Raw genomic sequence first — 114,023 nt, 5'->3', positions numbered from 1 at the left:
GGGCATCGCTGAAATAGGCCGGGACGCTAATGACCGCTTCATGCACCGTCTCACCGAAGGCCCGTTCGACGTCTTCCTTCAGGCTCTTGAGCACCAATGCCGAGAGCTCTTCGGGGCGGAATGTCCTGTCCCCGAGGCGCACTTCGGTGGCGCTGCCCATGTGGCGCTTGAACAGTGACGCGGTTTGGCGCGAGTGGGTGTGCAACCGCTCACGGGCTGCCTGGCCGACCAGCACCCGACCCTGATCATCGAGACCGACCACGCTCGGTGTGAGGAACTGGCCCAGGGCATTGGGCACCAACTCGCTCGACTCGCCCCGCCAAACGGCGACGAGGCTGTTGGTGGTCCCCAGGTCAATCCCTACGATCATCACGTGAACTCCCTTTGCGGTTTGCAAAAAACTGAAACAGTTAATATCCGTCCAAGGATATTACTGGAGCAGTGGAGCCGGCAAAGGAAAGTAGTGGCACTGAGCTATTATTTTACATAGCTCAGTGCATTGATCGGGCTCAAGGCATCACCGGCGCCGTATACGTCAGCGTCGTGCCCAGCGCCCATAGCAGAAACAGCACCAGCGGCGTGTGCACCAGCAACTGCACAAACGAAAACCCGATCAGGTCACGCGCCTTCAATCCGAGCACGCCCAGCAGCGGCAGCATGTAGAACGGGTTGATCAGGTTCGGCAGGGCTTCGGCTGCGTTGTAGATCTGCACGGCCCAGCCCAAGTGGTAATTGAGGTCGGTGGCCACTTGCATGACGTATGGCGCTTCGATGATCCACTTGCCGCCGCCGGACGGGATGAAGAAGCCGAGAATCGCCGAGTACACGCCCATCAGCACCGCATAGGTGTCGTGGGAGGCGATGCTGACGAAGAAGGTCGAGATGTGGTGTGCCAGGGTCTGGGCATCAGCGCCTTTGACCGTGGTCATCAAGGCGGCGATCGAGCCGTACAGCGGGAACTGGATCAGCACGCCGGTGGTGGTCGGCACCGCGCGGGCCACGGCATCGAGGAAGCTGCGCGGGCGCCAGTGCAGCAGCGCGCCGAGCATCAGGAACAGGAAGTTGTAGGTGTTCAGCCCGGAGATGGCACTGAGCAACGGTTTGGTCGAAAACTCGTGAAACAGCCAGCCAGCTGCCAGCAGCACCAGCAAGAGGGTCAGCAGCGGGCTGTATTCCAGCCATTCGCCGGGGCGAGTGCGTGGTTGCAGTGGCGGCAGATTGAAACTCGGGTCGACGCCACAGGCTTTGGCGTCTCGGGCCGTGTTGGGGCCTGGTGCGGTGGCGTAGGCAACGATCAGCGAGACCACGATCAGCGCCAGCAGCATTACACCGGACTGCCACAAAAAGATCGTTTGGGTGAAGGGAATGACTCCGGTGATCGCCAGGATAGACGGCGGCAGGCTGGCCGGGTTGGCTTGAAGTTGTGCAGCGGAGGACGACAGGCCCAAGGCCCACACCGCACCAAGACCCAGATAGACGGCAGCGCCGGCGGCACGGTAATCCATTTTCAGATCGGTACGGCGGGCGAGGGCGCGCACCAGCAAGCCGCCAAACACCAGCGACAGACCCCAGTTCAATAGCGAAGCGACCATGGAAATCAACGCCACCCAAGCCACGGCCGAGCGACCGTTTTTCGGAAGACGGGCCAGACGGTTGATCAGTTTCACCGCCGGCGGCGAACTGGCGACCACATAGCCGCCAATGACCACGAACGCCATCTGCATGGTGAATGGAATCAGGCTCCAGAAGCCGTCGCCGAACGCCATGGCGGCATCAGTCGGTTTGGCGCCCATGAACAGCGTGGCCACGGCGACGATGATCACCGCCAGCGCGGCAAATACCCAAGAGTCGGGGAACCAGCGCTCGGCAAAACTTGAGCAGCGCAGGGCAAAACGGGCGGAGCGGGTATCTTCGATAGCAGCAGCCACGGGAAAACCTCGAATTGTTATGTTTATTGTGGTCTTTCGGGCCATAGAGGCCCGTCTAGACAGATGCCAACAGTAAATCAACCGTTGCTGTTTTGTGACCAGGTTTCACCTAAACAGGACTATGGTCTAACGGCTTGTCCGAGGAAGCGTTTGCGTAGACCATGGGCGCCTTGGTTTTTTACCGGTTGCAGAGTTCTTTTTCATGACCGCCAACACCCCTTCGCGCCCGACGCCTTTTACCCGCTCGGACTACAAGACCCTCGGCCTTGCGGCCCTGGGCGGTGCGCTGGAAATCTACGATTTCATCATCTTCGTGTTTTTCGCCCTGACCCTTAGCCAACTGTTTTTCCCGCCAGAAATGCCCGAATGGCTGCGCCTGCTGCAAAGTTTCGGCATCTTCGTCACCGGCTATCTGGCGCGGCCGTTGGGCGGGATTCTGATGGCGCATTTCGCCGACCGACTGGGTCGCAAGAAGGTCTTCAGCCTGAGCATCCTGATGATGGCGCTGCCGTGCCTGCTGATCGGGATCATGCCGACCTACGCGCAAATCGGATATTTCGCGCCGCTACTGCTGTTGGCCCTGCGCGTTTTGCAAGGCGCGGCGGTGGGCGGGGAAGTGCCGAGTGCCTGGGTGTTTGTCGCCGAGCACGCGCCGGCCGGGCATCGCGGTTATGCGCTCGGTTTCCTGCAGGCGGGATTGACCTTTGGCTACTTGATCGGCGCCCTGACGGCGACCTTTCTGGCACAAGCGTTCACCCCGGCCGAAATCCTTGATTACGCCTGGCGTTATCCATTCCTGTTGGGCGGTGTGTTCGGCGTGATTGGCGTCTGGCTGCGCCGCTGGCTGAATGAAACCCCGGTGTTCATGGCGATGCAGGCCCAGCGCGATGCCGCCGTCGAACTGCCGCTGCGCACGGTCTTGCGCGAACATCGCCTGGCGATGTTGCCGGCGATGATCCTCACCTGCGTGCTGACCTCAGCGGTGGTGGTCTTCGTGGTCATCACGCCGACCATGATGCAAAAGACCTTCGGCATGACCGCCAGCCACACCTTCGCCTTGAGTGCATTGGGCATCGTGTTCCTCAATATCGGCTGCGTGCTCGCCGGTTGGCTGGTCGATCGCATCGGCGCCTGGCGCACGGTCATGTTTTATAGCCTGTTGCTGCCGCTGGGTATTGGCGTGCTCTATACCTGCCTGATTACTGGCGGCAACTGGATCGGTCTGGCGTACACGATTGCCGGTCTGAGTTGCGGCGTGGTCGGCGCGGTGCCGTCGGTGATGGTCAGCCTGTTCCCGGCGCGGGTTCGCGTTTCAGGAATTTCCTTCACCTACAACATTGCCTACGCCGCGTGGGCGAGTATCACACCGTTGTTGCTGATCGGTCTGATGCCGTGGAGCCCATGGATTTGCGTGATGTTCTGTACGGTCATGGGGGCCGTAGGCGTCGGCAGCGCGGCGTATTTTGGTGCGCGGATGCCCAGAGCCGGCCAATGCGCAGCGGCTGGCGCGATGTAATCGCAGGGTAGATCCCTCGCGTTGCAATTATTTTTGTAGGACAACCCTGAGGCACTCTTCAGAAAACACCCACAAGGCCGATGGCTAGGCTGCATCCCGCTCTATTTCCTGCCTATCGGTACCTTCCCATGTTCAACAAACGCTTGAAGCAGGAGCTGTCGGCTCTTCGCGAAGAACTCTCCAGCCTTCAGCAAGTGAAGGACAGCCTGGAAAGCGAGATGCTGGTCCTGACCCTTGATCCTGATGGGCGGATTCAGTCGGCCAACCAGAACTTCATCGGCGAAATGCTCTACAAGAGCGCCGACCTGGTCGGCCGGCACATCGAAGACATCGTCCCCGTGCATGTGAAGTCCGATGAATTCCACCGCCGCTTCCAAAACGCGCTGACCCGCGGCGAGCATTTCGCCGGGGCCGTTCGCTTGCTGCGTGGCAATGGCCAGGAAGCGTGGTTGCGCTCGATTTTTCAGCCAGTGCGCTCGGCGGATGGCCGGATCAAACACTTCTCGCTTTACTCCAGCGACCTGACCCGCACCATCGAAGCGTCTCGCGAGCACGAGAACCTGATCGGCGCGCTGGTGCGTTCAACGGCAGTCATCGAGTTCGATCTGGACGGCAACGTGCTGACAGCCAATGATCGGTTCCTCAGCGGCATGGGTTACAGCCTGGCGCAAATCAAAGGTAAACATCACCGCACGTTCTGTGATCCGCAGGAATTCAACAGCACTGAATACCAGGATTTCTGGCGCCGCCTGAACGCCGGTGAGTTTGTCGCCGGCCGTTTCAAACGCTTCGACAGCCATGGGCGTATGGTCTGGCTGGAGGCCTCTTACAACCCGGTGGTCGACGCCAACAACAAGCTCTACAAAGTGGTGAAGTTCGCCACTGTGATTACCGATCAGGTCAATCAGGAGAACGCCGTGGCGCAAGCGGCGAACATCGCCTACAGCACCTCTCAGCAGACCGACCAGAGCGCCCAGCGCGGCACGGCCGTGGTGACTCAGGCGGTGGATGTGATGCGCGACCTGGCGAAGCACATGCAAACCGCGGGCGATGGCATCGAAGCCTTGAATGAGCAATCGCTGGTGATCGGCACCATCGTCAAAACCATCAGCGGCATCGCCGAACAGACCAACCTGCTGGCGCTCAACGCGGCCATCGAGGCGGCTCGGGCTGGCGAACAGGGCCGAGGGTTTGCCGTGGTCGCAGACGAGGTTCGACAGTTGGCCTCTCGCACCAGCCAGGCCACCGATGAGATTGTCGGTGTCGTGCGTCAGAACCAGGAGATGGCGCGCAATGCCGTGGCCCTGATGACCGACGGCAAGCTCCAGGCCGAACAAGGCCTGGCGCTGGCGGCGGAGGCGGGCACAGTGATCGTCGAGATTCAGGACGGTGCGCAGAAAGTGGTGAACGCGGTCGGGCAGTTTGCCAATCAGCTCGCGACTTGATGCCAGCGCGGTGGAAATCGCTACAATCGGCTCTTTTCAGGAGCAGACACCATGAGCGCTTCCCACCGCCGGCCGGTTCCTTTGCCCAAGGCTTACCGTTTGCTCAATCACGGGCCCACCGTACTGGTGAGCGCAGCCCATGACGGTCAGCGCAACATCATGGCCGCCGCCTGGGCCATGCCGCTGGATTTCGAACCGCCGAAAATTGCCGTGGTGCTGGATAAATCCACCTGGACCCGGCAACTGCTCGAGGCCTCGGGGACGTTCGTGCTGAACGTTCCTTGCGCGGCTCAAGCCGATATCACGCAGACCGTTGGTTCGACATCAGGCCTGGAATTGACCCAAGGCCAAGGCCAGGACAAGTTTCAGGCTTATGGCTTGCAAACTTTCAGTGGCGAATTGATTGACGCGCCGATGCTCGAAGGCTGCGTTGCATGGCTGGAATGTCGACTGCTGCCGGAGCCCAACAATCATCAGCAGTACGATCTGTTCCTGGCTGAGGTGATTGCCGCTCAGGCCGATGAGCGGGTATTCAGCGACGGACGCTGGCACTTCGAAGGGCAGGATGCATTGCGCACCCTGCACCATGTGGCAGGCGGGCATTTCTTGACAATCGGCGACCCGGTGGACGGCAAGACCCTGGCGTAAACCCGCCAGGTTCACACCCAGACGTCATTCAATGCGGTCCGTTCGCCACCTTCGCTGCCGGTATTCAGCACACCCTTGGGCTCGATCAGCAGCAACTTTACTTCCTGATCGGCAGACGGTTTGTGCTCGACGCCCTTGGGCACCACGAACATTTCACCGGCATTCACCAGCACGTGGCCATCGCGAAAGTCGAGGCGCAATTGCCCTTCGATGACGATGAAGGTTTCGTCGGTTTCCAGGTGATCGTGCCAGATGAAATCCCCTAGCAGCTTTACTACCTTGAACTGATAGTCGTTCATTTCGGCGATGACCCGAGGCGCCCAGTGTGCGTCGATCCGGGCGATTTTTTCAGCGAAGTTCAGGCTTTTGTAAGCGCTCATGAAGCGGTTCTCCAGGTTGATCGTGAACCCACGATAACCCGCGTATCGGTCAGCTTCTTGTACGATTGTGCGTGGCTCAGCGACGGTGCATTTTCATCCAGCGAGCCGGCGACAGACCGTAGGTTTTGCTGAATTGCCGGGTCATGTGGCTCTGGTCGGTGAAGCCGGCAATCAGCGCGGCACTGACCAGTGGCTGGCCCTGGATCAGCAGCGAACGGACCAGGTCCAGGCGTCGCATCGTCAGGTATCGATAGGGGCTGGTGCCAAACAGAAGGCGAAAGTCGCGTGACAGGCTCCACCGATCACGACCGCTGTGGTGCGCCAGTTCCTCCAGGGTCACAGTGCGATCGAGTGCGCTGTGGATGAACTCCCGCGCACGTTCGGCGGCCACGTAATCGAAGGATTGGCGCGGGACGCCGGTCGCTCCCGAAACGCTGCTCAGGGCTTGCGCCAGATCGTACAGCGCGTCCTGTTCTTCCAACGGGTCGAGCGGGCAATCGAGGCTTCGCAGCAGCACATCGGTGGCGGCGAACAGGCGAGGGTCAGTCGATAGTCCGGTCTTGATGAACGGCAGCGGCTGACCGCCGAGCATCTGCTGGATCAGCGCCGGTTCGATGTACATCATTCGGTATTTGAAACCGGCCTCGGTGCCGGCCTCGCCATCGTGGACTTCGTCCGGGTGCAACACCAGGGTCCCGCCCGGCAGGCTATGGCGCCATCCTCCTCGGTACTGAAAGCTCTGCACGCCGGCCAGGGTTCGGCCGATGGCGTAGGTGTCGTGACGATGAAGGTCGTAGCCGTGGCCGGAAAAAAACGCTTCGAAACGCTGCAGCCCGCCGACGTCGGGCGCGCGGTGGAACCAGTCGATGGGGAGCGTCTGCTTGGCCATGGTGTTGTGTCTTGAACGCGATGAAGAACACGTTAACCCAGTGGTTGACCCTCTGTCTTCCCACCGATAAAACGCGTCCGTCGGGTAGAAAACCCTAGGCAAATGTTGCAAGGTTCCCTCTGCTGTCCGGTACACAGTGAGTGGCCAATCGTTGAGGTGTCTTGAATGAGTAAATTGCGGGTAGGCATTATTTTTGGCGGTCGTTCGGCGGAGCACGAAGTATCGCTGCAATCGGCGAAGAACATTGTCGATGCACTTGACCGCTCGCGCTTCGAGCCGGTGCTGATCGGCATCGACAAGCAAGGCCACTGGCACCTCAACGACCCTTCGAACTTCCTGCTCAATCAGGAAAACCCGGCGCTGATCGCCCTCAATCAGTCCAATCGTGAACTGGCGGTGGTGCCGGGAAAAGCCAGCCAGCAATTGGTGGAAACCACCGGTCAGGAACTGCTGGGCCACGTCGATGTGATCTTCCCGATTGTCCACGGCACCCTGGGTGAAGACGGTTGCCTGCAAGGCCTGTTGCGCATGGCCGACTTGCCCTTTGTCGGTTCCGACGTGCTGGGTTCGGCGGTGTGCATGGACAAGGACATCAGCAAACGCCTGCTGCGTGACGCCGGGTTGGCGGTCACGCCGTTCGTCACCCTGACCCGCGCCACGGCGGCGCGTATCGGGTTCGCCGAGGTGCAGGGCAAGCTCGGCCTGCCGTTGTTCGTCAAACCGGCGAACCAGGGTTCGTCCGTGGGCGTGAGCAAGGTCAACGACGCAACCGAGTACGAAGCGGCTGTGGAGCTGGCCCTGGGTTTCGATGAAAAAGTCCTGATCGAATCCGCCGTCAAAGGCCGTGAGATCGAGTGTGCAGTGCTTGGCAACGAAGACGCTATCGCCAGCGGGTGTGGTGAAATCGTGGTGAGCAGCGGCTTCTATTCCTACGACTGCAAATACATCGATGACCAGGCGGCGCAGGTCGTGGTGCCGGCAGACATCAGCGTGGAGGCCAGCGAACGCATCCGGGCGTTGGCCGTCGAAGCGTTCCAGCTGCTGGGTTGCTCCGGGCTGGCGCGGGTCGATGTGTTCCTCACCGACAGCGGCGAAGTACTGATCAACGAGATCAACTCGTTACCCGGCTTCACCCGAATCAGCATGTACCCCAAGCTCTGGCAGGCCACCGGCATGACCTACAGCGAACTGGTCAGTCGTTTGATCGATCTGGCGCTGGAAAAGCACCAGCGGCGACAGGTTTTGAAGATCACGCGCTAAGCTGTTTTTTCCAGCGTCGTACTCAATCCCGGGTTTGAAGCGTGGAGGTAGCCGAGTGCGTCGTTGCGTCACACAACGTTATCCGGAATGATGGGTTAAGTTGTATACAATAATTTCCATTCAGGGAGACAAAGCGTGAAAGTCAGCGCGCGTAACGTATTCAAAGGCACCATCAGTCAACTGCAGCCGGGCGCGGTCAACGCCGAAGTCTCGCTGAAACTCCCGGGCGGCAATGAGCTGGTCGCCGTGGTGACCATGCAAAGCGTGAAAAGCCTGGGCCTGGCGGTCGGCAAGGAAGCGGTTGCGCTGGTGAAGGCGCCGTGGGTCATGCTGATGACCGAGTCCAGCGACATTCGTCTCTCGGCGCGTAACTGCCTGGAAGGCATCGTCACCAATGTCACCGATGGCGCAGTGAATGCCGAAGTGGTGATCAAGCTCGATGGCGGCAGCGAGGTTTATTCAATCGTCACCCGTGAAGCGGTTGCAGAGCTGGGCCTGGCGCCGGGTGTGAGTGCGACGGCGGTGATCAAGGCGTCGCATATTATTTTGGGTGTGCCGGCCTGAAGCGTTTGCGTGTAGGAAAAGCCTATACGCGACAACCGATCAGAATGTGAAACCTGTAAAAAAGGGCCTACCTTGCGGTAAGCCCTTTTTCATTCCCGCGTACGAATCAATCCCCCAACGCTTCCCTCTCACGCCGCGGATCGGCCCCTCCGGCCAGCGACGCATTCCCCTGTGCATCCTTCACCCGGACAATCGCCTGGGTGCCGCTGGTCATGTCGATCTCACTCACGCCGTGCCCCTTGTCCTTCAGCGCCTGAATCAGCTCCGCGCTGAACTGCCCCCGTTCCAGTTCGGTCGGGCCGTTGCGGCTGCCGAAGTTGGGCAGGTTGATGGCGGCTTGTGGGGCGAGGTTCCAGTCGAGCAGGCCGAGGGTGGTTTTGGTGACGTACTCGATAATTTGCGAGCCGCCGGGAGAGCCGAGGGTGGCGAGGAATTCACCGCTCTGACGATCGAAGATCAGGGTCGGCGCCATGGACGAGCGCGGGCGTTTGCCAGGCTCGACTCGGTTGGCAACTTTTTGCCCGTTTTCTTCGGGGATGAACGAGAAGTCGGTCATCTCGTTGTTGAGCAGGAATCCCTGGACCATCACGTGCGAGCCAAAGGCCGATTCAATGGTGGTGGTCATGGATACGGCGCCGCCTTCGTCATCCACTGCCACCACTTGTGAGGTGGAAATGCGTAGCGGTGAACGGTCCGGTGCATAGGCGACTTGAATGCCTGGCGGGGTGCCGGGTTTGGCCGTGCCCATGCTGTGGTCACCGATCAGGGCGGCGCGGCTGGCCAGATAAGTTGGGTCCACCAGCCCTTTGACCGGCACGGGCACGAAGTCGGTGTCGGCGACGTACTGTGCGCGGTCGGCGTAGGCCAGGCGCTCGGCTTCCGAGATCAGATGCACGGCTTCGGGGGCGGGTTCGGTGCCTGCCGGTTTGTCAGTCCTGACCGGTTTGAGCGGTGCGAGAGCAAAGCGTGGGTCGCGGTTTTCCAGAGCCTGCAAGGTGCCGAGGATCTGCGCCACGGCGATCCCGCCGGACGATGGCGGCGGCATGCCGCAAATCTGCCAGCGTTTGTAATCGGTGCACAGCGGCACACGTTCCTTGGCCTTGTAGCCTTGCAGATCGTTCAGCGACAGGCTGCCGGGGTTAGCGTGGCCCTGAACCTTGGCGACGATCTCTTGCGCGACAGCGCCTGTGTACAACGCGTCAGGCCCTTCCTTGGCAATGCGTTTCAGCACCGCGGCCAGTGCCGGATTCTTCAACAGCGTGCCGGCAGCTTTCGGGCTGCCATCCGCGTTCATAAAGTAGGCCACCATGTCTGGCGAACTGCGCATGGACGCATCCGAAGCGATCAGTTGATGAAGGCGCGGCGAGATGGCGAAGCCTTGCTCCGCGAGTTTGATGGCCGGCTCGAACAGCTTCGCCCACGGCAGGCGACCGTGTTTGCGATGGGCCAATTCAAGCGCCCGCAACACGCCCGGCGTCCCCACCGAGCGCCCCCCGATCTGCGCCTGGGTAAACGCCATCGGGGTGCCGTCGGTCTGTAGGAAAAGCTTCTCGGTGGCGCCGTGCGGTGCGGTTTCGCGACCGTCGAAGGTGCGCACCGCCTTGCCATCCCAGAGCACGATCAACGCGCCGCCACCAATGCCGGAGGATTGCGGCTCGACCAGCGTCAACACCGCTTGCATCGCAATCGCAGCATCAATTGCCGAACCACCCTGGCGCAGCATCTCCCGGCCGGCTTCAGCCGCCAGTGGATTAGCCGCTGCTGCCATGTGTCTGGACGCGTGGCGGGTTTGCAGGTCGGTGCGATAGCCAGAGGCGACTTCCGGAGCGACAGGCAAGGTCGAGGAGGGCGGAGAATGACAAGCAGCGAGGGTTAACGCGGCGGCGATCAGCGAAAGGGTTGAAAGGCGAAGGGTTGAGAACATGTTGGGGCACTCCGTCCGTGGGAAAGTTACCGGGACTTTATCGGCCGACTCGGCATGGCGCAAACCAAGGCCTACAGTAAAGCTGCATTTGCCCTTCAGGAGTCGAAGGATTTTCTGTAGGGTCGAGCGCAACAGATTGGCCAGAAGATCAACAAGAGGCAGACATGCAGACCGAGTTCCCCACCCAGCCAAGTTACCGCACCCAGCGCGAACAGTTCATCGCGGCAGCCACCGCGGCCGGTGCGACGTTGACCGAGTACCCGCATCCGCTCAAGGGGCCTTTCGGTGAGTCGTTGAGCACCGATGTGGCGGTGCTGGGCGATCCGGGCGCCAAGCGGTTGCTCATCGCGTTGAGTGGCACCCATGGCGTCGAAGGCTTCTACGGGTCGGGTTGCCAGATCAAATGGCTGCAGGAGTTGGGCAAGCGCTCACTGCCGACTGACGTCGCCGTGGTGTTCATACACCTGATTAATCCTTGGGGCACCGCGTGGCTGCGCCGGGTCAACGAGGACAACATCGACCTGAACCGCAATCACCTGAACTTCGAGCGTGCGTTGCCGGACAATCAGGCTTATGCAGCGCTGCATGAGATCTATGCCTGCACCGAACTGCAAGGTCCTGAGCGTGAGCGTACCGATGCCTTGCTCGACGAGCAGATTCGCCAGCATGGCTGGCCGGCGGTGATGTCGATTGTCGAGGGCGGTCAGCACAGTCACCCTGATGGCCTGTTTTACGGCGGGCTGGCGCCAAGCTGGTCGAACCGCACATTGCACGCGATCATGCAAAAGCACATGGCCCATGCCGATGTGGCCATGTGTTTCGACTTGCACACAGGGGCCGGTGAGTACGGTCATCCGATGTTGCTGACGATCACCGAAACGGCTTATCCGGCCCTTCCAGACGCGCAGGCCATTTACGGCCCATGGCTCTATACGCTGCTGACCGGCGCCGACACATTGAGCGAAACCGGCGTGGCGGCCACGGCGACCGGCTACACCTCGCAGGCGTTGGTCGATGCCTTGCCCCACGTACGGCTGATGCCGTTTGTCATCGAGTGTGGGACGTATCCGGGCGCGGACGTGCATCGCCATTTGCGCGATGACCACTGGCTGCATCTGCATGGTAATCCGAGTGATGCCGTGGGGCGCGGGATCAAGCTGAATCTGCTGGAGCAGTTCTATCCGGCAGACAGCGACTGGCAGGCGATGGTCTGGCTGCGCACCTGGCAGATTTGGGAGCGGGCGCTGTCTGCACTGCCGACGATTCGCACCTGACGCGGATGACCTTGAACCCTTGCGGTTCAAGGTACTTTTCTCGAGGCATAAAAAAACGGCCTACCTTTCGGTAAGCCGTTTTTAGTACTTGGTGGCTACACAGGGACTTGAACCCCGGACCCCAGCATTATGAATGCTATGCTCTAACCAACTGAGCTATGTAGCCAAGTGGCGCGCATTATTGGCTTGGAACGATGATGTGTCAAGCGTAAATCTAAAATATTTCTCTACGCTTTCAACCGCTTATCCTCCTGACCCGAAAAATCGGGCCAGGGGAGGGTGTTAACCGAGCTGAAATCTCCCGGTATTTGCGCTCAGGGCCTTGCTGCCCTGGCTCAAGGTATCTGCTGCCAGGTTCACCGCCCGCGCGCCTTCAAGCAACCTCACTGCCGCCTGATCGACTTGCTGGATGTTGCCGCTGACCTCATCGGCGGTACTGGCCTGTTCTTCCACGGCGGTCGCAATCTGCGCCAGAGTGTCAGTCACGCCTTGCACCGCATGGGCAATTTCGCCAAGGCGTTCGCCCAGGCCGGTGACCGACTGGGCATCACTTTGTGCCTGGCTACAGGCTGCTTCCATCAGGCTGACCGCCTCATTCACGGTACTGCGCAGGCTGTCGACCGTGCCGGCGATTTGCGCGGTGGAAGACTGGGTGCGTTGCGACAGGCTGCGCACTTCATCGGCGACCACGGCAAAACCGCGACCTTGTTCGCCTGCGCGAGCCGCCTCGATCGCAGCATTGAGTGCCAACAGGTTGGTTTGTTCGGCGACCCCGCGAATGGTGTCCACCACCAACTGAATCTGTTGCCCTTGTTCACTGACCCTGCCCAGTGCCGCGGCGGTGTCGTTCAAGCGTTGATTGAGCTGCTGAATGCTGGCGGTCGTGCGCTGACTGTCTCGACTGCTGTCGGCGGCAATGCGCTGGGTGTGCTGAGCGCTGCCTGACGCCTGTTCACAGCTCTGGGCGACCCCTTGAGAAGTAGCCGCCAGTTGCGTGGCCGCAGCGGCGATCTGGCTGATTTGCAATTGCTGCGCTTCGACTTCGCCGAGTGCGCCACTGGAGTGCTGATTGAGCGTGCGTACGGCGTTGCTCACTTGCAAGGTTTCGTGATCGACCCCCAGCAAGCTGTTGCGCAATTGCACCACGGCGACGTTAAGGGCGGTGCTGATGGCCGCCAGTTCGTCACGGCCCTGCACCGGGGCTTGCAGGCTCAGATTGCCGTCACGCAAGGCTTCGGCCAGCAGCGTGATACCGCTGGCGCTACGACGGATCGAGGCTTGCAGGCAGATAAACAGGTACAGCGCGGCCAGGAGCAGACAGCCAAAGATGGTCGCCACCACAATGAATTGCCGAATCGCCGAGCCGTGGTAGTAATACAGGCGCTGATCCAGCGACGTCAATGACTGCTGGCGCAACGCGGCGAGGTCGGTGAGCAGGGCGTCCAGGTTGCGTTCGAACTCTTCCGGCTTGAGCGTAATGCTGCCGCCGAACACCCCGTCATCCAGGACTTTCAGGCTCGCGTCCAGGTGTTTCAGGTTGTCATGGTATTGCCCGGCCCAGCTTTGCAAAGCACTTGGCAGGCGCGCTTCCAGGAGCGTGGCGGTTTTCACCAGCTGCTCCCGGGCATCACCGATACGGCTGCGCAAATCACGCAATTGCAGGCGGCTTTGCAGCGTGAACTGCCCCGAGACAACCGACGCCTGACCCACGCTGGCCAGGCGGCCGACCCGTTCGATCAGGTCAGGCGCGTGTTGCGTCGAGATCTGCGTCAGCAGGTAGGTTTCCAGCCAGGGCGCGAGTGTCAGGCGATTGTCCATGGCGATCTGTTCACGCAGGGCTTGCAGTGCGCTCAAGGCGTTGGTGAAACGGTCGTAACCGTCTGGCCACCAGCCAACACTGCTCAGGCTTTTCGAGTCCAGGCCATTGAGGGCAGTTTGCAGGGCTTGATACCGGGTCAGCGTCTCGCCCTCGGCCCCTTCGGTTTTCAGTGCATTGCCCAGGTCCGACGTGGCTTGAGCGACGGCAGGCTGAACCGCATCAAACGCGCCCATCGCGGCGATGGTCGCCGGCGTCGGCTGGCGATTGGTTTCCGTGGCGCGCCAGCGAGCAGCGCGGTCCCGCTGGGCGGCGAGCAGGTTGTCGAGCGCATCCAGCGCGAGCAACTGACGCACACCGGCACGTTCGCCGGAGATCAGATTGAGTTTGTCGCGATAATCCTGACCAATCATCCACAGGCTGCCCGTCAGCGGCAGGATGAACAGCAGAAACAACAGCTGAAATTTGCGTGCGAAGCCAAAACGCCCCAGCAACCCGATCCCCGGTGATAAAAAAGACATGCCCCATGACTCCTCTGGACACCACGCACCATCGGCGTGCGTCGAGGTCATTGCGACCGCGACATGTGCCCTTTTAAAAGGCCTCGAAAGTTCACCCTCGCCAGCTCTGTAGGCCGACTCTGTAGCGAAACTTCCCATTCTCGGTCCTCTTTGTAAGAGGCCCGCGTTGAAGGTGTTAAACAAGGCAAGATTCAGACCATGGCGTTGCGCTATCACCTATCGGCCGATGAAAGATTAGTTCGTTAGCTGGCTAAGGGGATGGCGTTGTCGCACCGAAAAATGGCACATTGACGCACCTGCCCGCATGCACCCATCTGCTATACGGAAATACTCATGGCTATCAGCACTACCCAGACCGGCACGACGTCGGCTCCCGCGACTTCACAAAGCAGCCCTCTAGTCATGCGCATCATCGGCGCGGTGGCGCTGGCGCACCTCATCAATGACCTGATCCAGTCGGTGCTGCCGTCGATTTATCCGATGCTCAAGGCCAGCTATGGCCTGACCTTTACCCAGATCGGATTGATCACGTTGACCTTCCAACTGACCGCTTCGCTATTGCAGCCGTGGGTCGGTTATTACACGGACAGACATCCCAAGCCCTGGCTGCTGCCCGCTGGCACGGTGTGCACGCTGATCGGCATTTTGATGATGTCCGTGGTTGGCACCTTCCCGTTGATTCTGCTGGCGGCGGGGTTGATCGGTATCGGGTCGTCGACCTTTCACCCCGAAGCATCTCGCGTGGCGCGACTGGCCTCGGGCGGACGATTTGGCCTGGCGCAATCGACCTTTCAGGTGGGCGGTAATGCCGGCTCGGCGTTCGGTCCGTTGTTGGCGGCGGCGATCATTATTCCTTATGGCCAGGGGCATGTGGCCTGGTTCGGATTATTCGCGGTGTTCGCGCTGTTCGTGCTCTACCGGATCAGCCGCTGGTACGCCAACCACTTGAGCCTGTTCAAGCTCAAACAAGGCCAGGCGGCGACTCATGGCCTGTCCAAGGGGCGGGTGACCAGTGCGCTGGTGGTGCTCGGTTTGCTGGTGTTCTCCAAGTATTTCTACATGTCCAGCCTCACCAGCTACTTCACGTTCTACCTGATCGAGAAGTTCGACCTGTCGGTGGCCAGTTCGCAGTTGCACCTGTTCCTGTTTCTGGGCGCGGTCGCGGCGGGGACCTTCTTTGGTGGGCCGATTGGCGACAAGATCGGGCGTAAGGCAGTGATCTGGTTCTCGATCCTGGGTGTGGCGCCGTTCACGCTGTTGCTGCCGCATGTCGACCTGTTCTGGACCAGCATCCTCAGCGTGATCATCGGTTTCATCCTGGCTTCGGCATTCTCGGCCATTGTGGTTTACGCGCAGGAACTGGTGCCGGGCAATGTCGGAATGATTGCCGGCGTGTTCTTCGGTTTGATGTTCGGCTTTGGCGGGATCGGCGCGGCGTTGCTCGGGCATCTGGCGGACGTGCACGGCATCGAATACGTGTACTTCCTGTGCTCGTTCCTGCCGTTGTTTGGTGTGTTGGCGATCTTTTTGCCGCGAACCAAAAAGGCCTGATAGCTCTTGGGCGGGTGTTTTACAGGCTCAGGCACTGCTATTGCGGAAACTACCGGGTGTGATGCCCACTACTTTTTTGAACGCTCGGGTCATGTGGCTTTGATCGAAGAAGCCGCAGGTGAATGACGCTTCTGCGAGACTGGATCCGGTGCGCAGCAGTTTTTGGACCTGGGCGATTCTTTTCTGAATCTGATAGCTGTGGGGCGAGACGCCAACGCTTTTTTTGAACACCCGGATCAGGTAAAGAGGGTCAAGGTTCACCAGTTGCGCCAGTTCTTCCAGAGACAGATGTTTGTCGAACTCTTCTTCGAGCTTCCTCTTGATCCTTTGCACGGCGTGCTGCTCAACCGCACTGACGGTTTCGATGGGCGCTCCGCTGCGCTCGAAGAGCTGCGTCACCAGATCCAGCAGGATCGTTTCCCGTTCAAGGCTGGAGGGCGATTTCTCAATGAGTTGATGTTGATGCAAAAAGGTCCGGGCGAAGTCGGGGGCCTGGCTCAGCGCTGTTTGAAAAAGATGAATATGATCGTCTGAAAAACGCCCTTGAAACACCATCCGATTGACCCATTCGGGGTCGATATAGAGCATTCGATACATCCAGCCCTCATCATGGCCTGGCAAGCCGTCGTGGATCTCCCCGGGGGTAATGGTGACCACACTGTCAGCGACGCCCATGTAGTAATTGCCGCGATAAAAAAGTTTTTCAACCCCGCTACTTATAACGCCGATAGCGTACCGGTCATGTGAATGTCGGCCGAAAGATTGAGTGCTGTAACGCGCAGATAGCAACTCACAGTCGCCTTCGGGTATACGCCAGAATTGAACAAAGTCCTTGTCTTTTTGAGGGGCTTTGTTGCGGCGACTTTTGTCCATGAATTGTCCAGTTTTGTGCAATACGTATGAAAAAAAGGTCGCTAAATTTAGCACCTGTTTCATAACACAAGCTAGGGGGTACGATGTCTACAAAACTGGTAGTTGGGGATTTTAATAAGTCTTCATGGTCATTTCGTGCGTGGCTGGTTCTTGTGACAGCGGATGTTGAATTTGAAACCCTTCAGATCAAACTGGAACAAAGCGACACCCGCCAGCGCATTCTGGAGCACTCGCCTTCCGGCAAGGTGCCGGCGCTGCTGCTTGATGATGTCGTCATCAACGACAGCCTGGCCATCAGCGAATACATTGCCGATTCCTATCCGGCCGCCAACCTTTGGCCCCGGGATTCAAGGGTCAAGGCTCTGGCACGCGCTGCTGCGGCAGAGATGCACTCCGGTTTCATCTACCTGCGCACGCAGATGTCGTTTGGCCTGAACACAGGCGACATCCCGGAAAGCCTGACCGCTGAGACGGAAGGGGAAATCATGCGGATATTCGCTATCTGGAACCAGCTCCGTGAGGTGAGTGGTTCAACAAAGTTTCTCTGCGGTGACTTCGGCATTGTGGATGCGATGTTTGTTCCGGTGGTGTTCCGCTTCCGTCGTTATGGTATTGCCATCCCTGCGCAACTGCAGGGCTATGTCGAAAATATTCTGGGTTTTTCACCGGTACAACAATGGTTGAAGTTGGCCGCGCAAGAAGTTTAAAGAGAGGTATTGTTGCTAACGCTTAATGCCAATTAATAGTAAGTGCATTTTGGCACATGGCAGAAAAGACCTTTGGGGATTTTCTGCTTTGTCGAATCTGATAGTTGCTCACCTGGGGAGTTGTGAGTACTCATAAAGTTAATGCCGGTCTTTATCAATGAGGTTTCTCATGGCGACTAATAACAATCGGGCAATCATTGAATTGACCGTCGGTGGACTGATGCTCAGTCTGTCTGCTCTAGCCGTCGCTTTCGCCCATATCGGCGCGGGTGGCGCAGGGTTCTATCGGATGGTGTTCGCCTCGATCCTGTTCTTCCTGCTGCTCAAGGTGCGCAAAACACCGGTGCTCCTCAAAAGTGCCAAGGCGCAGCTGTACACCGCGTTGGCTGGGGTGTTTTTGGCCATTGACCTGGTGCTTTGGCATCAGAGCATCTATATCGTCGGCCCGGGCATCGGGTCGATCCTGACCAACTGTCAGGTGTTCTTCATGACCCTGTTGGGGTTGTACCTGTTGAAGGAAAAACCTTCGATCTACTTCCTGGTCTCCATTAGCTTGGCATTTGTCGGGCTCTATCTGTTGTTGCTACCCGAGATGACCAGTGCGGTAGGGATCAAGGGCGTGGTGTATGGCGTGCTGTCGGGGCTGGCGTATGCCATCTGTGTGTATTTTCTGAAGATCAACACCCAATTGCCGGACGGCGGGGGTGACAAGATCGCACAGATGCTCAATTTGAGTCTTTGGGCGGCATTGGTTCTGCTGACATACGCGCTGGCAACTGGGGAAAGCCTGGCCATCGTGGATGGGCAAACCTTGCTGATGCTGATCATCTACGGGGTACTGGTGCAGTTTGCCGGCTGGTTGCTGGTCAACCGTTCGATCGGAGCAATCAGCCTGGGGTTGGCCGGTCTGATCCTGTTACTGGAGCCGGTGATCACCTATTTCATTGATGTCACCTTTCTCGGCAAGGCCAGCTCCACGCTGCAGATTTGTGGCGCGCTGCTGACTGTCTTTGCGGTTTATATCGGTTCAATCAAACCCCCTGAGAAAGCGCAGCCTTTGCCCGAGGCGACCTGACAAAAGGTTTATCACTGTGAGCCGTGACCCCGGTCAATACGTTACGCGCAGGCCCGCAAAGTTTGCGTGTCGTCGAGGAGAATGGTGATCCCAAGACGCAAAAATCCCCGTATCAGCAAGTGATTACGGGGATTTTCAGTCTATCGGGTTCCGTGTTAATCCACGGTCACCGTTACACGTTGAAGCGGAAGTGCATCACGTCGCCGTCTTTGACGATGTAGTCCTTGCCTTCCAGACGCCATTTACCGGCTTCTTTGGTGCCGGCTTCGCCCTTGTACTGGATGAAGTCGTCATAGGCGATGACTTCGGCGCGGATGAAGCCTTTTTCGAAGTCGGTGTGGATCACGCCAGCGGCTTGCGGTGCGGTGGCACCGACGCGAACGGTCCAGGCGCGGACTTCTTCAACACCAGCGGTGAAGTAGGTCTGCAGGTGCAGCATTTCGTAGCCAGCGCGGATCACGCGGTTCAGGCCAGGCTCTTCGAGGCCCAGGGCTTCGAGGAACATGTCTTTCTCTTCGCCGTCTTCCAGCTCGGCGATTTCGGCTTCGATCTTGTTGCAGACCGGAACCACCATGGCGCCTTCTTCGTCGGCGATGGCCTTGACGATGTCCAGCAGCGGGTTGTTCTCGAAACCGTCTTCAGCGACGTTGGCGATGTACATGACCGGCTTGGTGGTCAGCAGGTGGAAGCCACGAATCACTGCCTTGTCGTCGGCGCCCATGTTCTTCATCAGCGTGCGCGCAGGCTTGCCGAGGGTGAAGTGAGCGATCAGTTGCTCCAGCAGGCCTTTCTGGACCACGGCGTCCTTGTCGCCACCCTTGGCGTTGCGGGCGACTTTCTGCAGTTGCTTCTCGCAGCTGTCGAGGTCGGCGAAGATCAACTCCAGGTCGATGATCTCGATGTCGCGTTTCGGGTCGACGCTGTTGGAGACGTGAATCACGTTCTCGTCTTCGAAGCAGCGGACCACGTGGGCGATGGCATCGGTTTCACGGATGTTGGCGAGGAACTTGTTGCCCAGGCCTTCACCTTTCGAGGCGCCGGCAACCAGGCCTGCGATGTCGACGAATTCCATGGTGGTCGGCAGGATGCGCTTTGGATTGACGATGGCCGCCAGGGCATCCAGACGCGGATCCGGCATCGGCACGATACCGGTGTTCGGCTCGATGGTGCAGAAGGGGAAGTTTTCGGCCGCGATCCCGGATTTGGTCAGGGCGTTGAACAGGGTGGACTTGCCGACGTTAGGCAGGCCGACGATGCCGCAATTGAATCCCATGGTGTTTCCCCTCGGATTAGAGTCAGGCCTTCTGGCTGTGCAGGTTTTTCATCGCGCGGTTCCATTCACCGGCGAGGATATCCGGCAGCACGCCGAGGGCAAAGTCGATGCTGGCATCGAGTTTTTCCTGTTCGGCGCGTGGCGCACGACCCAGGACGAAATTTGAAACCATACTGGCAACGCCCGGGTGGCCAATGCCAAGCCGCAAGCGATGAAAGGTGTTCTGATTGCCCAGTTGCGCAATGATGTCGCGCAACCCGTTGTGACCGCCATGGCCGCCGCCCTGCTTGAGCTTGGCAACGCCCGGAGGCAGGTCGAGTTCGTCATGCGCCACGAGGATTTCTTCAGGCTTGATGCGGAAGAAACCTGCCAGGGCTGCTACGGCCTGGCCGCTACGGTTCATGTAGGTGGTGGGAATCAGCAGACGAACATCCTGACCCTGATGCGAATAGCGTCCGGTCAGGCCAAAATATTTGCGATCGGCGACAAGGTTTACACCTTGTGCGTTCGCGATGCGCTCAACAAAAAGGGCCCCTGCGTTATGCCGGGTCTGTTCGTATTCAGCACCTGGATTTCCCAGGCCAACGATCAGTTTAATGGCGGTCACGATAGGGGCCCTTCCTTGGAGTGGTGGATAACATCGCTGCAATCGGTGTGTGCGGCGAAAGTGGACGAAAATTGCTCATTTACCATTATGTAAACTCCGCGTTCCCGCCCGCTTTCTCGCTACGTTCCAGTCCGCGATGTTTCCGGTCACTCCGGCGTACAGAGTGAATTACTCTGCAGCGCCTTCTGCAGCTTCTGGAGCAACACGTGGAGCGTGAACGTTGGCAACAGCCAGGTCGTTACCGTGAGCCAGAGCAACAAATTCAACGCCTTTAGGAGCGCTGATGTCGGACAGGTGAATGATCGAGCCGACTTCGGCGTTAGCCAGGTCAACTTCGATGAATTCAGGCAGGTCTTTTGGCAGGCAGGACACTTCGATTTCAGCAACAACGTGCGAAATCTCGCCGCCTTTCTTCACTGGAGCAGCTTCGTTGATGAAGTGCACAGGAACGATAGCGGTCAGCTTTTGGCCGGCAACTACACGTACGAAGTCAGCGTGCATCACGTGGCCTTTGGCCGGGTGACGCTGCAGAGCCTTGATGATTACGTTTTGCTTGGTGCCGCCAACGTTCAGCTCGATGATGTGGCTGTAAGCCGCTTCGTTTTCGAGCAGTTTGGCAACTTCTTTAGCCAGCATGCTGATGGATTCAGGGGCTTTTTCGCCACCGTAAACTACAGCTGGTACCAGGCTTGCGAGACGACGCAGGCGGCGGCTCGCACCTTTCCCCAGGTCGGAACGCACTTCAGCATTCAGAGTAAAATCGTTCATGTTGTATCTCCAAAATAACCACATTCGCCCCAGCGTTTGCGACCAGCGCTAAAGGCGATATGGGCAAAAAAGCCCCGCCCCGACAGGAATGCCGGGGCGGGGCGCTTTTCGTCAACGCGATGATTGAAAAGGGCAGGGCCCTTAACGGAACATCGCGCTGATCGATTCTTCATTGCTGATGCGGCGGACCGCCTCGGCAACTACCGGCGCGATATCCAGTTGACGGATACGCGAGCAGGCTTGTGCAGCAGCGGACAACGGGATGGTGTTAGTCACCACCAGTTCGTCCAGCATGGAATTTTCAATGTTTTCGATCGCCCGACCGGACAGCACAGGGTGTGTGCAGTAGGCGAAAACCTTGGCAGCGCCATGCTCTTTCAAGGCCTTGGCCGCGTGGCACAAAGTGCCGGCGGTATCGACCATGTCATCGACCAGAATACAGGTACGCCCTTCGACATCACCGATGATATGCATCACTTCAGAGTGATTGGCTTTCTCACGGCGTTTGTCGATGATCCCGAGATCCACGCCCAGGGATTTGGCAACAGCACGTGCACGCACGACGCCACCAATGTCCGGGGACACGATCATCAGGTTTTCGAAGCGCTGATCTTCAATGTCATCCACCAATACAGGGGAGCCGTAGATGTTATCTACCGGAATATCGAAGAAACCCTGGATTTGGTCAGCATGCAGATCAACCGTGAGAACACGGTCGATGCCGACTACGGTAAGCATGTCAGCAACAACTTTCGCGCTGATAGCCACACGTGCGGAACGCGGACGGCGATCCTGACGGGCATAACCAAAGTAAGGAATAACAGCAGTGATACGAGTAGCCGAGGAGCGGCGGAAGGCATCAGCCATCACTACCAGTTCCATCAGGTTATCGTTGGTCGGAGCGCAAGTCGGCTGAATAATGAAGACATCTTTACCGCGGACGTTTTCATTGATCTCGGCTGTAATTTCGCCGTCGGAAAACTTACCGACAGAGATGTCACCGAGAGGGATATGCAGCTGACGTACGACACGCCGAGCCAGATCGGGGTTGGCGTTCCCCGTAAAGACCATCATCTTGGACACGCGCAGTACCTGAAGGCTGAGGGTAACCTGGATGAGTATAGGAAAATGGCAGGGGCGGCTGGATTCGAACCAACGCATGGCAGGATCAAAACCTGCTGCCTTACCGCTTGGCGACGCCCCTGTATCTGTTGCAACGATTACCCAGTAATCGGTTCCTTTAGAGCAGACTTTGCAGCTTGCGATGCAACATCGAAACGTTGCTTCCTTTTGCTACAAACCCTGTAAGGGTCTCTGTAAGAAGGGCCGAGACTTTATCAGCTTCAGCTTTGCTTGGGAAGCCCCCAAACACACAACTTCCAGTGCCAGTGAGTTTTGCTTCGGTAAAATTACCTAACAAATTCAATGCGTTACGTACCTCTGGATAACGCCTTGCTACTACCGGCAAGCAGTCATTACGACTGTTTCCCTTGGGAACGGGGCGCACTTTAATGGGAGGAGAGTTACGTGTCAACAGCGGATCTGAAAAAATTTCTGCTGTACTTACAGATACTTGCGGTATCAGCACGACATACCACGGTTCTTCGGGGTCTACAGGGGTCAGTTTCTCCCCGACGCCCTCGGCAAAAGCCGCATGGCCACGCACGAAAACCGGGACGTCAGCCCCCAGTCTCAGGCCCAGTGCCGCCAGTCGATCCTCGCCCCAACCCAATTGCCAAAGATGGTTGAGGCCCAGCAATGTCGTCGCGGCATTGGAGCTGCCGCCACCAATTCCACCGCCCATGGGCAGGACTTTTTCGATCCAGATATCAATGCCGAGTGCGCAACCGGATTGCTCCTGCAGTTGCTTCGCGGCCTTGACGATCAAATTGCTGTCGTGGGGAACACCCTCGAACTCGGTATGCAACCGGATCACACCGTCGTCGCGAACGGCAAAAGTAATTTCATCGCCGTAGTCGAGGAACTGAAAAATCGTCTGCAACTCGTGATAACCATCTTCACGTCGACCGAGGATGTGCAGCATCAGATTGAGTTTGGCCGGGGAGGGCAGTGTCAGGCGAGGCGCGGTCATGTTCATTGCCCCAACTTGCGTGGTTGCCATTCCTTGATCACCAGCGTGACATCAAGGTCGGTGCCGTGAAGTTTTATCTTCTCGGGCAGCCAGAAACCGTTTTGTTGTGTGTAAGTGGTGTATTCAACCTGCCAGCCATCCTGTTCGAGACTGGCCAGGCGACTGTCGGCATCCAGCGTCAGTTTGCTTTTGCTGTCGGGTGCCGGGAGTCCGCGGACCCACCAGGCCAGGTTGGACACCGGTAGTTTCCAGCCCAGTTGTTCTTCGAGCAGCACTTCCGGATTCGGTGCGTCATAGCGACCCTGGTTCGCCACTTCCAGCGAGACCTTGCCAGGTCGGCCGGTCAGGCGTGCGGCGCCGCGACCCAGCGGGCCGGAAAGGCGGATGTCGTAGTAATCCTGACGCTGCAGCCAGAACAGGGTGCCGCTGCCCGAGTCTTTGGGTGCGCGGATGCCGATCTTGCCGTTGATCTGCCAGCCGTCGAGGGCGGTCAATTGCTGTTTGTGTTCACGCCATTGGGCCGGGTTGCCGTGACCTTCGACGGATTCGCGAGCGCCGAAGCCCGCGCAACCGGCGAGCAGGGCAATAAAACTGAAAACAATGAAATGGCGCAAAAACATAATCTTAAAGAGTCTCTGATCCGGTCAGGCGCTTGATGGTGCCGCGCAGGGTAGGGCTGTCAGGTTGTTCCTTGAGGAATTTGCCCCAGACTTGTTTGGCTTCGCGCTGTTTGCCATTGGCCCACAGCACTTCACCCAGGTGGGCGGCCACTTCCTGATCGGGGAAACGCTCCAGTGCCTGGCGCAGATAGCGCTCGGCTACATCGAGATTACCCAGGCGGAAGTTTACCCAGCCGAGGCTGTCGAGCACCGCCGGGTCTTCCGGATTGATCTGGTGAGCCTGTTCGATCAAGGCCTTGGCCTCGGTATACCGCGTGGTGCGGTCGGACAGGGTGTAGCCGAGCGCATTCAGTGCCATGGCATTGTCCGGGTCGCGCTTGATGATCAGGCGCAGGTCTTTTTCCATCTGCGCCAAGTCATTGCGTTTTTCCGCCTGCATGGCGCGGGTATACAGAAGGTTCAGATCGTCCGGATATTGCTGCAAGGCTTTTTGCAGGACACCGAAGGCTTTGTCGCTCTGATTGTTGGCTGACAAGGTTTCGGCTTCGATCAGGTACAGCTGAATCGCGTAGTCAGGTTGCTCGTCGCGCTCTGCAGCCAGACGGCGTTGGGCTTCAGCGGTCCTGCCGTTATTGATCAGAATGTCGGTCTGGCGCAATTGGGCTGGCAAGTAGTCGTTACCAGGCCCGACTTTGCCGTACTCGATCAACGCGCCTTGGGGATCGTTGCGCTCCTCTGCGATACGGCCCAGGTTCAGGTGGGCGGAGTCGACGTGGCTTTCGCGGGCGATCAAGTCTTCAAGCAGGCTCTTGGCCTCGTCCCAGGATTTTGCCTCCAGGCAGACCAGTGCCAGGGAATAACGCAGCTCGTCATCCTCTGGGTACTGTTGCACCAGGCTCGAAAACTCGGCTTTGGCGTCTTCTATGCGGTCTTGCTCAACCAGCATGCGCGCGTAGGTCAGGCGCAGGCGTTTGTCGTCTGGGTATTTCTTGATGCTTTTTTGCAGCAGTGGCAAGGCTTCGTCGCCGCGGTTGAGCACTTGCAGCAGGCGCGCGCGCAGCAGGATCGGAGCAATTTCACCGTCATCGGGCGGATTGTTTTCCAGCAGGGCCAGCGCACCCTTGGCGTCGCCGTCCTGTTGCATCAACAGGGCCTTGCCGAAAATCAACTGACTGTTGTTCGGGTGGCGTTGCAGCAAACGGTCGAAGCTGTTCATCAAGCCGTTGCGCGTGTCCTGGTCGGTATCGGCCGCGGACAGGGCCAGAAAGTCAAAATGCGTGTCGCCTTTGCCTTGCAGGACTTTCTCCATATAAACCATGGAGTCGTCGTAACGACCGGCACGGGCCAGTTGCACGGCAGCCGCACGTTGCGCTTCGAGGTCTTGCGGGGCGTTTTTTGCCCAGATCAGCGCGGTGTCCAGGGCAGCCTGATCGGCGCCCAGGTATTCGGCAATGCGGAATGCTCGCTCGGAGATGCCCGGATCCTGTGTGTTGATGGCCTGGGTCACGTAGTTATCCAGCGCAATGTCGAAACGATTGCGCTGGCCAGCCAGTTCGGCGCTCAGCAGACTGAAGATGGTTTCTTCGCTGAATGAGCTGTAAACCTTGGGCTTTTCAGGGGCCGGAGTGCTGTCTTCGACCGGCGACGTACCGTCCGGCGACACGGGGGCCAAGGCTTGGCAGCCGCTCAGGAAGACAAAAGCGAGGAGCAACGCGGAAGATCTATTCATATAGGAAGAGGACGACTAACCTGCGGTCGGATCATCATGACACAAGCCTTCGGCCAAACATAACCGAGTCTCAATCGATGTCTTTATAGAGACGGGACATGGGGACAATAGTCAGCGGTAGTTGTTCTGGCTGTGACGAAGTAGGACAATTGCCGGCTTCACGTCACCATCAGCGACCTTGAATGGCCTTCCTTGCACTCGGTATCAACCACAAGACTGCTTCTGTAGACGTCCGCGAGCGCGTGGCCTTTACCCCTGAGCAGCTGGTGGAGGCCTTGCAGCAGCTCTGCCGCCTCACCGACAGCCGCGAAGCTGCGATCCTCTCCACCTGCAATCGCAGTGAACTTTATATAGAACAGGATCACCTTTCGGCCGACGTTGTGTTGCGCTGGCTGGCCGACTATCACCATTTGAGCCTCGACGAGCTGCGCGCGAGCGCTTATGTGCATGAAGATGATGCGGCAGTTCGTCACATGATGCGGGTCGCCTCCGGGCTCGATTCGCTGGTGTTGGGCGAACCGCAGATTCTCGGCCAGATGAAATCGGCCTATGCCGTCGCCCGCGAGGCCGGGACCATTGGCCCGTTGCTTGGCCGGTTGTTTCAGGCCACGTTCAACGCGGCCAAACAAGTGCGCACTGACACCGCCATCGGCGAGAACCCGGTGTCCGTGGCGTTTGCCGCGGTCAGCCTGGCGAAACAGATTTTCAGTGACTTGCAACGCAGCCAGGCATTGCTGATCGGCGCTGGCGAGACCATCACCCTGGTGGCCCGTCATCTGCACGAGCTGGGTGTGAAGCGCATCGTGGTCGCCAACCGAACCCTGGAGCGCGCGAGTATTCTGGCCGAGCAGTTCGGTGCCCACGCCGTGCTGCTCTCGGACATTCCGGCAGAACTGGTGCGCAGCGACATCGTGATCAGTTCCACCGCCAGCCAGTTGCCGATCCTCGGCAAAGGCGCGGTGGAAAGCGCGCTGAAGCTGCGCAAGCACAAACCGATCTTCATGGTGGACATCGCCGTCCCGCGCGATATCGAGCCGGAAGTCGGCGAACTGGACGACGTTTACCTGTACAGCGTCGACGATCTTCATGAAGTGGTCGCCGAGAACCTCAAGAGCCGTCAGGGAGCAGCGCAAGCGGCGGAAGAGATGGTCTCGGTCGGCGCCGAAGATTTCATGGTCCGCCTGCGCGAACTGGCGGCGGTGGATGTGCTCAAGGCCTATCGTCAGCAAAGCGAGCGCATGCGCGACGAGGAATTACTGAAAGCCCAACGCCTGCTGGCCAATGGCAGCAGCGCCGAAGACGTGCTGGTGCAACTGGCGCGCGGCCTGACCAATAAACTCTTGCACGCGCCCAGCGTGCAATTGAAAAAGCTCTCTGCCGAAGGCCGCCTCGATGCGCTGGCCATGGCCCAGGAACTCTTTGCCCTCGGTGAGGGCTCATCGGATAGCTTTTCGGATAAAAAACCGCAATGAAAGCGTCACTGCTCAATAAGCTGGACATCCTCCAGGACCGTTTCGAGGAATTGACCGCCTTGCTTGGCGATGGCGAAGTCATTTCCGATCAGAACAAATTCCGCACCTATTCCAAGGAATACGCGGAAGTCGAGCCAATTGTCGGCGCCTATCAACAGTTGCTCAAAGTGCAAGGCGACCTCGAAGGCGCCCAGGCACTGCTCAAGGACAGCGACCCGGACATGCGCGAAATGGCCGTGGAGGAAGTCCGCGAAGCCAAGGAGCAATTGATCGAGCTCGAAGCCAGCCTGCAACGCATGCTGCTGCCCAAGGACCCGAACGACGGGCGCAACGTGTTCCTCGAAATCCGTGCCGGCACCGGTGGCGACGAGGCGGCGATTTTCTCCGGCGACCTGTTCCGCATGTATTCGCGGTATGCCGAGCGTCGCGGCTGGCGGGTGGAAATCCTCTCCGAGAACATCGGCGAGCATGGCGGCTATAAAGAAGTCATCGCCCGGGTCGAAGGTGACAACGTCTACGGCAAGCTCAAGTTCGAATCCGGCGCACACCGCGTGCAGCGGGTTCCGGCCACTGAATCCCAAGGACGCATCCACACCTCGGCCTGCACCGTGGCGGTGTTGCCCGAGCCGGACGAACAGGAAGCGATCGAGATCAACCCCGCGGACCTGCGGGTCGATACCTACCGCTCTTCCGGGGCCGGTGGTCAGCACGTCAACAAGACCGACTCGGCGATCCGCATCACGCACTTGCCGTCCGGAATTGTCGTGGAATGCCAGGAAGAACGTTCCCAGCACAAAAACCGCGCCCGGGCGATGTCCTGGCTGTCGGCCAAGCTGAACGATCAGCAGACCAGCGCCGCCGCCAATGCCATCGCCAGTGAACGTAAATTGCTGGTGGGTTCCGGTGATCGTTCGGAGCGGATTCGCACGTACAACTTTGCCCAGGGCCGGGTCACCGACCACCGGGTCAACCTGACGCTGTATTCGCTCGACGAAATCCTCGCCGGCGGGGTCGAGGCGGTCATCGAGCCATTGCTGGCCGAGTACCAGGCCGATCAATTGGCGGCGATAGGTGAGTAAATGACGATCATTGCCAGTTTGTTACGCGCCGCAGATTTGCCCGACTCGCCCACCGCGCGCCTGGATGCCGAATTGCTGCTGGCTGCCGCCCTGGGCAAACCCCGCAGTTTTTTGCACACCTGGCCGGAGCGCATCGTTCCCAGTGAAGCGGCGCTGACATTTGCCAGTTACTTGCAACGTCGTCGTGGCGGTGAGCCGGTGGCTTACATTCTGGGGCAGCAAGGGTTCTGGAAGCTGGATCTGGAAGTGGCGCCGCACACGCTGATCCCGCGTCCGGACACTGAATTGCTGGTGGAGGCCGCGCTTGAGCTGTTGCCGGCCACCCCGGCCAAGGTGCTCGACCTCGGTACCGGCAGCGGCGCCATTGCCCTGGCCCTGGCCAGCGAGCGTCCGGCCTGGAAAGTGACGGCAGTGGATCGCGTGCTTGAAGCGGTGGCCCTGGCCGAGCGCAATCGCCAGCGTCTGCACCTCAACAACGCCACGGTGCTGAGCAGCCATTGGTTCAGCGCCCTGGACGGTCAGCGTTTTCAACTGATCATCAGCAATCCGCCTTACATCCCTAGCGCTGATCCGCATCTGGTGGAAGGCGATGTGCGCTTTGAGCCGGCCAGTGCCCTGGTGGCCGGTGTCGACGGGCTCGACGATCTGCGTTTGATCGTCGCCCAGGCACCGGATTATCTGGACGCGGGTGGCTGGCTGATGCTCGAACACGGCTACGATCAAGCCAATGCCGTGCGCGATTTGTTGCTGAGCCGTGGCTTTGAAAACGTCCACAGCCGTACGGATTTGGGTGGTCACGAACGAATCAGCCTGGGGCGCCTGCCGTGCTGAATGATCAGGAATTGTTGCGCTACAGTCGGCAGATTCTGCTGCAACACGTCGACATCGACGGCCAGTTGCGCTTGAAAGAAAGCCGCGTGTTGATCGTCGGCCTCGGCGGTCTGGGCTCGCCGGTTGCGCTTTACCTCGCCGCCGCTGGCGTGGGTGAACTGCACCTCGCTGACTTCGATACGGTCGACTTGACCAATCTGCAACGCCAGATTGTTCACGACACCGACAGCGTCGGCCTGAGCAAGGTCGATTCGGCGATCAAACGCCTGAGCGCGATCAATCCCGAGATCAAACTGATCGCCCATCGCACCGCCCTGGACGAAGACTCCCTGGCCGCGGCCGTGGCTGCGGTGGATCTGGTGCTCGATTGTTCCGACAATTTCTCCACCCGCGAAGCGGTCAACGCCGCTTGCGTCAACGCTGCTAAACCGCTGGTCAGTGGCGCGGCGATTCGCCTTGAAGGGCAATTGTCGGTGTTCGACCCGCGCCGCCCGGAGAGTCCGTGCTACCACTGTTTATACGGGCATGGCAGTGAAGCCGAGCTGACGTGCAGCGAGGCCGGCGTCGTCGGACCGCTGGTTGGGTTGGTGGGCAGCCTTCAGGCACTGGAAGCGCTGAAACTGTTGGTCGGTTTCGGCGAACCGCTGGTGGGGCGCCTGCTGTTGATTGATGCGCTGGGCTCACGCTTTCGCGAATTGCGCGTCAAGCGTGATCCGGGGTGCAGTGTCTGCGGTTCCACACATGCGTGAAGCGCCGATCGGCGTGTTCGACTCCGGCGTCGGTGGGCTCTCGGTGCTGGCCGAGATCCAGCGTTTGCTGCCCAACGAGTCACTGCTGTACGTTGCCGACTGCGGGAATGTTCCCTACGGCGAGAAAACACCGGAGTTCATACGCCAGCGCTGCAGCGTCATGGCCGATTTTTTCCAGCAGCAGGGTGCCAAGGCCCTGGTGCTGGCGTGCAATACCGCGACCGTTGCGGGTGTTGCGGACTTGCGACGCGATTACCCGCAATGGCCAATTGTCGGTATGGAACCGGCCGTCAAACCTGCCGCTGCCGCGACCCGCAGCGGTGTGGTCGGCGTGCTCGCCACCACTGGCACCTTGCAGAGTGCCAAGTTCGCCGCATTGCTCGACCGTTTCGCCACCGATGTGCGCGTCATCACTCAGCCCTGTCCCGGGCTGGTCGAACTGATTGAGAACGGCGATCTGCACAGTCCGGCCTTGCGGCAGTTGCTCGCCAGGTATGTCGAACCGCTGCTCGGCGCCGGGTGCGACACCTTGATTCTGGGGTGTACGCATTATCCGTTTCTGAAGCCTTTGCTCAAACAGATGATCCCGGATGACATCAGCCTGATCGACACGGGGGCTGCTGTAGCGCGGCAACTTCAGCGGCTGTTGGCCGAGCGTGACTTGCTCGCCGAGGGGCCCGTTCGTGCTGCTGAGTTCTGGACGAGTGCCGATCCGGTTCATTTCAGAAATATCTTGCCGATACTGTGGAATACGCCCGGTGTTGTGAGAAGCTTCGACCGGTAACCAAGTAGCGGGGCGAACGAGCCATTGGGATGAACTTCTAATCAAACGTCGACTTCTATAGCGTTGAGCAACAAAAAAACCATACGAAATTGTTCGGAAAAGGATGTTTCTAGTGAAGCGACTATTCTGTTTGGCCGCGATTGCGGCCGCTTTAATGGGGCAAAGTTTTACCGCACAGGCGGCAGGCGTGGAGTTCGGGGTCGGTCAGACCAGCGATTCAACTATGACTTATCGATTGGGCATGCAATTCGATTGGGATCAGAGCTGGTTACAAAGTGACGTCGGTCGTGTGACCGGTTACTGGAGTGGTGCCTATACCTATTGGGAAGGTGACAAGCTCTCCAGTAACAACAGTCTGTCGTTCTCGCCCGTGTTTGTTTACGAGTTTGCCGGTCAGTCCGTTAAACCCTACGTCGAGGCGGGGATCGGTGTAGCGGTGTTCTCTCATATTAGAGTTGAAGACAACAATCTCGGCTCGGCCTTCCAGTTTGAAGACCGTCTCGGATTTGGCCTGCGCTTTACCGGCGGACATGAAGTCGGGGTTCGTGCGACGCACTATTCCAATGCCGGTTTGAGCAATCATAACGATGGCGTAGAAAGCTACTCGCTGCACTACACCTTGCCGTTGTAACGTCAATAGCATCGCGGGCAAGCCATGCTCCCAAAAATGTGGGGACGTGGCTTGCCCGCGATGGCGTCAGATCTAGCGATACGCCGTAGTAATTCCTTGGCGTTCGTCGATGCACTCCGGTGCGCCCATCTCGAATTCCCGGCAGATCAGCGGGCGCTTTTCGTAGATGGTGCACATCATGCTGTTGCGATCCAGCGCGGCGCACCAGCCGTCGTCCAGGCGCAGCATGACTTCCCCACCCCAATCATCGGTATCGATAAAGCGTTCGGGTACGCCCGTGTCGGTGATCAACATCACTTCGAGCTGACAGCAGCAAGCCGCACAGGTCGAGCACGTAACGGCCGGCTCCGCGATTTGCGTATGGGGAATGGTTTTCATGGCTCGCAGTGTAAGGCAGTGGGGCGTTGCTGTGTGAAAGCCCTGACGGACGCTTGGTTGTGTGTCTACCCATCCTCGGGCTATGAAGTGGGGAAGCCGTCGTCGATGACGGCGATGTTCATGGTCGATCCTGGATCGGCGCAGGGCTGCGCACCATGCGTTTGCCGATGGCCAGTTTCACCTCGCTCGGCGATGTCGACAGGGGCCAAAGCGCCGCCATGAACAGACCCGGAAAAACGATCTCCGCTGGCCGGTTCTTGAGTTTGGCGAAGATGTGCCGGGCGGCTTTACTTACCGGCCAACTGAACGATTTCGGGGCGTCATTATTTGCGGCCTGCGGGGGGGCGACAAACCCGGGGCTGACCACCGTGACTTCGATACCATCCGGCGCCAGGTCCATGCGCAGCGATTCGAACTGGTAACGCAGTCCGGCTTTTGATGCACCATAGGCCTCGGCACGTGGCAGCGGCAAGTACGTCGCCGGGCTCGCGATGCCCACCAGGTGCGGCGCGGTGCCTTTGCGCAACAGAGGTATCGCGACCTGGATGCAATAGGCACAGGCGAGCAAATTGGTGCGCACCACGTGTTCGACAATCGAAGAGTCGAATTGCTGAATGTCGACGTACTCGCAGGTGCCTGCGTTGAGAATCACGGTGTCCAGCGAACCCCAGTCCTGGACGATTTGCTCGCCGATTTCGCGCACCCGCTGACTGTTGGTCAGGTCACCGGGCACCACCATCACCTGTCCGGGATAGCGCAGGGACAAGACTTTCAGTGCTGGCACCGAGCGTGAACTGACGGCCAGATGAGCGCCGGTTTTCAGTATTTGTTCGGCCAGCGAGGCGCCAAGACCGCTGCTGGCGCCGGTTAACCAGTATCGCCGTGGAGGTGTAAAACTCATCCCATTTTCCTTTTCGGCCAGGCAATCGCCGGTCCCAATACGGGTAAGTGCAGCAGACTATCTTTGTTCGCCTTGGCAAACGGTGCGGCAAAACGCCTCAGTCCATCACTCATGGCAACCTCCGGCATCGAGTCGCGCGGGCAGGTTCTTGAACGCGGCCAGCGCTCGTTGTCGGGAGGTACTCAGGTTGACGATGGGCGACGGATAATCCGCCACACCGAACAGGCCACCCAGGTTGGCCGGGTTATGCACATCTTTTTGGTTGAGTCCGGCCAGTTCTGGCAGCCAGTGCTTGATGAACGCACCGTCAGCGTCGAATTTCTGTGACTGGCTCAATGGATTGAAAATCCGGAAGTAGGGCGCCGAATCTGTGCCGGTGGACGAGCTCCACTGCCAGCCACCGTTGTTTGCCGCCAGATCACCGTCGATCAAATGCCGCATGAAAAAGCGCTCGCCTTCACGCCAGTCGATCAGCAAATTCTTGGTCAGGAACATCGCCACGACCATGCGCAGCCGGTTGTGCATCCAGCCGGTCTCCAGCAATTGGCGCATGGCCGCATCGATGATCGGCACACCGGTGCGGGCTTCTTGCCAGGCCAGCAGTTCTTGTGGGGCGTTGCGCCAGGCGAGGGCTTCGGTTTCCGGTCGAAAGGCGCGATGGCGCGAGACCCGTGGGTAACCCACCAAAACATGTTTGTAGAACTCGCGCCATAGCAGCTCGTTGATCCAGGTGACGGCACCGATCTTGCCGCTTTCGAATTCGCCTTGATTGGCTTGCAGGGCGGCGTGCAGGCATTGGCGGGGGGAAATAATCCCGGCGGCGAGATAGGCCGAGAGCTGGCTGGTTCCGGGTTTGGCCGGGAAATCCCGCTCGTTTTTGTAGTCGTCGATCCGGGCGTCGGCGAAGGCATCGAGTCGACGCCGGGCTTGGGCTTCACCGGCGGGCCAGTATTGGCGCAGGCCGTCGCTTGGCGTTTCGAACCCCTCGATGGTAGCGGGGATCAAATCGCTGCTTATCGTCAGCGGCAACTGGGGGGCGGGTGTTGCGACCAGCCCCGGTAATGAAACCCGCAGCCGGTCGTAGCACACCTTGCGGAACTGGCTGAAGACCTGGAAGTAGGTGCCGTTCTTGGTCAACACGGAGCCTGGCTTGAATAGCAGTTGATCGAGGTAACGGTGGAACTGAATGCCCTTGGCGTTCAGCGTTTCGGCCACCGCTGTATCACGACGGCTTTCATTGACGCCGTAGTCCTCGTTGACGTGCAGGGCGTCGACCTTCAACTGCTGGCACAGGTCGAGCAGCACCGTTGGTGCGTCATCCCAGTGCGATGCCTGGCGGATCAGCAAGGGAATGTTCAGCTCGCCCAGCGCGCGACTCAGTTCGCCCAGGTTGCGCAGCCAGAAATCCACTTTGCACGGTGCATCGTCGTGTTCCAGCCACTGCTGCGGGCTCAACAGATACACCGCCACCGTCGGGCCGCTGGCTGCGGCGGCCGAGAGGGCGGTGTTGTCGTGTACGCGCAAATCGTTGCGCAACCAGATCAAATGCATGTTGGTGTCCGCACGCTTCATTAAAGGAGTCCACGCTGAACCAGGTACTGATGCGCCGATAACGGGCCTTCAGCGAGGGACAAATCAGCGATTTCCGTGGTTCTTGCGGACAGCTCGGCGTGGTGAATGCATACCGTAGGTCCGACAATCATTTTTGGGCATCTGATACCGTTCAATAGTTTCGGCAGCTGCGAAAGATTTATGGCTTTGCTGGAATACAGCAGTACGCCGCGGGCTTGCAGGTGGTCGACCGCCATCGCGAGTTCACCGGCGGGCAGGGGCCAGTCGAACACCTCTACCGGACAATCGGCGCTGCTGATCAGCCAGGCGGTGAGCCATAGGTGAGGTTCCAGTGGCAAATCCGATTGATTGATCAACAGCAGCGGCGCGGTGCGTAGCTGACGGTTGTTATGGTAGATGCGTGCGCCGAACTTGCTGCGCAACCAGGAATAAAAAAACACCCGCTCCATCTGCGCGCCAAACTGTCCCTGCCAACGCTGTTCCACTTCGGCCAGTAACGGGATCAACAAGTGTTCGCACAAGGTTCGCGGTGGATACAGCGCCATGGCTTGATTGACGGTTTCATCGAGGGAGCGTTCGTTCAACTGCAACACGGCTTGCAGCAGTGTGCGGCGCAGTACTTGCCAATCATTTTCGACGGTTTCGGTAAACGCTTGCGGCGTGTCCAGCAGTTGCTTGACCTGGCTGACAGCCACGCCACGGTTGAGCCAGGTGAGGATCATCAGGATGCGCTGGACGTGTTCGGCACTGAACAGCCGATGGCCCTTGGGTGTGCGTTGCGGAACGATCAGGCCATAACGCCGTTCCCAGGCGCGCAGGGTCACGGCGTTGACGCCGGTCTGGCGCGCGACTTCACGGATCGGCAGCCAGCCTTCGTCCAGGGCTTTGTTGAAGTTATCGCCCAGGTCTTCGCTGGCGCTGGTATCGAGTGGGGTTTTCATCAAATTGCGTTTCGCAGGCTGAGGTTTTCCGGATGCGGTTGCAGGTAAATCTGCTGTGCAATGTAGGGAACCGGATGCTGGCGGAAATGGTGCTTGAGCAGGGTCAGGGGCACGACCAGCGGCACGATGCCGTGTCGGTACTGGCCGATGACTTGTTGCATTTCCTGTTTGTCCTCGGGGCTGATGACTCGCTTGAGGTAGCCGCTGATGTGTTGCAGGACGTTGGTGTGGGTGCGGCGTGTGGCGCATTTTTTCAAGGCGCCCATCAGTTCGCTGAAATAGCGCGGGCCGAGCTCCTCGACGCTGGTCAGGCCCATGTTGCCGAGCAAATTGCCCAAGGTCTTGTATTGCACCGGGTGATGGGCCATCAGCAAGTATTTATAGCGTGAGTGAAATTCGATGAGGCCGTGGCGGGTCAGGCCTTTTTGCAGCAATTGCTGCCAGTTGCTGTAGGCAAACACGCGGGTGAGGAAGTTTTCGCGCAATACCGGGTCGTTGAGGCGCCCGTCTTCCTCTACCGGCAAGTCTGGGTGCCGTGCACAGAAAGCCTGGGCATAGAGGCCGCGACCACTTCCTTGCACCGACGCACCGTTGGCGTGATAGACCTTTACGCGTTCCAGGCCGCAGGAGGGCGATTTGTGCATGAAGATGTAGCCGCAGATATCGTCCAGTTCGGCGGCCATTTGCTCACCGAATTCAATCAGTGGCCGGGTGACATTGAGTTGTGGGTTAACGGTGCCGACCGCTTGGGGGTCTTCAGGATCACCCACCAGGCGGATCGGTTCGCGAGGAATCCCCAGGCCGATAGCGACTTCCGGGCACACGGCGATGAAATCGAAATAGTCCGTGAGGGTGTGGCTGCACAAGCTCGATTGCTTGTGCCCTCCGTTGTAGCGAACCTCGGCCCCCATCAAGCAGGCGCTAATGGCGATTTTCGGTCGAGTCGCTGGCTGGTCGTGCATCGAAGCACCTCGAATCCGAAACTGTACGGAGGGACGTCTCTGTACAACATTTCTTCATCATAGATCCAAAGATGTACAAGTCAATTTTTCTGTATAAGTTTTTAAGCGTGATAGCGAGGAAGGGCTGCTGTCCATGTCGACAGCAGCAATTGACGCAGGGTGATGCGGTTCACTGCAAGTGTTCCAGCAGGCGGCGAGCCGCTTCCTGGCCGCTGAGCCAGGCACCTTCGACACGACCGGACAGGCACCAGTCGCCACACACGTACAGGCCCAGGTCGGCATCCGCCAACACGCCCCATTCGTGGCTGTTGGCAGGGCGAGCGTAGAGCCAGCGATGGGCGAGGCTGAAGCTCGGGGCGGGCATGGAGTCGTGCAACAGCTCGGCGAATGCCCCGTGCAGTTGCTCGATCACCGCTTCCTTGGACAAGTCGATATGTTGCCGGCTCCAGGCGCTGGTTGCGTGCAGCACCCAGGTGTCCATGGTGTTGTCGCGTCCTGGTTTACTGCGGTTGCGCGCCAGCCAGTCGAGTGGGCTGTCCTGCACAAAACAGCCTTCAATGGGCGTATCCAGTGGCGTTTCGAAGGCCAGGGCGACGGCCCAGGTCGGGTCCATTTTTACCCCGGCGGCGGCCCCGGCGAGCTTCGATGCGGCGGCCAGCAGCGCGGTGGCCTGAGGGGCCGGCGTGGCGATCACCACATGACTGAACGGGCCGTGAGTGAAGCCTTCGGCGTCCTGCAAATGCCAGTGTTCTTCGCCTCGATAGACCTCGGTGATCCGGCAGGCAAACTGCACTTCCAGATCGCCGAGCAGGCCTCGGGTGATGGCGCTCATGCGTGGCGTGCCGACCCAGCGGGTCTGTTCGTCCGGCGACAGGTTGAGTTGGCCGCCTTGGTAGGTGTAGAGCTGCGGCGTCCATTCGGCGACCCAGCCCTGGGTTTGCCAACGCTGGACTTCGGTCACGAAGCGGCGGTCGCGGGCAGTGAAATATTGCGCGCCCATGTCCAGAGCACCCGCATCGCTGCGCTTGCTCGACATGCGTCCGCCACTGCCGCGGCTTTTATCGAAAAGTTGAACGACATGCCCTGCGTCGGTCAGGGCCTGAGCGGCTGAAAGCCCGGCGATGCCGGTGCCGATGATTGCGATGGGTACAGTCATAGGGGCCTCGTTTACCTTTCTGTACAGACTACGCCGTGGTTCAAACCTGTACAATATTGTTTTTTGGTATAACTTTTAGCGTTCTCGATCTGACAGCTTGGCCTATTGTTAAACACAGAACCTGCCCGATACCAAAGATCCCTGCTTATAAAAATAGACTAGTGATCAGGGTTAAACGCCACGCGAGGAAGAAGTCATGCACATATTGCTGACCGGCGGTACTGGTTTGATAGGACGTCAGCTCTGCCGGCACTGGTTGAGTCAGGGACATCGCCTGACAGTCTGGAGTCGCAAGCCTGAAAAGGTCGCGAAAATATGCGGCGCTCAAGTGCGCGGTATTGCCCGGCTGGAGGACCTCGAACCGGCGCCGCTGGACGCCATTATCAACCTGGCAGGTGCACCGATCGCCGACCGCCCCTGGACGCACAAACGCAAGGCGTTGCTCTGGAGTAGTCGCATCACCCTGACGGAAACGCTGCTGGCCTGGCTCGAAAAACGCGAGCAAAAACCCTCGCTGTTGATTTCCGGTTCGGCGGTGGGCTGGTATGGCGATGGCGGGGAGCGTGAGCTGACCGAGGTCTCGCCCCCCGTCATCGATGATTTCGCCAGCCAGTTGTGCATCGCCTGGGAGGAGACCGCTCAGCGTGCTGAAGCCTTGGGACTTCGCGTGGTACTGATCCGCACCGGCCTTGTGCTGTCCGCGGAGGGCGGCTTTTTGTCGCGGCTGTTGCTGCCGTTCAAACTGGGGCTGGGCGGGCCTATCGGCAATGGTCGGCAGTGGATGCCGTGGATTCATATCAACGATCAAATCGCCCTGATTGATTTTCTTCTGCATCAGAAAGACGCCAGCGGTCCTTATAATGCGTGCGCGCCCAAACCGGTGCGCAATCGCGAGTTTGCCAAGACGCTGGGCAGCGTGCTGCGCCGCCCCTCGTTCATGCCGATGCCCGCCCTGGCGTTGAAAGTGACGCTTGGCGAGTTGTCGCTGTTATTGCTGGGTGGCCAGAAGGCGCTCCCGGTACGCGTGCTGGACGCGGGCTTCATTTTCCAGTTCACCGATTTGCGCGCGGCCCTGGACGATCTGTCCAGCCGCCTCTGAAATAGGACGTTGCATGACCGATCACGCATTGCTTCTGGTTAACCTGGGTTCACCTGCCTCCACCTCGGTGGCGGATGTGCGCAGCTACCTCAATCAATTTCTGATGGACCCGTATGTGATCGACCTGCCATGGCCAGTGCGACGCTTGCTGGTGTCGCTGATCCTGATCAAACGCCCGGAGCAGTCAGCCCACGCCTACGCGTCGATCTGGTGGGAAGAGGGTTCGCCCCTGGTGGTGCTCAGCCGTCGTTTGCAGCAGGCCATGACATCGCAGTGGACCCACGGTCCGGTCGAATTGGCGATGCGTTACGGCGAGCCGTCGCTCGAGTCGACGCTGGTGCGCATGGCAGCGACCGGTCACAGGCGAATCACGCTGGCGCCGCTTTATCCACAGTTCGCCGACAGCACCACCACGACAGTCATCGAAGAGGCCAAGCGTGTTGTGCGCGAGAAAGGGCTCGACCTGCAGTTGTCGATTCTCCAGCCGTTCTACGATCAGCCGGAATACCTCGATGCGCTGGTGGCCACGGCCAAGCCCTATCTGGCGCAGGATTACGATCACTTGCTGTTGAGCTTTCACGGGTTGCCGGAACGGCACCTGAAGAAGCTCAACCCTGGCCACAGTTTTGAAGGGGGCGGTGATTGCTGCGCCGGGGCGCCGCCGGAAGTGGTCGCCACCTGCTATCGCGGGCAATGCCTGCGTACGGCGGCAGAATTTGCCAAGCGCATGGGCTTGCCGGACGGCAAATGGTCGGTGTCGTTTCAGTCGCGTCTGGGCCGGGCCAAGTGGATCGAGCCCTATACCGAAGCGCGCCTTGATGAGTTGGCCAAAAGCGGCGTAAAGAAAATTCTGGTGATGTGCCCGGCGTTCGTGGCTGATTGCATCGAGACGCTGGAAGAAATTGGTGATCGCGGGCTGGAGCAGTTCCGCGAAGCCGGAGGAGAGGAATTGGTGCTGGTACCGTGCCTCAATGATGACCCGCAGTGGGCGCGGGCGCTGAGCGCGTTGTGTGAGCGAGCGCCGCTGGCCCTCTAAAAGCATCGCGGGCAAGCCTTGCTCCTACAGTGTTCGACACAGAACCTGTAGGAGCAAGGCTTGCCCGCGATAGCTATCTTGAGGCCGACTTACAACAGCGGATCATCCGCCTTCTTGTGCTTCCAGCTGTCATTACCCGGCAGGATCAGGTTCAGCGCAATCGCCACCACCGCGCACAGCGCAATGCCTTTGAGGCCGAAGTCGTCCGGGCCGGTCCCGGTGCCGACCAGTACACCACCAATCCCGAACACCAGGGTCACCGACACAATCACCAGATTGCGCGCTTCGCCCAGATCGATCTTGTGGCGAATCAGCGTGTTCATGCCCACGGCCGCAATCGAGCCGAACAACAGGCACAGAATCCCGCCCATGACCGGCACCGGAATGCTTTGCAGCAGCGCGCCGAACTTGCCGATGAATGCCAGGCTGATGGCAAAGATCGCCGCCCAGGTCATGATTTTCGGGTTGTAGTTCTTGGTCAGCATCACCGCGCCCGTCACTTCGGCGTACGTGGTGTTGGGTGGGCCGCCAAACAAGCCCGCTGCGGTGGTGGCAATGCCATCGCCGAGCAACGTGCGGTGCAGGCCAGGCTTCTTCAGATAATCGCGACCGGTGACGCTACCCACGGCAATCACGCCGCCGATGTGCTCGATGGCCGGGGCCAGGGCGACCGGAACGATGAACAGAATCGCCTGCCAGTTGAACTCGGGTGCCGTGAAGTGCGGAATCGCGAACCACGGTGCGGCGGCAATCTTGGCGGTGTCCACCACGCCGAAATAGAACGCCATGGCAAACCCGACCAGTACACCGGAGATGATTGGCACCAGGCGGAAAATACCTTTACCAAACACCGCGACGATCAGGGTGGTCAGCAGCGCCGGCATCGAAATCAGCATCGCCGTCTGGTAGTGAATCAGCTCAGAGCCGTCGCCGGCCTTGCCCATCGCCATGTTGGCGGCAATCGGCGCCATGGCCAGGCCGATGGAAATGATCACTGGACCAATCACCACCGGTGGCAGCAGGCGGTCGATGAAACCGGTGCCTTTGATCTTCACGGCAAGGCCGAGGAAGGTGTAGACGAAACCCGCCGCCATCACCCCGCCCATGGTCGCCGCGAGGCCGAACTGGCCCTTGGCGAGGATGATCGGGGTGATGAAGGCAAAACTCGACGCCAGGAACACCGGCACCTGACGCCCGGTGACGATCTGGAACAGAATCGTCCCCAGGCCGGCGGTGAACAGCGCCACGTTCGGGTCGAGGCCGGTAATCAGCGGCATCAACACCAGGGCGCCGAAGGCCACGAACAGCATCTGTGCACCCGACAGCACCGTGCGCCAGAGCGGATCGTTGAACTCTTGCTGCATGCTCAAGCGTCCTTCTGCTTGGTACCGAAGATCTTGTCTCCGGCATCGCCCAGGCCCGGGATGATGTAGCCGTGCTCGTTGAGTTTCTGATCAATAGACGCGGTGTAGATAATCACGTCCGGGTGAGCTTTCTCGACCGCGGCAATGCCTTCCGGCGCGGCGACCAGCACCATGGCGCGGATGTCCTTGCAACCGGCCTTTTTCAGCAGGTCAATGGTGGCGACCATCGAGCCGCCGGTGGCGAGCATCGGGTCGATGATCATGGCCAGGCGTTCGTCGATTTCCGGGACCAGTTTTTCCAGGTAGGTGTGGGCTTCGAGGGTTTTCTCGTTACGGGCCACGCCCACGGCGCTGACTTTGGCGCCCGGGATCAGGCTCAGCACGCCTTCGAGCATGCCGATACCGGCGCGCAGAATCGGTACTACAGTAATTTTCTTGCCGGCGATTTTCTCGACCGACACCGTGCCGCACCAGCCTTCGATATCGTAGGTTTCCAGCGGCAGGTCTTTGGTGGCTTCATAGGTCAGCAGGGCGCCGACTTCCTGAGCGAGCTCACGGAAATTCTTGGTGCTGATGTCTGCACGGCGCATGAGGCCAAGTTTATGACGGATCAGCGGGTGGCGGATCTCGAGGATGGGCATGGGAAAGGCTCCGGCGGCGGGCAAAAAAACCGGCCTAGATTAATCTATCCGAGGGTGTTGTCCTATAGACATACAGAACGTTAGTCCACAAACGCTTGATCTGATCGTGCGGGATGCGTACCTTTGCCCGCTTTTCCTGAATACGCCACCCCTTGGAGAGCGCCATGTCCGCTGATCTCGAGCATATCCGTCAAATCATGCGAGAGGCTGACTGCCTGTACACCGAAGCTGAAGTCGAGGCGGCTATCGCCCGCGTTGGTGCACACATCAACGAACAACTGGCAGACACTAACCCGGTGGTGTTCTGTGTGATGAACGGCGGCCTGATTTTCGCCGGCAAGCTGCTCACCCATTTGCAGTTCCCGCTGGAAGCGTCCTACCTGCACGCCACCCGCTATCGCAATGAAACCAGCGGCGGCGAGCTGTTCTGGAAAGCCAAGCCGGAAGTGTCGTTTATCGACCGTGACGTGTTGATCATCGACGACATCCTCGACGAAGGTCACACCCTGGGCGCGATCATCGATTTCTGCAAGCACGCCGGCGCGCGCAAAGTGCACACCGCCGTGTTGATCGACAAAGACCACGACCGCAAGGCTCGCCCGGACCTGAAAGCCGATTTCGTCGGCCTGCCGTGCATCGACCGCTACATCTTCGGTTACGGCATGGATTACAAAGGCTACTGGCGTAACGCTAACGGGATCTTCGCTGTTAAAGGCATGTAAACGATGACTACGCCGCGCTTTCTTGATCAATCCTTGTTCACAGATTTGGCCGGGAAAGCGGCGGCTAATCCGCGTGGGCGCCAGCACCACAATTTCCATCAGATGGAAGACGCTTGTCATCGGATGGCCGTAGGCCTGCAACCAAACACCTACATCCCGCCGCACCGGCATTTGGGCGAAAACAAGGCTGAAACCTTGTTGGTGCTCAAAGGGCGGCTTGGGGTGTTGATTTTCGATGAGTCCGGCACGTTGCTGACAAAGCAGATCCTGCAAGCTGGCGGTGATTGTGTCGGGGTGGATCTGCCAGATGGTGTGTTCCACAGCATTGTGGTGCTGGAAGCCGACAGCTTGATGTTCGAGTGCAAGGCCGGTCCTTACCGCCCCGTGGGTGAAGGTGAGCTGGCACACTGGGCGCCGCGCGAGGGCGAGCCGGGTGTGGCCGAGTATCTGGCGTGGATGCGCGCTCAATTCGATTGATGTCCGGCACACCACCGCGATTTCCTGTAGCAGCCTTCGGCAGCTGCTACAGTGCTGCGCTTCGTCCCTGGAGCCCGTCATGAGTCTATTGATCCGCAGTTGCGCCGCAGTGTTGCTGGCCCTCAGTTTGCCCCTGGCCGCCGCACCTGCGCCGATGCACGCGCAGTACCTGCCACCGGATGACCTGACCCTGCGCGACGCGGAGCCCGAGCAGCAACAGCTCATGCAGGTCACCGAGTATTCCGTGGTCGTGGGTAGCCAACGCCAATCCAGTCAACAGCCGATTCCGGTCACGTCACCGTTGTTGATCCGTCTCAAGGGTAAATCCCTGAACAAAGGCGCGACCATCAGCCAGGTCCTGGTCAATTTCGATGGCGAAAGCAAAAGCCTGAAAAAGCCGGTCTACGACGATAAAAGCAAAACCCTGACGCTGTATTACCCGTTGGCGCAATACCGGGTCGTCATCGACTTGTTGCGCAATGACACGGTGTATTGCCAGTTCTTGAGCTATGCCAATGGCCATGTCTGGGCTGATTTACACACCGCAGCCACTCGTCCGCGTTGAGCCCGGCGGCAAGGGAGGGGTAAACTGCCCGCCCCGTGAAATGTCTGCGAGCTGGAGTCGGCAATGCGTAAAGATAAGAAGCAAGTGATTGGTGACGAGATCGGCGACGAGCAGATCAAGTTGTTCCTCGATTTCGAGCCAGTCGACGCCACTTCGCCGTCGCTGCACAAATTGATCAAGGCCTACCGTGGCCTGCGAATCGATGACTTCGAGCGTTTTCTGACGTTCTTCGTTGCAGCCGGCTTCGACGTTGACGGCCAGGATGAGCACGGCAAAACCTTCGTTGACCTGATCCAGGATCAGCGTAACGCCCCGGATTACATCGAGCTGATCAAAAAGGCTCGCGGCTGATCTCCCAGCCAAACCGATATGTGTGGCGCGGGTTTTACCGGCCATAAAAAAACGCCCCGCTCTCAATGAGAGCGGGGCGTTTTTTATGCGGCCCAATCAAGCGAAGCTTGGGGTCTCGCTGTTTTCTTCAACCAGCTCCAGCGCGATGTTGTTGTGCGCATTGATCTTGCGATACAGCGCCGCATCGGTTTCCAGGACCTTTTCACGAGCCGGGAAGATTTCCGCCAGTTTGGCAGCCCATTCGCCCTTGGCCTTGCCCGCGAAGCATTTTTCGATCAGCTCAAGCATGATCGAAACCGTCACCGAAGCGCCTGGGGAGGCGCCGAGCAGGGCAGCAAGGGAACCGTCCTTGGCCGCGACCAGTTCGGTACCGAACTGCAGAACGCCGCCCTTTTTCGGGTCTTTCTTGATGATCTGCACACGTTGGCCGGCCACTTCCAGGCGCCAGTCTTCGGCTTTCGCTTCAGGGTAGAAACGACGCAGGGATTCCAGGCGCTGCTCCATCGACTGCATCACTTCGCTGACCAGGTACTTGGTCAGGTCCATGTTGTTTTTCGCCACGGCCAGCATCGGGCCGATGTTGCCAGCGCGTACCGACATCGGCAGGTCCATGAAGGAACCGTGCTTGAGGAACTTGGTGGTGAAACCGGCGTAAGGTCCGAACAACAGGGACTTGTTGCCGTCAACGACGCGGGTGTCCAGGTGAGGTACGGACATTGGTGGCGAACCCACGGCGGCCTGGCTGTAAACCTTGGCCTGGTGGTGCTTGACCACTTCCGGGTTGTCGCAACGCAGCCACTGGCCACTGATCGGGAAGCCGCCGAAGCCTTTGCTTTCTTCGATGCCCGAGGCCTGCAACAGCGGCAACGCCGCGCCGCCAGCGCCCAGGAAGACGAACTTCGCGTCGACGTCACGGGTATTGCCGCTGTTGACGTCCTTGATGCTGACGGTCCAACCACCGTTGTTACGCTTGAGGCCAGTCACGCGCTTGCAGTACTTGACCTGTGCATCGGGTGCGCTGGTCAGGTGCTTGAGCAGTTGATTGGTCAGGGCGCCGAAGTTGACGTCGGTGCCATTCAACACGCGGGTCGCAGCGACAACTTCGTCGGCCGGACGGCCCGGCATCATCAGCGGCATCCAGTCGGCCATTTTGGCTTTGTCTTCGGTGTATTCCATGTCCGCGAAGGCGTGGTGCTTGCTCAGCACCTTGAAGCGTTCCTTGAGGAAGGAAATACCGCTTTCACCTTGCACGAAGCTCAGGTGCGGCACCGGGCTGATGAACGTCTTGCACGAGCCGAACGTGCCTTTTTTGGTCAGGTAGGACCAAAACTGCTTCGACACCTCGAACTGGGTGTTGATGTGCACGGCTTTCTTGATGTCGACGGTGCCATCGGCAGCCTGCGGCGTGTAGTTGAGCTCACACAGCCCGGCGTGACCGGTACCGGCGTTGTTCCATGGGTTGGAACTCTCTGCGGCACCGGAATCCATCAGCTCGACGACTTCCAGCTTGATCGCGGGGTCGAGCTCTTTGAGCAATACCGCAAGGGTGGCACTCATGATGCCGGCCCCAACCAGTACTACGTCGACTGCTTCGTTATGCGCCATTTAACGCGTCTCCAAAATCTGCAGCACCAAATTGTCGGCATGGCTGCCAGGCGTTCCGGGGCGTGTCAGTGATGCCCCTGGTACCCATGTCAGTATCGCCATGTCCGAATCTTCGCAATTTTTCGCAACTTCGACGGACGCTACCGGCCGGGCTAATGAGGTCTATGAACTCATTTCAACACGCGACTGGCAATTCGACTTATGGTCGATACATCCGTTTGTGCAACCAAATCCGTAGCGGACAGGCTTCAGGCTCCGGTGTTCGAGGAGTACTCGGTCCTGTGTCGTTGGGCTGTTTCAGACGCTAATGGTGCATGTTCAGACGCAAAACTATTCATTTGCTCGCCACACTCTTGTGAAGTTGTGAAAACCCGTTTTTTTCACGCTCTTTTGAAGACGTGAACCTCAAAAAAGGGCTGTCCCTGCCTGGCACCGTGCCCGGAAGGATTGCCGTCATGGGGTACATGACTGGCAAAACGGGCAAACAGCTCAGTGACCGAGCGTAATGACAGCTCTGCAGATTCGCGAAAAGTGGAGGTTTTGCTCAAGGAACAGCAAGCGCGCCAGCTTCACTCGATCTGTGTGGGCGGCTCTCTGTGGGCGGTGCGGGGTGTCAATACCGAGGCATTGACGATGCTGCGAGGCCCGATCAGGAGACGTCCTTATAATCGGGGGGAGATTGTATCTAAGAAACGCAGGGAAATGGACGTGTTTAATGACTTTTATTAGGCGTTCGGTCAGGTGGTCAACAGATGTTGCACCCGTGCGCGTGGCTGGCGGGTGCTGACGCGGGCGCTAGGGGGCAGAGGCTGATGCAACCAGTTGAGGCGGATTTCTTCGATTTCGACCCAGCCATCGCCCATCGGCTGGAGGCTGCACTGCTTGAACGCCTGGCAATGACCATTGCTGTCGAGCAGGGCAAAGCAACGGTGCAGCGGGCGTGGCGCGAACAAAGAGACGAGATAGCGCATGGCGAAGAACCTTGTGAGGTGACTGCAGTGAAGATTGCCCATTAGCCGTTACGTGCGAGTGTATGGGCGATGACAGGTGTGTGACAGGAACCGCTTTCCCAAGGGCATGTCAGACATTTCAGTAATGATTGAAGGCCACTGGTTCGCCGCAGTGGCCCACCGCTATACTGCCAGCCTGTTTGTGCCTGATTCTGGAGAGAAGCGCATGTTGCAACGCCTGTTGTTCGGTTTGATCACTGTGACCAGTTTGACCCTCGTCGGCTGCGCCCACAGCCCGCAACAACTGAACCCTGAACCCAAGCTGACGACTCAGCTGGCACCGGTCGGCCATGGTCAGCCCGTGGTGGTGCGTGTAGTGGACGGTCGTCCGTCGCCAACGCTGGGCACGCGCGGCGGCCTGTACCCGGAAACCAGCGCGATTACCGTGCAGAGCGCGCAGATTCTGCCGAAGTTGCAGGCGCAAGCCGAAGCGGCCGTGCGGTTGCTGGGTTTCACACCGAACGCCAACGCAATGAATGCCCCGCAAATCACCGTGACCCTGACCGAGCTGAAGTATCAGTCGCCTAAAGAAGGCATGTATGTGACTGAAGCGACCATCGGTGCGACGTTCCGCTCCGATGTGCAGAACGCCAACCGTCGTTACAGCGGCCGTTACGGTGCATCGCTGGATCAGCGTTTTGGCATGGCACCCAACCAGGAAACCAACACCAAGCTGGTCAGCGATGTGTTGAGTGATGCGTTGACGCGACTGTTCAAGGACCCGACTGTGGGTCAGGTTCTCGGCGAGTAACTTTTCCGCAGAATCAAAAAAGCCCGGAGCCAGCCATGGCCCCGGGCTTTTTTATGTCTGCAATACACCGTTGGCCTGTAGGCGCCGAGCTTGCTCGCGATTGCGTACTGTCAGTCAACGTCAATATTGAATGTGATGCCGCCATCGCGAGCAAGCTCGGCTCCTACAGGTTGAGGTGGTGTCAGGCCGCTTCGGAATAGAAGTCCAGCACGCTCACACCGGTCAGCAAATCCGCTTCCGGCAAGTCCGCATGTTGATGCCCGCCCAGCGCGCAATAGACAAGCCAGTGACGGTCTTGAACGTTGAAGGCGAGGCTTCCCACAAGGTTTTGTTGCTCGTCGCTTGGGGCAATGAGGTAGAGGCGGTCCTGGTTTTCGGCGTGAAGCATGACGGTTTCCATGTCTGTTTGCGTGGGGCCGCAGACTGACGGATTCAGATGACGAAGCCGTGACGCAGGACAGGAATCTGCCAAATGGTGAGTTATTTGTCGTAAAGCAGGTGCAGGCGCAGAGGCTTTCGGTAGAATCCGCGCCGCCGTCGTCGGTTCGACGTCTGCCACACCTGTTTTGCTTGAGGTCCGTGATGTCGCTGCATTTGATGACGCTGTTTACTGCCCATCCCGCCAAGCTGGTCAATCTGCTGGCCTTGCTGCTTGCCTTCCCGGGCGGTTGGCTGCTGCATGCAACCCGTCGTCGCGAGCAACGTGCCATGGCCAGTATCCTGGCCCAGCGCCAGAGCCAGCCTGGCATCGAGCCGACCCTCGATTGGGCGACCTTGCGCATGAACCGCTTTTTCTATCGCTTCGGTTTTGCCTGCCTGGGGCTTGCGTTGCTGGTGTCGTGGATCAGCACACGGGTTTGACAGCAAACAACGCAGCAATGAAAACGGCGCCCGAAGGCGCCGTTGTCGTATCCAGCCAAAAACCTTACAGCGGCAAGCCTGCCTTGACGCGGTACTGATTACGCACCGGCGTCGCATATTGCAGCACCATGAATGGGCGATGTTCCATCGGGCAGGCCTCCAGACGGCGCTGCCACTCTTCCTGCGCCTTGGCCAACTCATCGGCCGCAAACACTTGCGACGCTGTCGGCACCTGCAATTGCGGGTCGGCGTCTGTCCACTGGGCGTAAGCCAGGTAATGCACCGGGAACAACCGGTAGCCGCCCAGAATCTGCTTGTCCATCTCGACCGCCAATTGCTTGGTGTCATCAAACAGCTCGGTGATCGGCGCGGCGAAGTTCACATGGACCCGGCCCTTGTAGCCCGTGATGCCCTTGGCGATGCTCACATCGTCTTCGCCCGGTACTTTGGTGTAGCTGCCGGTGGTGGCACGGATGAACAATTCGCGTGCCTTGGCCTGATCGCACGGGTCGTATTCATAGCTGATCGACACCGGGGTGAGGTTCAGCGACTGAATGACTTCGCCGAACGGCTCGTCCTTGCGGCTCATGTGGAACATTTTGAGGATGGCCGATTCGGTGCGGTCGTCGCCGTCTTTCGCCCGGCCTTCGGCCTGGGCGATCCAGATCGAGGCGCAATCGTTGCGGATCGAGTGGTTGATGTAGGCCGACAGCAGTTGATAGGCCGCCATCTTCTCGCGACGACCGGTGATCGAACGGTGCACGATGAAGCTCTTGTTCAGGCGCATCAGGTCGCTGACGAAGGGCTTTTGCAGCAGGTTGTCGCCGATCGCGATGCGCGGTGTCGGCAGGCCTGCGTGGTACACGGCGTAGTTGACGAAGGCCGGATCCATCACGATGTCGCGGTGGTTGGCGATGAACAAGTAAGCGCTGCCGGACTTGAACTGTTCGACACCGGTGTACGTGACACCGTCGGTCGCGCGTTCGATGGTGTGGTCGACGTACATCTCGACCTTGTCCTGCAATGTGGCCACCGATGTCACACCGGCGAACTCTCGACGCAGCCGATGAGCTATAAGAGGTTTAAGCATCCAGCCCAAAGTGCCGGCAAAACGCGGGAAGCGGAAGTGGGTGAGGATATCTAGAAACGCCTTGTCGCCGAGCAGCCTGTCCAGTACCGCTGGGACTTCGCTATCGTCGTAAGGTCGGATGGCATCGAATTCGCCCATCATGCTCTCTTGTTAGAAACGGCTAGGGTAAGTAAAGGTTTTGATCGAAAACCAACGGGGCACGGTCTGAAAAATTAGCCAGACAAAAATAGCCCTGCAAATAGACCGGCGATTATACGCACAAGTCACTTGGGAGACCGCGATGCTGGAACCTGCGCTGTATGAATGTCCGTATTGCGGTGAAGAGGTCGAGACGACGCTGGACTTGTCCGGTGGCGATCAGACCTATATTGAAGACTGTCAGGTCTGTTGTCGGCCGATTACCTTTGTTTTACAGGTTCATGAAGGCGAATGGCATCTCGAAGTCTTTAGTGAAAACGAATGAGGGGTGTCTATGCAGCGCATCTACGAACCTGAAAACCTGATGGAAGGCGAGTTGCTGCAAGGCATGTTGGCCAGCGAGGGCGTCGAGGCGCATCTGGTGGGGCGCGATTTGCTCGGCGGCACGGGCGAACTGCCGATCTTTGGCCTGTTGGGCCTGTCGGTGGATAACGACCAGGCCGAGTACGCCCGCGAGCTGATCACCGCGTACAATGCCGCGCTGCCGCTGCCTGGCGATGAACCCGAGAGCTTTCCCGGCACGCTGGTCTGTTAGGCTGGCGTTCGTTTGATCAAGAGTCGTGTCAGCCCATGTGTGGACGTTATGCCCTGTTTCGCTGGAACCCCGCCTTCGCGGCCCTGCCCGGTTTTCCCGCCGATCAGCAGGCCCAGTGGAATATCTCCCCCAACGACTCGGTATTGATGCTGCGCGCTGGTGCCGAAGGCCAGCGTGAACTGGCCCGTGCCCGCTGGGGGCTGACGCCGCCATGGCTGACCGACCTGTCCCGCACTCCGGCTCACGCCCGTGCCGAAACCGTGGCGGAGCAACCGATGTTCCGCCAGGCCTTTCGTGAACGTCGTTGCCTGCTGCCAGCCAACGGTTTCTATGAATGGCGCGGGACCACGCGCAAGCGCCCGTACTGGTTGACGCCGGGGGAGGGCTCTTCGCTGTTTTTTGCCGCTATCTGGGAAGCGTACCCGGTGCAGGAGCAGGTATGGCTGAGCACTGCGGTGATTACGCAACCGGCGTCGAGCCAGCGGCGACCGTTGATTCTCGATGCGGCGGGGCAGGAGGCGTGGCTCGATCCCGAGACGCCGTTGCATGTGTTGCAGGCATTGCTCGCCAGTGAACCCGCCGCGTTGCGCGAGCGGGTGCTGGCCAATCTGGTGAATGATCCGAAGCTGAATGCGCCGGAGTGTCTGACCCCCGGCTGATTGATCGTTCCCACGCTCCGCGTGGGAATGCCGCCATGGACGCTCCGCGTCCAAAGTGACGCGGAGCGTCACGGGATTCACTCCCACGCAGAGCGTGGGAACGATCGCAACACACTAAACCTTGAACTGATTGATCAACCGCCGCTGTTGTTCGGCCAGTTTGGTCAAATCCGCACTCGCCGCACTTGATTCATCCGCCCCGCCAGCCACTTCATTGGCCACTTGCCCAATGTTGATCACGTTACGGTTGATGTCATCGGCGACTGCACTCTGTTCCTCGGCCGCACTGGCAATCTGGGTGTTCATGTCATTGATCACCGACACCGCCTGCGTAATGGTTTCCAGCGCCTCGGCCGCTTTCGCCGCATGCTGCACGCTTTCGTCCGTGCGGTTCTGGCTGTCTTCCATAACCCGCACCACGTCGCGGGTGCCTTGTTGCAGTTGCTGAATCATGGTCTGGATTTCTTCGGTGGCCTTCTGGGTCTTTTGCGCCAGGTTGCGCACTTCATCGGCCACCACCGCAAATCCACGGCCCTGTTCACCGGCGCGGGCCGCTTCGATGGCGGCGTTCAAGGCCAGCAGGTTGGTCTGTTCGGCGATTCCGCGAATGGCCGTGAGGATCGCGTTGATGTTCTCGCTGTCCTTGGCCAGTGTTTGCACCACGCCGACAGCCTTGCCAATTTCCACGGCCAGCACGCCAATCGAGTTCGAGGTGTCCCGCACAATTTGCATACCTTGGGCCGCCGCCTGATCAGCATGACTGGCCGCTTGCGCAGCCTGGGTGGCGTTACGTGCCACGTCCTGGGCAGTGGCGGTCATTTCATGCACTGCCGTGGCCACCTGGTCGATCTCGGCCATTTGTTTCTGCACGCCGATGTTGGTACGGATGGCGATGTCGGCGGTGTGTTCCGAGGAGTCACTGACACTCTGCACCGAGGTCACCACCTGCGTGATCATCGCCTGCAATTTGGCCAGGAACGTATTGAAGCCTTTGGCGATCGAGCCCAATTCATCGGCGCGGTCACTGGTCAGGCGGCGTGTCAGGTCGCCTTCGCCTTTGGCGATGTCGTCGAGCATGGCGACCATCTGCTTGAGTGGTCGGGCAATGCCGTGGCCCACCAGCCAGATCACCAGCAAACCGACACCGGCGATCAACAAACCGACCATGGCCATGCCGAACGTGTCGGATTTGCGCTGGGCGTTCAGGTCGGCCTGCAGTTTTTGCAGATCGGCCATCACCGCATTCAGCGGCAGTTGCAACATCAAGGTCCAGCGGGCGTCGGTCTGGCCAATGCCGAACGGCAGGTACAACTCGATCCGCCCTTGGGCCTTGTCGACGGTGTAGGTCACTTCGCCGCGCTTGAGGTTGGCCATGTTGGCAATCTGTTGGCTGTCGAGGATGTCGCTGACCTTTTCACCGAATTTGCTCGGGTCTTTGGTGTAGGCAACAATTCGGCCGTTGCCGCCGATCAGCGCCATTTCCCCGGCACCGCTGTACAGTTTGTGATTCGCACCCAGGAGCATTTCCTGAATGAAGTTCACTGACAGGTCGGCGCCGACGATGCCCTGGAAGGCGCCGTTGAGCATGATCGGTTCAATAAACGAGGCGAGCATGACGACTTTGTCGCCGACCTTGTAGGGCGCTGGATCGATCACGCAGGATTTTTTGGTTTCCTTGGAGCACAGGTAGTACTCGCTGGCGCGCACGCCGGTGGACAGGGTTTTCTGGTCGTCGACGTCCACCAGTTTGTCCAGGCCAAGGGTGCCGTCCTCATTGCGGAACCACCACGGCAGGAAGCGCCCGTTGCTGGCGTCGATGCCGTTCACTTGGGTGCCGACGTAGGCCGCATCGTTGTGGTCGAGAGCGTTTTTTTCCCAGCCGATGTAGGTGCCGAGGATCTTCGGGTTCTTGACCACGTTTTCCTTGATCAGGCTGATCAACTGCTCGCGGCTGACGGTCAGTTGTGGCTGGCCATCGGCGCCCGGGGTCCCAATCAGTGCGTTGACCCGCACCAGTCCCCCGGCAATCAGCAGTGGCGCTTCAAGTTCGCGCTGGATCTAGCTGACCTGGGTTTGCGCCAGGGACGTCAGGCGTTGTTCGATGACTTGCTCGAATTGCGCCTGGGTCCGTTCCTGGACCATGTCTTGCGTTCGTGCGCCGGAAAACAGCGCGTACAGCACCAGGGCTGCTACTACGCTAAGTACGATGGCGCCAGCGAGGGCCGCTACGGAGAACTGGATCGACTTGAATTTCATGGGTGCTCCGCACGCAAGAGGACGTCTGCGGTGGTGTATCGGCAGCGGGGCAGTCAGCCATGAGCAAGTGCGGCTTAAATGACTGTTTTGGGTGTGCCCGTGTCGCAATCAGAAAGGTGTCGAACCTTTGTGCTGCAAGGCAGTCAGTGCTGTATGAATTTTTTGCTACTACCGTCATCCCCAGTCGGGGCGGCGGATTTGAAGGAGTGCCGTGATGAACAAGTCTCTGGTTGCGTGCGTGTTGGGTTCAGCGTTGCTGCTTAACGGCTGCGAGACCGTCAACACGACCAGTGCGGGTGAAGTCGGCGTCGTTCGCCAGCAACACATGACCACATTATTGTCGAGCGCACAGGTCAATCAGTCCTACGCGCAGGATTACAAGCAGACCCTGGGGGAAGCGAGCAACAAAAACGTCCTCGACAAGACCAGTACTGAAGCCACGCGTGTTCAGGTGATTGCCGATCGTCTCATCGCCCAGGCGCCAACGTTTCGCCCGGATGCCGCGCAATGGCAGTGGGAGGTCAATCTGATCAAGAGTGAGGATATGAACGCCAACTGCGGTCCTGGCGGGAAGATCATTGTGTACACCGGTCTGATCGACAAACTGCAACTGACCGACGACGAACTGGCTGCGGTGATGGGGCATGAAATCGCCCACGCCTTGCGCGAGCATGGCCGTGAAGCGTTATCCAAAGCCTATGGCGTGAGTCTCGCGCAGCAATTGGCGATAGCGGCGGGTGCACCCGCCTTGATGGTCGAGGCAGGGAATAACGGCGTGAACCTGTTGATGACCTTGCCCAACAGTCGCACCAATGAAAACGAAGCAGACCTGATTGGCCTGGAGCTTGCGGCGCGTGCGGGCTACAACCCGAATGCGGCGATCACCCTGTGGGAAAAGATGAGCAAGGCTGACGAAGGTGCGCCACCCGAGTTCCTCAGCACTCACCCTTCTTCCAGCAGCCGCACCGCCGCGTTGCAGGCGGCGATTCCGAAGGTGATGCCGTTGTACGAGAACGCGCGCAAATCCTGATGTTTTTGTATCGCCGGTGAGGGCCTCATCGCGAGCAGGCTCGCTCCTGCATTGGAACTCGGTCAAATGTGGGAGCGGGCTTGCCCGCGATGAACGATAACGCGGTCTACCGTCTTAACGCATCAAACCCAACCGCTGCTCTGCATCGCCTTGTACACCGCCACAATCGCCAAGATAAGGAATGCCGACGCCGCCAGGCGACGGATCAGGGTCAACGGCAGCTTGTCTGCGGCAAAGTTACCCGCCAGTACCACCGGTACGTTGGCAATCAGCATGCCGGCGGTGGTGCCGATGATGACCAGCCACAAATCCGGGTATTGCGCCGCCAGCATCACGGTAGCGACTTGGGTCTTGTCACCCATTTCCGCCAGGAAGAAGGCGATCAATGTGGTCAGGAACGGCCCGAACTTGCGTGCGGTGCTGACGTCGTCGTCCATCTTGTCCGGTACCAGGGTCCACAGGGCGGTGGCGGTGAAGCTGGCGGCCAGGATCCAGTGCAGCGTCGCATTCGAGAAGAAGCTGCCGAACCAGGCACCTACCGCACCGGCGGCTGCGTGGTTGGCCAGGGTCGCGGCGACGATGCCGGCGATGATGGGCCAAGGCTTGCGAAAGCGGGCAGCGAGAATGAGCGCGAGCAGTTGCGTCTTGTCGCCGATTTCGGCCAAGGCAACGATTGCGGTAGGAACGAGAAGTGAATCCAGCATCATCAGGGTTTTTCCTAAGGGGCGGGTCGACACGGCTATGACACGTACAGCCTTCCCGCCCCGGGTAAGGTGTTCGTGTCATAGGTCTTGTCAAACCCTGCGATCCGTCTGATGCGGACGCTTGGGTCGCATACGCCATGGTCTGAGGACCAAGTATGTTGACGTATGCCGGACGAGCATGGCGCTCGTGGGAGACTACTCCCCTAGGACGGAGCGGATTCTGCCTAGGCAAAATCCGTTAGGCAAGCACTTATTTATCAGCCGCGTTTGGCCCGATAGATTCGAAACCCCTGGCCCTCAGCCTTGATGGCGCACACGCCGAGGTGCTCTTCGATCAGCGGTTGGTACTTCAGGAAGCTGTTGGCGACCAGGCGAAGTTCGCCGCCGTTTTTCAGATGTTTGGCTGCTTTTCGCAGCAAGTTCTCGGTGGCGTAGTAGTCGGTGTGAACGCCGACATGGAACGGCGGATTGCTCAGAATCGCACTCAAACCCATGGGCGCGGCGTCGATACCGTCACCGGTAATGACGTCAGCTTCCAGACCGTTGGCCGCCAGGGTCAGGCGACTACTGGCAGCGGCAAAGGCATCGACGTCGAGCAACGTCACCTGATTGTGCGGATAACGACGCTTAACCGCGGCACCCAGTACGCCCGCGCCGCAACCGAAGTCCAGCAAGTGGCCGCTCGGTAGCTTGTCCAGGTGTTCCAGCAGCAACGCGCTGCCACGATCCAGTCGGCCGTGACTGAAAACCCCCGGCAAACTGATGACTTTCAATGGCCCCTCAGCCAGTGGCAATTCGTAGGTCTCGGCCAGGCTTTCCAGCGATTTGGCTTCTGGCGCATTGGCCACCGTGACCAGCCAGAGCTGGCAATGACGGGCGCTGTCGAGCTTGCGCGGCTTGCCGAACGGATTCAGTTGTTTGGCTGCCCCTTCGATGCCGCTGCGTTTTTCGCCCACCAGGTACAATTCGCGACCGGCCAGGCGCGAGGCGAGGGCGTTGAGGATGTAGTCGGTCAGGTCCTTGGACTTGGGCAAGAACACCACGGCGGTTGCGAACTCACGCTCGGGGGCGTCTACACCAAAATGGCTGCGCTCGGCGAAACGTGCGTCCAGCGCGGCTTGATCGCCGGCGTGCCAGCACCAGCCGTGGGCATCGGGCAAGCGGCCCAGCAGGTCATCGGCGGGCAAACCGGCGAGTAACACCGAGCCCTGGAATAATTCGGCCTGACGAAGCAGTACTTCACTGCGCGGATCCATACTCTGCTCCTTGAAAAAAAGTGCGGCAGTTTATCAACTGACGACCCGCAGCGCTGTACCGCTGAAGTAGGCCTGCGCGTTTTCGCTCAACTGCCCGACGATTCGCTGCCGCGCCTCGCGACTGCCCCAGGCGTTATGCGGGGTGACGATCAATCGCGGGATGTCATCGGCCAGCAAGGGATTGCCCGCCGTCGGGGGCTCGACACTCAGCACATCGGTGGCGGCGCCGCCCAGATGACCCTTGCGCAGCGCATCGGCCAGCGCCTGCTCATCGATCAAGCCACCGCGCGCGGTATTGACCACGAAGGCACTGGGTTTCATCGAGGCCAGTTCGCGGGCGCCGATGAAATGGCGGGTGTGTTCGTTGAGCGGGCAATGCAGGGTCAGCGCATCGATCTGCGGCAGCAACTCATTTAACGGCAGTCGATCCGGACGGGCAGGGCGGCCGGGAATCTGGCCGAGCAGCACACGCATGCCGAACGCTTCGGCCAGCCGCGCGACTGCGCTACCGAGTTCGCCATGACCAAGCAAGCCGAGGGTTTTGCCTTCCAGTTCGACGATCGGGTAATCGAGCAGGCAGAACTGTTTCGCTTGCTGCCAGCGGCCTTCACCCACGGCTTTTTGGTAGTCAGCCAGGCGTGTCGCCAGGTTGAGCAGCAGCATGATCGTGTGCTGTGCCACCGATGGCGTGCCGTAACCCTGGCAGTTGCAAACAGTAACGCCATGGGCGCGGGCGGCGGCGAGGTCGACATTGTTGGTGCCGGTGGCCGTGATCAGGATCAGCTTGAGCTGGGGGCTGGCAGCGATGGCGGCGGCATCGATCAGGATCTTGTTGGTGATGGCGACGGTGGCGCCCTTTATACGTTCGATCACTTGATCCGGCGTGGTCTGTGCGAACAGTTGCAACTCGTCGAAACAGGCCTGCAGCGGGCCGAGGTCGAGGTCGCCGAGGTCCAGGGACGGGTGGTCGAGGAAAACGGCGCGGCGAGAGTTCGTCATCAACTGTACCTTTTGTGCATTGAACTGAAGGCGTAATCTGCCGAGCCTACCAGATGAAACAAATGGTTACCCATTGCACAAAAGTAGCTAAGTTGACGCGCTATGCGATGAAGCACCGACATCCCTGTAGCAGCTGGCGAAGCCTGCGTTCGGCTGCGCAGCAGTCGTAAACACAGAGCATGCGGACTTCCTGTAAGAGCGCGGTGCCTGATTTCACGACTGCTGCGCAGCCGAACGCAGGCTTCGCCAGCTGCTACAGGGATGTTGTCAGCCTGGATTTTTCATTTCGACCGATCTGCCCCCAAAGGAGCCCCGATGTACTGGACAGAGTTTTTGACCGTTGCCCTGATTCACTTGTTGGCCGTGGCCAGTCCCGGCCCGGACTTTGCCGTGGTGGTGCGTGAGAGCGTGACCCATGGTCGTCGCGCCGGCACCTGGACGGCGCTGGGTGTCGGTACGGCGATTTTCCTCCACGTCGGCTATTCGTTGCTCGGCATCGGTCTGATCGTGTCCCAGTCGATCGTGCTGTTCAACGCGCTGAAATGGGCCGCTGCCGCGTACTTGTTGTACATCGGCTACAAGGCCCTGCGTGCGCAACCGGCCAAAGCGGTCGATGACAATCTGCACAAGGAGGCCGGCGAACGCACCGCACGTGGCGCCTTCACGTCCGGTTTCGTGACCAACGGTCTGAACCCCAAAGCCACGTTGTTCTTCCTGTCGCTGTTCACGGTCGTCATCAACCCGCACACGCCACTGGCGGTGCAAGCCGGTTACGGGGTTTATCTGGCGGCGGCGACTGCGTTGTGGTTCTGCCTGGTGGCGCGCCTGTTCAGCCAGCAGCGTGTGCGCGCCGGCTTCGCCCGCATGGGCCACTGGTTCGACCGGACCATGGGCGTGGTGCTGATTGCCATCGGCGTGAAGCTCGCTTTCACCGAGATGCATTGATCGCGCCGGCGCGTTACTGACATCGAACTCCCACAAATGCTGGCGTAAAGCTAGCATTTGATCGGCTCTGCAAATCATTCCTTTGGCTGATTTGGCTGTCATGGAAGGGCACTAGAGTGCTTAACATTCAGCCAACACCGTGCAGTCAGAAAAGGGATTCTTATGTTGCAGACTCGCGTTATCCCCCCAGCCGAAGGCGCTTACCAGTATCCGCTGCTGATCAAGCGGCTGCTGATGTCCGGCGCTCGTTATGAGAAAACCCGCGAGATCATCTACCGCGACCAGTTGCGCTACAGCTATCCGACCCTGATCGAGCGGGTTGCGCGGCTGGCCAACGTGTTGACGGCAGCCGGCGTCAAGGCCGGGGATACCGTGGCGGTGATGGATTGGGACAGCCATCGATACCTGGAATGCATGTTCGCCATCCCGATGATCGGCGCGGTGATCCACACGATCAACGTGCGCCTGTCGCCGGAACAAATCCTCTACACCATGAACCATGCCGAGGACCGCTTTGTGCTGGTCAACAGCGAGTTCGTGGGGCTGTACCAGGCGATTGCCGGGCACCTGACCACGGTCGAGAAAACCCTGCTGCTCACCGACCTGCCGGAAAAGACCGCCGACCTGCCCAACCTGGTCGGCGAGTACGAGCAATTGCTGGCAGCGGCCAGTACGCAGTACGACTTCCAGGACTTCGACGAAAACTCGGTCGCCACCACGTTCTACACCACCGGTACCACCGGTAATCCCAAAGGTGTGTATTTCACCCATCGGCAACTGGTGCTGCACACCATGGGCGTCTCGACGATCATGGGCGCCATCGACAGCGTGCGCCTGTTGGGCACCAACGACGTGTACATGCCGATCACCCCGATGTTCCATGTGCATGCCTGGGGCTTGCCGTATGTGGCGACCATGCTCGGGCTCAAGCAGGTTTATCCGGGCCGTTACGATCCGGAATACCTGGTGGAGCTGTGGCGAAAGGAGAAGGTCACCTTTTCCCACTGCGTGCCGACCATTCTGCAAATGGTCCTCAATGCCAAAGCGGCGCAAGGCACGGACTTCGGCGGCTGGAAAATTGTCATCGGCGGCAGCGCACTGAATCGCACCCTGTACGACGCGGCCAAGGCCAAGGGCATTCAGTTGACGGCCGCTTACGGCATGTCGGAAACCGGGCCACTGGTGTCGTGTGCTCACCTCAACGATGAGTTGATGGCGGGTAGCGAAGACGAACGCACCACCTATCGCATCAAGGCCGGCGTGCCGGGGCCATTGGTCGAGGCGGCGATCGTCGACACCGACGGCAATTTCCTGCCCGCCGATGGCGAAACCCAGGGCGAACTCGTGCTGCGTGCGCCATGGCTGACCGAGGGTTACTTCAACGAGCCGCAGAAGGGCGCCGAGCTGTGGGCCGGGGGCTGGCTGCATACCGGCGACGTGGCGACGCTGGACAGCATGGGCGTGATCGACATTCGTGATCGCATCAAAGATGTGATCAAGACCGGTGGCGAGTGGATCTCGTCGCTGGACCTTGAAGACTTGATCAGTCGTCACGAGGCGGTACGTGAAGTAGCAGTGGTGGGCATCGCCGATCCGCAGTGGGGCGAGCGGCCGTTTGCGCTGCTGGTGATCCGCGAGGGGTATGAGATTGGGGCCCGGGAACTCAAGGAACACCTCAAGCCATTCGTGGAGTTGGGGCACCTGAGCAAGTGGGCGATCCCGAGCCAGATCGCCCTTGTTACTGAAATTCCCAAGACCAGTGTCGGCAAGCTCGACAAGAAGCGCATCCGCCTCGACATCACTGAATGGCAGGCCAATAACAGCGCCTTCCTCTCGACGCTTTAAGCGTTTCCCGGTGTGCCCGAAAGGGCACGCCAGGCCCACCAAGCAAGCGCTTGGCTTGTGTAATCCGGATTTTCAGCCATCCTTGCCGTGCCGACAGGTGTCGGACTGGCAAAGGACTGTTCCAGAGTGGCTGGCAGCTGCAAATCACACTTTAGAGGGATCAAGCTCTACTACCTGCTGGCTATAGTCCGCTCAAGGATTTTTAAGAACGGAGCTCACGTACAAACGGGGCGATTCAATTTTGGAGTGACTTCGGGACGCCTTGGCTCCCCGTCACCCACAACGTTTTTAGAAGTACTCACTGCCATAACAATAATGCACATGGAGTAGCGTCGATGACATCAGTAAACACGTTCTGGCGCCGGGCGAAATTGCCTCTGGCGGTCAGTCTCGCCTCTACGCTCGCCGGGCCTGCATTCGGCGTCAGTTTCAACGTTGGTGAAATCGAAGGTCAGTTCGATTCGTCGCTCTCCCTGGGTATGAGTGTCTCGACCCAACAGCCGAACAAGAATCTGATTGGCGTGAATAACGGCGGGCACGGCCTGTCACAGACCTCCGATGACGGTCACTTGAACTTCAAGAGCGGGCAAGCGTTCTCGAAGATCTTCAAGGGCATCCATGACCTCGAATTGAAATACGGCGATACCGGCGTGTTTGTCCGGGGCAAATACTGGTACGACTTCGCGCTGCAAGACGAAGACCTGGAATTCAAGAACGTCGAAAACGACGGTCGCAAGGAGGGCGCCAAATCTTCCGGCGGCCAAATCCTCGACGCCTTCGTCTATCACAACTACTCCATTGCCGATCAGCCGGGCTCCGTGCGTTTGGGCAAGCAGGTGGTGAGCTGGGGTGAAAGTACCTTCATCGGCGGCGGCATCAACTCGATCAACCCGATTGACGTGTCCGCGTTCCGTCGTCCAGGCGCCGAGATCAAGGAAGGCCTGATCCCGGTCAACATGTTCTACGTGTCGCAGAGCTTGACCGAGAACCTGTCGGCTGAAGCCTTCTACCAACTGGAATGGGACCAGACCGTCGTCGATAACTGCGGCACGTTCTTCTCTCAGCCAGACATCGTGGCCGACGGTTGCGACAACAATCTGCGCGTGCTGAACAAACGTTCGCAGATTCCAGCCATTGCGTTGGGCCCGTTGGCTGCCAACGGTGTCAACGTCGACGAGGAAGGTGTACTGGTTCAGCGCGGCGGCGACCGCGACGCACGGGACAGCGGCCAGTGGGGCGCATCCTTCAAGTACATGTTCGACCCGCTGGACACCGAGTTCGGCGCCTACTTCATGAACTACCACAGCCGTGCGCCGATCTTCAGCGCCACCGGTGCACCTCAGTCGGTCTACAACACGGCGGCTGCACTGCCAGGCCCATTCGCCGCACTCGCCCCGTTGCTGGTGGCCGGTAACTCGAAGTACTTCATCGAATACCCTGAAGACATTCGCCTTTATGGCTTGAGCTTCTCCACCACCCTGCCTACCGGTACCGCGTGGCAAGGTGAACTCAGCTACCGTCCAAACGCGCCGGTGCAGTTGAACTCCACTGACATCCTGTTCGCCGGTGTACGTCCTTTGGGCGGCGCACTGGGTAACGCTTCGTTGCTCTCTGCGGCTCCGGGTCAAGATCTGCACGGGTACAACCGTAAAGAAGTCACCCAGTTCCAGACCACCCTGACGCACTTCTTTGATCAGGTCATGGGCGCCAGCCGTCTGACCCTGGTCGGTGAAGTGGGCGTGACGCACGTCGGCGGCCTGGAAAGTACCGACGACGTCCGTTATGGCCGCGATCCGGTCTATGGTCCGGGCATGTTGCCAGCCACTGGCGCAGTCAATACGTGCGTGGCACTCAACACCAGCACCATCAACGGCGCCGGTCCGGGCACCGCCACCAACAACCGCAGCCGCAACTGCAACAGCGATGGCTTCACCACGGCGACTTCGTGGGGCTACCGCGGTCGTGCGATCTGGGAATACAACGACGTGTTCGCCGGTGTGAACCTCAAGCCTAACGTGGCCTGGTCCCACGACGTAGACGGTTACTCGCCAGGTCCTGGCGGCAACTTTGAGGAAGGTCGTAAAGCGGTGAGCCTGGGTGTCGATGCCGAGTACCAGAACACCTACACCGCGAGCCTGGCTTACACCAACTTCTTCGACGGCAAGTACACCACTGTAGATGACCGCGACTTTGTTGCGCTCAGCGTCGGCGTGAACTTCTAAGCACTGTTTTTTCAGGACGAACACACATATGAAAATAACAAAGAGTCTGTTCCATGCTGGTGTTCTGGGGCTTTCGCTGCTGGCGACGAGCGTGATGGCGGCGGTCCCTGCGGCCGAAGCCGACAAACTGGGCAAGAGCCTGACCCCGATGGGGGCCGAGATGGCGGGTAATGCCGACGGTTCGATCCCGGCCTGGAAACCAATGCCGAAAAACGCCGGCACCGTCGACAGCAAAGGTTTCCTGTCCGACCCGTTCGCCAGTGAAAAACCGCTGTTCACCATCACGGCGCAGAACGTCGACCAGTACAAGGAAAAGCTTGCCCCGGGCCAGTACGCGATGTTCAAGCGCTACCCGGACACCTACAAGATGCCGGTTTATCCGTCCCATCGTGGTTCCACCGTGCCGGATGACGTGTTCGCCGCCATCAAGAAGAACGCCACCACTACCACCCTGGTGTCCGGTGGCAACGGTCTGGAAAACTTCGAAACCGCTGTGCCGTTCCCGATTCCGAAAAGCGGTGTGGAAGTCATCTGGAACCACATCACCCGCTATCGCGGCGGCAGTGTGACCCGTCTGGTGACCCAGGCCACGCCACAGCCGAACGGCTCGTACAGCCTGGTGTACTTCCAGGATCAGTTCGTGTTCCGCGACAAAATGAAGGACTACGACCCGAAAAACCCGGGCAACATCCTGTTCTACTTCAAGCAGAAAGTGACCGCGCCGGCACGTCTGGCGGGTGGTGTGCTGCTGGTGCACGAAACCCTCGATCAGGTGAAGGAACCGCGTTCGGCGTGGGTCTACAACGCCGGTCAGCGTCGTGTGCGTCGTGCACCACAAGTGTCCTATGACGGGCCGGGTACCGCGGCGGATGGCCTGCGTACCTCCGACAACCTGGACATGTTCAACGGTGCGCCGGATCGCTACGACTGGAAGCTCGAAGGCAAAAAAGAGATGTACATCGCCTCCGACAGCTACAAACTCGACTCGCCGAGCCTGAAGTACGACGACATCATCAAGGCCGGTCACATCAACCAGGACCTGTCGCGTTACGAGTTGCGTCGGGTCTGGCATGTGGTCGCTACTTTGAAGGAAGGCCAGCGTCACATCTACGCCAAACGTGACTTCTACATCGACGAAGATACCTGGCAAGCCGCTGTGATCGATCACTATGACGGTCGCAATCAGCTGTGGCGTGTGGCGGAAGCTCACTCCCAGCAGTATTACAACGTGCAAGTGCCGTGGTACACCCTGGAAGCCCTGTACGACCTGCAATCGGGTCGCTACCTGGCGCTGGGCATGAAGAACGAAGAGAAGTCGGCGTATGACTTCGGCTTCACCGCTACCACCAGCGACTTCACACCTGCTGCACTGCGTCAGGACGGGGTTCGCTAACCTGTACTGATCAGAGGCCGCATCCTCAAAAAACGCCCCGACTGGTTCGGGGCGTTTTTTTTTGACGTTCATAAAGCCCTGTGTAGCAGCTGCCGAGCCTGCGAGGCTGCGTCCGGCTGCGCAGCAGTCGTAAACCTGAGTACAAGGTAGTTCTGGAGAGTCGCAACGATTGATTTCACGACTGCTGCGCAGCCGGACGCAGCCTCGCAGGCTCGGCCGCTGCTACGGGGCAGTGTGGTTGCCGGATTGATCGACATATTTGCTTGTAGACTTTTTGTAGCCATTTGTAGCAATTACCTTCATTCCCTATCCGTTTACCGCTAGTCTGCGGACATCTGCAACGCCGCCACCCGTAATTCAAACAAGAGCCGGCCATGACTGATCTGTCCTCATCCCCGGGCCCATCAAGCGTTTCCATCGCGACATTGGACGGACGCTTTTTTCGGCCCCCATTGCCTGACGGCCATGTGCTGCGGCCTCGTTTGTGCGAGCGCCTGAGTGCCGGTCTCGGTGGCAGGCTGTTGCTGGTCAGCGCACCTGCCGGCTTCGGCAAGAGTTCATTGGCGGTAGAGTTCTGTCAGGCGCTGCCGGAGCATTGGCGAAGTCTGTGGCTGGGGTTGAGCCCTCGAGACAGTGATCCGGGGCGATTCCTTGAGCGGTTGCTCGAAGGGCTTCAGGACTACTTTCCGACATTGGGCTGTCAGGCGTTGGGTCTACTGAAAATGCGCCAGCGTCATCAGCCGTTCGCCTTTGAAGAATGGCTGGATGGATTGCTTGATGAGCTGGCCTTCCACCTGTCGCCCAGTACGCCTTTGCTGCTGGTGCTCGATGACTATCATCTGGCGCAAGGTCCGGTACTCGATCGTTGCCTGCAGTTTTTCCTCAATCACTTGCCCGATGGCCTGCTGGTCATGGTCACCAGTCGACAGCGTCCGGACTGGCACCTGGCGCGCTTGCGCCTGTCGCGCCAACTGCTCGAGCTGCATGAGCAAGACCTTCGACTGACCCATGAGGAAGCGCTCACGTTGCTTGATCGCCACAGCAGCTCATTGCGTGGCGAGGCCTTGGAAAGTCTGATCCAGCGTAGCGAAGGCTGGGTCGCGGGCCTGCGATTCTGGTTGCTGGCAGCCTCCGAGGCGGGGACTGACAGCGCATTGCCACAGTCGCTGCACGGTGGGGAAGGGCTGATTCGTGATTACCTGCTTGAAGAGGTCATCGATTGTCTGCCGGCTGAAGTGCAGCAGTTTCTTTATGACACCGCGCCTCAGGAACGTTTTTGCAGCGAGCTCTGCGACGCGGTACGCGAAGCCCATGACAGCGCCGAAATTCTGCGATTCCTTCAGGCACACCAAGTGTTTCTGGTGCCGCTGGACGAGCACGGCCACTGGTATCGCTATCACCACCTGTTTTCTGACTTGCTGCGCACTCGGCCTACCGCTCAGACGATAGTGCCGGTCGCCAGTCTGCATTTACGCGCGTGTCGCTGGTTCAATGCCCAGGGTCTGCTCGACGAGGCTGTGGAGCAGGCGTTGCGTGCCGGGCATCTGGACGTTGCCGCGAACCTGGTGCAAAACCTCTCGGAGGAACAACTGCTGGCCGAGCAAAACGTCGGCATGCTGTTGCGCTGGAAAATGGACTTGCCCGATAGCTTGTTGATCAGCACGCCCAGGCTCATCGTGCTCTACAGTTGGGCGTTGGGGATGGCCTGTCAGCTGGACGCGGCGCAGGAACTGGCGGCTCACTTGAGTCGCTTCCTGCCGGCCCCTTCGGCCACTGCGCAGAAGTCGATGCTGGCGCAGTGGCTGGCCCTGAGCGGCATCATCGCCCGGGGGCGTGGCAATCGCGAACTGACGCTGCTCTATTGCACCGAAGCGCTGCAGAGCCTGCCGGCCAAGCGCTACGGACAACGCTTGATGTGCCTCTCGACCCTGTCCAACCTGGCCATTGCCGACGGCGATTTGTGGCGCGCGCGCAGTTTGAATCGAGAGTCGCTGGAATTGGCACAAAGGGTCGGCAACCCGTTGTTTGAAGCACTGGCCCATTACGATCGCGCCCGTGTGTTGCAGGCACGCGGGGAAATCCTGCGCTCGTTGCAAGAGGTCCGTCAGGGGCTGCAACGCCTGCAAGGGTTATCCCCACAACGACTTTACGCGGTACGTGCACGGCTGACGTTATACGAAGGGCTCTTGCTGGCCTTGCGCATGCAACCGCAAGCCGCACGGTCGCGCTTGCAAGCGGGTCTGAGTGAAGCGCGTGCCTGTCGCGATATCAGCGTGCTCATCGGCCATTGTGTGATCGCCCGGCTTGAGGGCAGCAGCGGCGAGTTCGCCAACGCCTTCGCCGAACTGGCCGAGGCCGAGCGCCTGATGCACATCTGGGACGTGCCACCGATTTACTATCTGGCAATGATTACCCTGGTCAAATGTGAACTATGGCTGGCCCAGGGGCGCACCGATCTGGCCGAAGCCTGGCTGGCGCGCCTGGGGCAGACCTACACCGGTGAGCACGCCGCAGCGCCACCGGAATTCCATCCACAGTTGCCGCTGCATATCGAGTTACAGCAAGCCTTGCTGGACGTCATTCAAGGGCAATTGATGATCGCCGAAGGGCGGTTGAATGCATTGCTCGAGCATGGGCAGCAATCTGGCCGACAAATGCTCTGCACCTTGGCACTGACTCAAAAAGTCACCTTGTTTTTGGCCAGCGGGCGCGAACCCGAGGCCCGCAAGGCACTGGCCCAGGCGCTGGAAGCGGCGACCGGTGGCGCCTTGCAACCGTTCGACGGGTTGCTGGCTGAACATCCGTGCTGGCTGCGTGGGCAACTGCAATTGAGTGCTCCGACGGATGTTTCGCAGCAACTTGCAGAAAAACTGCCGTCGGTGGCCCTTCGTCCGACAGTGGAGTCGTGTTCGGGGGCAGAGCAGCTCAGCGCGCGTGAATTGGCGGTTCTTCAACTGATTGCCCAAGGGTGTTCGAATCAACAAATCAGCGACCAGCTGTTCATTTCGCTGCACACGGTTAAAACCCATGCGAGTCATATCAACAGCAAGCTTGGGGTGGAACGGCGTACGCAGGCGGTGGCACGGGCGAAGGCGTTAGGCGTGTTGGTTTAGCCGAAAACAGTGCACTTGAAACAAAAACGCCCCGATCAAGTCGGGGCGTTTTTGTTTGTATCCCCGACCTGTTCGACAGGTCGGGTCTTTCTATCGAGGCTTACGCCACCAGATCGTTGGCGTTGAACGTGTTGACGCCCACCAACTGGATTTCGAAGTCTGCCCCCGCGTTGCCACTGACGTTGCCCGACAACACGTGATCGATGAAACGCACTTGTCCTGCGCCGGTGAAGTCATTGGCACCGATAAAGGTGAAACCGTTGAAACCACCCTGCAGCAGGTTGGCATCGAACTTCGTCAGATCGATTTTATCGCCTTGCAGACTGCTGAAGTCGGTGATGACGTCGCGGCTGGCGCCGGTGCCCATTTGGTTGACGGCACCGAACACGAACGTATCGGCACCAGCACCACCGGTCAGGGTATCGACACCCGCGCCGCCGTCCAGGATGTTGTTGCCGGCGTTGCCGGTCAGGGTGTTGTTCAAATTGTTGCCGATCGCTGTAAAGGCGCCGCTCCCCAGCAGCAGGACGTTTTCGACGTTCTGCAGATTGCTCAGGTTCAGGTCGACGACATTGTCCTGTGCGGTCGCGTTGTAGACGACGTAAAGGGTGTCGGTCCCTTCGTTGGCGTTTTCCTGCACCAGTGCCAACTCGGCGCTCTGATCCAGGGCGTAGTCATCGTTGCCTTTGCCGCCGATGAAGGTGTCCAGGCCGGCGCCGCCGTTCAACTGGTTGTTGCCATCGTTGCCGGTCAACACGTTGTTCTGGCTGTTGCCGATGGCATCGATGCTGTCGCTGCCCGTGAGGGTGAGGTTTTCCAGGTTGGCGCCCAGGGTGTAGGTCACCGAGGAGCGGACGGTGTCGATCTCGCCCGCCAGGGTGCTGGTTTCGCTGATGACATCGCCGAGGTTGTCGACGATGTAGGTGTCGTTGCCGGTGCCCCCGGCCATGAAGTCGGCCCCGGCCCCGCCGTCCAGGAGGTTGTTGCCGGCGTTGCCGGTGATGCGGTTGCTGAGCGAGTTGCCGGTCCCGTTGAGATTGGCAGTGCCGAGCAGGTTGAGGTACTCGAGGTTGGCACCCAGGGTGTAATCGATCGAGGCATTGACGGCATCGATTTCCCAGGCCGAGGTGCCGCGTTCGATCACGACGTCACCGATGTTGTCGACGTAGTAGCTGTCGTTGCCGGCACCGCCGTCCATGGTGTCCGCGCCGGCCATGCCGTTGAGGATGTCGGCGCCGGCGTTGCCGGTCAGGGTGTTGTTCAGACTGTTGCCGACCGCTATATAAGCGCCGCTCCCCAGCAGCAGGACGTTTTCGACGTTCTGCAGATTGCTCAGGTTCAGGTCGACGACATTGTCCTGTGCGGTCGCGTTGTAGACGACGTAAAGGGTGTCGGTCCCTTCGTTGGCGTTTTCCTGCACCAGTGCCAACTCGGCGCTCTGATCCAGGGCGTAGTCATCGTTGCCTTTGCCGCCGATGAAGGTGTCCAGGCCGGCGCCACCGTTCAACTGGTTGTTGCCATCGTTGCCGGTCAACACGTTGTTCTGGCTGTTGCCAATGGCATCGATGCTGTCGGTGCCCGTGAGGGTGAGGTTTTCCAGGTTGGCGCCCAGGGTGTAGGTCACCGAGGAGCGGACGGTGTCGATCTCGCCCGCCAGGGTGCTGGTTTCGCTGATGACATCGCCGAGGTTGTCGACGATGTAGGTGTCGTTGCCGGTGCCCCCGGCCATGAAGTCGGCCCCGGCCCCGCCGTCCAGGATGTTGTTGCCGGCGTTGCCGGTCAGGGTGTTGTTCAAATTGTTGCCGATCGCTGTAAAGGCGCCACTCCCCAGCAGCAGGACGTTTTCGACGCTCTGCAGATTGCTCAGGTTCAGGTCGACGACATTGTCCTGTGCGGTCGCGTTGTAGACGACGTAAAGGGTGTCGGTTCCTTCGTTGGCGTTTTCCTGCACCAGTGCCAACTCCGCGCTCTGATCCAGGGCGTAGTCATCGTTGCCTTTGCCGCCGATGAAGGTGTCCAGGCCGGCGCCACCGTTCAACTGGTTGTTGCCATCGTTGCCGGTCAACACGTTGTTCTGGCTGTTGCCAATGGCATCGATGCTGTTGGTGCCCGTGAGGGTGAGGTTTTCCAGGTTGGCGCCCAGGGTGTAGGTCACCGAGGAGCGGACGGTGTCGATCTCGCCCGCCAGGGTGCTGGTTTCGCTGATGACATCGCCGAGGTTGTCGACGATGTAGGTGTCGTTGCCGGTGCCCCCGGCCATGAAGTCGGCCCCGGCCCCGCCGTCCAGGAGGTTGTTGCCGGCGTTGCCGGTGATGCGGTTGCTGAGCGAGTTGCCGGTCCCGTTGAGATTGGCAGTGCCGAGCAGGTTGAGGTACTCGAGGTTGGCACCCAGGGTGTAATCGATCGAGGCATTGACGGCATCGATTTCCCAGGCCGAGGTGCCGCGTTCGATCACGACGTCACCGATGTTGTCGACGTAGTAGCTGTCGTTGCCGGCACCGCCGTCCATGGTGTCCGCGCCGGCCATGCCGTTGAGGATGTCGGCGCCGGCGTTGCCGGTCAGGGTGTTGTTCAGACTGTTGCCGACCGCTATATAAGCGCCGCTCCCCAGCAGCAGGACGTTTTCGACGTTCTGCAGATTGCTCAGGTTCAGGTCGACGACATTGTCCTGTGCGGTCGCGTTGTAGACGACGTAAAGGGTGTCGGTCCCTTCGTTGGCGTTTTCCTGCACCAGTGCCAACTCGGCGCTCTGATCCAGGGCGTAGTCATCGTTGCCTTTGCCGCCGATGAAGGTGTCCAGGCCGGCGCCGCCGTTCAACTGGTTGTTGCCATCGTTGCCGGTCAACACGTTGTTCTGGCTGTTGCCGATGGCATCGATGCTGTCGCTGCCCGTGAGGGTGAGGTTTTCCAGGTTGGCGCCCAGGGTGTAGGTCACCGAGGAGCGGACGGTGTCGATCTCGCCCGCCAGGGTGCTGGTTTCGCTGATGACATCGCCGAGGTTGTCGACGATGTAGGTGTCGTTGCCGGTGCCCCCGGCCATGAAGTCGGCCCCGGCCCCGCCGTCCAGGAGGTTGTTGCCGGCGTTGCCGGTGATGCGGTTGCTGAGCGAGTTGCCGGTCCCGTTGAGATTGGCAGTGCCGAGCAGGTTGAGGTACTCGAGGTTGGCACCCAGGGTGTAATCGATCGAGGCATTGACGGCATCGATTTCCCAGGCCGAGGTGCCGCGTTCGATCACGACGTCACCGATGTTGTCGACGTAGTAGCTGTCGTTGCCGGCCCCGCCGTCCATGGTGTCCGCGCCGGCCATGCCGTTGAGGATGTCGGCGCCGGCGTTGCCGGTCAGGGTGTTGTTCAGACTGTTGCCGACCGCTATATAAGCGCCGCTCCCCAGCAGCAGGACGTTTTCGACGTTCTGCAGATTGCTCAGGTTCAGGTCGACGACATTGTCCTGTGCGGTCGCGTTGTAGACGACGTAAAGGGTGTCGGTCCCTTCGTTGGCGTTTTCCTGCACCAGTGCCAACTCGGCGCTCTGATCCAGGGCGTAGTCATCGTTGCCTTTGCCGCCGATGAAGGTGTCCAGGCCGGCGCCACCGTTCAACTGGTTGTTGCCATCGTTGCCGGTCAACACGTTGTTCTGGCTGTTGCCAATGGCATCGATGCTGTTGGTGCCCGTGAGGGTGAGGTTTTCCAGGTTGGCGCCCAGGGTGTAGGTCACCGAGGAGCGGACGGTGTCGATCTCGCCCGCCAGGGTGCTGGTTTCGCTGATGACATCGCCGAGGTTGTCGACGATGTAGGTGTCGTTGCCGGTGCCCCCGGCCATGAAGTCGGCCCCGGCCCCGCCGTCCAGGATGTTGTTGCCGGCGTTGCCGGTCAGGGTGTTGTTCAAATTGTTGCCGATCGCTGTAAAGGCGCCACTCCCCAGCAGCAGGACGTTTTCGACGCTCTGCAGATTGCTCAGGTTCAGGTCGACGACATTGTCCTGTGCGGTCGCGTTGTAGACGACGTAAAGGGTGTCGGTTCCTTCGTTGGCGTTTTCCTGCACCAGTGCCAACTCCGCGCTCTGATCCAGGGCGTAGTCATCGTTGCCTTTGCCGCCGATGAAGGTGTCCAGGCCGGCGCCACCGTTCAACTGGTTGTTGCCATCGTTGCCGGTCAACACGTTGTTCTGGCTGTTGCCAATGGCATCGATGCTGTTGGTGCCCGTGAGGGTGAGGTTTTCCAGGTTGGCGCCCAGGGTGTAGGTCACCGAGGAGCGGACGGTGTCGATCTCGCCCGCCAGGGTGCTGGTTTCGCTGATGACATCGCCGAGGTTGTCGACGATGTAGGTGTCGTTGCCGGTGCCCCCGGCCATGAAATCAGCACCCGCCCCGCCGTCCAGGAGGTTGTTGCCGGCGTTGCCGGTGATGCGGTTGCTGAGCGAGTTGCCGGTCCCGTTGAGATTGGCAGTGCCGAGCAGGTTGAGGTACTCGAGGTTGGCACCCAGGGTGTAATCGATCGAGGCATTGACGGCATCGATTTCCCAGGCCGAGGTGCCGCGTTCGATCACGACGTCACCGATGTTGTCGACGTAGTAGCTGTCGTTGCCGGCACCGCCGTCCATGGTGTCCGCGCCGGCCATGCCGTTGAGGATGTCGGCGCCGGCGTTGCCGGTCAGGGTGTTGTTCAGACTGTTGCCGATCGCTGTATAAGCGCCGCTCCCCAGCAGCAGGACGTTTTCGACGTTCTGCAGATTGCTCAGGTTCAGGTCGACGACATTGTCCTGTGCGGTCGCGTTGTAGACGACGTAAAGGGTGTCGGTTCCTTCGTTGGCGTTTTCCTGCACCAGTGCCAACTCCGCGCTCTGATCCAGGGCGTAGTCATCGTTGCCTTTGCCGCCGATGAAGGTGTCCAGGCCGGCGCCGCCGTTCAACTGGTTGTTGCCATCGTTGCCGGTCAACACGTTGTTCTGGCTGTTGCCAATGGCATCGATGCTGTCGCTGCCCGTGAGGGTGAGGTTTTCCAGGTTGGCGCCCAGGGTGTAGGTCACCGAGGAGCGGACGGTGTCGATCTCGCCAGCCAGGGTGCTGGTTTCGCTGATGACATCGCCGAGGTTGTCGACGATGTAGGTGTCGTTGCCGGTGCCCCCGGCCATGAAGTCGGCCCCGGCCCCGCCGTCCAGGAGGTTGTTGCCGGCGTTGCCGGTCAGGGTGTTGTTCAAATTGTTGCCGATCGCTGTAAAGGCGCCACTCCCCAGCAGCAGGACGTTTTCGACGCTCTGCAGATTGCTCAGGTTCAGGTCGACGACATTGTCCTGTGCGGTCGCGTTGTAGACGACGTAAAGGGTGTCGGTCCCTTCGTTGGCGTTTTCCTGCACCAGTGCCAACTCGGCGCTCTGATCCAGGGCGTAGTCATCGTTGCCTTTGCCGCCGATGAAGGTGTCCAGGCCGGCGCCGCCGTTCAACTGGTTGTTGCCATCGTTGCCGGTCAACACGTTGTTCTGGCTGTTGCCGATGGCATCGATGCTGTCGCTGCCCGTGAGGGTGAGGTTTTCCAGGTTGGCGCCCAGGGTGTAGGTCACCGAGGAGCGGACGGTGTCGATCTCGCCCGCCAGGGTGCTGGTTTCGCTGATGACATCGCCGAGGTTGTCGACGATGTAGGTGTCGTTGCCGGTGCCCCCGGCCATGAAGTCGGCCCCGGCCCCGCCGTCCAGGAGGTTGTTGCCGGCGTTGCCGGTGATGCGGTTGCTGAGCGAGTTGCCGGTCCCGTTGAGATTGGCAGTGCCGAGCAGGTTGAGGTACTCGAGGTTGGCACCCAGGGTGTAATCGATCGAGGCATTGACGGCATCGATTTCCCAGGCCGAGGTGCCGCGTTCGATCACGACGTCACCGATGTTGTCGACGTAGTAGCTGTCGTTGCCGGCACCGCCGTCCATGGTGTCCGCGCCGGCCATGCCGTTGAGGATGTCGGCGCCGGCGTTGCCGGTCAGGGTGTTGTTCAGACTGTTGCCGACCGCTATATAAGCGCCGCTCCCCAGCAGCAGGACGTTTTCGACGTTCTGCAGATTGCTCAGGTTCAGGTCGACGACATTGTCCTGTGCGGTCGCGTTGTAGACGACGTAAAGGGTGTCGGTCCCTTCGTTGGCGTTTTCCTGCACCAGTGCCAACTCGGCGCTCTGATCCAGGGCGTAGTCATCGTTGCCTTTGCCGCCGATGAAGGTGTCCAGGCCGGCGCCACCGTTCAACTGGTTGTTGCCATCGTTGCCGGTCAACACGTTGTTCTGGCTGTTGCCGATGGCATTGATGCTGTCGGTGCCCGTGAGGGTGAGGTTTTCCAGGTTGGCGCCCAGGGTGTAGGTCACCGAGGAGCGGACGGTGTCGATCTCGCCCGCCAGGGTGCTGGTTTCGCTGATGACATCGCCGAGGTTGTCGACGATGTAGGTGTCGTTGCCGGTGCCCCCGGCCATGAAGTCGGCCCCGGCCCCGCCGTCCAGAATGTTGTTTCCGGCGTTGCCGGTGATGCGGTTGCTGAGCGAGTTGCCGGTCCCGTTGAGATTGGCAACGCCTACCAGGTTGAGGTACTCAAGGTTGGCACCCAGGGTGTAATCGATCCAGGCGTTGACGTTATCGATTTCCGAAACCGAGGTGCCGCGTTCGATCACGACGTCGCCGATGTTGTCGACGATATAGGTGTCATTGCCGGCCCCGCCGTCCATGGTGTCCGCTCCGGCCATGCCGTTGAGCAAGTTATCCAGAGCGTTACCAATCAGGGTGTCGTCAAATGCTGAGCCAATTGCATTTTCGATTTTCGTGCCATAGGCAATGGCCAGGCCTTCGTTGAACGAAGTCAGGGTATCAAAGTTGAGGAATGCCTTGCCGATCTGGCTGAACTCACCTTCATTGAGGTTGATTCGTACAGCCGAGGCCTGATTGCTGCCATCAATGGCATCGACGCCACCTGAATCCCAGATGGTTTCAAAAACGGACTGATTGGGAGCCCAATTGTAGACGTTGTTACCAATCTGCCACTGGGTGTTGGCGCCATACAATTTCTGGATGGCGAGAATGTCCAGTAACATCGGGGTGGTCGGTTGATACGAGTACGAGTCGTTGTAACTCATAACGGTATAACGGACATCATCAAGGGCTGGGGTAAGGATCGTATTGTTATCGTCGCTGGCTTCAAACGGGTGCTTGAGCCCCAGGGCATGGCCGATTTCATGCACAAAGGTCAGATAGTCGAACGAGCCTTTCACTGGGGACGGGTTATCTGTACTCGGACCAATCCATACATCCCCCGCAGCGGCCGTTCGGTCCGGGAAGTAAGCCCAGGCGGCAAACTTGGGGTCCATGCCCATGTAACCGCCGAATCGCAAATCACCGACGTTCCAGATGCTTTCCGGCACTAGCGTGAACTGAATGTTGGCGACTGCACTCCACATGGAAAGCGCACTGGTTACCGCGACCTGTTGGGCCGACGTCAGCGTGAATCCGTTGAGGTATTCATTGTGAGGACTGTAGTCGCGGGCAAAATAAGAATTCGTGGTGATAAAGCTGTACGTCAGCAAGGTCGGTGCCCCTGCTTTGTAAAACGGGGAGGCGCCCAGCCAGTAGTCACCTTCCAATAAGCTGTCGAGAGGCTTGTTGCCGGTCAACATTGTCCAGGTGGAGTAAGCGTAATCGGTCGGAGAAGGCATGCTGATTTCCTGAGTGCGCTGCGGTCCTTCCTGAATGCGACCGCTACAAAAAAACAATTTTGCACCACAAATGATGCGTTTGACATCATCTGGCCACTACTTTTATTTTGCTGACGTCAAGTAATTGGCCTGGCGAACTGTATCGGCGAGTGGCGTAGAATCCTGAAGCACCGTGACTGCCTTCTGTCTAATACAGGCCATTGATTACCCATGACCGTTACAAGCCCTGTGCTGATCCGCGAAACCTTCCCCGTCGGCCCTTTGCAGTGCAACTGCACGATCATCGGCGACCCGATCAGCAAAAAAGCGATCGTGGTCGACCCGGGTGGCAACCATGAACTGATCCTGGCGCGCCTCGACGCACTGGGCTTGAAGGTGGTCAGTATCATCCACACCCACGCGCACCTTGATCATTTCCTGGCCTCCGGTCAGTTGAAGGAGAAAACCGGCGCCACCCTGCACCTGCATAAAGAAGATCAATTCCTCTGGGACAACCTGGAGATGCAGTGTCAGATGTTTGGTGTGCCTTACACACCGGTGCCATCGCCGGACCGATGGTTGGCCGATGATGAAGAACTGGCCTGCGGGTGTGGCGTGGCGTTGCACACGCCGGGTCATACGCCAGGCTCCATGAGTTTCTGGTTTTCGGAGGCCAAGCTGCTGATTGCCGGTGACACGTTGTTCCGTCGCGGAGTCGGGCGCACGGATTTGTGGGGAGGCGATCAGGCGACCATCGTGCGGTCGATCAAGCAGCGGCTGTATACCCTCGACGAAGACGCGACGGTGGTGACCGGCCATGGTCCGGACACGCGCTTGGGTGATGAAATGCGCGAAAATCCGTTTGTGCGGGCCTGATTTGTAACACAGGGAATTTTTGACCGGTGAGGCGATCCAACGCCCGCAAAGGTCCAATGCTTAAGTCCGTTGCACCACAGAATGCAAAAAAGTAGGAGCTCTTAATGTTCACCACGCGTCGTTTGATTATTGTCGCTACCGCAGTGGCCTTGCTGTCCGGCTGCGCCTCGCCCAACCCTTACAATGGTCAAAGCCAGGGTCAGGCCGATAGCGGTTCCCAAGGCATGAGCAAAACCGCCAAGTACGGCGGTCTCGGTGCCTTGGCCGGCGCTTTGGCGGGTGCCGCCATCAACCACGATAACCGTGGCAAGGGCGCGTTGATCGGCGCAGCAGTGGTGGGTGCTTCCGCCGCCGGTTATGGCTACTACGCCGACCAGCAAGAGAAAAAGCTGCGTGCCAGCATGGCCAACACCGGGGTTGAAGTGCAGCGCCAGGGTGACCAGATCAAACTGATCATGCCGGGTAACATCACGTTCGCGACTGATTCGGCGAACATTGCCCCAAGTTTCTATCAGCCATTGAACAACCTGGCGGGCTCGCTCAAAGAGTTCAACCAGAACCAGATCGAGATTGTCGGCTACACCGACAGCACCGGTGCACGTCAGCACAACATGGACCTGTCCCAGCGTCGTGCCCAGAGCGTGGCGACCTACCTGACTTCGCAAGGTGTGAGCGGTGCCAACCTCTCGGCTCGCGGTGCTGGCCCGGATAGCCCGATTGCCAGTAACAGTGATGTCAACGGTCGGGCACAGAACCGTCGCGTTGAAGTCAACTTGAAGGCGATCCCGGGTCAGCAGTATGGTGCCGTGCAATAAGCGCAATCCCTTTACCAACCTGACTGAACCCCAGGCGTAAAAAAGCCCGCCCGATCCTCAACAGATCGGGCGGGCTTTTTTGTGTCGCGCGAAACCTGATTACTTCTTCAGTCCGTAATGCTCATCGAGCATGCCCGGCGCGTTCGGGGACTTGGGTGCGTAGTCGCGAGGCGGCTCCTGATTGCGCGGCGGCGTCAGACGCTCGCGTGGGGCCGTCGTCGCATCGGCGTGCAGGGCGGCCAGCAAGCGTTGGCGAGTCTGCTCGTCCAGGGCCAGGCGGTTGGCACCCTCGGCGAGATGATCCTGAACTTCCTGATAGCTCGCAGTCAGTTTTTTGACCAGGTTTGCAGTGCTGTTGAAGTGGGTGACCACCTCGTTCTGATAACTGTCGAAACGTTCCTGAATGTCATCCAGCTGACGTTGCGTGCTGCTGGGCGCGGCATTCGGCACCAGGCGAGCGATCAGGAATCCAATGGCGACACCCACAACCAGGGCAAGAGTCGGTAACAACCAAACTAAGAGCGAGTGTTCCACGAGTCCTTCCTCTATAAACGGCTTTGCTTTACGTTAACGGCTCGAACCTGCGCTGTATACCGCGATTCACTCGCAATAGATTGGCACAGACAATTTGCTAGACGAGTCGACCCGATTCGAGGTCACGGAGTTCCTTCCTTGCTTATGCGCGAAACCCCTGTAGTGATTGATGGCCCGGTGGGTCAACTGGAAGCTTTGTATCTGGATAATGAGCAGCCACGCGGCATTGCGCTGATCTGCCACCCGAACCCGGTGCAGGGCGGCACCATGCTCAACAAAGTAGTCTCGACCCTGCAGCGCACCGCGCGCGACGCCGGTTTGATTACCTTGCGATTCAATTACCGTGGCGTCGGCGCTAGTGAAGGCACGCACGACATGGGCACCGGCGAGGTCGACGACGCTCAGGCAGCCGCCGAATGGCTGCGGGCCAAGCACCCTGACTTGCCACTGACCCTGTTCGGTTTTTCCTTCGGCGGTTTTGTTGCCGCAAGTCTCGGCGGGCGCCTGGAAGCGCAGGGGGAGCAGATCAAGCACCTGTTCATGGTTGCGCCGGCGGTGATGCGCCTGGGCGATCAGGATCAACTGCCGCAACACGGCGAACTGACCCTGATCCAGCCGGAAACCGACGAAGTGATCGACCCGCAAGCCGTCTACGACTGGTCCGAAAAACTCGAACGCCCCCATGAGCTGCTGAAAGTGGCAGAATGCGGACACTTTTTTCATGGCAAGCTGACCGATCTCAAGGATCTGATCCTGCCGCGTCTTTCGAATTGATTGCAGTCTGACAAGCGATTACCCATGACGACTCGTACCCGTATCCTCACCGGCATCACCACTACCGGCACGCCACACTTGGGCAACTACGCCGGCGCCATCCGCCCGGCGATTGTCGCCAGCCGTGACAGCAATGCCGATTCGTTCTACTTCCTGGCCGACTACCACGCCCTGATCAAATGCGATGACCCGCTGCGTATCCAGCGCTCGCGTCTGGAAATCGCCGCGACCTGGCTGGCCGGTGGCCTGGATGTGGATCGCGTGACGTTCTACCGCCAGTCCGACATCCCGGAAATCCCCGAGCTGACCTGGCTGCTGACCTGCGTCGCCGCCAAGGGCCTGCTCAACCGTGCCCACGCCTACAAGGCCTCGGTGGACAAGAACGTCGAGACCGGCGAAGACCCGGACGCCGGCATCACCATGGGCTTGTACAGCTACCCGGTGCTGATGGCCGCGGACATTCTGATGTTCAACGCACACAAGGTGCCGGTCGGTCGCGACCAGATCCAGCACGTGGAAATGGCCCGCGACATCGGCCAGCGCTTCAACCATCTGTTCGGTCAGGGCAAGGAATTCTTCACCATGCCTGAGGCATTGATCGAAGAAAGCGTTGCCACGCTGCCAGGCCTCGACGGTCGCAAGATGTCGAAGAGCTACGACAACACTATTCCGTTGTTCAGCAGCGCCAAAGAGATGAAGGACGCGATTTCGCGGATCGTTACCGACTCCCGCGCACCGGGTGAAGCCAAGGACCCGGACAACTCGCACCTGTTCACACTGTTCCAGGCGTTTGCTACGCCAGCTCAGTCTGATGAGTTCCGCAGCGAACTGTTGCAGGGCCTGGGTTGGGGCGAGGCGAAGAATCGTTTGTTCCAACTGCTCGACAGCGAACTGGGCGAGTCCCGCGAGCGTTATCACCAACTGATCGAACGCCCGGCAGACCTGGAAGACATCCTGCAGATCGGCGCCAAAAAGGCCCGTTCGGTGGCCACACCGTTCCTCCACGAACTGCGTGAAGCGGTCGGCCTGCGTTCTTTCGTGGCTCAGACGCAAGTCGCCGCCACCACCAAGAAGAAAGTCGCGAAAGCCGCACGTTTCGTCAGCTTCCGCGAAGACGACGGCAGTTTCCGCTTCCGTCTGCTGGCGGCTGATGGCGAGCAACTGCTGCTGTCGCGCAACTTCGCCGATGGCAAAACCGCCGGGCAAGTGACCAAGCAACTGCAAGCAGGCCAGCCTCTGGACGTGCGCAGCGAAGACCTTAGCTTCAGCGTCTGGCTGGAAGGCGAGTGCGTGGCTGACAGCCCGGCATTCGCCGACAGCGCCGCGCGTGACGTCGCCATCGACGCCCTGCGCGTGGCGTTGACGCCGGTTCAGGAATAAATCAGCGGCTCGACCCGACCAAGGGCCGATTGCCATTCCCCCGGGCCGTCGCTACAGTGACGGCCCGTTTTTGTTGCCTTGCTAACGAATTATGACGCCCCTAGAACGATATCAAGCTGATCTGAAGCGCCCGGAATTCTTCCATGACGCCGCGCAGGAAACGGCCGTGCGCCATTTGCAGCGCCTGTACGACGATCTGGTCGCGGCCTCGCAGAACAAACCGGGCCTGCTCGGCAAACTGTTTGGCAGGAAAGAGCAGGCGCCGGTCCGGGGCCTGTACTTCTGGGGTGGCGTGGGTCGCGGCAAGACTTACCTGGTCGACACCTTCTTCGAAGCGCTGCCGTTCAAGGAAAAGACCCGTACTCACTTCCACCGCTTCATGAAGCGTGTGCACGAAGAGATGAAGACCCTCGGCGGCGAAAAGAACCCGCTGACCATCATCGCGAAGCGTTTCTCCGACGAGTCGCGAGTGATCTGCTTCGATGAATTCTTCGTTTCCGACATCACCGACGCCATGATTCTCGGCACCTTGATGGAAGAACTGTTCAAGAACGGCGTGACCCTGGTCGCGACTTCGAACATCGTGCCGGACGGTCTGTACAAGGACGGTCTGCAACGTGCGCGCTTCCTGCCGGCCATCGCGCTGATCAAGCAGAACACCGACATCGTCAACGTCGACAGCGGCGTCGACTACCGTCTGCGTCACCTTGAACAAGCGGAGCTGTTCCACTTTCCGCTGGATGAAGCCGCTCAGGAAAGCCTGCGCAAGAGCTTCCGTGCGCTGACGCCGGAATGCACGGCAGCGGTCGAGAACGACGTACTGATGATCGAGAATCGCGCCATCCGTGCCGTGCGCACCTGCGATGACGTGGCCTGGTTCGACTTCCGTGAACTGTGCGATGGCCCGCGTAGCCAGAACGATTACATCGAACTGGGCAAGATTTTCCACGCCGTATTGCTCAGCAATGTCGAGCAGATGAGTGTCACCACTGATGATATCGCCCGTCGCTTTATCAACATGGTCGACGAGTTCTACGACCGTAACGTCAAACTGATCATTTCTGCCGAAGTCGAGCTTAAAGACCTCTACACCGGCGGCCGCTTGAACTTCGAGTTCCAGCGCACGCTCAGCCGTCTGCTGGAAATGCAGTCCCACGAATTCCTGTCTCGGGCGCATAAGCCATAAGACGATTCGGAAAATAAAAAAGGGCCTGCAATTGCAGGCCCTTTTTTGTGCGCTGAAGACTACGCCGCTTGCTGAAACTGCTGCCGATACTGGTTCGGGGACAGTTCGGTGTGTTGACGGAACAGGCGCGCAAAGAAGCTCGCGTCGTCGTAACCGACCTCATAGCTGATGGTCTTGATGCTCTTGCGGCTGCCGGACAGCAAGCCCTTGGCTGTTTCGATGCGCAGGCGTTGCAGGTAATGCAGGGGCTTGTCGCCGGTCGCGGTCTGGAAGCGGCGCATGAAGTTGCGAATGCTCATGCCATGTTCGCGGGCCACGTCTTCAAAACGGAATTTGTCGGCGAAATGGTCTTCGAGCCAGTGCTGGATCTGCAGGATGATCACGTCCTGGTGCAGCTTCTGCCCACCAAAACCGATGCGCCCCGGTGAATAGCTGCGCTGGACTTCATACAGAATGTCCCGCGCCACGGCTTGCGATACGTTGGCGCCGCAGAAGCGCTCGATCAGGTAGATGTAGAGGTCGCAGGCCGAGGTGGTGCCGCCAGCGCAATACAGGTTGTCGGCGTCGGTCAGGTGTTTGTCCTGATTGAGCTGAACCTGTGGAAAGCGCTCGGCGAAAGCGTTGAAGAAACGCCAGTAAGTGGTCGCTTCCTTGCCGTTGAGCAGGCCCGCCTCTGCGAGCCAGAACACCCCGGTCGCTTCGCCGCACAACACCGCGCCGCGAGCATGTTGCTCGCGTAGCCATGGCAGGACCTGTGGATAACGTTTGCAGAGGGTGTCGAAGTCGTCCCAGAAGGCAGGGAGGATGATGACATCGGCATTTTCCAGGCCGCCGTCCACTGGAATGATCACATCGCTGAAGCTGTTCACCGGTTTGCCATCGGGGCTGACCAGACGGGTTTCGAAGGTCGGCGTCAGGCCCTGGCCCAGCTGTTTTCCATAGCGCAGGCTGGCCAGATGGAAGAAATCCTTGGCTTGCATGAGGGTGGAAGCGAAAACCCGGTCGATCGCCAGGATGCTGACGCGCCGCAGGGGCGTGGAGACTTGCTTAGACATAATTCAACTTTATTTTTATAAGGGAAAGTGGTCATCAAACGGCTGGATCGTCTTATTTTTTGTCGGATGTGTCCAGTGTCCTGTGTCGGACGCGAGGCTTAGTCTCTGGAGGTCAAGTCCTCTAACAATAACGACAGGTGCCGCATGATCCCCAGAACCTTGTTCAGTTCCGAGCACGAACTCTTTCGCGACAGCGTGCGAACGTTCCTCGAAAAAGAAGCCGTGCCGTTCCATGCACAATGGGAAAAACAAGGCTTTATCGACCGCAAGCTCTGGAATAAAGCGGGGGAGGCGGGGATGCTGTGCTCGCACTTGCCGGAGGAATACGGCGGGCTGGGGGCCGACTTTTTGTACAGCGCAGTGGTGATCGAAGAGGTCGGGCGCCTGGGGTTGACCGGGATCGGTTTTTCCCTGCATTCGGACATCGTGGCGCCGTATATCCTGCATTACGGCAGTGAAGCGCTGAAGCACAAATACCTGCCAAAACTGGTGTCGGGCGAGATGGTCACGGCGATCGCCATGACCGAGCCGGGTGCCGGTTCCGACCTGCAAGGGGTAAAGACCACGGCGGTGCTGGATGGCGACGAGTACGTCATCAATGGGTCGAAAACCTTCATCACCAACGGCTTTCTGGCGGACCTGGTGATTGTCGTGGCCAAGACTGATCCAAAGGCCGGGGCGAAGGGCACCAGCCTGTTTCTGGTGGAGGCCGACACACCGGGTTTTGACAAGGGCAAGCGTCTGGAAAAGGTCGGGATGAAGGCTCAGGACACGTCGGAGCTGTTCTTCCAGGACGTTCGTGTCCCCAAGGAAAACCTGCTGGGACAGGCCGGTATGGGCTTCGCTTACCTGATGCAGGAACTGCCGCAAGAACGCCTCACCGTGGCCGTCGGCGGGCTTGCGTCCGCTGAAGCTGCGTTGCAATGGACGCTGGACTACACTCGCGAGCGCAAGGCGTTTGGCAAGGCGATTGCCGACTTCCAGAACACACGCTTCAAGCTGGCGGAGATGGCCACCGAGATCCAGATTGGCCGGGTTTTCGTCGACCGCTGCCTGGAGTTGCACCTGCAAGGCAAACTGGATGTGCCGACAGCGGCGATGGCTAAGTATTGGGGCACGGACCTGCAATGCAAGGTGCTCGACGAATGCGTGCAGTTGCATGGCGGCTACGGCTTCATGTGGGAATACCCGATTGCCCGGGCGTGGGCAGATGCGCGAGTGCAGCGGATTTATGCCGGCACCAACGAGATCATGAAAGAGATTATTGCGCGGTCGCTTTGATCTTGCGGTGATTGTCAGACCGCCATCGTCGGAACGCCGCCCGGAGCAGGCTCACTCCTACAGGGATTGTGCAAAACCTGTAGGAGTGAGCCTGCTCGCGATTGGATCTATGAATCCATCAAGGCGCCGGGTTCGGGTGATCCTTGTGGATCGCCTCAATCCCCTCCAGCACTTCATCCGACAGCTTCAGCTCGAAGCTGGCGATATTGCTCTCCAGTTGTTCCATCGTCGTCGCGCCAATGATGTTGCTGGTGACGAACGGTTGCTGGGTCACGAATGCCAATGCCATCTGCGCCGGGTCCAGACCGTGTTCACGGGCCAGGGCGACGTAACGGCTGCACGCTGCTTCCGATTGTGGATTGAAATAGCGGCTGAAGCGGCTGTAGAGGCTCAGGCGGCCTTTCGGTGGGCGCGCGCCACCTTCGTACTTGCCCGAGAGAAAACCGAACGCCAGCGGCGAATAAGCGAGCAGGCCGCATTGTTCGCGAATGGCGATTTCTGCCAGGCCGACTTCAAAGCTGCGGTTGAGCAGGTTGTACGGGTTCTGGATCGACACAGCACGAGGCCAGCCGCGGGCTTCGGCCAGGGCGAGGAAGCGCATGGTGCCCCATGGCGTTTCGTTGGACAGGCCGATGTGGCGGATCTTGCCGGCCTTGACCTGCTCGTCCAGCGCTTCGAGGGTGTCTTCCAGCGGCGTGAGATTGGCTTCGCTCTTGTGTTTGTAGCCCAATTGGCCGAAGAAATTGGTGCTGCGTTCGGGCCAGTGCAGTTGATACAGATCGATGTAGTCGGTTTGCAAGCGCTTGAGGCTGGCATCTACGGCTTCTGTGATGTGCTGGCGGTTGTGGCGCAGGTTCTTGTCGCGGATGTAATCGATGGTGTTGCCGGGGCCGGCGATCTTGCTGGCGAGGATCCAGTCGGCGCGATCACCGCGACTTTTGAAGTAATTGCCGATGTAGCGTTCGGTGGTGGCGTAGGTTTCGGCCTTGGGTGGCACCGGGTACATTTCGGCGGTGTCGATGAAATTGATCCCGGCATTTTTGGCCCGTTCAATCTGGGCGAAGGCTTCAGCTTCACTGTTTTGCTCGCCCCAGGTCATGGTTCCGAGGCAGATGGCACTCACATTCAGATTGGTTCGGCCTAGCTGGCGATAGTCCATCGGGTGCTCCTTGAGCAAAACAATCATAAAAGCAGGTTGAATTATTTTTCGCAATCTGCATAATTGCGCACCTCTTTCTGCAGTGGAAGTGATGCGCCGCCGCCGAAGAATCTTGCCGTTGAACGGACGCGCCGACCCGAGCCCCCGAAAGCGTCTGTATCCGGCTGCCTTTGACTTGTCAAAGTACGCACTATTCAGTAAGATCCGCCGTCTAATTTACAGGGCGGCCCCTGAGGCTATAAAGAATGAAAACTTTTACTGCTAAACCGGAAACAGTACAGCGCGACTGGTTTGTCGTCGACGCTGCAGGTCAGACCCTGGGTCGTCTGGCCACCGAAATCGCGAGCCGTCTGCGTGGCAAGCATAAAGCTGAGTACACTCCTCACGTTGACACCGGCGATTACATCGTCGTTATCAATGCCGAGCAGATTCGTGTAACCGGTGCTAAAACCACCGACAAAATCTACTACTCCCACTCCGGTTTCCCGGGCGGCATCAAGTCGATCAACTTCGAAAAGCTGATCGCTAAAGCCCCTGAGCGCGTGATCGAGACCGCGGTCAAAGGCATGCTGCCTAAGAACCCGCTGGGTCGCGACATGTATCGTAAGCTGAAAGTCTATGCGGGCGCTGTACACCCTCATACTGCTCAGCAGCCCCAAGAACTGAAGTTTTAACGGAATAGTTCATTATGTCGGCGACTCAAAATTACGGCACTGGCCGTCGCAAGACCGCAACCGCACGCGTTTTCCTGCGTCCGGGTACTGGTAACATCTCCATCAACAACCGTTCGCTGGATAATTTCTTCGGCCGCGAAACTGCCCGCATGGTAGTTCGTCAGCCGCTGGAATTGACTGAGACTGTCGAGAAGTTCGACATCTACGTCACCGTGATCGGCGGTGGTGTAAGTGGTCAAGCTGGCGCAATCCGCCACGGTATCACTCGCGCTCTGATGCAGTACGACGAAACCCTGCGTGGCGCTCTGCGCAAAGCTGGCTTCGTTACTCGCGATGCTCGTGAAGTTGAACGTAAGAAAGTCGGTCTGCGTAAAGCGCGTAAGCGTCCGCAGTACTCGAAGCGTTAATACGCTTTCACGTTCAAAAAAGAACGCCCAGTTTCCTCACGGAGCTGGGCGTTTTTTTGTGCGTGCGATTATCAAAGAATTGCGCTGTGACAACTTGCCACATCCGTAGAGCCCCTATACTACAAGGCTTGGCAGTGGAGCCCCTCGGTAATTACCTTGTCAGAATTGGGGCTTTTCATTACCATTCGGCAAAATTTTTATAAGCACATAGATTTACTTAGTAGATGCCTGATTTAACAGGCCACAAAGCTGATGGGAGAGGACTGAATGAGCAATGACGGCGTGAATGCAGGCCGGCGTCGCTTCTTGGTAGCAGCCACATCCGTGGTGGGTGCTGCAGGAGCGGTGGGGGCTGCGGTCCCGTTCGTGGGGTCATGGTTTCCCAGTGCCAAGGCGAAAGCCGCAGGTGCACCGGTGAAAGTGAATGTCAGCAAAATCGAGCCAGGCCAGCAGATGATTGCTGAGTGGCGCGGCCAGCCGGTTTTCATTGTCCGCCGTACCGAGGAAATCCTGGGGAACCTGAAAAAGATCGAGGGCCAGCTCTCCGATCCGGATTCCAAGAACTCCACGCAACCTACATATGTTGATCCGGAGCTGCGTTCGATCAAGCCAGAGATTCTGCTGCTGATCGGTATTTGCACGCACCTGGGTTGCTCTCCGACCTTCCGTCCCGAAGTGGCACCCGCTGATCTGGGCAAGGACTGGGTAGGTGGCTATTTCTGCCCTTGCCACGGTTCCCATTACGATCTGGCTGGCCGCGTCTACAAGTCGCAACCTGCGCCTTTGAACCTGCCAGTTCCCCCGCATTCCTATGAGACCAATGACATCATTGTCATTGGCGTCGATACGGAGAAAGCGTGATGAGCAAGTTCATGGATTGGGTTGATGCGCGCTTTCCCGCGACCAAAATGTGGGAAGACCATCTCAGCAAGTACTACGCCCCGAAGAACTTCAACTTCTTCTATTTCTTTGGTTCCCTGGCGCTGCTCGTTCTGGTCAACCAGATCGTCACCGGTGTCTGGCTGACCATGAGCTACACCCCGTCGGCGGAAGAGGCGTTTGCGTCCGTCGAATACATCATGCGCGACGTCGAGTACGGCTCGATCCTGCGTCTGCTGCACTCCACTGGCGCTTCGGCGTTCTTCATCGTGGTCTATCTGCACATGTTCCGTGGCTTGCTCTACGGTTCGTACCAGAAGCCGCGTGAGCTGGTGTGGGTGTTCGGCATGCTGATCTACCTGGCGCTGATGGCTGAAGCCTTCATGGGTTACCTGCTGCCGTGGGGCCAGATGTCCTACTGGGGTGCCCAGGTGATCATCTCGCTGTTCGGTGCGATCCCGGTCATCGGTAACGACCTGACCCAGTGGATCCGTGGTGACTACCTGATTTCCGGGATTACCCTGAACCGCTTCTTCGCCTTGCACGTTGTTGCCCTGCCAATCGTGATTCTCGGTCTGGTGGTGCTGCACGTTCTGGCGTTGCACGAAGTCGGCTCGAACAACCCGGACGGCGTGGACATCAAGAAGTACAAAGACGAAAACGGCGTACCGCTGGACGGCATTGCCTTCCACCCGTACTACACCGTGAAAGATATCGTCGGCGTGGTGGTGTTCCTGTTCATCTTCTGCTCGATCGTGTTCTTCTTCCCGGAAATGGGTGGCTACTTCCTCGAGAAGCCAAACTTCGAAGTGGCGAACGCCTTCAAGACCCCAGAGCACATTGCTCCGGTCTGGTACTTCACGCCGTTCTACGCGATTCTGCGGGCGATTCCGGACAAGCTCCTGGGCGTTATCGCCATGGGCGCCGCCATTGCTGTGCTGTTCGTCCTGCCGTGGCTGGACCGTAGCCCGGTCAAGTCGATGCGCTACAAAGGCTGGCTGAGCAAGATCTGGCTGTGGGTGTTCTGCATTTCGTTCGTGATCCTGGGCGTGCTGGGCGTGTTGGCGCCAACTCCAGAGCGGACGTTGCTGTCGCAGGTGTGCACCTTCCTGTACTTCGCCTACTTCATTCTGATGCCGTTCTACACCAGGCTCGAGAAGACCAAACCGGTTCCGGAAAGGGTGACTGGCTGATGAAAAAGTTATTTTTTGCACTGATTTTTGCTGCTCTGCCTGTCCTGTCCTTCGCGGCCGAACACGGTGGTCCCGAGCTGGAAAAGGTCGATATCGACGTTTCTGACAAGGCTGCCCTGCAGGATGGCGCGCGTACCTTTGCCAACTATTGCATGGGTTGCCACAGCGCCAAGTTCCAGCGTTACGAACGTGTCGCCGATGACTTGGGCATTCCCCATGATCTGATGCTCTCGAACCTGGTGTTCACGGGCGCCAAGATTGGCGACCACATGAGCATCGGCATGCAGCCGGCAGACGCCAAGGCCTGGTTCGGTGCGGCTCCGCCCGACCTGACGCTGGTGGCTCGTGTTCGTGGTACTGACTGGCTCTACGGCTACCTGAAGTCGTTCTACGAAGATCCGTCGCGTCCATGGGGCGTGAACAACAAGGTCTTCCCGAACGTGGGTATGCCTAACGTCCTGGCGGGTCTGCAAGGCCGTCAGGTCGTGGGTTGCAAGCAGGTTCAGATCGTCGAAGACGGCAAGAAGCAATTTGATCCTCTGACCGGTACGGCGCTGACCCATGAAGCGTGCGATCAGTTGACCATCGTGCCGAAAAGCGGTGCTTTGACCCAAGAGCAGTTCGATGAGAAGGTCAAGAATCTGGTAACCTTCCTGGCTTACTCGGCTAACCCGGTTAAGCTGCAACATCAGCGCATAGGTACATACGTTTTGCTGTACCTGGCATTCTTCTTCGTATTCGCTTATTTGCTCAAGCGCGAATACTGGAAAGATGTGCACTGATAAAGCTTCAAGCTATTGCTGTTAATCGCGCGCGCCCAAGGGCGCCTCTGAAGGTGTAACGAGCCTGGTGAACCAGTCGTTACGGGAGGCGCCCTCTGGGCGCGCTCGTTTTTCCGCTTTCGATAATTTCTACAAGCGAGGAGGACCGCCATGGGCGTGACCAATCGGTTGGCCTGTTACTCCGACCCCGCCGACCACTATTCCCACCGAGTGCGTATCGTACTTGCAGAGAAGGGTGTCAGCGCCGAGATCATTTACGTGGAAGCTGGTCGTCAGCCGCCTAAACTGATTGAGGTGAACCCTTACGGAAGCCTGCCCACCCTGGTCGATCGTGACCTGGCGTTGTGGGAGTCGACCGTGGTGATGGAATATCTGGATGAGCGTTACCCGCACCCGCCCTTGCTGCCGGTTTATCCTGTGGCGCGTGCAAACAGCCGTTTGCTGATTCATCGTATTCAGCGCGACTGGTGTGGCTTGGTGGATCTGATTCTGGATTCAAAGACCAAGGAAGCCGCCCGCGTTGTCGCTCGTAAAGAGTTGCGCGAAAGCCTGACGGGTGTGTCGCCGTTGTTCGCCGACAAGCCATTTTTCCTCAGCGAGGAACAAAGTCTGGTGGATTGCTGCCTATTGCCAATACTCTGGCGATTGCCAATTTTGGGTATTGAACTGCCGCGGCCTGCCAAGCCGCTGCTTGATTACATGGAGCGCTCGTTTGCGCGTGAGGCTTTCCAGGCAAGTCTGTCTGGTGTCGAACGCGATATGCGCTAAGGCTTAAGGAGCCGCTATGAACTCCAGTCGACCTTATCTGGTCCGCGCGCTCTACGAGTGGATTGTGGACAACGATTGCACCCCGCACATGCTGGTCAATTCCGAATATCCATCGGTGCAGGTGCCTCAGGGTTTTGCCAGTGACGGACAGATTGTCCTGAACGTGTCGCCACAAGCTGTGCGTCACCTGCACATGGATAACGAGGCGGTCAGTTTTGAAGGGCGTTTCGGCGGTGTGCCGCACACCTTGTACGTGCCTATCGCATCGATTCTGGGTATTTACGCCCGGGAGAATGGCCAGGGCATGGTGTTCGATCTGGAATCGCCTATGGAAGACGAGGAAGAGATCGAGCCGGATGATGATCTTCCGCCACCCGACAGCGAGCCGCCGCGTCCCAGTGGTCGACCCAGTTTGAAAGTGGTGAAGTAATAAAAAAGGCGATCCGGATGGATCGCCTTTTTTATTGCGTGTAGGAGCACGGCTTGCCGGCGATGGCGATCTTGAAGGCGCTATCGCCAGCAAGCTGTGCTCCTACAGGTTGATGGCGATTTCAAGGGCGCCATTGCCGGCAAGTCGTGCTCCTTGCAGGGTGGATGTCAGTCGATGTACTCAAACAGCTTCACGATCTTCTGTACACCGGAAACGCCTTGTACCAGGTTGGTCGCCTGAGCGGCTTCCTGTTTGGTCAGCAGGCCCAACAGGTAGACGATGCCGTTTTCGGTTACAACCTTGATCCGCGAGCCGGGGATGTTGGCATCGGTGAGCATCTGGGCCTTGATCTTGGTGGTCAGCCACGCGTCGTTCTGGCGGGCCAGCAAAGAGGAGGGCGGCAGAATCTGCAATTCGTTGTGGACGGTTTTTACCCGTTGAACAGCGGCAGCGGCCTGTTCGGCTTTGACCTTGAGGTCTTCGCGAGGTGTCTGCCCGGCGAGTAGCACCACGCCGTTGAAGCTGGTGACGACAATGTGTGAGTCCTTGTCCAGGGCCGGGTCGGCCTTGGCGACGTTTACACCGACTTTGGTATCGATCAGGGAGTCGTCGATTTTGCTGCCGAAGGTGCGTGTGCCACGGTCATCCTCAATCGGCGCTTCACGGCTGGCATTAACCACCGAGGTGCAGCCGCTGATGCCGAGGCACAGGGTCAAGGCCAATAGGCCTAGGCGATTAGGGGTCATTCTTCACTCCCGAACAATTGGCTGTCGATCAAATCGCAAAGGCAATGGATCGCCAGCAGGTGAACTTCCTGAATGCGTGCGGTGACATTGGCCGGTACGCGAATCTCGACGTCTTCGTGCAATAGCAGTGACGCCATGCCACCGCCATCGCGACCGGTCAATGCTACGACAATCATTTCGCGATCATGTGCGGCCTGGATTGCCTGAATTATGTTTGCCGAGTTGCCGCTGGTGGAAATCGCGAGTAATACGTCGCCCGGCTGGCCCAGGGCGCGGATCTGTTTGGAGAAGATTTCGTTGTAGCTGTAGTCGTTGGCAATCGAGGTGATTGTCGAGCTGTCGGTAGTCAGCGCGATGGCTGGCAGGCTCGGGCGTTCACGCTCGAAGCGGTTGAGCAGCTCCGAGGAAAAGTGCTGGGCATCGCCGGCGGAACCGCCGTTGCCGCAGGAAAGCATTTTGCCCTCATTGAGCAGGGCGTTGACCATCACTTGGCTGGCTTGCTCGATGTGCGGTGCAAGTACGTCCATCGCCATTTGCTTGGTGTCGATACTGGCCTGAAAAAGCTGGCGAATTCGGGATTGCATGTCCATCTGTGTGACCTTAATTAGCGCGGCTACTTGGCACATGAATGTGCAGCCCGCAAAGCAAAGAGCAAAAATGTTGGGTAAAGGTGTCCGGTTCGTGACGCATGCGATCAGCTGTCGAAGGCATTCTGCAGCCAGTTCAACTGATCAACGTTGCTGTCGATGGCAATCACGTCGAAGCGGCAAGGGGAATTGGCCCAACGCGACTCGCGCTGAAGAAAATACTGTGCGGCGAAAATCAGTTTCTGCCGTTTGCGCTCATCGATGCTATCGAGCGCGCCACCCCACTGGGTGTTTTTTCTGTAGCGGACTTCAACGAATACTACTGTATCGCCATCAAGCATGACCAGATCAAGCTCGCCACGTTTACACAACCAGTTCTGCGCCAACAGGCGCAGACCTTGTTGTTGCAGATGCTCGAGCGCATGGCGCTCGGCATCTTTACCGCTTTGCTGGCGTGACCTGTCGGGCATCAGTTCGGGGTATCCGGCAGGCGTTGAACCTGGCCGTTGACGAACTGGGCCCATGGCAACTGGCGTACGACGCGTTGGTTCGCAGTCATCCCCAGGCTGCCCGACTCACCCGCGATGCGGCTGTCCGGCAAGGCCTTGAGTTGCCCCAGGCGTGGTGCCAGACGGTAAGCATCAACGCCCATGGCGTACAGGCGGCCGAGGCTGCCTGCCGCTTGTGGCCATTGAGCCGTGACCTGTTTGCGCAGGGGATCGTTGGCGTCCAGCAACCACGGGGTTTCGCAGAAGCGGATGCCGTTCATGTCGTTGTACTGATTCACGTCGCCGCTGGCGCTGAACACGTGGGACGTGGCGTAGACAGGGACGTCGCCGGCGTACTGGAAGTTCAGGGTCGGTTTGATCTGCTGGGCCTGTTGCGGTGTGGCGGCCAGGAAGATGAACTCGATGTCCTGACGACGCGAAGGCTGGGCCGCTACCTGCCCGCCGACAGTGCTTTGCAGGCTTTTGGCGCGGCCTTCGCTCTGGCGCAGCTGGAACATGTCAGCGATTTGCTGGGCCAGTTGAACCGGTTGGTCTACGCGCTCGGTGGCGACGATGCTGCCGCCGTTGGCTTGCCAGTCCTGGCTGAAGGCGCGCAGTACACGGTCGCCCCATTCACCTTTCGGCACCATGATGGCGGCGCGATGCAAGCCGTCGGCGCGAGCACGGCGAGACACTTCACGGGCTTCGTCTTCAGCAGCCAGACCAAACTGGAACAGTTGGGCCGGGCCTTGTTCACCTTCGCTGTAATTGAGTGCCAGGGTGGTAATCGGCAATTGCGGGCGAGCGCTGAGTTGTTTAACCAGTGGTTTTTCCAGCGGGCCGATCACCAGTTGCACGCCATCGGCCTGGGCCTTGCGGTAGAACTCGTCCATCGACGTCAGCTTCGAGCTGTCATAAAACTCGATGGCCGGTGGCTTCTGCCCGGATTGTTGGGCCTGGTAGTGAGCCGCCATGAAGCCTTCACGCAACGCTTTGCCGACCGATGCCAGCGGACCGTCTTGTGGCAGCAGCAGGCCGATCTTGTTCAGCGGTTGGCTGGCCAGTTGCTTGAGGTTGGTCAGTGCCAGCGGCAGATGTACGGCGGCCGGGTGTTTCGGGTTCTGGGCGCGCCAGTTATCGATTGCGGCTTGCTGTTGCTCCAGCGTCCCGGCTGTTTTCACAGCCAATGCCAGGCCCATCCAGCCGCCGAGGTCGTCGGAGGTGTTTGGCTGCAATTGGTCGGTAGGCAGGGAGGCAATCAGGGTCCAGATCGCTTCGTGGTTTTTGCTGGCCGCTTCACCACTCAGCATCGGCGCGATGAAAATACGCTCCCGTGCGGCAGCCAGGGTCTGGCCATCCGCTTCAAGGGCGCGGGCGTGAACAGTGCCAGTGCGAACTTGCTGTTCGGCTGGCAGCTCTCCCAGGTATTGCAGGCTCGGATGGCTCAAGGCAGTCAGCGCTGCTTTGGGCTGATTGCGCACCATCGCCAGTTCTGCCGCCAGGGTACTGGCGAAAACTTGTGGGCCTGGCTTGAGTTGCTCGACCGGGACCTGTTGCAGGATTTGCGCGGATTGACCGGCATTCCCCTGACGGTAGGCCTGGTCAGCAGCGCTCAGGCGTAGCAGGGCGGCTTTTTCCGGGTCCTTGCTTTGGTTGGCCTGATCGAGCAGTTGCTCGATGCTGGCATCCGGGGTCCGTGGAAGTTCGCCAAGGCTGGAGGAGGGCGAGCTGGCGCAGGCCGCCAGCAAGGCAGCGAGGCAGAGGGCAGTGAACAGCCGCAGGCAAGCGATCATGTAGTGTTCCTGATACTCGATCAAATTAGCGTGGAATTGTACCCAAGCACTGGCCGGGGCGCGATGTTACTGGCGTGAATCGATCAATTTAGCTCGTGCAAATGTTGCAGCACCGCACAATTGGCAGAAAAAACCGGGAATGGCGAGGCGTATCGCAAGTGTCGCTACGCGCTACAATGTCGCCTTTTACCGATCATGAGGTGTGCGCTTTGACTGCTCCAGGTGCTTTGAATTCCGCTGCTGGCTCGCTTTATGTGGTGGCGACGCCCATCGGCAACCTGGACGACATCAGTGCACGCGCGCTGAAGATCCTGCGCGAGGTCGCGCTGATTGCTGCCGAAGATACGCGCCACTCCCAGCGGTTGATGCAGCATTTCGGCATCTCCACGCCGCTGGCGGCCTGCCACGAACACAATGAGCGAGATGAAGGTAGCCGTTTTATTACGCGTCTGCTGGCCGGCGATGATGTGGCGCTGATTTCGGATGCCGGCACACCGCTGATTTCCGATCCCGGCTATCACTTGGTGCGCCAGGCTCGTGCTGCGGGGATCAATGTGGTGCCGGTCCCGGGAGCGTGCGCGTTGATCGCGGCGTTATCGGCGGCGGGTCTGCCGTCCGACCGTTTTATCTTTGAAGGCTTCCTGCCGGCCAAGGCTGTCGGTCGCCGCGCTCGGCTGGAGCTGGTTAAGGAAGAGCCGCGTACGCTGATTTTCTACGAGGCGCCGCACCGCATCCTTGAATGCCTGCAGGACATGGAATTGGTGTTCGGTGGCGAGCGTCCGGCATTGCTTGCTCGTGAAATCACCAAAACCTTTGAAACCCTTAAAGGTTTGCCATTGGCCGAGTTGCGCGAATTCGTTGAGTCGGACAGCAATCAGCAGCGTGGTGAGTGCGTGGTGCTGGTCGCCGGCTGGACCGTACCCGAGACGGAAGGCGCTGTCAGCAGCGAAGCCATGCGCATCCTCAATCTGCTGCTGGAAGAGATGCCACTCAAGCGTGCCGCGGCATTGGCGGCGCAAATCACCGGCGAGCGCAAAAATGTGTTGTATCAGATCGCGCTGGATCAGCAAAAGGGTGAGTAAAACCCGACGTGCAGGAGTGGCCAAAGGCGTTTAGCGCTTGTTCTTCGGCCGCTCTGCCGTTAACCTTCGCGGCGGAGAGTCGATCGGACAGTCGCTGCCCTCTATGAAAATTAGGGGGGGGAGGAAAGTCCGGGCTCCATAGGGCGAAGTGCCAGGTAATGCCTGGGAGGCGTGAGCCTACGGAAAGTGCCACAGAAAATAACCGCCTAAGCGCTTCGGCGCCGGTAAGGGTGAAAAGGTGCGGTAAGAGCGCACCGCACGTCTGGCAACAGTTCGTGGCTAGGTAAACCCCACTTGGAGCAAGACCAAATAGGGTCCCAAGGCGTGGCCCGCGCTGGGACCGGGTAGGTTGCTAAAGATGTCCAGTGATGGCCATCGTAGACGAATGACTGTTCAAGACAGAACCCGGCTTACAGATCGACTCTCCACCTTTTTTATCCCCCTGTTTGAATCATTGAACAGGGCGCTGGTAGTAGCGTTTTCCCTTCGTACAGAATCATCAGCAGAAGCGCTTTCGTAATACCGAAAAAATCTTACTCTTAACAAACTACTTTAACTTTCGAACGCAGCCTTCTGTGCTGATTCAAGTTATCGAACAAATTCATCTGTCAGATTCTCGTTCCTCCTCCTTTCCCTCTCCTAAATCTCAGTTCTGTAAGGGTTTTCCTTCAATCCGCGCCTTGACGGTGCGGTGGCCGCATTCCTATAGTGTGCGCAAGTGGCGGAAAGTGGCATGAAGTGGGTTTTTTGAACGTAAAACGCTAAAATTTGGAGAAACGCTGACGTGTTTCGCGGAGCTAACGCTATCAGTCTCGATGCAAAGGGCCGTCTCGCCATGCCGAGCCGGTACCGTGACGAGCTCGTTTCGCGTAGTTCCGGTCAGTTAATCGTCACCATTGATGCCGTTGATCCATGTTTGTGTGTTTACCCACTCGATGAGTGGGAAATAATTGAAACCAAACTGCGCGCATTGCCTTCGCTTCGCGAAGAGAACCGCCGCCTGCAACGTTTACTGATTGGTAATGCCGTCGATCTTGAGCTCGATGGCAGTGGTCGTTTTCTGGTTCCACCGCGTCTTCGTGAATATGCCAGGTTGGATAAGCGCGCGATGCTGGTAGGCCAACTGAACAAGTTCCAATTGTGGGACGAGGATGCCTGGGATGCGGTTTCTGCCGCTGACCTGGCTGCTATTCAACAACCGGGCGCCATGCCTGATGAACTGCGTGATTTGATCCTGTGACTATTGATAGCGGCTTTAACCACATCACCGTACTGCTTGACGAAGCCGTCGAGGCTCTCGCCGTACGTCCTGATGGCTGCTATCTGGATGGCACGTTCGGGCGCGGCGGGCACAGTCGGCTGATCTTGAGTCAGCTGGGGCCTGATGGTCGGTTGCTGGGATTTGATAAAGATCCTCAAGCGATTGCCACCGGGCAGACGCTAGCGGCCGAAGACGGCCGCTTTGTCGTTGTGCAGCGTAGCTTTGCCGAGCTCGGTTCGGAAGTGGCTGATCGCGGTCTGGCCGGCAAGGTCAGCGGCGTTTTGCTCGACCTCGGCGTGTCTTCGCCGCAACTCGACGACCCTGAACGCGGTTTCAGCTTCCTCAATGACGGCCCGCTGGACATGCGCATGGACCCCTCCCGCGGGATCAGCGCTGCCGAATTCGTCAACACCGCGCCGGTGGAAGAAATTGCTCGTGTGTTCAAAGAGTATGGCGAAGAGCGTTTCTCCGGCCGCATGGCTCGTGCCGTGGCCGAGCGTCGTGACATCAAGCCGTTCGAGCGCACCGCTGACCTGGCCGAAGTCCTGAAAGTTGCCAACCCTGCGTGGGAAAAAGGCAAGAACCCGGCGACCCGTGCTTTCCAGGGCCTGCGCATTCACGTCAACAACGAATTGGGCGATCTGGAAGCCGGCCTCGAAGCCGCACTGGAATGCCTGGAAGTCGGCGGCCGCCTGGTCGTTATCAGCTTCCATTCGCTGGAAGACCGCATCGTCAAACTGTTCATGCGCAAACTGGTGAAAGGCGAAGCCGACAACCTGCCGCGCAACCTGCCGGTTCGCCACGTTGCATTCGAACCGAAAATCAAAGTCCATGGCAAAGCGCAGACGGCCTCCGACGCCGAACTCAAGGCCAACCCACGCTCCCGTAGCGCCGTCATGCGCGTCGCGGAGAAGCTGCGGTGAGCAAGCTGTTCGCCAAGCCACTGCCCGGCGGAAGCTTTTTCATGCTGCTGCTGTTTGTTGGCGTGCTCGTTTCAGCGATCGGCGTGTCGTACAGCGCCCACTGGAACCGTCAGCTGTTGAACTCGCTGTACAACGAGTTGAGCGTGCGCGACAAGGCACAGGCAGAGTGGGGCCGCTTGATTCTCGAGCAAAGCACCTGGACCGCCCACAGCCGTATCGAAGTGCTGGCGAGCGAACAACTGAAGATGCACATTCCTGGCGCGGCTGACGTGAAGATGGTGGCGCCATGATGAAACTCGAAGGCGCAATGTTCCCATGGCGTTTCCGCGTGGTGCTGGGGTTGCTTGGCATCATGGTCGCGGCGATTTCCTGGCGCATCATCGATTTGCAAGTCGTCGACCGTGCCTTCCTCAAGGGGCAGGGGGATGCACGCAGCGTTCGTCATATTCCGATTCCGGCCCACCGTGGCCTGATCACGGACCGTAACGGCGAGCCTCTGGCCGTGAGTACGCCGGTCACTACCTTGTGGGCCAACGCCAAGGAAATGCAGCTGGCCAAAGAGAAGTGGCCTGCACTGGCGGCCGCGCTGGGTCAGGACCCGAAAGCGCTGGCTGAGCGTCTCGAAGCCCAGGCCAATAAAGAATTCATCTATCTGGTGCGCGGGCTGACCCCCGAGCAGGGTCAGTCGGTGCTCGACCTGAAAGTACCGGGCGTCTATGGCATCGAAGAATTCCGGCGTTTCTACCCGGCCGGTGAAGTCACCGCGCACATGGTTGGATTTACCGACATCGATGACCACGGTCGTGAAGGTGTCGAGCTGGCCTATGACGAATGGCTCGCCGGGGTTGCCGGTAAGCGTCAGGTCATCAAGGACCGGCGTGGACGACTGATCAAGGATGTCCAGGTCACCAAAAACGCCAAGGCCGGCAAGCCCTTGGCGTTGTCCATTGATCTGCGTCTGCAATACCTGGCCAACCGTGAACTGCGCAACGCGATCATCGAGAACGGTGCCAAGGCCGGCAGCCTGGTGATCATGGACGTGAAGACCGGCGAGATCCTCGCCATGGTCAACCAGCCGACCTACAACCCGAACAACCGTCGCAATCTGCAGCCAGCGATGATGCGTAACCGCGCGATGATCGACGTGTTCGAGCCTGGTTCGACCATGAAAGCGATCTCGATGAGCGCCGCGATCGAAACCGGCCGCTGGAAACCAAGCGACACCGTCGAGGTGTATCCGGGCTCCCTGCAGATCGGCAAGTACACCATCAAGGACGTATCGAAGACCGAAGGCCCGGTACTCGACTTGACCGGCATCCTGATCAATTCCAGTAACGTCGGCATGAGTAAGGTCGCGTTCGATATCGGCGGCGAAACCATTTTCCGTCTCGCGCAAAAAGTCGGTCTCGGCCAGGACACCGGCCTCGGCTTCCCGGGCGAGCGCGTCGGCAACCTGCCGAACTACCGCGAGTGGCGCAAGGCTGAAACCGCAACGCTGTCCTACGGCTACGGTATTTCCGTGACGGCGATTCAGCTGGTTCACGCCTTTTCGGCGTTGGCCAACAACGGTCGCCTCGCGCCTTTGACCCTGATCAAAACCGACAAGGCGCCGCAGACCACGCAAGTGCTGCCAGAGGCTGTGGCAAAAACGATGCAGGGCATGTTGACCCAAGTGATCGAAGCACCGCGCGGCGTATTCCGTGCGCAGGTGCCGGCCTATCACGTGGCTGGCAAGTCGGGTACTGCGCGTAAGACGTCGGTGGGCACCAAAGGCTACGCCGAGAACTCTTACCGTTCGCTGTTCGCCGGCTTCGGCCCGATGAGCGATCCGCGTTATGCAATCGTCGTGGTGATCGATGAACCGACCAAGGCCGGTTATTTCGGCGGTCTGGTGTCGGCGCCGGTGTTCAGCAAAGTGATGTCCGGGACACTGCGCCTGATGAACATCACGCCGGACAACCTGCCGCCGACACAAACCGCGAACGCCACCCCCGTTGTTCCGCTGAAAGCCAATGGAGGGCGCGGCTGATGTCTCTGAGTCTCAACAAGATTTTCGCCCACGCCGGCCGCGATCTATTGATCCGCGAATTGGCGCTCGACAGCCGCAACGTGCGCGCTGGCGACTTGTTTCTCGCTGTTCCTGGCGGGCGTTTCGACGGTCGTGCGCACATCGCCGACGCGCTGCAACGCGGCGCTGCCGCCGTGGCGTATGAAGTCGAAGGCGCGACCGTATTGCCAATCACCGACGTGCCGCTGATTCCGGTCAAAGGCCTGGCGGCGCAGCTGTCGGACATCGCCGGGCGTTTCTATGGCGACCCGAGCCGTCACTTGAATCTGGTGGGCGTGACCGGTACCAATGGTAAAACCAGCGTGACTCAATTGGTTGCCCAGGCGCTCGATCTGCTCGGTCAACACTGCGGCATCGTCGGCACGTTGGGCTCCGGTTTCTACGGGGCGCTGGAAAGCGGCCTGCACACCACACCGAATCCAATCGCCGTACAAGCAACCCTGGCCGACCTGAAAAAGGCCGGCGCCAAAGCGGTTGCCATGGAAGTCTCGTCCCACGGTCTGGATCAGGGCCGTGTGAGCGCGCTGGCCTTCGATGTGGCAGTGATGACCAACCTGTCCCGCGATCACCTCGATTATCACGGCACCATGCAGGCCTACGGCGAAGCCAAGGCCAAGTTGTTTGCGTGGAACGATCTGAAGTGCCGGGTGGTTAACCTCGACGACGCATTCGGACGGCAACTGGCCGCCGAAAAGCGTGAGTCGCGTTTGATCACCTACAGCCTGGAAGACAGCAGCGCCTACCTGTATTGCCGCGAAGCGCAATTCGACGACGAAGGCGTGCGCGCCACATTGGTCACGCCGCAGGGCGAGCACCATTTGCGCAGCACCTTGCTCGGTCGCTTCAACCTGAGCAACGTCCTGGCCGCAGTCGGCGCGTTGCTCGGTCTGGACTATGCGCTGGACGAAATTCTCAACGTTCTGCCGAAGCTTGAAGGCCCGGCCGGTCGCATGCAGCGCCTCGGTGGCGGTACTCAGCCGCTGGTGGTGGTCGATTACGCCCACACCCCGGACGCGCTGGAAAAAGTCCTGATGGCCCTGCGTCCGCACGCCAAGGGTCGCCTGCTGTGCCTGTTCGGCTGCGGCGGTGATCGTGATCGCGGCAAGCGTCCGCTGATGGCCGAAGTGGTCGAGCGCCTGGCCGACGGCGTACTGGTCACCGATGACAACCCACGTACCGAAGACCCGTCAGTGATATTCGATGACATCCGCGCCGGCTTCAAGGCTGTGGATAAAGTGACGTTCGTGGCTGGCCGTGGCCAGGCGATTGCCCAGTTGATCGCTGGCGCTTCAGTGGATGACGTGATTGTCCTGGCCGGTAAAGGTCACGAGGACTATCAGGAAATCAACGGTGAGCGTCACGACTTCTCCGATCTGGTCGAGGCCGATCACGCCCTGACCGCGTGGGAGGTGGCGCATGCTTAAAGCCTTGAAACTCAGTGAATTGACCGGCGCGCTGAACGCTCGTCTGATCGCAGCCGATGCCACGTTCGACGGCGTCAGCATCGACAGTCGCGCGATCAAGCCTGGCCAATTGTTTATTGCCCTGACTGGCCCGCGTTTTGACGGTCATGACTATTTGAACGATGTCGCCGCCAAGGGCGCTGTCGGTGCATTGGTCGAAGGCGAAGTTGCCAACAGTGCGTTGCCGCAATTGCTGGTCAAGGACACCCGTCAGGCATTGGGTCAACTGGGCGCGCTGAACCGTTTGGCGTTCACCAACCCGGTTGCGGCCGTCACCGGCTCAAGTGGCAAGACCACCGTCAAGGAAATGCTCGCCAGCATCCTGCGCACGCGCGGTCCGGTACTGGCCACCCGTGGCAACCTGAACAATGACCTCGGCGTGCCGCTGACCTTGCTTGAATTGGCGCCGGAACACACCGCTGCCGTAATCGAACTCGGTGCTTCGCGTCTTGGTGAAATTGCCTACACCGTAGGCATGACCAAGCCTCACGTGGCCATCCTCAACAATGCCGGGACTGCTCACGTTGGCGAGTTCGGCGGGCCGGAAAAAATCGTTGAAGCCAAAGGCGAAATTATTGAAGGGCTAGAGGCCGATGGCATCGCCGTTCTTAATCTCGACGACAAGGCTTTTGAAATCTGGAAGACCCGCGCTGCCGGTCGCAAAGTGCTGACATTTGCCCTGAGCAACCTCAGTGCCGACTTCTACGCCAGCGACCTGGACCGCGATGCTCGCGGTTGCCCGGCGTTCAACCTGCACACACCTGAAGGGGTGGAGCGCGTTCAACTGAACCTGCTCGGCACCCATAACGTTGCCAACGCCATGGCCGCCGCCGCCGCTGCTCATGCCTTGGGCGTGTCGTTGTCGGGCATCGCCGCCGGCCTGGGCGCCGTGCAACCGGTCAAGGGGCGCACCGTTGCGCAACTGGCCACCAACGGCATGCGCGTAATTGACGACACGTACAACGCAAACCCGACCTCCATGTGCGCCGCCGTTGATATACTCGCCGGCTTTTCCGGTCGCACCGTCCTGGTGCTCGGGGATATCGGCGAGTTGGGCGATTGGGCGGAGCAGGGGCACCGTGATGTGGGCGAATACGCCCGCGGCAAGGTGTCCGCGCTGTATGCCGTCGGCCCCAACATGGTTCACGCCGTAAACGCTTTCGGTCCACAGGCCTTTCACTTCAGCACTCAGGCTGAGCTGATCAAGGCCCTGGGCGCCGAGCAAGACACCAACACCACCATTTTGATCAAGGGCTCGCGCAGCGCTGCGATGGAAAACATCGTCGCCGCATTGTGCGGGTCCAGTCTGGAGAAACATTAATGCTGCTGCTGCTAGCGGAGTATCTGCAACAGTTCTACAAAGGCTTCGCGGTCTTTCAGTACCTGACCCTGCGCGGGATTCTCGGTGTGCTGACCGCGCTGGTTTTGTCGCTGTGCTATGGCCCATGGATGATCCGCACGTTGCAGAACCGTCAGATCGGTCAATCCGTTCGCAATGATGGCCCGCAGTCGCACCTGTCCAAGTCGGGTACACCGACCATGGGCGGCGCGCTGATTCTGTCGTCCATCGGTGTCAGCACCTTGCTTTGGGCCGACCTGAGCAACCGTTATGTCTGGACGGTGCTGCTGGTGACGTTGCTGTTCGGCGCGATCGGCTGGGTCGACGACTACCGCAAAGTGATCGAGAAGAACTCCCGTGGCTTGCCGAGCCGCTGGAAGTACTTCTGGCAGTCGGTGTTTGGCCTGGGCGCAGCCATCTTCCTTTATATGACCGCTGCTACACCGGTGGAAACCACCCTGATCCTGCCGATGCTCAAGGATTACAGCATTCCGTTGGGTGCAGGCTTCATCGTCCTGACCTACTTCGTGATTGTCGGTTCGAGCAACGCGGTCAACCTGACCGACGGTCTCGACGGCCTGGCAATCATGCCGACCGTGATGGTTGGTGGTGGTCTGGGGATCTTCTGCTACCTCTCGGGTAACGTGAAATTCGCTGAATACCTGCTGATCCCTTATGTACCGGGCGCGGGCGAATTGATTGTGTTCTGCGGCGCCCTGATCGGTGCGGGCCTCGGCTTCCTGTGGTTCAACACCTACCCGGCACAGGTTTTCATGGGTGACGTCGGCGCGCTGGCGCTGGGCGCGGCCCTGGGCACCATCGCGGTGATCGTCCGTCAGGAAATCGTCCTGTTCATCATGGGCGGTGTGTTCGTCATGGAAACCCTGTCCGTCGTCATCCAGGTTGCGTCTTTCAAGTTGACCGGTCGCCGTGTGTTCCGCATGGCACCGATCCATCACCACTTTGAACTCAAGGGCTGGCCTGAGCCGCGCGTGATCGTCCGTTTCTGGATCATCACCGTGATTCTCGTGCTGGTTGGCCTTGCCACCCTGAAGCTGAGGTAGAAACTCGTGTCTCTGATCGCTTCTGACCACTTCCGCATCGTTGTCGGCCTCGGCAAGAGCGGCATGTCCCTGGTTCGCTTCCTGGCGAACCGGGGCACGTCGTTTGCTGTCGCCGATACGCGGGAAAATCCACCGGAACTGGCCACGCTCAAGCGTGACTATCCGCACGTGGAAGTGCGTTGTGGCGAGCTGGACGTCGAGTTCCTCTGCCGTGCCGACGAGCTCTACGTGAGCCCCGGCCTGGCGCTGGCGACCCCGGCCCTGCAAGCCGCCGCCGCCCGAGGTGTGAAATTGTCCGGCGACATCGAGCTGTTCGCGCGTAACGCGAAGGCGCCGATCGTGGCCATCAGCGGTTCCAACGCCAAAAGCACCGTCACCACGCTGGTCGGGGAGATGGCGGCTGCGGCGGGCAAGCGTGTTGCCGTCGGCGGCAATCTTGGTACGCCGGCACTGGACCTGCTCAGCGATGACATCGAGCTGTACGTGATGGAACTGTCGAGCTTCCAGCTCGAAACCACCGATCAGCTCAACGCCGAAGTGGCGACCGTGCTCAACGTCAGCGAAGACCACATGGACCGTTACAGCGGTCTGCCGGCCTATCACCTGGCCAAGCACCGGATCTTCCGTGGCGCCAAACAGTTTGTAGTGAACCGTCAGGATGCCCTGAGCCGTCCGTTGATGGGTGAGGGCCAGCCGTGCTGGACTTTCGGTCTGAGCAAGCCTGATTTCAAGGCCTTCGGTATCCGCGAAGAAGACGGCGAGAAATACCTGTCGTTCGAATTCCAGAACCTGATGCCGGTGCGCGAGTTGAAAATTCGTGGCGCCCATAACCAGTCCAACGCCCTGGCGGCATTGGCGCTGGGCCACGCTGTCGGTCTGCCATTCGACGCCATGCTGACGGCCCTGCGCAGCTTTGCCGGCCTCGAACATCGCTGCCAGTGGGTCCGTGACCTGGATGGCGTCGGCTATTACAACGATTCCAAAGCCACCAACGTTGGCGCCGCCCTGGCTGCCATCGAAGGCCTGGGTGCGGACATCGAAGGCAAGATCGTGCTGATCGCCGGTGGCGACGGCAAGGGCGCCGAGTTCAATGACCTGCGTGATCCGGTGGCGGCCAACTGCCGCGCCGTGATCCTGATGGGCCGTGATTCCGACAAGATCGGCGAGGCCATCGGCGATGCCGTGCCGCTGATCCGCGCTGGCTCGCTGATTGAAGCCGTGGAGCAATGCCGCGCTGCTGCCCATCCCGGTGATGTGGTGCTGCTGTCGCCGGCCTGCGCCAGTTTCGACATGTTCAAGAACTACGAAGACCGTGGTCACCAGTTCGTCCAAGCCGTGGAGGAACTGGCATGAGCCTGTTGAACATCATCAAGCCTTACCCGTCGCCAATCATCACCGGGCGCGGTATCGACCTCGATTTCCCGATGCTTGCCGGTTGCCTGGCGTTGATCGGCCTGGGGCTGGTGATGATTGCATCGGCATCGACCGAAGTGGGGGCGGTGCAGTCGGGCAGTGCGCTGTATTACATGATTCGCCACCTTATCTACGTGGTGTTGGGTCTGGGTGCCTGCGTCATCACCATGATGATTCCGATCGCCACCTGGCAACGCCTGGGCTGGCTGATGCTGCTGGGTGCGTTCGGTTTGCTGGTGATGGTGATCGTTCCGGGGATCGGCCGTGAAGTGAACGGTTCGATGCGCTGGATCGGCTTCAGTTTCTTCAACGTTCAGCCTTCCGAAATCGCCAAGGTGTTCGTGGTGATCTACCTCGCCGGCTACCTGGTGCGTCGCCAGAAAGAAGTGCGTGAAAGCTGGATGGGCTTCTTCAAGCCGTTCATCGTGCTGCTGCCCATGGCAGGGCTGTTGCTGATGGAGCCGGACTTCGGTGCCACCGTCGTGATGATGGGGGCGGCGGCGGCCATGCTGTTCCTGGGCGGAGTCGGGCTGTTCCGGTTTTCCTTGATGGTGGTGCTGGCGGTCGCGGCGGTGGTGCTGTTGATTCAAGTGCAGCCCTATCGAATGGCGCGCCTGACCAACTTTGCCGACCCGTGGGCCGACCAGTTCGGTGCTGGCTACCAGTTGTCGCAAGCATTGATCGCGTTTGGTCGCGGTGAGTGGTTTGGCGTTGGCCTGGGCAACAGCGTGCAGAAACAGTTCTACCTGCCGGAAGCTCACACCGACTTCGTGTTCTCGGTACTGGCTGAAGAACTGGGCGCCGTCGGTTCGCTGTGCACCGTGGCCCTGTTCGTCTTTGTTTGTATTCGTGGCATGTACATCGGTTATTGGGCCGAGAAGGCCAAGCAATTCTTCGCCGCCTACATCGCGTATGGCTTGTCGTTCCTGTGGATTGGTCAGTTCCTGATCAACATCGGTGTGAACGTCGGCCTGCTGCCGACCAAAGGCCTGACGCTACCATTCCTCAGCTATGGCGGTAGCTCGCTGGTGATTTGCTGTGCCTGTCTCGGCTTGTTGCTGCGCATCGAGTGGGAGAGTCGAACCCACCTGGGCAGTGAAGAGATGGAGTTCCATGAGAGCGACTTCGCCGAGGAGCCACCCCATGGGCGCTAACGTATTGATCATGGCGGGCGGCACCGGGGGCCACGTGTTCCCTGCGCTGGCGTGCGCTCACGAATTCCAGGCCCGCGGTTACACCGTGCATTGGCTCGGGACACCCCGCGGTATCGAGAACGACCTGGTGCCACTGGCCGGGATCGAACTGCACCGCATCAACGCCAGCGGCTTGCGCGGCAAGGGCAAATTGTCCCTGCTCAAGGCCCCGTTCATGTTGCTCAAATCCGTCTGGCAGGCGCGGGCGATCATTCGCCAGTTGCGGCCAGTGTGCGTGGTCGGCTTCGGTGGTTATGTGACCGGTCCTGGTGGTGTTGCCGCCAAACTGGCCGGCGTGCCGGTGATCGTTCACGAACAGAACGCTGTGGCCGGTACCGCCAATCGGTTGCTGGTGCCGTTGGCCGCCCGGGTCTGTGAAGCGTTCCCCGACACCTTTACCCTGTCGGACAGCCGTCGGACCACCGGTAACCCGGTGCGCACCGAGCTGTTCCTCGAAACGGCACGACCTGCCCTGGCCGGTCGCAAGGCGCGTTTGCTGATCCTGGGTGGAAGCCTGGGCGCAGAACCGTTGAACAAATTGCTGCCTGAAGCCCTGTCGCAAGTCGCCCCCGACCTGCGTCCGGAAGTGTTCCATCAGGCCGGCAAAAACCATGATGAAGTGACTGCAGAGCGCTATCGCGCGGCTGGCGTCGAGGCGCAAGTGCAGCCTTTCATCAAAGACATGGCCCAAGCCTATGGCTGGGCCGACCTGGTGGTGTGTCGCGCAGGTGCGCTGACCATCAGTGAGCTGGCCGCCGCCGGTCTGCCCTCGATGCTGGTGCCATTGCCCCACGCGATCGACGATCACCAGACCCGCAACGCCGATTATTTGGCCCGTGAAGGCGCTGCCTTCCTGATGCCGCAAAGAACGACTGGCGCAGCGGATCTTGCCGCTCGCCTGACAGAGGTCCTGATGCAACCACAACGACTCAACGATATGGCCACGGCCGCACGCCGCCTGGCCAAACCCGATGCCACCCGTAACGTGGTCGATACCTGCCTGGAGGTGGCCCATGGTTGAGAATCAGAAAGCCATGCCGCAACCGGAAATGCGCCGCATCCGTAAAATCCACTTCGTCGGTATCGGCGGTGTGGGCATGTGCGGGATTGCCGAAGTGTTGTTGAACCTGGGCTACGACGTGTCCGGTTCCGACTTGAAAGCCTCGCCGGTCACCGAGCGCCTGGAATCTTTCGGCGCGCAGATCTTCATCGGTCACCGCGCCGAAAACGCTGCCGCTGCCGATGTGCTGGTGGTGTCGAGCGCCGTCAACACCTCCAACCCGGAAGTCGCGACCGCGCTGGAACGCCGTATTCCGGTGGTGCCGCGCGCCGAAATGCTGGCCGAACTGATGCGCTACCGTCACGGCATCGCCGTCGCTGGTACGCACGGCAAAACCACCACCACCAGCCTGATCGCTTCGGTGTTCGCGGCCGGTGGCCTGGACCCGACGTTCGTCATCGGTGGTCGTCTGAATGCCGCGGGCACCAATGCCCAGCTCGGCACCAGCCGCTACCTGATTGCCGAAGCCGACGAAAGCGACGCCAGTTTCCTGCACTTGCAGCCGCTGGTGGCCGTGGTCACCAACATCGACGCCGACCACATGGCGACCTACGACGGTGACTTCAACAAGCTGAAGAAAACCTTCGTCGAGTTCCTCCACAACCTGCCGTTCTACGGTCTGGCCGTGGTGTGCCTGGACGATCCGGTGGTGCGTGAAATCCTCCCGCTGGTCAAACGTCCGACCGTTACCTACGGCTTCGGCGATGACTGCGACGTGCGCGCCATCAATGTGCGTCAGCAAGGCATGCAGACGTTCTTCACGGTTCTGCGCCCTGATTGTGAGCCGCTCGATGTGTCGGTGAACATGCCGGGCAACCACAACGTATTGAACGCGCTGGCCACCATTTGCATCGCCACTGACGAGGGCGTCAGCGATGAAGCCATCGTCCAGGGCCTGTCCGGGTTCCAGGGTGTCGGCCGACGCTTCCAGGTCTACGGCGAACTGCCGGTCGAAGACGGTAGCGTGATGCTGGTCGACGACTACGGTCACCACCCGACCGAAGTCGCCGCTGTGATCAAAGCCGTACGCGGTGGCTGGCCGGAGCGCCGTTTGGTGATGGTTTACCAGCCGCACCGTTACAGCCGCACCCGCGATCTGTACGACGACTTCGTCAATGTGCTGGCCGACGCCAATGTTCTGTTGCTGATGGAAGTTTATCCGGCCGGCGAAGAGCCGATTCCGGGTGCTGACAGCCGCAAGCTGTGCAACAGCATTCGTCAGCGCGGGCAGTTGGACCCGATCTACATCGAGCGCGGTGTCGACCTCGCGCCAGTGGTCAAGCCGCTGCTGCGTGCCGGCGACATCCTGCTGTGCCAGGGCGCCGGTGATATCGGTGGTCTCGCACCAAAACTGTTGAACAGTCCGTTGTTCGCTGGCGCTGTTGCTGCGCCAAGCGTGGGGAAGTTGAAATGACTGCTGCTTACGCCAACCTCGTCTCCACCGTCGCGCCGAAAGATTTCGGCCGTGTCGCCGTGCTGTTCGGTGGCAAGAGTGCCGAGCGGGAAGTCTCGCTGAAGTCAGGTAACGCGGTACTCGCCGCACTGCAAAGTGCCGGTGTGGATGCGTTTGGCCTCGACGTCGGCGATGACCTGCTGCAGCGTTTGCTCAACGAAAAGATCGACCGCGCCTTCGTCATCCTCCACGGTCGTGGCGGTGAAGACGGCAGCATGCAGGGCCTGCTCGAATGCCTGGGCATTCCCTACACCGGTAGCGGCATTCTTGCTTCGGCGCTGGCCATGGACAAACTGCGCACCAAGCAGGTTTGGCACAGCCTGGGTATTCCAACACCGCGTCATGCCGTCCTGAGCAGCGAAGCCGATTGTATTTCGGCAGCGACGGAACTGGGCTTCCCTTTGATCGTCAAACCGGCCCATGAAGGTTCAAGTATCGGTATGGCCAAAGTGAGTTCCGCGTCCGAATTGATCGACGCCTGGAAAGCGGCCAGTACCTACGATTCGCAAGTGTTGGTCGAGCAATGGATCCACGGTCCGGAGTTCACCATCGCCACCCTGCGTGACCAGGTGTTGCCTCCGATTGCCCTGGGCACGACGCACAGCTTCTACGACTACGACGCCAAGTACATCGCCAACGATACCCAGTACCGCATTCCGTGCGGGCTGGACAGCGCCAAGGAAAAAGAACTCATGGACCTCACGGCGAAAGCCTGCGAGGCGCTGGGTATCGCCGGTTGGGGCAGGGCAGACGTGATGCAGGATGCCGACGGGCAGTTCTGGTTCCTGGAAGTGAACACGGCGCCGGGCATGACCGATCACAGTCTGGTGCCGATGGCGGCCCGTGCCGCCGGTCTGGATTTCCAGCAACTGGTTCTGGCCATCCTGGCAGCCAGTTTCGAGGTAAGAGGTTAAGACCATGCAAGGCGCGCAGCTAAGACATCAGCCCCCTCCAGCACCCGGCCGCAAGCCGGTGCCTCGGGGTGCCAGCCGAATGGTGGCCAAAGAGCCGATGTCTATGCGCCTGCCGAAAGCCAATTTTGGTTTTCTCAAGGCCTTGTTCTGGCCGGTGCTGTTGGTTGCACTGGGGTTTGGCACTTACGAAGGCGCGCAGCGTTTGCTGCCGTACGCCGACCGGCCGATCACCAAGATCAACGTGCAAGGTGATTTGAGCTACATCAGCCAGCAAGCCGTGCAGCAGCGGATCGCCCCGTACGTGGCGTCGAGCTTCTTCACGATCGACCTGGAGAGCATGCGTACCGAGCTTGAAACCATGCCATGGATTGCCCACGCCGAAGTGCGCAGGGTGTGGCCGGATCAAGTGGTGATCCGCCTCGAAGAACAACTGCCGGTGGCCCGCTGGGGTGATGAATCGCTGTTGAACAACCAGGGACAGGCGTTCACGCCGCGCGAGCTGGCGAACTACGAACATTTGCCACAGCTGTTCGGCCCACAACGGGCTCAACAGCAGGTCATGCAGCAATACCAGGTGTTGAGCCAGTTGCTCAGGCCGCTGGGCTTCTCGATTGCACGCCTGGAATTGCGTGAACGAGGCAGCTGGTTCCTGACCACCGGCGCCGGCAGTGCCGGTCCCGGGATCGAACTGCTGCTGGGGCGCGGCAACCTGGTGGAAAAGATGCGCCGTTTTATCGCCATCTACGACAAGACGCTTAAAGAACAGATTACGAACATTGCGCGCATCGATCTGCGCTACGCCAACGGCCTCGCTGTTGGCTGGCGGGAACCTGTAGCGCCCACGACAGCCCAACCCGCTGTCGCGAAGAATTAAGAAGAGGCAGGACCCATGGCAAACGTGCAAAGCGGCAAAATGATCGTCGGTCTCGATATCGGCACCTCCAAGGTGGTGGCGCTGGTGGGCGAGGTTGCGGACGACGGCTCGCTCGTAATCGTCGGGATCGGTACGCATCCGTCCCGTGGCCTGAAGAAAGGCGTGGTGGTGAACATCGAGTCCACCGTGCAGTCGATCCAGCGGGCTATCGAAGAAGCGCAGCTGATGGCCGGTTGCCGCATTCACTCGGCATTTGTCGGCGTGGCCGGCAATCATATCCGCAGCCTGAACTCCCACGGCATCGTCGCCATTCGCGATCGCGAAGTCAGTTCGGCCGACCTTGAGCGCGTCCTCGACGCAGCCCAGGCCGTGGCGATCCCGGCTGACCAGCGCGTGCTGCACACCCTGCCGCAGGATTACGTGATCGATAACCAGGAAGGCGTTCGTGAGCCACTGGGCATGTCCGGCGTACGTCTGGAAGCCAAGGTCCACGTGGTCACCTGCGCCGTCAACGCTGCACAGAACATTGAAAAATGCGTGCGCCGCTGCGGCCTGGAAATCGACGACATCATTCTCGAACAACTGGCTTCTGCGTATTCGGTCCTGACCGATGACGAGAAAGAGCTGGGCGTGTGCCTGGTCGACATCGGCGGCGGTACCACCGACATCGCCATCTTCACCGAAGGCGCGATCCGTCACACCGCCGTGATCCCGATTGCGGGCGATCAGGTGACCAACGACATCGCCATGGCGTTGCGCACCCCGACCCAGTACGCCGAAGAAATCAAGATTCGCTACGCCTGCGCCCTGGCCAAACTGGCCGGTGCCGGTGAAACCATCAAGGTTCCAAGCGTTGGCGACCGTCCACCGCGCGAGCTGTCCCGCCAGGCCCTGGCCGAAGTGGTCGAGCCGCGTTACGACGAGCTGTTCACGCTGATCCAGGCCGAACTGCGCCGCAGCGGCTACGAAGACCTGATCCCGGCCGGCATCGTGCTGACCGGCGGTACGTCGAAGATGGAAGGCGCTACCGAGCTGGCGGAGGAAATCTTCCACATGCCGGTCCGCCTGGGCGTGCCGCATGGCGTGAAGGGCCTGGACGACGTGGTCCGCAACCCGATTTATTCCACTGGCGTTGGCCTGTTGATGTACGGCCTGCAAAAGCAGTCCGACGGGATTTCGTTCTCGGGCATCAGCAGCCGCGACAACTACAGCAATGACGAACCGAAAGCCGCCTTGCTCGATCGCATCAAGAGCTGGGTACAAGGCAATTTCTAAAGATTTACCGCAGCACCGTTGTAGATACAGGCAGTAGGCGAAAAAACTAGAGAATGCAAAGGAGAGGGAAAATGTTCGAACTCGTAGACAACATCCCCGCAAGCCCGGTTATTAAAGTTATCGGTGTTGGCGGTGGCGGCGGAAACGCCGTGAATCATATGGTCAAGAGCAACATTGAAGGCGTTGAATTCATCTGCGCCAACACTGATGCCCAGGCGCTGAAATCCATCGGCGCGCGGACCATCCTGCAACTGGGTACCGGCGTGACCAAAGGTCTGGGCGCTGGCGCCAACCCTGAAGTAGGTCGTCAGGCCGCTCTCGAAGACCGTGAGCGCATTGCCGAAGTCCTGCAGGGCACCAACATGGTGTTCATCACCACTGGCATGGGCGGCGGTACCGGTACCGGTGCTGCGCCAATCATTGCTGAAGTGGCCAAGGAAATGGGGATCCTCACCGTTGCGGTGGTGACCCGTCCGTTCCCGTTCGAAGGTCGCAAGCGCATGCAGATCGCCGACGAAGGCATCCGCCTGCTGTCGGAAAGCGTTGACTCGCTGATCACCATTCCGAACGAGAAACTGCTGACCATCCTTGGCAAGGACGCAAGCCTGCTGTCCGCATTCGCCAAGGCTGACGATGTGCTGGCCGGTGCCGTTCGCGGTATCTCTGACATCATCAAGCGCCCGGGCATGATCAACGTCGACTTTGCCGACGTGCGCACCGTGATGAGCGAAATGGGCATGGCGATGATGGGCACTGGCTGCGCCAGCGGTCCGAACCGTGCACGCGAGGCCACCGAAGCGGCCATTCGCAACCCGTTGCTCGAAGACGTGAACCTGCAAGGTGCACGCGGCATCCTGGTGAACATCACCGCCGGTCCTGACCTGTCCCTGGGTGAGTACTCCGACGTGGGTAGCATCATCGAAGCCTTCGCTTCCGAGCACGCGATGGTCAAGGTCGGTACCGTTATCGATCCGGACATGCGCGACGAGCTGCACGTGACTGTGGTTGCCACAGGTCTGGGCGCAAAAATCGAGAAGCCTGTGAAGGTCATCGACAACACCGTTCACACCTCGATGGCCGCGCAGCCGCAACAATCGGCGCCCGCTCGTCAGGATCAACCGGCGGTAAACTACCGTGACCTGGACCGTCCGACCGTCATGCGCAACCAGGCTCAGGCCGGTGCTGCGACTGCCGCGAAGATGAATCCGCAAGATGATCTGGACTACCTGGACATCCCGGCTTTCCTGCGTCGTCAGGCTGATTGATGGAATGTATCAGGGCTATGAAGTTGATTGGTGTTCAGCAAAGGTCTGGTCTGCTATTATCGCCAGCCTTTGTTGATACCAGTTCGCAATTTGCGCTGAAGCGGCCCAAGCCATGATTAAACAACGCACACTGAAAAATATTATCCGTGCCACAGGTGTAGGCCTGCACTCCGGGGAAAAGGTTTACCTGACCCTCAAGCCCGCGCCTATCGACACCGGCATTGTGTTTTGTCGTGCTGACCTCGATCCTGTGGTGCAGATTCCTGCTCGCGCAGAAAACGTTGGCGAAACCACTATGTCGACCACACTGGTTAACGGTGACGTCAAAGTGGACACGGTGGAGCACTTGCTCTCGGCCATGGCTGGCCTGGGCATCGATAACGCCTACGTCGAGCTCTCCGCGTCCGAAGTACCGATCATGGATGGTAGCGCCGGACCTTTCGTATTCCTGATTCAGTCGGCCGGCCTGGAAGAACAGGACGCAGCCAAGAAGTTCATCCGGATCCTGCGTGAAGTGACAGTGGAAGATGGCGACAAGCGCGCCACTTTCGTCCCTTTCGAAGGTTTCAAAGTGAGCTTCGAGATCGATTTCGATCACCCGGTTTTCCGTGACCGCACACAAAGTGCAAGCGTGGATTTTTCCAGCACTTCGTTCGTAAAAGAAGTCAGCCGCGCCCGTACCTTTGGTTTCATGAGTGACATCGAGTACCTGCGCAAGCACAACCTCGCACTCGGCGGCAGCGTTGAAAACGCTATTGTGGTCGACGCGGATGGTGTACTGAACGAAGACGGCCTTCGCTATGAAGACGAATTCGTGAAGCACAAGATCCTCGATGCAATTGGTGACCTCTACCTGCTGGGCAATAGCCTGATTGGTGAGTTCAAGGGCTTCAAGTCCGGACATGCATTGAACAACCAGCTGCTGCGCAAGTTGATTGAGCAGACAGATGCTTGGGAAGTCGTGACTTTCGAAGACGCCAGCACTGCACCGATCTCTTACATGCGTCCAGTCGCGGCCGTGTAAGCAAAAAACCTCTCTAGTTTTTAAAGGCTACCTTCGGGTGGCCTTTTTTTATGCCCTTGGGAAAGTAATGCGATGTTCGTTCCGGCCTCATCGCGGGCAAGCCCGGCTCCCACAGGTTATTTGGAGAGGCACAGATTTAGGTCCGACGCATTACTTGTGGGAGCCGGGCTTGCCCGCGATGAGGCCCTCCGCTGCAACGCAGGATTCACTGCGAAGCCACCACCCGATTTCGCCCACCTTCCTTGGCCTGATACAGCGCCTTGTCTGCCACAAACAACAGTTGTTCCAGGCTGATTTCTTTTTCTGTCGTCCAGGTGCTGATTCCGATGCTGACAGTAATCGGTGTTTCATCGCCCGCCACCAATGGCATCTGCTCCACCGCCGTGCGTATTTTTTCAGCGATCTGCCGGGCCCCTGCAGTGTCCGTTTCCGGCAGGATCACCGAAAACTCCTCACCACCGTACCGCGCCACCAAATCACTTGGCCGTCGCACATTGGCGCAGATCACCTTGGCGACGGCCCGCAACGCATCGTCGCCGCCCTGGTGGCCATGTCGATCGTTGAACGCCTTGAAGTGGTCGGCGTCGATCATCATCACCGACAGCGGTTTTGCGGAGCGTTGCGCGCGAAACCACTCGTGACGCAGGGTTTGATCCAGGGTTCGACGGTTGGCGACACCGGTCAAGGCATCGGTGGCGGCCAGTAACGCCAGTTCCAGCTCGGCATGATGGCGCAGGCGAAGTTCGCGGCACAGCAGCCAGGTCAGCCAGAGCAGGCCGATACACAGGACGCCGGTGGCACCGCTGATCACCAGCGCAGTGCGCTTCCAGGTGGCGAACACTTCGTTGCCGGAGAGCGCGACGATGACCGTCAATGGCAGGTTGCCGACCCTGGAAAAGGTGTACAGGCGTTGTAGGTGATCGACGCTCGACACACTGTCAAAGCTGCCCGCGCCCTCACGCAGGATGCGCACGATATTGGGCCGACCGGCAAAGTTCTTGCCGATGGGGTCGTTGATCAGATGGGGCTTTTGCGCCAGCAGAATGCCGTCGTCATTGATGATGCTCAGGGTGCTGTCGTTGCCGATGTCCAGGCTGTTGAATAACTGTTCGAAGTACGCGAGGCGCATCGACGCCACGGCAACACCTAGAAACTCGCCCGTGGACGAGGAGATACGCCGACTGAAGCTGATCCGCCATTCCTCGCTGTCGTCGCAGTCGCAGCGCGGTTTGAACGGGCGGCTGATGAACATGCCGGTGTCGCGGTTAAACGCATGGGCGAGGAAATAGTCGCGGTCCGCGAAGTTACCGGGCTTGGGCTCGATCAGCGATGAATCGGCAATGACTTCGCCGTGCTGGTCCAGCAACAGAATGTCGCCCTTGAAGCGCGCCGTGGTGGAGCGATCAAACAGCACCATGTGACGAATCTGCGGCGAAACCTGTTTCAGGTCTTCGCGTTGCGAGGCGGCAATCAGGCCTTGCAGGGTCAAGTCGTAGAGCTCGACGGTGCGCAGCACGTCAGCGTCGATCAACTGCGCAATGGTGGTCGCACTGCGGGTGGCGGATTGTTGGGCGTTGGCGTGTTCGCGGATCAGCAGAAAGGCAACGATGCTGAGAATCGCGATCACCGTCAGCAAGCTGCCAAGCATCACCATGAGCTCAGGCCGACCGGTCTTGCCTGAAAGGTATTGGGGGTGGCTCACTGGCATGGGGCTGATGTCTGTTTGAGGCGCATAAAAAAGGCCAGCAAAACGCGCTGGCCTTTACTTATTCAAGCTTAGAAGACATTGAGCGGGAACGCACTTGCGCTAGCCCCCAATGAAAAAAAACCGCTGATAGCAGCGGCTTTGAAGACAACTTTTCAAAGGGAAGAGCCGATGAAAAGTGTCGAGGGAAACAGAATCGTTCGATGAGTCAGCTGTCTTTCTCAACCCGCGGCTGGGTCGCAGAAGTGGACGCTTGAGGGGTTTGCGCGGCGTCTTCAGCCTTGGCCGTCATTTCGCTCTGATACTGATCGTAGGCGGCGGCACGTGCGGCATTTTGCGTGACGAACGTCTGCGACTCTTCCGCGATTGCGAACGGAGACAGAAACAATGAGGACAAAACGAAAGCGCTGGCAGTACCCGTAATGTTGGACATCTTTTAAACCTTCTTGCTTGGCAAGTGCTGTTTGGTGCGGGCAAAGATAAGGATCCTGGCCGACGGGAAACAGAGCCAATTCAAGAAAGGACTATTGCGCCTGAAGCAACAGTAAGAACACCAACGCCGCCTCTGTAGCAGCTGGCGAAGCCTGCGTCCGGCTGCGCAGCAGTCGTAAAATCAGACGATGCGGTGTTTCAGAAAGACCGCAAACGCAGACTTTACGACTGCTACGCAGCCGGACGCAGGCTTCGCCAGCTGCTACAGGACCGTGCGAGGATTAAACGGGAAGGTGAATGCCGAAGGTATTCATGCCCTGATCACTGCGCACAAACACATCACCGCCATGCATCAATGCAATCGCCTTGACGATCGCCAGCCCCAGGCCGTGATTGTTGCCACTGTTGCTGCGCGAGGCATCCACCCGATAAAAACGCTCGAACAAGCGCTGCAAATGCTCGCTGGCAATCGGTGCACCCGGGTTTGCCACGCCGATGCTCACCTGGTGCTCTTCGACCTCGATCCGCACCTGAATCACCTGCCCAGGTTCGGTGTGTTGCACCGCGTTGCTCAGCAAGTTAATCAACGCCCGGCGCAGATGCGCGATCTCGATTCGCACCTGCGCATCACCGCTGACCTGCACCTGAACCTGCGCATCTTCAAGAATGAAATCCAGATACTCCAGCGTCGTCGCCACTTCATTGGCGAGCGAGGTGGACGTCAGTTTGGTGGCCTTGCTGCCCTGATCGGCACTGGCGAGGAACAACATGTCGTTGATGATCGAGCGCAGGCGTTCCAGCTCTTCGAGGTTCGATTGCAGCACTTCGAAATAGTGTTCGGCAGAGCGTCCGCGTGTGAGCGCCACTTGGGTCTGCCCGATCAGGTTGGTCAGCGGCGAGCGTAGTTCATGAGCCACGTCGGCATTGAACGACTCCAGCCGCGAGTAAGCCTGCTCTACCCGTTCCAGCGTGGAGTTGAATGAATTGACGAACTGATTCAACTCTGGCGGCAGCGACGATAATCGCAGCCGTCCGGAACGCAGCGGCGGTGCCAGGCGCTGGGCTTCCTGAGACAGCTTGATCAGTGGCTTGAGGCCAATGCGTGCGACCCAAT

General features: G+C 59.3%; 102 protein-coding genes, 2 tRNA genes, 1 other RNA gene, 2 pseudogenes and 1 riboswitch (2 of these 108 cut by a window edge). Of the genes and pseudogenes, 64 read left to right on the top strand and 43 right to left on the bottom strand.

All coding sequences use genetic code 11. From position 1 onward, the window contains the following. Positions 1–370 carry the 5' portion of a molecular chaperone HscC gene (locus tag LOY55_RS25755; RefSeq protein ID WP_109787804.1) on the bottom strand. 1,328 nt of this gene lie to the left of the window's left edge, so the window shows 370 of its 1,698 coding nt (coding positions 1–370); its start codon is at positions 368–370; its stop codon lies beyond the left edge, outside the window. Between the two features lie 139 nt (positions 371–509). Further along, positions 510–1,973 (bottom strand): short-chain fatty acid transporter, encoded by a 1,464-nt coding sequence (locus LOY55_RS25750; protein ID WP_175648971.1) that lies wholly within the window; start codon positions 1,971–1,973, stop codon positions 510–512. Positions 1,974–2,130: 157 nt separating this feature from the next. On the opposite strand from LOY55_RS25750, the gene LOY55_RS25745 reads away from it, so the two are divergent. The 4 genes and pseudogenes from LOY55_RS25745 (at position 2,131) to LOY55_RS25735 (ending at position 5,537) form a co-directional block, all read left to right on the top strand. Beyond that, on the top strand, positions 2,131–3,444 hold the full coding sequence (locus tag LOY55_RS25745; RefSeq protein WP_046030117.1) for an MFS transporter: 1,314 nt from the start codon (positions 2,131–2,133) through the stop codon (positions 3,442–3,444). A gap of 80 nt (positions 3,445–3,524) precedes the next feature. After that, a pseudogene (locus LOY55_RS31295) lies at positions 3,525–4,349 on the top strand (PAS domain-containing protein); the annotation flags it as partial. Continuing rightward, positions 4,329–4,889: a methyl-accepting chemotaxis protein gene (locus LOY55_RS31290; protein WP_408981006.1), complete on the top strand. Its 561-nt coding sequence runs from the start codon at positions 4,329–4,331 to the stop codon at positions 4,887–4,889. The pseudogene LOY55_RS31295 and the gene LOY55_RS31290, both read left to right, overlap by 21 nt. 51 nt (positions 4,890–4,940) lie before the next feature. Beyond that, the gene (locus LOY55_RS25735) at positions 4,941–5,537 is read left to right on the top strand and encodes a flavin reductase family protein (RefSeq protein WP_223523496.1); all 597 of its coding nucleotides are present in this window, start codon (positions 4,941–4,943) and stop codon (positions 5,535–5,537) included. An 11-nt stretch (positions 5,538–5,548) separates the two neighbouring features. On the opposite strand, the gene LOY55_RS25730 is transcribed toward LOY55_RS25735, so the two are convergent. After that, positions 5,549–5,917 carry a cupin domain-containing protein gene (locus tag LOY55_RS25730; protein WP_046030120.1) on the bottom strand — a complete coding sequence of 123 codons (369 nt, stop codon included), beginning with the start codon at positions 5,915–5,917 and terminating at the stop codon, positions 5,549–5,551. 76 nt (positions 5,918–5,993) lie between these two features. Beyond that, positions 5,994–6,806: an AraC family transcriptional regulator gene (locus LOY55_RS25725; RefSeq protein ID WP_109787808.1), complete on the bottom strand. Its 813-nt coding sequence runs from the start codon at positions 6,804–6,806 to the stop codon at positions 5,994–5,996. A gap of 165 nt (positions 6,807–6,971) precedes the next feature. On the opposite strand from LOY55_RS25725, the gene ddlA reads away from it, so the two are divergent. Next, positions 6,972–8,066, top strand: coding sequence for a D-alanine--D-alanine ligase (gene ddlA, locus LOY55_RS25720; protein WP_109787809.1), 1,095 nt, complete (start codon positions 6,972–6,974; stop codon positions 8,064–8,066). Between the two features lie 135 nt (positions 8,067–8,201). After that, entirely contained in the window at positions 8,202–8,630 is a 429-nt protein-coding gene (locus tag LOY55_RS25715; RefSeq protein WP_223523494.1) for a molybdopterin-binding protein, read from the top strand. 106 nt (positions 8,631–8,736) lie between these two features. Here LOY55_RS25715 and ggt read toward each other — a convergent pair whose 3' ends face one another. Further along, on the bottom strand, positions 8,737–10,554 hold the full coding sequence (ggt, locus tag LOY55_RS25710; protein ID WP_258667086.1) for a gamma-glutamyltransferase: 1,818 nt from the start codon (positions 10,552–10,554) through the stop codon (positions 8,737–8,739). A gap of 164 nt (positions 10,555–10,718) precedes the next feature. Between ggt and LOY55_RS25705 the strand changes: the two genes are divergently transcribed. Next, on the top strand, positions 10,719–11,828 hold the full coding sequence (locus LOY55_RS25705; protein WP_109787812.1) for a DUF2817 domain-containing protein: 1,110 nt from the start codon (positions 10,719–10,721) through the stop codon (positions 11,826–11,828). 89 nt (positions 11,829–11,917) lie between these two features. Here the strand turns inward: LOY55_RS25705 and LOY55_RS25700 are convergent. Then, a tRNA-Met gene (locus LOY55_RS25700) sits at positions 11,918–11,994 on the bottom strand. Between the two features lie 116 nt (positions 11,995–12,110). Next, a complete protein-coding gene (locus LOY55_RS25695; RefSeq protein ID WP_109787813.1) occupies positions 12,111–14,165 on the bottom strand; it encodes a methyl-accepting chemotaxis protein in 2,055 nt (684 codons plus the stop codon). A 333-nt stretch (positions 14,166–14,498) separates the two neighbouring features. Between LOY55_RS25695 and LOY55_RS25690 the strand changes: the two genes are divergently transcribed. After that, entirely contained in the window at positions 14,499–15,716 is a 1,218-nt protein-coding gene (locus LOY55_RS25690; protein ID WP_046030128.1) for an MFS transporter, read from the top strand. Between the two features lie 27 nt (positions 15,717–15,743). Here the strand turns inward: LOY55_RS25690 and LOY55_RS25685 are convergent, their stop codons facing one another. Beyond that, positions 15,744–16,589, bottom strand: coding sequence for an AraC family transcriptional regulator (locus tag LOY55_RS25685; protein ID WP_223523491.1), 846 nt, complete (start codon positions 16,587–16,589; stop codon positions 15,744–15,746). A gap of 83 nt (positions 16,590–16,672) precedes the next feature. Here LOY55_RS25685 and LOY55_RS25680 point away from each other — a divergent pair, with 83 nt between their 5' ends. Beyond that, the gene (locus LOY55_RS25680; RefSeq protein ID WP_223523489.1) at positions 16,673–17,296 is read left to right on the top strand and encodes a glutathione S-transferase family protein; all 624 of its coding nucleotides are present in this window, start codon (positions 16,673–16,675) and stop codon (positions 17,294–17,296) included. Positions 17,297–17,465: 169 nt separating this feature from the next. Beyond that, positions 17,466–18,371, top strand: a complete 906-nt coding sequence (locus LOY55_RS25675; protein WP_223523487.1) for a DMT family transporter — start codon at positions 17,466–17,468, stop codon at positions 18,369–18,371. 172 nt (positions 18,372–18,543) lie between these two features. Here LOY55_RS25675 and ychF read toward each other — a convergent pair whose 3' ends face one another. The 8 genes from ychF to LOY55_RS25635 all read right to left on the bottom strand — a co-directional run bounded on the left by ychF (position 18,544) and on the right by LOY55_RS25635 (position 25,460). Next, positions 18,544–19,644: a redox-regulated ATPase YchF gene (ychF, locus tag LOY55_RS25670; RefSeq protein ID WP_077431265.1), complete on the bottom strand. Its 1,101-nt coding sequence runs from the start codon at positions 19,642–19,644 to the stop codon at positions 18,544–18,546. A gap of 22 nt (positions 19,645–19,666) precedes the next feature. Next, positions 19,667–20,251 (bottom strand): aminoacyl-tRNA hydrolase, encoded by a 585-nt coding sequence (gene pth / locus LOY55_RS25665; protein WP_046030136.1) that lies wholly within the window; start codon positions 20,249–20,251, stop codon positions 19,667–19,669. 168 nt (positions 20,252–20,419) lie between these two features. Further along, positions 20,420–21,019: a 50S ribosomal protein L25/general stress protein Ctc gene (locus tag LOY55_RS25660; protein WP_018929567.1), complete on the bottom strand. Its 600-nt coding sequence runs from the start codon at positions 21,017–21,019 to the stop codon at positions 20,420–20,422. Between the two features lie 141 nt (positions 21,020–21,160). Then, positions 21,161–22,102: a ribose-phosphate pyrophosphokinase gene (locus LOY55_RS25655; RefSeq protein WP_003208392.1), complete on the bottom strand. Its 942-nt coding sequence runs from the start codon at positions 22,100–22,102 to the stop codon at positions 21,161–21,163. 46 nt (positions 22,103–22,148) lie between these two features. Beyond that, a tRNA-Gln gene (locus LOY55_RS25650) sits at positions 22,149–22,223 on the bottom strand. A gap of 36 nt (positions 22,224–22,259) precedes the next feature. Continuing rightward, on the bottom strand, positions 22,260–23,111 hold the full coding sequence (ispE, locus tag LOY55_RS25645; RefSeq protein WP_223523502.1) for a 4-(cytidine 5'-diphospho)-2-C-methyl-D-erythritol kinase: 852 nt from the start codon (positions 23,109–23,111) through the stop codon (positions 22,260–22,262). A gap of 2 nt (positions 23,112–23,113) precedes the next feature. After that, the gene (gene lolB / locus LOY55_RS25640; RefSeq protein ID WP_109787820.1) at positions 23,114–23,731 is read right to left on the bottom strand and encodes a lipoprotein insertase outer membrane protein LolB; all 618 of its coding nucleotides are present in this window, start codon (positions 23,729–23,731) and stop codon (positions 23,114–23,116) included. A 4-nt stretch (positions 23,732–23,735) separates the two neighbouring features. Further along, positions 23,736–25,460: a tetratricopeptide repeat protein gene (locus tag LOY55_RS25635; RefSeq protein WP_046030143.1), complete on the bottom strand. Its 1,725-nt coding sequence runs from the start codon at positions 25,458–25,460 to the stop codon at positions 23,736–23,738. Positions 25,461–25,642: 182 nt separating this feature from the next. Between LOY55_RS25635 and hemA the strand changes: the two genes are divergently transcribed. The 6 genes from hemA to LOY55_RS25605 all read left to right on the top strand — a co-directional run bounded on the left by hemA (position 25,643) and on the right by LOY55_RS25605 (position 31,006). Next, positions 25,643–26,932 carry a glutamyl-tRNA reductase gene (gene hemA, locus LOY55_RS25630; RefSeq protein WP_046030145.1) on the top strand — a complete coding sequence of 430 codons (1,290 nt, stop codon included), beginning with the start codon at positions 25,643–25,645 and terminating at the stop codon, positions 26,930–26,932. Continuing rightward, positions 26,929–28,011, top strand: a complete 1,083-nt coding sequence (gene prfA / locus LOY55_RS25625) for a peptide chain release factor 1 (RefSeq protein WP_046030148.1) — start codon at positions 26,929–26,931, stop codon at positions 28,009–28,011. The genes hemA and prfA overlap by 4 nt, the downstream gene beginning before the upstream one ends. Further along, the gene (gene prmC / locus LOY55_RS25620) at positions 28,012–28,842 is read left to right on the top strand and encodes a peptide chain release factor N(5)-glutamine methyltransferase (protein WP_109787821.1); all 831 of its coding nucleotides are present in this window, start codon (positions 28,012–28,014) and stop codon (positions 28,840–28,842) included. Then, on the top strand, positions 28,836–29,591 hold the full coding sequence (locus LOY55_RS25615; protein WP_046030153.1) for a molybdopterin-synthase adenylyltransferase MoeB: 756 nt from the start codon (positions 28,836–28,838) through the stop codon (positions 29,589–29,591). The genes prmC and LOY55_RS25615 overlap by 7 nt, the downstream gene beginning before the upstream one ends. Further along, positions 29,584–30,375 carry a glutamate racemase gene (murI, locus tag LOY55_RS25610; RefSeq protein WP_109787822.1) on the top strand — a complete coding sequence of 264 codons (792 nt, stop codon included), beginning with the start codon at positions 29,584–29,586 and terminating at the stop codon, positions 30,373–30,375. Before LOY55_RS25615 ends, murI begins: the two co-directional genes overlap by 8 nt. 112 nt (positions 30,376–30,487) lie before the next feature. After that, positions 30,488–31,006, top strand: a complete 519-nt coding sequence (locus tag LOY55_RS25605) for an acyloxyacyl hydrolase (RefSeq protein WP_109787823.1) — start codon at positions 30,488–30,490, stop codon at positions 31,004–31,006. Positions 31,007–31,078: 72 nt separating this feature from the next. Here LOY55_RS25605 and LOY55_RS25600 read toward each other — a convergent pair whose 3' ends face one another. The 6 genes from LOY55_RS25600 to LOY55_RS25575 all read right to left on the bottom strand — a co-directional run bounded on the left by LOY55_RS25600 (position 31,079) and on the right by LOY55_RS25575 (position 36,916). Then, positions 31,079–31,384 (bottom strand): YkgJ family cysteine cluster protein, encoded by a 306-nt coding sequence (locus LOY55_RS25600; RefSeq protein ID WP_084320418.1) that lies wholly within the window; start codon positions 31,382–31,384, stop codon positions 31,079–31,081. Positions 31,385–31,502: 118 nt separating this feature from the next. Next, positions 31,503–32,285 (bottom strand): SDR family oxidoreductase, encoded by a 783-nt coding sequence (locus tag LOY55_RS25595; protein WP_223523483.1) that lies wholly within the window; start codon positions 32,283–32,285, stop codon positions 31,503–31,505. A 105-nt stretch (positions 32,286–32,390) separates the two neighbouring features. Next, positions 32,391–33,836 (bottom strand): deoxyribodipyrimidine photo-lyase, encoded by a 1,446-nt coding sequence (phrB, locus tag LOY55_RS25590; RefSeq protein WP_109787846.1) that lies wholly within the window; start codon positions 33,834–33,836, stop codon positions 32,391–32,393. Between the two features lie 20 nt (positions 33,837–33,856). After that, on the bottom strand, positions 33,857–34,798 hold the full coding sequence (locus LOY55_RS25585; RefSeq protein ID WP_223523482.1) for a MerR family transcriptional regulator: 942 nt from the start codon (positions 34,796–34,798) through the stop codon (positions 33,857–33,859). Beyond that, positions 34,798–35,760: a DUF523 and DUF1722 domain-containing protein gene (locus LOY55_RS25580; RefSeq protein WP_223523480.1), complete on the bottom strand. Its 963-nt coding sequence runs from the start codon at positions 35,758–35,760 to the stop codon at positions 34,798–34,800. The genes LOY55_RS25585 and LOY55_RS25580 overlap by 1 nt, the downstream gene beginning before the upstream one ends. 169 nt (positions 35,761–35,929) lie before the next feature. Next, complete coding sequence (locus tag LOY55_RS25575) at positions 35,930–36,916, bottom strand: NAD(P)/FAD-dependent oxidoreductase (RefSeq protein WP_046030179.1); 987 nt, start codon at positions 36,914–36,916, stop codon at positions 35,930–35,932. Between the two features lie 196 nt (positions 36,917–37,112). Here LOY55_RS25575 and LOY55_RS25570 point away from each other — a divergent pair, with 196 nt between their 5' ends. Together LOY55_RS25570 and hemH are read left to right on the top strand one after the other, a co-directional pair. Beyond that, positions 37,113–38,015, top strand: coding sequence for a TIGR01777 family oxidoreductase (locus LOY55_RS25570; protein ID WP_109787827.1), 903 nt, complete (start codon positions 37,113–37,115; stop codon positions 38,013–38,015). Positions 38,016–38,028: 13 nt separating this feature from the next. Then, entirely contained in the window at positions 38,029–39,051 is a 1,023-nt protein-coding gene (gene hemH, locus LOY55_RS25565; protein ID WP_223523478.1) for a ferrochelatase, read from the top strand. A gap of 89 nt (positions 39,052–39,140) precedes the next feature. On the opposite strand, the gene LOY55_RS25560 is transcribed toward hemH, so the two are convergent. Both LOY55_RS25560 and upp read right to left on the bottom strand, forming a co-directional pair. Continuing rightward, positions 39,141–40,415, bottom strand: a complete 1,275-nt coding sequence (locus tag LOY55_RS25560) for a uracil-xanthine permease family protein (protein ID WP_109787829.1) — start codon at positions 40,413–40,415, stop codon at positions 39,141–39,143. Between the two features lie 2 nt (positions 40,416–40,417). Further along, positions 40,418–41,056 carry a uracil phosphoribosyltransferase gene (gene upp / locus LOY55_RS25555; RefSeq protein WP_077431271.1) on the bottom strand — a complete coding sequence of 213 codons (639 nt, stop codon included), beginning with the start codon at positions 41,054–41,056 and terminating at the stop codon, positions 40,418–40,420. A gap of 164 nt (positions 41,057–41,220) precedes the next feature. Between upp and LOY55_RS25550 the strand changes: the two genes are divergently transcribed. The 4 genes from LOY55_RS25550 (at position 41,221) to LOY55_RS25535 (ending at position 43,171) form a co-directional block, all read left to right on the top strand. Beyond that, complete coding sequence (locus LOY55_RS25550; protein WP_046030190.1) at positions 41,221–41,778, top strand: hypoxanthine-guanine phosphoribosyltransferase; 558 nt, start codon at positions 41,221–41,223, stop codon at positions 41,776–41,778. Between the two features lie 3 nt (positions 41,779–41,781). After that, the gene (locus tag LOY55_RS25545; RefSeq protein ID WP_223523476.1) at positions 41,782–42,255 is read left to right on the top strand and encodes a WbuC family cupin fold metalloprotein; all 474 of its coding nucleotides are present in this window, start codon (positions 41,782–41,784) and stop codon (positions 42,253–42,255) included. 79 nt (positions 42,256–42,334) lie between these two features. Beyond that, positions 42,335–42,820, top strand: coding sequence for a hypothetical protein (locus tag LOY55_RS25540; protein ID WP_109787831.1), 486 nt, complete (start codon positions 42,335–42,337; stop codon positions 42,818–42,820). Positions 42,821–42,883: 63 nt separating this feature from the next. Next, positions 42,884–43,171 (top strand): PA4642 family protein, encoded by a 288-nt coding sequence (locus LOY55_RS25535; protein ID WP_046030198.1) that lies wholly within the window; start codon positions 42,884–42,886, stop codon positions 43,169–43,171. 96 nt (positions 43,172–43,267) lie between these two features. On the opposite strand, the gene mqo is transcribed toward LOY55_RS25535, so the two are convergent. Both mqo and LOY55_RS25525 read right to left on the bottom strand, forming a co-directional pair. After that, positions 43,268–44,776, bottom strand: coding sequence for a malate dehydrogenase (quinone) (mqo, locus tag LOY55_RS25530; RefSeq protein ID WP_109787832.1), 1,509 nt, complete (start codon positions 44,774–44,776; stop codon positions 43,268–43,270). 737 nt (positions 44,777–45,513) lie between these two features. Beyond that, positions 45,514–45,747, bottom strand: a complete 234-nt coding sequence (locus tag LOY55_RS25525) for a hypothetical protein (protein ID WP_223523475.1) — start codon at positions 45,745–45,747, stop codon at positions 45,514–45,516. 205 nt (positions 45,748–45,952) lie between these two features. On the opposite strand from LOY55_RS25525, the gene LOY55_RS25520 reads away from it, so the two are divergent. Next, complete coding sequence (locus LOY55_RS25520; protein ID WP_046030238.1) at positions 45,953–46,537, top strand: YajG family lipoprotein; 585 nt, start codon at positions 45,953–45,955, stop codon at positions 46,535–46,537. Positions 46,538–46,718: 181 nt separating this feature from the next. On the opposite strand, the gene LOY55_RS25515 is transcribed toward LOY55_RS25520, so the two are convergent. Beyond that, a complete protein-coding gene (locus LOY55_RS25515) occupies positions 46,719–46,925 on the bottom strand; it encodes a hypothetical protein (protein WP_046030206.1) in 207 nt (68 codons plus the stop codon). A gap of 194 nt (positions 46,926–47,119) precedes the next feature. On the opposite strand from LOY55_RS25515, the gene LOY55_RS25510 reads away from it, so the two are divergent. Further along, positions 47,120–47,398 carry a hypothetical protein gene (locus LOY55_RS25510; protein ID WP_046030208.1) on the top strand — a complete coding sequence of 93 codons (279 nt, stop codon included), beginning with the start codon at positions 47,120–47,122 and terminating at the stop codon, positions 47,396–47,398. A gap of 64 nt (positions 47,399–47,462) precedes the next feature. On the opposite strand, the gene LOY55_RS25505 is transcribed toward LOY55_RS25510, so the two are convergent. After that, on the bottom strand, positions 47,463–48,629 hold the full coding sequence (locus tag LOY55_RS25505) for a 1-acyl-sn-glycerol-3-phosphate acyltransferase (protein WP_077431275.1): 1,167 nt from the start codon (positions 48,627–48,629) through the stop codon (positions 47,463–47,465). A 139-nt stretch (positions 48,630–48,768) separates the two neighbouring features. Between LOY55_RS25505 and LOY55_RS25500 the strand changes: the two genes are divergently transcribed. The 3 genes from LOY55_RS25500 to LOY55_RS25490 are packed head-to-tail and all read left to right on the top strand — an operon-like array spanning position 48,769 to position 49,880. After that, positions 48,769–48,951 (top strand): CPXCG motif-containing cysteine-rich protein, encoded by a 183-nt coding sequence (locus LOY55_RS25500; protein WP_077431276.1) that lies wholly within the window; start codon positions 48,769–48,771, stop codon positions 48,949–48,951. 9 nt (positions 48,952–48,960) lie between these two features. After that, a complete protein-coding gene (locus tag LOY55_RS25495) occupies positions 48,961–49,221 on the top strand; it encodes a putative signal transducing protein (protein ID WP_046030221.1) in 261 nt (86 codons plus the stop codon). 35 nt (positions 49,222–49,256) lie between these two features. Further along, a complete protein-coding gene (locus LOY55_RS25490) occupies positions 49,257–49,880 on the top strand; it encodes an SOS response-associated peptidase (protein ID WP_046030223.1) in 624 nt (207 codons plus the stop codon). Between the two features lie 114 nt (positions 49,881–49,994). On the opposite strand, the pseudogene LOY55_RS25485 reads toward LOY55_RS25490, so the two are convergent. Beyond that, a pseudogene (locus LOY55_RS25485) lies at positions 49,995–52,136 on the bottom strand (methyl-accepting chemotaxis protein). 214 nt (positions 52,137–52,350) lie between these two features. On the opposite strand from LOY55_RS25485, the gene LOY55_RS25480 reads away from it, so the two are divergent. Beyond that, the gene (locus LOY55_RS25480; RefSeq protein WP_223523473.1) at positions 52,351–53,166 is read left to right on the top strand and encodes a M48 family metallopeptidase; all 816 of its coding nucleotides are present in this window, start codon (positions 52,351–52,353) and stop codon (positions 53,164–53,166) included. A 122-nt stretch (positions 53,167–53,288) separates the two neighbouring features. Here the strand turns inward: LOY55_RS25480 and LOY55_RS25475 are convergent, their stop codons facing one another. From LOY55_RS25475 to LOY55_RS25465, 3 genes are all read right to left on the bottom strand, one after another. Beyond that, on the bottom strand, positions 53,289–53,870 hold the full coding sequence (locus LOY55_RS25475; RefSeq protein WP_046030240.1) for a TMEM165/GDT1 family protein: 582 nt from the start codon (positions 53,868–53,870) through the stop codon (positions 53,289–53,291). A 93-nt stretch (positions 53,871–53,963) separates the two neighbouring features. Then, positions 53,964–54,086, bottom strand: a riboswitch (yybP-ykoY riboswitch). A gap of 41 nt (positions 54,087–54,127) precedes the next feature. Beyond that, positions 54,128–55,126, bottom strand: a complete 999-nt coding sequence (locus tag LOY55_RS25470; protein ID WP_109787837.1) for a class I SAM-dependent methyltransferase — start codon at positions 55,124–55,126, stop codon at positions 54,128–54,130. Positions 55,127–55,159: 33 nt separating this feature from the next. Next, a complete protein-coding gene (locus LOY55_RS25465; RefSeq protein WP_223523472.1) occupies positions 55,160–56,125 on the bottom strand; it encodes a 2-hydroxyacid dehydrogenase in 966 nt (321 codons plus the stop codon). Positions 56,126–56,440: 315 nt separating this feature from the next. Between LOY55_RS25465 and LOY55_RS25460 the strand changes: the two genes are divergently transcribed. The 5 genes from LOY55_RS25460 to LOY55_RS25440 all read left to right on the top strand — a co-directional run bounded on the left by LOY55_RS25460 (position 56,441) and on the right by LOY55_RS25440 (position 65,643). Continuing rightward, the gene (locus LOY55_RS25460) at positions 56,441–57,070 is read left to right on the top strand and encodes a LysE family translocator (RefSeq protein WP_109787839.1); all 630 of its coding nucleotides are present in this window, start codon (positions 56,441–56,443) and stop codon (positions 57,068–57,070) included. Between the two features lie 162 nt (positions 57,071–57,232). After that, positions 57,233–58,915, top strand: coding sequence for a fatty acid--CoA ligase (locus LOY55_RS25455; protein ID WP_109787840.1), 1,683 nt, complete (start codon positions 57,233–57,235; stop codon positions 58,913–58,915). A gap of 335 nt (positions 58,916–59,250) precedes the next feature. Beyond that, positions 59,251–61,137 (top strand): DUF1302 domain-containing protein, encoded by a 1,887-nt coding sequence (locus tag LOY55_RS25450; protein WP_109787841.1) that lies wholly within the window; start codon positions 59,251–59,253, stop codon positions 61,135–61,137. A 28-nt stretch (positions 61,138–61,165) separates the two neighbouring features. Continuing rightward, positions 61,166–62,530, top strand: coding sequence for a DUF1329 domain-containing protein (locus LOY55_RS25445; RefSeq protein ID WP_109787842.1), 1,365 nt, complete (start codon positions 61,166–61,168; stop codon positions 62,528–62,530). Between the two features lie 374 nt (positions 62,531–62,904). Next, positions 62,905–65,643: a LuxR C-terminal-related transcriptional regulator gene (locus LOY55_RS25440; protein ID WP_109787843.1), complete on the top strand. Its 2,739-nt coding sequence runs from the start codon at positions 62,905–62,907 to the stop codon at positions 65,641–65,643. A 100-nt stretch (positions 65,644–65,743) separates the two neighbouring features. Here the strand turns inward: LOY55_RS25440 and LOY55_RS25435 are convergent, their stop codons facing one another. Beyond that, complete coding sequence (locus LOY55_RS25435; RefSeq protein WP_258667076.1) at positions 65,744–73,315, bottom strand: M10 family metallopeptidase C-terminal domain-containing protein; 7,572 nt, start codon at positions 73,313–73,315, stop codon at positions 65,744–65,746. Positions 73,316–73,525: 210 nt separating this feature from the next. Here LOY55_RS25435 and LOY55_RS25430 point away from each other — a divergent pair, with 210 nt between their 5' ends. Then, positions 73,526–74,170: an MBL fold metallo-hydrolase gene (locus LOY55_RS25430; protein ID WP_223523183.1), complete on the top strand. Its 645-nt coding sequence runs from the start codon at positions 73,526–73,528 to the stop codon at positions 74,168–74,170. A 104-nt stretch (positions 74,171–74,274) separates the two neighbouring features. Further along, positions 74,275–74,985 (top strand): OmpA family protein, encoded by a 711-nt coding sequence (locus tag LOY55_RS25425; protein WP_109787517.1) that lies wholly within the window; start codon positions 74,275–74,277, stop codon positions 74,983–74,985. 99 nt (positions 74,986–75,084) lie between these two features. On the opposite strand, the gene LOY55_RS25420 is transcribed toward LOY55_RS25425, so the two are convergent. Continuing rightward, on the bottom strand, positions 75,085–75,519 hold the full coding sequence (locus LOY55_RS25420) for a YhcB family protein (protein ID WP_223523185.1): 435 nt from the start codon (positions 75,517–75,519) through the stop codon (positions 75,085–75,087). Between the two features lie 144 nt (positions 75,520–75,663). Here LOY55_RS25420 and LOY55_RS25415 point away from each other — a divergent pair, with 144 nt between their 5' ends. From LOY55_RS25415 to zapE, 3 genes are all read left to right on the top strand, one after another. Further along, a complete protein-coding gene (locus LOY55_RS25415; RefSeq protein ID WP_223523187.1) occupies positions 75,664–76,293 on the top strand; it encodes an alpha/beta hydrolase in 630 nt (209 codons plus the stop codon). A 24-nt stretch (positions 76,294–76,317) separates the two neighbouring features. Beyond that, on the top strand, positions 76,318–77,673 hold the full coding sequence (locus LOY55_RS25410; RefSeq protein ID WP_223523189.1) for a tryptophan--tRNA ligase: 1,356 nt from the start codon (positions 76,318–76,320) through the stop codon (positions 77,671–77,673). Positions 77,674–77,764: 91 nt separating this feature from the next. Then, the gene (zapE, locus tag LOY55_RS25405; protein WP_223523190.1) at positions 77,765–78,859 is read left to right on the top strand and encodes a cell division protein ZapE; all 1,095 of its coding nucleotides are present in this window, start codon (positions 77,765–77,767) and stop codon (positions 78,857–78,859) included. Positions 78,860–78,918: 59 nt separating this feature from the next. Here the strand turns inward: zapE and LOY55_RS25400 are convergent, their stop codons facing one another. Continuing rightward, positions 78,919–79,815 carry a GlxA family transcriptional regulator gene (locus LOY55_RS25400; protein WP_175649035.1) on the bottom strand — a complete coding sequence of 299 codons (897 nt, stop codon included), beginning with the start codon at positions 79,813–79,815 and terminating at the stop codon, positions 78,919–78,921. A gap of 243 nt (positions 79,816–80,058) precedes the next feature. Here LOY55_RS25400 and LOY55_RS25395 point away from each other — a divergent pair, with 243 nt between their 5' ends. Continuing rightward, positions 80,059–81,195 (top strand): acyl-CoA dehydrogenase family protein, encoded by a 1,137-nt coding sequence (locus LOY55_RS25395; protein ID WP_109787522.1) that lies wholly within the window; start codon positions 80,059–80,061, stop codon positions 81,193–81,195. Positions 81,196–81,313: 118 nt separating this feature from the next. Here LOY55_RS25395 and LOY55_RS25390 read toward each other — a convergent pair whose 3' ends face one another. After that, the gene (locus LOY55_RS25390) at positions 81,314–82,354 is read right to left on the bottom strand and encodes an NADP(H)-dependent aldo-keto reductase (protein WP_046026712.1); all 1,041 of its coding nucleotides are present in this window, start codon (positions 82,352–82,354) and stop codon (positions 81,314–81,316) included. 245 nt (positions 82,355–82,599) lie between these two features. On the opposite strand from LOY55_RS25390, the gene rplM reads away from it, so the two are divergent. The 7 genes from rplM (at position 82,600) to LOY55_RS25355 (ending at position 87,487) form a co-directional block, all read left to right on the top strand. Continuing rightward, positions 82,600–83,028 carry a 50S ribosomal protein L13 gene (gene rplM / locus LOY55_RS25385; protein WP_007905295.1) on the top strand — a complete coding sequence of 143 codons (429 nt, stop codon included), beginning with the start codon at positions 82,600–82,602 and terminating at the stop codon, positions 83,026–83,028. A gap of 14 nt (positions 83,029–83,042) precedes the next feature. After that, on the top strand, positions 83,043–83,435 hold the full coding sequence (gene rpsI, locus LOY55_RS25380; protein WP_002555064.1) for a 30S ribosomal protein S9: 393 nt from the start codon (positions 83,043–83,045) through the stop codon (positions 83,433–83,435). Between the two features lie 267 nt (positions 83,436–83,702). Further along, the gene (gene petA, locus LOY55_RS25375; protein WP_046026711.1) at positions 83,703–84,296 is read left to right on the top strand and encodes a ubiquinol-cytochrome c reductase iron-sulfur subunit; all 594 of its coding nucleotides are present in this window, start codon (positions 83,703–83,705) and stop codon (positions 84,294–84,296) included. Next, on the top strand, positions 84,296–85,507 hold the full coding sequence (locus LOY55_RS25370) for a cytochrome bc complex cytochrome b subunit (protein WP_046026710.1): 1,212 nt from the start codon (positions 84,296–84,298) through the stop codon (positions 85,505–85,507). Before petA ends, LOY55_RS25370 begins: the two co-directional genes overlap by 1 nt. Next, positions 85,507–86,289: a cytochrome c1 gene (locus LOY55_RS25365; protein WP_046026709.1), complete on the top strand. Its 783-nt coding sequence runs from the start codon at positions 85,507–85,509 to the stop codon at positions 86,287–86,289. The genes LOY55_RS25370 and LOY55_RS25365 overlap by 1 nt, the downstream gene beginning before the upstream one ends. 150 nt (positions 86,290–86,439) lie before the next feature. Next, on the top strand, positions 86,440–87,057 hold the full coding sequence (locus LOY55_RS25360; protein WP_027922678.1) for a glutathione S-transferase N-terminal domain-containing protein: 618 nt from the start codon (positions 86,440–86,442) through the stop codon (positions 87,055–87,057). Positions 87,058–87,073: 16 nt separating this feature from the next. Continuing rightward, positions 87,074–87,487, top strand: a complete 414-nt coding sequence (locus tag LOY55_RS25355; protein ID WP_046026708.1) for a ClpXP protease specificity-enhancing factor — start codon at positions 87,074–87,076, stop codon at positions 87,485–87,487. A 167-nt stretch (positions 87,488–87,654) separates the two neighbouring features. On the opposite strand, the gene LOY55_RS25350 is transcribed toward LOY55_RS25355, so the two are convergent. The 4 genes from LOY55_RS25350 to LOY55_RS25335 all read right to left on the bottom strand — a co-directional run bounded on the left by LOY55_RS25350 (position 87,655) and on the right by LOY55_RS25335 (position 91,101). Then, positions 87,655–88,233 carry a BON domain-containing protein gene (locus LOY55_RS25350; RefSeq protein WP_046026707.1) on the bottom strand — a complete coding sequence of 193 codons (579 nt, stop codon included), beginning with the start codon at positions 88,231–88,233 and terminating at the stop codon, positions 87,655–87,657. Beyond that, positions 88,230–88,823, bottom strand: a complete 594-nt coding sequence (locus LOY55_RS25345; protein WP_046026706.1) for a phosphoheptose isomerase — start codon at positions 88,821–88,823, stop codon at positions 88,230–88,232. The genes LOY55_RS25350 and LOY55_RS25345 overlap by 4 nt, the downstream gene beginning before the upstream one ends. A 104-nt stretch (positions 88,824–88,927) precedes the next feature. Next, a complete protein-coding gene (locus tag LOY55_RS25340) occupies positions 88,928–89,290 on the bottom strand; it encodes a YraN family protein (RefSeq protein WP_046026705.1) in 363 nt (120 codons plus the stop codon). Then, positions 89,290–91,101 carry a penicillin-binding protein activator gene (locus LOY55_RS25335; protein WP_109787524.1) on the bottom strand — a complete coding sequence of 604 codons (1,812 nt, stop codon included), beginning with the start codon at positions 91,099–91,101 and terminating at the stop codon, positions 89,290–89,292. The genes LOY55_RS25340 and LOY55_RS25335 overlap by 1 nt, the downstream gene beginning before the upstream one ends. Before the next feature lie 176 nt (positions 91,102–91,277). Between LOY55_RS25335 and rsmI the strand changes: the two genes are divergently transcribed. The 18 genes from rsmI (at position 91,278) to lpxC (ending at position 110,772) form a co-directional block, all read left to right on the top strand. Further along, positions 91,278–92,183: a 16S rRNA (cytidine(1402)-2'-O)-methyltransferase gene (gene rsmI / locus LOY55_RS25330; RefSeq protein ID WP_177412280.1), complete on the top strand. Its 906-nt coding sequence runs from the start codon at positions 91,278–91,280 to the stop codon at positions 92,181–92,183. Between the two features lie 75 nt (positions 92,184–92,258). Next, positions 92,259–92,612: RNase P RNA component class A (rnpB, locus tag LOY55_RS25325), an RNA gene on the top strand. Between the two features lie 355 nt (positions 92,613–92,967). Beyond that, on the top strand, positions 92,968–93,423 hold the full coding sequence (mraZ, locus tag LOY55_RS25320) for a division/cell wall cluster transcriptional repressor MraZ (protein ID WP_008025967.1): 456 nt from the start codon (positions 92,968–92,970) through the stop codon (positions 93,421–93,423). Then, entirely contained in the window at positions 93,420–94,367 is a 948-nt protein-coding gene (gene rsmH, locus LOY55_RS25315) for a 16S rRNA (cytosine(1402)-N(4))-methyltransferase RsmH (protein WP_408980963.1), read from the top strand. The genes mraZ and rsmH overlap by 4 nt, the downstream gene beginning before the upstream one ends. After that, a complete protein-coding gene (ftsL, locus tag LOY55_RS25310; protein WP_046026702.1) occupies positions 94,364–94,657 on the top strand; it encodes a cell division protein FtsL in 294 nt (97 codons plus the stop codon). Before rsmH ends, ftsL begins: the two co-directional genes overlap by 4 nt. Next, a complete protein-coding gene (locus LOY55_RS25305; protein ID WP_175649036.1) occupies positions 94,657–96,396 on the top strand; it encodes a penicillin-binding protein 2 in 1,740 nt (579 codons plus the stop codon). Before ftsL ends, LOY55_RS25305 begins: the two co-directional genes overlap by 1 nt. After that, positions 96,396–97,859: a UDP-N-acetylmuramoyl-L-alanyl-D-glutamate--2,6-diaminopimelate ligase gene (locus LOY55_RS25300; protein WP_046026700.1), complete on the top strand. Its 1,464-nt coding sequence runs from the start codon at positions 96,396–96,398 to the stop codon at positions 97,857–97,859. The genes LOY55_RS25305 and LOY55_RS25300 overlap by 1 nt, the downstream gene beginning before the upstream one ends. Further along, positions 97,852–99,219, top strand: a complete 1,368-nt coding sequence (gene murF, locus LOY55_RS25295; RefSeq protein WP_258667069.1) for a UDP-N-acetylmuramoyl-tripeptide--D-alanyl-D-alanine ligase — start codon at positions 97,852–97,854, stop codon at positions 99,217–99,219. The genes LOY55_RS25300 and murF overlap by 8 nt, the downstream gene beginning before the upstream one ends. Next, positions 99,219–100,301, top strand: a complete 1,083-nt coding sequence (gene mraY, locus LOY55_RS25290) for a phospho-N-acetylmuramoyl-pentapeptide-transferase (RefSeq protein ID WP_046026697.1) — start codon at positions 99,219–99,221, stop codon at positions 100,299–100,301. The genes murF and mraY overlap by 1 nt, the downstream gene beginning before the upstream one ends. A gap of 6 nt (positions 100,302–100,307) precedes the next feature. Further along, the gene (gene murD / locus LOY55_RS25285; protein ID WP_077431281.1) at positions 100,308–101,654 is read left to right on the top strand and encodes a UDP-N-acetylmuramoyl-L-alanine--D-glutamate ligase; all 1,347 of its coding nucleotides are present in this window, start codon (positions 100,308–100,310) and stop codon (positions 101,652–101,654) included. Then, on the top strand, positions 101,651–102,868 hold the full coding sequence (ftsW, locus tag LOY55_RS25280) for a putative lipid II flippase FtsW (protein ID WP_046026695.1): 1,218 nt from the start codon (positions 101,651–101,653) through the stop codon (positions 102,866–102,868). Before murD ends, ftsW begins: the two co-directional genes overlap by 4 nt. Beyond that, positions 102,858–103,928: an undecaprenyldiphospho-muramoylpentapeptide beta-N-acetylglucosaminyltransferase gene (murG, locus tag LOY55_RS25275; protein ID WP_046026694.1), complete on the top strand. Its 1,071-nt coding sequence runs from the start codon at positions 102,858–102,860 to the stop codon at positions 103,926–103,928. Before ftsW ends, murG begins: the two co-directional genes overlap by 11 nt. Beyond that, on the top strand, positions 103,921–105,381 hold the full coding sequence (gene murC / locus LOY55_RS25270; RefSeq protein ID WP_109787527.1) for a UDP-N-acetylmuramate--L-alanine ligase: 1,461 nt from the start codon (positions 103,921–103,923) through the stop codon (positions 105,379–105,381). The genes murG and murC overlap by 8 nt, the downstream gene beginning before the upstream one ends. Then, positions 105,378–106,334: a D-alanine--D-alanine ligase gene (locus LOY55_RS25265; protein ID WP_046026692.1), complete on the top strand. Its 957-nt coding sequence runs from the start codon at positions 105,378–105,380 to the stop codon at positions 106,332–106,334. The genes murC and LOY55_RS25265 overlap by 4 nt, the downstream gene beginning before the upstream one ends. A gap of 4 nt (positions 106,335–106,338) precedes the next feature. Then, a complete protein-coding gene (locus LOY55_RS25260) occupies positions 106,339–107,208 on the top strand; it encodes a cell division protein FtsQ/DivIB (RefSeq protein WP_046026691.1) in 870 nt (289 codons plus the stop codon). Between the two features lie 15 nt (positions 107,209–107,223). Continuing rightward, the gene (ftsA, locus tag LOY55_RS25255) at positions 107,224–108,483 is read left to right on the top strand and encodes a cell division protein FtsA (RefSeq protein WP_109787529.1); all 1,260 of its coding nucleotides are present in this window, start codon (positions 107,224–107,226) and stop codon (positions 108,481–108,483) included. A gap of 71 nt (positions 108,484–108,554) precedes the next feature. Continuing rightward, a complete protein-coding gene (ftsZ, locus tag LOY55_RS25250; RefSeq protein ID WP_046026689.1) occupies positions 108,555–109,748 on the top strand; it encodes a cell division protein FtsZ in 1,194 nt (397 codons plus the stop codon). A 112-nt stretch (positions 109,749–109,860) separates the two neighbouring features. Beyond that, positions 109,861–110,772 (top strand): UDP-3-O-acyl-N-acetylglucosamine deacetylase, encoded by a 912-nt coding sequence (gene lpxC, locus LOY55_RS25245; protein ID WP_008060300.1) that lies wholly within the window; start codon positions 109,861–109,863, stop codon positions 110,770–110,772. A gap of 205 nt (positions 110,773–110,977) precedes the next feature. On the opposite strand, the gene LOY55_RS25240 is transcribed toward lpxC, so the two are convergent. From LOY55_RS25240 to LOY55_RS25230, 3 genes are all read right to left on the bottom strand, one after another. Further along, complete coding sequence (locus LOY55_RS25240; RefSeq protein ID WP_223523234.1) at positions 110,978–112,426, bottom strand: sensor domain-containing diguanylate cyclase; 1,449 nt, start codon at positions 112,424–112,426, stop codon at positions 110,978–110,980. Positions 112,427–112,685: 259 nt separating this feature from the next. Then, positions 112,686–112,910 carry a hypothetical protein gene (locus LOY55_RS25235; protein ID WP_046026687.1) on the bottom strand — a complete coding sequence of 75 codons (225 nt, stop codon included), beginning with the start codon at positions 112,908–112,910 and terminating at the stop codon, positions 112,686–112,688. Between the two features lie 280 nt (positions 112,911–113,190). Continuing rightward, on the bottom strand, positions 113,191–114,023 hold the 3' portion of the coding sequence (locus LOY55_RS25230; RefSeq protein ID WP_223523192.1) for a heavy metal sensor histidine kinase. Its footprint extends 532 nt past the window's final position; only the last 833 of its 1,365 coding nucleotides appear in the window; the start codon falls outside the window, past its right edge; its stop codon occupies positions 113,191–113,193.

The sequence above is a fragment of the Pseudomonas sp. B21-040 genome, from assembly GCF_024748695.1.
Classification (GTDB): domain Bacteria; phylum Pseudomonadota; class Gammaproteobacteria; order Pseudomonadales; family Pseudomonadaceae; genus Aquipseudomonas.
Note: the sequence above shows the minus strand (reverse complement) of the source record. Positions and strands in the feature narration are given on the sequence as shown.

Excerpts from the sequence above, each read along its gene's own strand:
- LOY55_RS25335 (WP_109787524.1), bottom strand. The coding sequence starts at position 91,101 with ATGATCGCTTGCCTGCGGCTGTTCACTGCCCTCTGCCTCGCTGCCTTG.
- ftsZ (WP_046026689.1), top strand. The coding sequence starts at position 108,555 with ATGTTCGAACTCGTAGACAACATCCCCGCAAGCCCGGTTATTAAAGTT.
- LOY55_RS25470 (WP_109787837.1), bottom strand. The coding sequence starts at position 55,126 with ATGGATCCGCGCAGTGAAGTACTGCTTCGTCAGGCCGAATTATTCCAG.
- LOY55_RS25695 (WP_109787813.1), bottom strand. The coding sequence starts at position 14,165 with ATGTCTTTTTTATCACCGGGGATCGGGTTGCTGGGGCGTTTTGGCTTC.
- lpxC (WP_008060300.1), top strand. The coding sequence starts at position 109,861 with ATGATTAAACAACGCACACTGAAAAATATTATCCGTGCCACAGGTGTA.
- LOY55_RS25510 (WP_046030208.1), top strand. The coding sequence starts at position 47,120 with ATGTCGCTGCATTTGATGACGCTGTTTACTGCCCATCCCGCCAAGCTG.
- hemH (WP_223523478.1), top strand. The coding sequence starts at position 38,029 with ATGACCGATCACGCATTGCTTCTGGTTAACCTGGGTTCACCTGCCTCC.
- ftsA (WP_109787529.1), top strand. The coding sequence starts at position 107,224 with ATGGCAAACGTGCAAAGCGGCAAAATGATCGTCGGTCTCGATATCGGC.
- LOY55_RS25585 (WP_223523482.1), bottom strand. The coding sequence starts at position 34,798 with ATGAAAACCCCACTCGATACCAGCGCCAGCGAAGACCTGGGCGATAAC.
- LOY55_RS25730 (WP_046030120.1), bottom strand. The coding sequence starts at position 5,917 with ATGAGCGCTTACAAAAGCCTGAACTTCGCTGAAAAAATCGCCCGGATC.
- LOY55_RS25305 (WP_175649036.1), top strand. The coding sequence starts at position 94,657 with ATGAAACTCGAAGGCGCAATGTTCCCATGGCGTTTCCGCGTGGTGCTG.
- LOY55_RS25725 (WP_109787808.1), bottom strand. The coding sequence starts at position 6,806 with ATGGCCAAGCAGACGCTCCCCATCGACTGGTTCCACCGCGCGCCCGAC.
- rsmI (WP_177412280.1), top strand. The coding sequence starts at position 91,278 with ATGTCGCCTTTTACCGATCATGAGGTGTGCGCTTTGACTGCTCCAGGT.
- LOY55_RS25445 (WP_109787842.1), top strand. The coding sequence starts at position 61,166 with ATGAAAATAACAAAGAGTCTGTTCCATGCTGGTGTTCTGGGGCTTTCG.
- murF (WP_258667069.1), top strand. The coding sequence starts at position 97,852 with ATGCTTAAAGCCTTGAAACTCAGTGAATTGACCGGCGCGCTGAACGCT.
- LOY55_RS25515 (WP_046030206.1), bottom strand. The coding sequence starts at position 46,925 with ATGCTTCACGCCGAAAACCAGGACCGCCTCTACCTCATTGCCCCAAGC.
- lolB (WP_109787820.1), bottom strand. The coding sequence starts at position 23,731 with ATGTTTTTGCGCCATTTCATTGTTTTCAGTTTTATTGCCCTGCTCGCC.
- LOY55_RS25750 (WP_175648971.1), bottom strand. The coding sequence starts at position 1,973 with ATGGCCCGAAAGACCACAATAAACATAACAATTCGAGGTTTTCCCGTG.
- LOY55_RS25235 (WP_046026687.1), bottom strand. The coding sequence starts at position 112,910 with ATGTCCAACATTACGGGTACTGCCAGCGCTTTCGTTTTGTCCTCATTG.
- rplM (WP_007905295.1), top strand. The coding sequence starts at position 82,600 with ATGAAAACTTTTACTGCTAAACCGGAAACAGTACAGCGCGACTGGTTT.
- LOY55_RS25540 (WP_109787831.1), top strand. The coding sequence starts at position 42,335 with ATGAGTCTATTGATCCGCAGTTGCGCCGCAGTGTTGCTGGCCCTCAGT.
- LOY55_RS25365 (WP_046026709.1), top strand. The coding sequence starts at position 85,507 with ATGAAAAAGTTATTTTTTGCACTGATTTTTGCTGCTCTGCCTGTCCTG.
- LOY55_RS25690 (WP_046030128.1), top strand. The coding sequence starts at position 14,499 with ATGGCTATCAGCACTACCCAGACCGGCACGACGTCGGCTCCCGCGACT.
- LOY55_RS25360 (WP_027922678.1), top strand. The coding sequence starts at position 86,440 with ATGGGCGTGACCAATCGGTTGGCCTGTTACTCCGACCCCGCCGACCAC.
- LOY55_RS25240 (WP_223523234.1), bottom strand. The coding sequence starts at position 112,426 with ATGGTGATGCTTGGCAGCTTGCTGACGGTGATCGCGATTCTCAGCATC.
- ddlA (WP_109787809.1), top strand. The coding sequence starts at position 6,972 with ATGAGTAAATTGCGGGTAGGCATTATTTTTGGCGGTCGTTCGGCGGAG.
- rpsI (WP_002555064.1), top strand. The coding sequence starts at position 83,043 with ATGTCGGCGACTCAAAATTACGGCACTGGCCGTCGCAAGACCGCAACC.
- LOY55_RS25490 (WP_046030223.1), top strand. The coding sequence starts at position 49,257 with ATGTGTGGACGTTATGCCCTGTTTCGCTGGAACCCCGCCTTCGCGGCC.
- LOY55_RS25660 (WP_018929567.1), bottom strand. The coding sequence starts at position 21,019 with ATGAACGATTTTACTCTGAATGCTGAAGTGCGTTCCGACCTGGGGAAA.
- LOY55_RS25595 (WP_223523483.1), bottom strand. The coding sequence starts at position 32,285 with ATGAGTTTTACACCTCCACGGCGATACTGGTTAACCGGCGCCAGCAGC.
- murI (WP_109787822.1), top strand. The coding sequence starts at position 29,584 with ATGCGTGAAGCGCCGATCGGCGTGTTCGACTCCGGCGTCGGTGGGCTC.
- prmC (WP_109787821.1), top strand. The coding sequence starts at position 28,012 with ATGACGATCATTGCCAGTTTGTTACGCGCCGCAGATTTGCCCGACTCG.
- LOY55_RS25430 (WP_223523183.1), top strand. The coding sequence starts at position 73,526 with ATGACCGTTACAAGCCCTGTGCTGATCCGCGAAACCTTCCCCGTCGGC.
- LOY55_RS25460 (WP_109787839.1), top strand. The coding sequence starts at position 56,441 with ATGTACTGGACAGAGTTTTTGACCGTTGCCCTGATTCACTTGTTGGCC.
- ychF (WP_077431265.1), bottom strand. The coding sequence starts at position 19,644 with ATGGGATTCAATTGCGGCATCGTCGGCCTGCCTAACGTCGGCAAGTCC.
- ispE (WP_223523502.1), bottom strand. The coding sequence starts at position 23,111 with ATGACCGCGCCTCGCCTGACACTGCCCTCCCCGGCCAAACTCAATCTG.
- LOY55_RS25525 (WP_223523475.1), bottom strand. The coding sequence starts at position 45,747 with ATGCGCTATCTCGTCTCTTTGTTCGCGCCACGCCCGCTGCACCGTTGC.
- LOY55_RS25580 (WP_223523480.1), bottom strand. The coding sequence starts at position 35,760 with ATGCACGACCAGCCAGCGACTCGACCGAAAATCGCCATTAGCGCCTGC.
- LOY55_RS25475 (WP_046030240.1), bottom strand. The coding sequence starts at position 53,870 with ATGCTGGATTCACTTCTCGTTCCTACCGCAATCGTTGCCTTGGCCGAA.
- LOY55_RS25465 (WP_223523472.1), bottom strand. The coding sequence starts at position 56,125 with ATGACGAACTCTCGCCGCGCCGTTTTCCTCGACCACCCGTCCCTGGAC.
- LOY55_RS25600 (WP_084320418.1), bottom strand. The coding sequence starts at position 31,384 with ATGAAAACCATTCCCCATACGCAAATCGCGGAGCCGGCCGTTACGTGC.
- LOY55_RS25680 (WP_223523489.1), top strand. The coding sequence starts at position 16,673 with ATGTCTACAAAACTGGTAGTTGGGGATTTTAATAAGTCTTCATGGTCA.
- LOY55_RS25340 (WP_046026705.1), bottom strand. The coding sequence starts at position 89,290 with ATGCCCGACAGGTCACGCCAGCAAAGCGGTAAAGATGCCGAGCGCCAT.
- LOY55_RS25520 (WP_046030238.1), top strand. The coding sequence starts at position 45,953 with ATGTTGCAACGCCTGTTGTTCGGTTTGATCACTGTGACCAGTTTGACC.
- LOY55_RS25570 (WP_109787827.1), top strand. The coding sequence starts at position 37,113 with ATGCACATATTGCTGACCGGCGGTACTGGTTTGATAGGACGTCAGCTC.
- murG (WP_046026694.1), top strand. The coding sequence starts at position 102,858 with ATGGGCGCTAACGTATTGATCATGGCGGGCGGCACCGGGGGCCACGTG.
- LOY55_RS25545 (WP_223523476.1), top strand. The coding sequence starts at position 41,782 with ATGACTACGCCGCGCTTTCTTGATCAATCCTTGTTCACAGATTTGGCC.
- LOY55_RS25425 (WP_109787517.1), top strand. The coding sequence starts at position 74,275 with ATGTTCACCACGCGTCGTTTGATTATTGTCGCTACCGCAGTGGCCTTG.
- LOY55_RS25500 (WP_077431276.1), top strand. The coding sequence starts at position 48,769 with ATGCTGGAACCTGCGCTGTATGAATGTCCGTATTGCGGTGAAGAGGTC.
- ggt (WP_258667086.1), bottom strand. The coding sequence starts at position 10,554 with ATGTTCTCAACCCTTCGCCTTTCAACCCTTTCGCTGATCGCCGCCGCG.
- LOY55_RS25395 (WP_109787522.1), top strand. The coding sequence starts at position 80,059 with ATGATCCCCAGAACCTTGTTCAGTTCCGAGCACGAACTCTTTCGCGAC.
- LOY55_RS25415 (WP_223523187.1), top strand. The coding sequence starts at position 75,664 with ATGCGCGAAACCCCTGTAGTGATTGATGGCCCGGTGGGTCAACTGGAA.
- LOY55_RS25370 (WP_046026710.1), top strand. The coding sequence starts at position 84,296 with ATGAGCAAGTTCATGGATTGGGTTGATGCGCGCTTTCCCGCGACCAAA.
- LOY55_RS25390 (WP_046026712.1), bottom strand. The coding sequence starts at position 82,354 with ATGGACTATCGCCAGCTAGGCCGAACCAATCTGAATGTGAGTGCCATC.
- LOY55_RS25355 (WP_046026708.1), top strand. The coding sequence starts at position 87,074 with ATGAACTCCAGTCGACCTTATCTGGTCCGCGCGCTCTACGAGTGGATT.
- ftsW (WP_046026695.1), top strand. The coding sequence starts at position 101,651 with ATGAGCCTGTTGAACATCATCAAGCCTTACCCGTCGCCAATCATCACC.
- LOY55_RS25455 (WP_109787840.1), top strand. The coding sequence starts at position 57,233 with ATGTTGCAGACTCGCGTTATCCCCCCAGCCGAAGGCGCTTACCAGTAT.
- LOY55_RS25535 (WP_046030198.1), top strand. The coding sequence starts at position 42,884 with ATGCGTAAAGATAAGAAGCAAGTGATTGGTGACGAGATCGGCGACGAG.
- LOY55_RS25260 (WP_046026691.1), top strand. The coding sequence starts at position 106,339 with ATGCAAGGCGCGCAGCTAAGACATCAGCCCCCTCCAGCACCCGGCCGC.
- LOY55_RS25505 (WP_077431275.1), bottom strand. The coding sequence starts at position 48,629 with ATGATGGGCGAATTCGATGCCATCCGACCTTACGACGATAGCGAAGTC.
- LOY55_RS25450 (WP_109787841.1), top strand. The coding sequence starts at position 59,251 with ATGACATCAGTAAACACGTTCTGGCGCCGGGCGAAATTGCCTCTGGCG.
- LOY55_RS25480 (WP_223523473.1), top strand. The coding sequence starts at position 52,351 with ATGAACAAGTCTCTGGTTGCGTGCGTGTTGGGTTCAGCGTTGCTGCTT.
- murC (WP_109787527.1), top strand. The coding sequence starts at position 103,921 with ATGGTTGAGAATCAGAAAGCCATGCCGCAACCGGAAATGCGCCGCATC.
- LOY55_RS25440 (WP_109787843.1), top strand. The coding sequence starts at position 62,905 with ATGACTGATCTGTCCTCATCCCCGGGCCCATCAAGCGTTTCCATCGCG.
- LOY55_RS25435 (WP_258667076.1), bottom strand. The coding sequence starts at position 73,315 with ATGCCTTCTCCGACCGATTACGCTTACTCCACCTGGACAATGTTGACC.
- upp (WP_077431271.1), bottom strand. The coding sequence starts at position 41,056 with ATGCCCATCCTCGAGATCCGCCACCCGCTGATCCGTCATAAACTTGGC.
- prfA (WP_046030148.1), top strand. The coding sequence starts at position 26,929 with ATGAAAGCGTCACTGCTCAATAAGCTGGACATCCTCCAGGACCGTTTC.
- mqo (WP_109787832.1), bottom strand. The coding sequence starts at position 44,776 with ATGGCGCATAACGAAGCAGTCGACGTAGTACTGGTTGGGGCCGGCATC.
- LOY55_RS25410 (WP_223523189.1), top strand. The coding sequence starts at position 76,318 with ATGACGACTCGTACCCGTATCCTCACCGGCATCACCACTACCGGCACG.
- LOY55_RS25495 (WP_046030221.1), top strand. The coding sequence starts at position 48,961 with ATGCAGCGCATCTACGAACCTGAAAACCTGATGGAAGGCGAGTTGCTG.
- LOY55_RS25265 (WP_046026692.1), top strand. The coding sequence starts at position 105,378 with ATGACTGCTGCTTACGCCAACCTCGTCTCCACCGTCGCGCCGAAAGAT.
- LOY55_RS25550 (WP_046030190.1), top strand. The coding sequence starts at position 41,221 with ATGTCCGCTGATCTCGAGCATATCCGTCAAATCATGCGAGAGGCTGAC.
- LOY55_RS25685 (WP_223523491.1), bottom strand. The coding sequence starts at position 16,589 with ATGGACAAAAGTCGCCGCAACAAAGCCCCTCAAAAAGACAAGGACTTT.
- mraY (WP_046026697.1), top strand. The coding sequence starts at position 99,219 with ATGCTGCTGCTGCTAGCGGAGTATCTGCAACAGTTCTACAAAGGCTTC.
- LOY55_RS25635 (WP_046030143.1), bottom strand. The coding sequence starts at position 25,460 with ATGAATAGATCTTCCGCGTTGCTCCTCGCTTTTGTCTTCCTGAGCGGC.
- hemA (WP_046030145.1), top strand. The coding sequence starts at position 25,643 with ATGGCCTTCCTTGCACTCGGTATCAACCACAAGACTGCTTCTGTAGAC.
- petA (WP_046026711.1), top strand. The coding sequence starts at position 83,703 with ATGAGCAATGACGGCGTGAATGCAGGCCGGCGTCGCTTCTTGGTAGCA.
- LOY55_RS25575 (WP_046030179.1), bottom strand. The coding sequence starts at position 36,916 with ATGACTGTACCCATCGCAATCATCGGCACCGGCATCGCCGGGCTTTCA.
- LOY55_RS25705 (WP_109787812.1), top strand. The coding sequence starts at position 10,719 with ATGCAGACCGAGTTCCCCACCCAGCCAAGTTACCGCACCCAGCGCGAA.
- LOY55_RS25745 (WP_046030117.1), top strand. The coding sequence starts at position 2,131 with ATGACCGCCAACACCCCTTCGCGCCCGACGCCTTTTACCCGCTCGGAC.
- LOY55_RS25735 (WP_223523496.1), top strand. The coding sequence starts at position 4,941 with ATGAGCGCTTCCCACCGCCGGCCGGTTCCTTTGCCCAAGGCTTACCGT.
- phrB (WP_109787846.1), bottom strand. The coding sequence starts at position 33,836 with ATGCATTTGATCTGGTTGCGCAACGATTTGCGCGTACACGACAACACC.
- LOY55_RS25560 (WP_109787829.1), bottom strand. The coding sequence starts at position 40,415 with ATGCAGCAAGAGTTCAACGATCCGCTCTGGCGCACGGTGCTGTCGGGT.
- LOY55_RS25300 (WP_046026700.1), top strand. The coding sequence starts at position 96,396 with ATGTCTCTGAGTCTCAACAAGATTTTCGCCCACGCCGGCCGCGATCTA.
- zapE (WP_223523190.1), top strand. The coding sequence starts at position 77,765 with ATGACGCCCCTAGAACGATATCAAGCTGATCTGAAGCGCCCGGAATTC.
- LOY55_RS25675 (WP_223523487.1), top strand. The coding sequence starts at position 17,466 with ATGGCGACTAATAACAATCGGGCAATCATTGAATTGACCGTCGGTGGA.
- LOY55_RS25345 (WP_046026706.1), bottom strand. The coding sequence starts at position 88,823 with ATGGACATGCAATCCCGAATTCGCCAGCTTTTTCAGGCCAGTATCGAC.
- LOY55_RS25350 (WP_046026707.1), bottom strand. The coding sequence starts at position 88,233 with ATGACCCCTAATCGCCTAGGCCTATTGGCCTTGACCCTGTGCCTCGGC.